This is a genomic window from Butyricimonas sp. Marseille-P2440 (genome assembly GCF_900091675.1).
In the GTDB taxonomy this organism is placed as follows: Bacteria; Bacteroidota; Bacteroidia; order Bacteroidales; family Marinifilaceae; genus Butyricimonas; species Butyricimonas synergistica.
Genome location: NZ_LT594610.1, coordinates 173,014 through 288,356 on the forward strand (window position 1 = coordinate 173,014; position 115,343 = coordinate 288,356).

The window sequence follows — 115,343 nt, forward strand, 5'->3', positions numbered from 1 at the left end:
ATGCGAACCCCGGAGTTAAAGGAGTTCGCGAAGGCACACGGGATGAAGATGATCACCGTGTCGGATTTGATTACTTATCGTCGGCGGACAGAGATTCTGGTGGAGCGAGTGACCGAGGCGGATATGCCCACGAAATACGGTTATTTCAAGGCTTACGGGTACGTGAACAAGATTAACGGGGAGCATCATGTGGCTTTGGTGAAAGGCGACGTGACGGATGGTGAGCCTGTTTTGTGCCGGGTACATTCGGAGTGTTTGACGGGCGACGTGTTCGGTTCTTTGCGTTGTGATTGCGGCGATCAGCTTGCTGAGGCGATGCGGAGAATCGCTGAACGCGGACGGGGCGTGTTGTTGTACATGCGCCAAGAAGGACGTGGAATTGGGTTGATAAACAAGTTGAAAGCTTATCATTTGCAGGACGAGGGGATGGATACGGTGGATGCTAACCTGGCTTTGGGCTTTAAAGCCGATTTGCGGGAGTATGGTACCGGAGCGGAGATTCTTGCTGACTTGGGTGTGAAGAAAATGGTATTGATGACCAATAACCCGTTGAAGATTAACGGGCTGATGGGATACGGCATCGAGATCGTGGGGCGCGAACCGATCGAGATGACGTGCAACGAGAAGAATGAATTTTACATGTACACGAAGTACAAGAAGATGGGGCATATCCTTCACGTGCGTGAACGGGATGAGGTGGAAAGATTGAAAGAAGAATTGGAAAATAAACAATAAATATAAAGGACATGAATTTACTCGAAGGAAAATTATTAGCAGAAGGACAACGTATCGGTATTGTTGCCGGACGTTTTAACGAGTTTATTACCAGTAAATTGTTAGGCGGAGCGGTAGACGCTTTCAAGCGTCACGGTGGTGACGAGGCGAATATTGATTTGGCATGGGTGCCGGGTGCATTCGAGATCCCGCTGGTAGCAAAGAAAATGGCAGAAACGAAAAAATATGATGCCGTGATTTGTTTGGGTGCCGTGATCCGTGGGGCTACCCCTCATTTCGACATGGTGGCAAACGAAGCAACCAAAGGCATCGCTAACGTGGGATTGCAAACCGGAGTGCCGATTATCTTCGGTGTCCTAACGACCGACACGATAGAGCAGGCTGTTGAAAGAGCCGGAACAAAAGCCGGGAACAAAGGTTTCGAGGCGGTAACCACGGCTATCGAGATGATTAATTTGCTGAAGCAGATTTAAAAGGTTCGTAAAGTTTATAAGGTTTATAAGGTCTGTAAGGTCATAAGTGACTTTATGAACCTTATAAACTATTTTTTTCGGAAAAGACAAAACAATAGTTCGGGGTAATTGGCGAAACGAAGGCGGAGTTGTTGTATGCCTTTACGTAGTAATGTTTTCACGGTATTGATGGAGATATGCAATTCGTCGGCAACCTCCTGGTATTTCATGCTCTTACTGAAAATGCAGACGATGATGCGTTGGGTTTGTGTTGGGAGAAGGGATAGTTCTTTTTGTACATCTTGGAAAACTTTTTCATCGTATTGTATTGTTTCTTCGAAAAATATGTCTTGCTTGATGATGTCAATATTGTGTTGTACAACATTTTTTTTCTCTAACCGGTCGAGGCAGGCATTACGGACAGAGTTAAAGAGATAGGACTTGACGGCTTTTTCTTCGGTGAAGTAATTGTTGTGTTTCTCCCAAAAATGCATAAATATATCCTGAACAACGTCTTCGCTATCTTCTCGTGTATGCAGAAACGTCAAGGCGTAAAGATGGAGTTGCTTGGCGTATTTGTTGAATAGATAATTTATGTCATTGTTTGAAAACGCAGGGTTCATGTCTTAAATATTTGTGACCAAAATTAAGTTGTCCGTCCGAATAATGCAAGGAAATGTTTAGTTATGTTATCGTTTCACTCTTTTTTTATTCCAATGTTGCTGTAATTTTTTACGGTTAATTCTTTTTGGGCTTTACTCTGAAGCTTGAGTGGGATAAAAATTTTTGAAAAAAAATAGAAAAATGAGTCACCCGTTTTCGGCTTTTCCCGTTTTTGTTGTAAAATCTTAATACATGAATAAATTGACAGATCATATTGTGGAACAAATCATCGCTTTTTATTTGGAAAGACTTTCCGAAGAAGAAAGAGGTGAATTGGAAACTTGGGTAAACGAGAGCACGGAGCACCGGGATATTTTCCGGAAGGTGTTGCGGGTGTGCCATCGATTGCAGTTAGTCATGATGGATGAAGAGGCGAAGCATATACGTGAATTGGTGTTGAGGGAATGTTGTAACCGTTCCCGGGGAAAACGTCGGCGTGTATTGCATTGGCTCGGTTACGCGGCCATGCTTGTGGTGATGTTAGGGGGCGGTCTGGTGTATTATTGGACGACGCGAGTGATGGAAAACACGAATGCGGGGCAACAAGTTTGTGTGTCGGGGGTGAAATCCGGAGAGCGGGTGGCTGTATTACAACTGGCTTCCGGTTCCGAGATTGTTTTACGCGAGGATCGTTTTTTGGAAGTGGATTTGGGGGAGGGGATGGTATTTCAGCAGGATTCCGTGTTGTCTGTCGATTCCTTGGGAACGGGAGAGAAGGTCGTGTTGGCAGATACGGCAATGAATATCGTGCGGGTACCGAAAGGGGGGGAGTATAAATTGACGTTGGCGGATGGCACTTCTGTGTGGTTGAATTCCGGGTCGGCAATGCGTTTCCCCGCTCGTTTTTCGGGAAAACAACGGGAGATTTATTTGGAAGGGGAGGCTTTTTTTCAAGTGAAAGCCGATACAGCTTATCCTTTTATCGTGAGGACCGGGGGAACGGAGATCCGGGTTTTGGGAACTTCGTTCAACGTGATGAATTATGTGGATGAGGCACGGGTGGAAGTTGCCTTGTTGACTGGGAAGGTGGATTTCAGGGATTCTTTGATGGAAGAAGGTTTGAAAATGATGCCGGGCGATGTGGTTCGTATGAACAAGGATGATCGGAAGGTGACGGTTACCCGGGAGGACGTTGCTTTGGTTGCGGCTTGGCGGGAGGGATACTTCTATTTCGATAATATGCCGATGGAAGAATTGGTCGTGAAATTGGCACGTTGGTATCAGGTTGATTTTCTTTTTGCCACGGAGAAGGCAAAGCGGATGTGTTTCACGGGTGCAGTAAAAAAACACGAACCCTTGAAAGAGGTGTTGGATCTTATCGAGAAAACGGGTGATGTCCGATTTATTGATTTGGGTGGTAAAATTAAAATATATCAAAAATAAAACCCGGAAAGTGGTTGCGACACGTTCCGGGAGTGAGTTAACCGTAATTTTTATTAATTAATTCGTTTACAAAGTTATGAATAAAAAACGAAAAATGTTGCTTGTCGTGCGCGACAAGTTGGAAAAAAGTTGCTTGATAATGCGGTCGAGCCTTTTATTATTGTTCGTTTTCTTTGCCGGATTGATGGCGCATGCCCAAGAGGTAAAGAAAACAATAACGCTTTCGGGTGAATATTCCGTGAAGGAGATATTTGCCGAAATCAAAAAGCAGGCGAATTACACCGTGGTGTACAATAATGAACGCCTTGACGTGGGGCGCCGCCTGAAAGTCGATTTCAAGGCTACCGCATTGAATGCCGTTATGGATAAGGTGTTGGAGGGTACCGGATTGGCTTATGCTTTCGAGAAAGAATTTATCGTTTTGTCCAAGAAGAAAGAAACAAAAGAGGTGAACCTTGTAGAGGTGAAGGGAAAGGTCGTGGATGAAAAAGGGGAACCCATTGCGGGAGCTACTATTGTTGTTTACGGGACTTCGCAGGGGGTGGCTACGGATGCTGACGGACGTTATACCTTGCGGATGGTTCCGGATGGCGTGATTGAAGTTTCTTTTATCGGTTACAAGAAAGAAACCATTCCTTTAAAGGGAAAGACCATCATGAACGTTACCCTGCAACCGACTTCCGAGAATATCGAGGAGGTGCAAGTCGTGGCGTTCGGAGCCCAGAAGAAGGAAAGCGTGGTGTCTGCAATCACCACGATCCGCCCGATGGATTTGAAGTCATCCAGCTCGGACCTTACCTCCCAGTTAACCGGTAAGATCGCCGGTATCATCGGTTGGCAAACCGGCGGACTACCCGGGGCGTTGACCGAGGAAGAGATGAACACGAAATTCTATATCCGGGGTATCAGTTCTTCCAGCGGTGTTTCGGAGCCTTTGGTGTTGATCGACGGGGTGGAATCTTCCCGTTTGGACTTGGCTCGTATGGCACCCGAGGACATCGAGAGCTTTTCCGTCTTGAAAGATGCTTCCGCTACGGCAATGTACGGTGCCCGCGGTGCCAACGGGGTCATCCTCGTCACCACGAAGAAAGGTGAAGCAGGAAGTGTTTACACCTCCGTGCGTTACGAGGCGGTGTGGTCCATGCCTACCGATAATATCGATGTTGTTGACCCGCAAACATATATGCGAATGTACAACGAGGCGTTGTTAAGCCGGAACCCGAAGGCAAGCCCTGCTTATTCCCTGACGAAAATCGAGCGCACGGGCGATCCCCGTTATCCGTCGTGGGTGTATCCTGCCAATGACTGGTATGATATCCTGTTCAAGAACTTTTCCGTGAATCATCGTGCGGGTATCAATGTGCGGGGTGGTTCCAACGTGATGCAGTATTATGCTTCCGTGAACTATACCTATGATTCCGGTATGTTGAAAACGGACCGGTTGAACCAGTTCGACGTGAACATCAGCAATTCCACGGTCGCTTCCCGTATCAATTTGAACGTGAACTTGAATGCCGGGATCCAATTGTTGGTGAATACCTCCTTTAACGTGGACCAATACCACGGGCCGGCGCAGGATATGACCAGTGCTTACTCGTTGGCGTTCAACGCTTCCCCGGTAAATTTCGCTCCCATGTACCCGGCGGACAAAGCGACCAGTTGGCCGCACTTGCGTTTCGGGTTGAGTCCCGGGCGAGATGTCGTTAATCCTTATGTCATGGTACAATTGGGATACAAGGACCGCGGACGTTTTTCCCTGACTTCCCGGGCGGAATATATCCACAACTTGTCTTCTTTGCTTAGAGGGTTGGAATTACGGGCAAGCGTTTCTTACTCCAAAACTTCCAACGAAGAAACGTTGTACCAAACAATGCCTTTTTATTATTATCTTGATGTTGATGGGGGGGCTTACAATTTCGAAACGGGAGAGCACACCTTGGTCAAGACCCCGGGAAGCATGTCTGGACGGAGAACTGTGGAACTTAAAAATAGTAGTGCGGCAACCACGTCGAAATGGGTGTACGAGGGGCGTTTGCAACACACGGCTGCTTGGGCGGACCACCAGACTTCATTGATCGCCGTGTTCCAAGCGATGCAATCCAGTTCGACACCCAGTGGGGATTTGTTTTCCAGTATCGAGCACCGTAACCTTTCCTTCTCCATGCGCGGTAGTTACGGATTCAAGGACCGTTACTTCTTAGAGAGCAGTTTCGGGTATAACGGTTCCGAGCGGTTCACCAAGAACAACCGTATGGGATTTTTCCCGTCCGTGGGTGGAGCCTGGGTGATCTCGAAAGAGAATTTTATGCAGGGAGTCAGCCAACAGGTGTCTTTCCTGAAATTGCGGGCATCTTGGGGAAAGGTTGGGAACGACGGTATCATCGCTACACCCCGTTTCGTCTATATGCCGCAGATTGGGGAAACCGGTATAGGTTCCGGGGCTTTTCCGGAACCCGGAATCAACCAATCGTTTAGCCGTAAACAAATTGTGAACTACGGGGACCCGGACGTGAAATGGGAGATTTCTGAGCAAATCAACTTGGGATTGGAGACCCGCTTCTTCAAGGATTTGTTGGAGCTGAACGTGGATGTGTACCAAGAGATCCGGCACAACATCATCGAACGCCGCACGGTGATTCCCGCAAATATGGGTATCGAGATCGCTCCTTTGGATAACATGGGTAAGGTGCGCGCCCGCGGGATTGATTTGGCGGCTAAAATACAGCATTCTTTCTCCCCGGATTTCTGGGTGATTTTGAACGGAACATTCACGTATAACAAGGCTGTCTATAAAGAGTTGGAAGAGGCCACGGACAAACCGCGTTACCAGTGGAAAAAAGGGCACGAACTGTCGCAGCAGATCGGTTATATTGCGGAAGGGTTATTCCACGATCAGGCGGAGATCGATAATGCGCCCGCCCAACCGGGAGCCCAACCCGGGGATATCCGTTATCGGGACGTGAACGGGGACGGCTCCATTGACGTGGAGGACGCCGTGCACATCGGTTTCCCGGAAACCCCGCGGATTGTTTACGGGTTCAGCGGTTTCCTCAATTACAAGAATTGGGAGTTCAACTTTGCCTTCCAGGGTTCCGGAAACCGGGGATTCTTCATGAACCCGAGCGCCCTTTCGCCGTTTACGAACGACCATGCCATGTTGAAGAAGATCTACGATAGCCACTGGACCCAGGAGAATATGGCGGACCGACCCTTCTGGCCCCGCCTCTCCACGCAGGATATTTCCGTGAACAACCCGCAGGAGGGATGGGGCGTGGATGCCAAAAGCGTGGAAACCCGCAAGTCAACCTATTTCATGCGGGAGTGCAGTTTCTTGCGGTGTACTTCCTTGGAATTGGCGTACAACTTGCCGGTGAACCTGAAAACCAAATTGCGGTTGCAGAACGTGAAGTTCTTCGTGCGGGCAAACAATCCGTTCGTGATTTCCAATTTCGATTTATGGGACGTGGAGCTGGGGGAAAACGGATTCAATTACCCGATACAGAAGACCTATGCGGTGGGTGTTAATGTTAGTTTTTAATTAAATACGATAATACGATGAGAAAACAAATAGTAAGTGTATTGTTGTCTTTGTTCTTGTTTACCGGTTGCGATAGCTGGCTGGATATTGTTCCGGAAGAGGATATGACAACGATTGATACGGACTTCGAAACGCGTGATCAAGCATATACATGGTTACAAAGTTGTTACGTGTTTTTACAGAAGGCAATTGCCTGCGTGGAGAGGAATGAATATGTTGTTGGTTGTGATGAGACGGTGTATGGTTCTTATCTGTTCAATTATGAGGATATGTTCCCTGGTATATACATTTCCACGGGTTTGCAAAATTCATTGAACCCTTATGCAGATAGATGGATTGCCAAAGAGGTCGGTTACAACGAAGAAGGACGTTCAGATTATTACACCGCCATCAATTTGTGTAATATCTTTATCAACAAAATTGACCAAGTATATAACATGGACCGCAAGGAAAAAGCGGAATGGAAAGCCGAAGTGCAAGCTGTAAAGGCATATTATTATTTTGAATTGATTCGCCATTACGGTCCAATTGTCCTGATGGACGAAAATATCGACCCGAATGCAAGCATTGATGTATTGAAACAACCTCGTAGTCACGTGGATTCTTGTTTTGCTTCCGTGGTGCGGCTTTGTGACGAGGCGGCATTGGTATTGCCTTTTTTTAACGAGCAGGAAACAGATCATCATAGTTATTTCAATAAAGAAGCAGCGTTGGCGTTGAAAGCACGGGCGTTGCTTTACCAAGCCTCTCCGCTTTTTAACGGGAACCCGGATTATGCGGCATTTACCAATAAAAACGGGGAACCGCTTTTTAGCGTAACCGAGGATAAGGAGAAATGGAAACGTGCCGCAGAAGCCGCAGAAGCTGCTATCGCAGCCTGTCGGCAAGGGAAAAAACAACTCGTGGATAATTTGGCGGGAAAGACGGATTTGCAAACTCACATGCTGAATATTGAAAATTCGATTGCGACCTGCAATTTTACCAGTGACGAGGTGTTGTGGATGGTGAAAAATTTGGGAGGGGATGCCAATTATATGTGGAAGTGGATCTTGCCTGATTTGAATTCAGACTCATATCATAGGTTGCCAGGGACGGTCATCAGCCCGAGCCTAAAGATGGTCGAGATGTTCTATACGGCGAATGGTTTGCCCTTGGAGCAAGACCCCACGTATTCAAGTAACTGGTATTCTTTGGTACAAGAATCGGATCCCGCTTACACGGATGTGGTAGCGCTGAACGAGGATATTTTGTTGCTGCACACGAAACGGGAACCTCGTTTTTATGCCTCCATTGCGGCAGACCGTTGTTTTTGGCGTTTGGGATCAAGAAATAACCAGAATTATAAAGTGACTGCCTACCAAGGGGAAGATTTCGGGTTAAAGGCAAAACGTGTGACTTCGCTTGTGCCCGAGAACCTAAGTGGTTATTGGATAAAAAAATGGACCTCCTCCAAGGTTGATTTGTTTAATTATAAAAGTGGATTTCAGGCTTTGGGCGAAAGCCCTTTCCCGATGATGCGTGTTGCCGAATTGTATTTAATCGCGGCAGAAGCGTGGAACGAATACGAGGGGGCGGGCAAGAATGCTTATCGTAACCTGAATGTCATTCGTCATCGTGCCGGAATTCCGGACGTGGAAGTGTCTTGGGAGATGGCAAGGGATAAAGGTAAATACAAAGATCAAAAAGGTCTGCGTGAGATTATCCGGCAGGAATGGAATATTGAATTTGCCTTCGAGGGCTACCGTTTCTGGAATGTCCGCCGGTGGAAAACGGCCCCGGTGGAGTTGAACGAGAAGTTGTACGGTTGGAATGTGACCGGCAACACGGCTCAAAAATTCTATAATGGAGGCCGCCCTATCGTGGTGAAATCGGATAATAAATTTGTTGCCCCGCGGGATTATTTCTGGCCTATCCGGAGCGAGGAGGTGCTGATTTCCGGTTGTAGACAAAACTTAGGTTGGTAATGTTGGTAAACAAAGTAAAAATGTAACATGATGATACGAAAATTATTTTTTGCATTCTTGATGATGGCTTGCTTGGGAGCTTGTAACGATGATGACGATTCGCGTTTTGGCGTTCCCACTGAATTCCGGGAAATCAACTTTAAACCCATCCCGGGTGGAGCGGTGATGCGTTATTATTTGCCGGACCAGAAGGATATTTTCGGCGTACAGGTGCGTTACACCGATGCGTGGGGCGAAAAGCAAGTGAAAAATGCTACTTACCTGTCCGATTCGCTTGTTCTGGACGGATTCACGGAAGCGCAAGCTGCTGTGCCGGCGCAGGTTACTTTTTTCAACCGGGATATGGAGGAATCCGAACCAATGGAGGTGACGTTCAGCACGGAGAAATCCGCCACGGTGGCCGTTTTTGACGAGTTGGTCGTAAATCCATACTGGGGAGGATTTAACGTGGTTTACGATGCGCCATATATGGTGAACGGGATGATCCATGTGTTTTATATCGGGACCAATCCCCTGACCCATGAACCAGACTCCATCCTGTTGTCCAGCATTCCGATCTCCGAAGGGGGGGATACGTTGAATTTTGTGCTGCAACAAAGTATGGATTTCGTGGATGTGGTGGTGAGAACCGATTCGTATAGCGGGAAATTCGTGAAACAACGGGTTGTTGAAAAATTGCCTTGCTTGAGTATGGATACTTTGCGAGGGACCGATTTCGATTTGCGATTCACGGGAAACATTGTGGAGAGTGAAGAGTTCCAGTTCGGGATGCAATATCTCTCGGATGGGGATAAGCAAGGAGTTAATTACTGGAGAAATCTTCGCAAAGGAGATGCAGAAAAGTACGCAACTTTTATGGCGGGTCCGGATGCATTTTGGCATGCGGAAAATCCTGAGCAGAATCGTTTTATCGTAGATTTACGGGAGCCTAAGGTGCCAGCCGCAATAAATTTGTATGCCTTTTTATATTATAAAACTTGGTATCCATATCAATATATAGATCCCCAGTATTTGGTTGAATTGTGGGATGGCAGTTACGCTTCTCGTTTGCCGTCGAAAGTGAAGATTTACGGGACGAATGAAGACCCCCATATGGTATCTTTAAATTCTTGTACGCTTTTACATACCGTGAATTCGGGTAAAAAGTTTTATGAATCTTGGGCCCATCTTACGGATGAGTATTCCCAGGATAATATCAATATTTGGGGATGGTCGGACAGTTGGAAAAGTAAAACGCAAAAAGAGATTGAGACTGCTGATCCGGTCGTGTTGCACATGTTGTGCAATTATTCCGGTGAAAAATACCGGTATTTGATATTGGTTGTTGAAGATACATTTGACGGGGGAATGAAGTTAGGTGCGAATCTGCATGAATACATTACGATTAACGAGTTGGAAGTATGCGTGAAAGAGGAAAACAAATGACAGAAAGACGTGTTATGAAAAATAAATTGTACTATATAATTTGCTTGCTTGCGGCTTGGATGGTCGTGGGATGCGAGGACTTGGAGGATACATACGACGAATTCACGGGTGACGGTCGTATCCGTTATTTGGGAAAGTGTATGAACGTGGAGATGCACCCCGGCTGGAACCGGATCCGGGTGATTTGGGAAAACAACACCGATGCTGCCGTTAAATACACGAAAATTACCTGGCAATCGGAGAAGGAAAGTCAGCCTTTCGTGCAGTTCTTGGAACGGGAAACCGTTACTTCCGGGAGCAATTTGTTGGATACCGTTTACTTGGAGAATTTACAGGATGCCCTTTACACGGTGACGGTGAGCAACGTGACAGCGGATACCAGCATGGAGTCCATCGTGGAAACTCGGTTTGTGCGTCCTTACACGATAGAACACGAGGGATTGCGTTCGTTTAGCCGGGGAATTACAAATTTTTATCCCCTGGGTGATAAATTGGCGGTCGTGCTGGATGAGGATAGCGAATACCTAAAAGAGATGATATTCCATTTCTGGGGAACGGATGGGAAAGAACACGAGTGGGACATCCAGAAAGGGATGCACGAGTCGCTAAGTAACGGGGAGAGGGATTATATGCAACTGATTCCCGTGGAAGAGGGACTCGGCATTGATTTCACGAAACCGATGACCGTGGAGAGGAAGGGGCGTCTTCCGGAATGCATAGACGAGATTACTTTCGTGCCGGAGGAATTGTCTTTGGATGAACATTCCATGTTCGCCTCCTTCATGGGGTGGTTGACCAAGAATTTCGGACCCCAGTGGGAAACATCGGATGTGTTAAGCGACCTTGAAACGGTGGAATTTGATTACAACATGACTACTTTCCAGGATCTGTTGTATTTACCGAAGTTGAAAAAGGTTGTCTTGGGTAAAAATCGGTTCATGATGGCGGATCATGCGGACGAGAATTTGAGTAAGACGGATACGTACAAGGGGTTGATGACCTTGCAGTTCTTGAAAGATACCCGCCCGGAATTTACCGTGGAGTGCTATAATAACCATTATTTCGATGCATACACCAAGAAAATTCTGGAAAGGGATGGGAAAATATCCCCGGATTTGATCCAAGTACCCGCGGGTTCCAATTTGGATTTGATGCCTCAAGTGACGTTATTGGAAACGGACGGTTGGTCGGTGACTTGTTCCGATGAACTTTACAGTGGTAATAACAAGGACGGAGCCGGTTGGTTGTTGGACGGAGATGCCGCAACCTCTTTTGAACCGGGACGAACCGTGGGGGCTTCTGTTTTTGAAGTCAAGATAGACATGAAAGAAGCTAAAACGTTGCACGGCTTCAAGGTACAACAGCCTTATCCCGGCACGACCAAGGATTTAGTTTATTTGTTGTCCTCGATACAGATTGAGGTTTCCGAGAATGGTTACGAGTGGAAGCCGGCAACTTACGAGAGTGGTGGAATCACCATCGGAAATGCCATGGGAGAAATTACCTTTATCCAGATACCGGAGGAGTTGCAATCCAGAGCTGTTCGCTATATCCGCTTGACGATGGCAAACCGCTACGTGGATAAAACGAATGACGGTACGTCGCTATTTAGCTTACGTTTAGGAGATTTCATGCCTTATTAAGAATTTTGAATCAGATAGAGGGTCGGGGGGAGATCATTCTTTCCGACCCGTCTATTTACATTTAACAAGTAAAAGATATTTATGAAACAGATTTTGTTCATATTGACGGTAATCGTGGGAATGACTACATGCGGTTACGCCCAAGAAGGTTTCACGGTTAAAGGTGCGTTGGGTGGAACCCTGGGAGGGAAACTCGTGTTGATGGGGATTGATGTGGAAGGTCTGCGGGTTCTGGGAGAAGCCATGATGGTGAATGGGAGTTTTGAATTCACGGGTAAGGTGGAGAAAACCATGCCCGCATACGTGCTGACCGAAAAACAACAACTGATAGCCACTTTGATTCTCGAAAACATGGGCTACACGATTGTTGCCGGAGAAACCGGTATCGAGGTACAAGGGGGTGGTGAGGCACAAAGAATATTGAATGAATTCGAGCGAATAGAGCAAACCATCTCGAGGGAACAGATGAAAATGAGACAAGAGGCTCAAGCGGCTTACGCATCTCGGGATCAAGTGAAAATGCAAGCCTTGCAGCAGCAATTTGAAAAAGTGATGGAGGAACAGGGAGCCAAGCAAAAAGCATTGATGGACACGTATAAAGATTCTCCTGTCACCGCCTTCGTGATTGCATCAAGTATGGAACAGATGGATTACGCTTCATTAGTGGAAATGTACGAGGGGTTGGGAGATGATGCTAAACAATGTCCTTTCGGGATAAAAATTGCCCGGCAAATAGAATTGCTCAAACGGGTGGAAGTCGGCTCCGTGGCTCCGGATTTCAGCGGGGTAACTGTTGAGGGAGATTCCGTGTCTTTGTATCAGACCAAGGGCAAATTGAAACTGGTGGATTTTTGGGCATCGTGGTGCGGTCCTTGCCGGGCGGAGATACCGAACGTGTGCAAGGTTTACAAGAAGTACCATGACAAGGGATTGGAAATTATCGGGGTTTCATTGGACGAGAAAAAGGATGATTGGGAGAGAGCGATGAAAGAGAGTCACATGACCTGGATTAACATTTCTGACCTTCAAGGATGGCGTTCCCCGATCGCTGCCCTTTATCTCGTGCGGGGCATACCCAGTACTTTCCTTTTGGACGAGAATAATTGTATTGTAGCTAAAAATCTAAGAGGGAAGGAGTTGGAAAAAAAGATAGCCGAGTTATTAGAAAAATAATTCTTCACTGATAAATAACATGAAAAAAGGAATACTATTTATCGTTTTATCCGTTCTCGTGCATACGGTTACAGTGAAAGCGCAAGGGAAGTACCAGATTAGCGGGAAAATCAGCGGTATGCAGGATGATCTGCTGATGTTCGTGCAAAATGACGGAGAGCGGATGGATACATTGGCAACAACAACATCGAAAAACGGTGTGTTTGTACTTACCGGGGAATTGAAAGCCCCGGTGGGAGGGTATTTGACCACGGCAAAGGGGGCGTTCATGTTGCCCCTTATCGTGGAATCGACCAATGTCATGGTTAATATAACGCCGTCCGGGGCGTTGATTCAAGGGGGAAAACAGCAGGAGTTGTTTGCCGCTTACAACCGGATTGCCCAAGAGTATGCCGCCGAGCAGGTTGCTATCCAGGAGGAATCCATGCGCCCGGGAGCGGACATGGATGCCCTCCAAAAGCGCGTAGACAACGCTTATCGGGCTTCCGTGAACAAGACCGAGGGATTAATCAAGGCGAACCCCGATGCTTATGCCACGGCGTACGTTATTGCCCTGGGTGCATTCAATGAAACCGAGGAGGGATTGCGTGCCAAGTACAATCTCTTGGGTGACAACGCCAAGAATTCCGTGCCGGGGAAACAAATTGCTTCCATCTTGGAACGTTTTGCCTCGTTGACCATCGGTCAGGTTGCCCCGAATTTCACGGCGAATCGTCCGAATGGGGAGTCTATCTCGTTGTATAATGTCCCCGCCAAGATAAAATTGCTGGTTTTCTGGGAATCGGAAAACGTTGCTTGCCGACAGGCGAACCCTGACTTTATCCGCCTTTACCAGCAATTCCGCCCGAAAGGCTTCGAGATTATCAGTTTTTCACTTGACACGAACCGCTTCGCCTGGGACAGGGCGATCGAGCAAGACGGCTTGATTTGGTCTAACGTGAGTGATCTGCAAGGGCGGAATTCTTCTGTAGCCAAGGCGTACATGGTGGGCACTACTTTGCCTTACACGGTTCTCGTTGATAGCGAACATAAGATTGTTGCCAAGGGACTTCTCGGGAAAGATCTCCGGAATGCTATTTCCACTCTTGTCAAGGAGAGTAAGAGAAAATAGTAGTGTTTAGGTGCGTGTATGGGAGGTGTGTGTGTTGACACACCTCCTTTTTTTCGGTGTTTATGCCCGTTGGTGGATATTTCATGATTTTTCTTTCCTTTATTGAAAAAAATTAGCTGAGAATTTGGAGAAGATGAGTCGAGAACAGGCTACAACTCCAGTGCAACATTTACACAACATTTGAATAGCAACCGTGGGTATTGTTGTTGTTCGAATGTTGGTGAAAAGGTATTTAATCCGCGAGACCTGTTCTTTTCTTTTCCGGGGCTTTTTCCCGACAAAATTTATTCATTCACGCCACGAGCGTATAAACTTTGGCATAATGGCAAATAAAAAAAGTCGCTTTTAAGCGACTTTTTTTATTTATTTCTTTTTCGGCATCTGTTTCATGCGTTGTTCTTGCATTCGTTGCATCTCTTCCAGTCTTTGTTGGAATTTGGATTTCTTCACGGGTTTCGTTTTAGCGAGTTCTATTTGTTTCAATAGTTTCTCGTCATTGACGAATTTCCGGATAGCCCAAGTTTGAACGATGGTAATCAAGGTTGCGATGAAATAGTAGTAACTTAAACCGGATGAGTAGCTGTTGAAGATGAACAGGAACATGACAGGCATGATGTACATCATGACTTGCATACCTTTCATCTGGTCATTTTGCGGTTGGTTCTTACTATTGTACCACATGTACAGGATGTTGGTGATTGTCATCAACAAACAGAATAAGCTGACGTGGTTGCCGTAGAACGGGATAGTGAATGGCAACGTGGCGATCGAGTCATACGACGCAAGGTCGGTAGCCCACAAGAAACTCTTCTGGCGCAATTCGATGGCACCGGGGAAGAAGTAGAAGAGGGCGATCAGGATCGGCATTTGCAATAACATCGGCAAACAGCCTCCCATGGGGTTGACTCCCGCTTTTTTGTACAGTTTCATGACTGCTTGTTGGCGTTCCATGGCTTTGTCGGCGGGTATCTTTTTGTTGATCTCGTCAATCTGTGGTTTGAGCACCCGCATCTTCGCCTGCGACATATAGGATTTATAGGTCAACGGGAAGAGTACCAGCTTGATGATTAAGGTCAACAAGAAGATGATTAACCCGTAGTTCAAGGTCACGTGTGTTTCCAGGAAGTTGAAGATCGGGATTACCACGTAGCGGTTGAACCATGCAATCCATTTCCATCCCAGATTGATCAATTGTGGAAGTTCGATGTCTTTCCCGTATTCTCTTAATACCGGGTAGGAGTTCGGACCGAAGAAGAAACGCATATCGTATTTCTCGATGGCTTTACCCGTGTAGGCGAGTGATATTTCAGCTTCAGCGTTTTTCAAGAATCCCGGGGTATTGTTTGTGGTATTGGAAACTTGTACATTGGGGAACGATTCGCCAGCAATAAGTATGGAAGAGAAGAATTGCTGCTTGAAGGCAATCCATTTCACGCTTGTAGCCAAGTCTGCTTTCTCATCTCCGGTAAGGGACAAATGTTCCACGTCGTTATTCGAGAAGTTGTAGTAAACTCCCGTGTAACGGCTCTCGAAATCACGGCTCTTTTCCAACTGCGGCATATCCACTTTCCAATATAAGGTCAGGAAATTCGTGTTAGAAGCAATGATATCATTCAGGTTATACGTGTTGATATTAAAATCAACCATATAGGAATCAGGTGCCAGCCTATACTCGAATTCAAGGTATTTGTCTTCATCCACGTAAGCACGCATGGTGAGCACTTGTTCGGAATTCGAGGCAATCAGGTTTTTTTGGTTTGTATTGGGCATGAAGACTAGGTCTTCCGTGTTGATTTGCCTGTTCTTCGCGTAGAAGTTCATTCCCATGGCACTTTTGTTCTCTTTCCATAATACAAGTGGGAGGGAATCGTGAGTCCGGTATCCTTTCAAATCCACGTAGTCAATACGACCACCTTTCGTGTTGATATGTAATTTGATTTTATCGTTTTCCAGGGTATATTCTTCCACGACAGCCAGAGAGTCCTGTTTGAAAACACTCGCCGTGGCTTGGGTCGTTGCCTCTTGCTGTTGGGAAGCAAAATCAGCTTGTCTTTCTTTTTCCAGTGCAGCAGCTCTTTGAGCTTCCACCCGTGCAATGGAGTCACGACGGTGTATTTCCCGAATTTCCTCCTTCGATGGGCTCATGAAATAAGAATAGCCGATTATCATTAGCGCGATAACAACTAAACCGGTTATTGTATTTTTATCCATATACTGATTTTAAATGTTATGATTTTAAATTTTAAATTGCGTTTGCAATGTTTTTAGCTGTTACGATAAGCACGCTTTCACGAATGCCACGAACAAGGGGTGCGGGTTGGTTACCGTACTCTTGTATTCCGGGTGGAATTGCGTCCCCACGAACCATTTGTGTTTCGGGATTTCCACGATTTCAGTTAAGCCTGTTTCCGGGTTTACTCCTGTCGTGACCATACCGGCTATCTCGAATTGATCGGTGTATTTTCCGTTGAATTCGTAACGATGGCGGTGTCTTTCTTCGATTTCTTGCGTGCCGTATGCCTCCATCGCTTTGGACCCCTCTTTCAACACGCACTTGTAAGCACCCAGACGCATGGTACCTCCCTTGTCGGTTATTTCTTTTTGCGATTCCATCAAGTCTATCACGGGATATTTGGTTTTCGGGGTCATTTCCGTGGAGTCGGCTCCTTCCAGGTGCATCACGTTGCGGGCGTATTCGATAACTGCCATTTGCATTCCCAGGCAAATCCCGAGGAACGGGATATTGTTGGTACGGGCATATTCGATGGCCAGAAGTTTGCCTTCTATACCGCGTTGTCCGAATCCGGGTGCGACTAGAATACCGTCGACATCTTTGAATAATTCGCATATGTTGTCCACATGAATATCATGTGCGCTGTGTACCCACTTGATATTCACCTTGCAGTCGTTGGCTGCCCCGGCATGGATGAATGATTCCACGATGGATTTGTAAGCATCATGCAATTCAACGTATTTTCCCACGAGCGCAATGGTTACCTTGCGATTGTAGTTTTTGAACTTGTACAAGAAACGTTCCCAAGATTCGAGATCCGGTTCGTGCTTCAAGGGCAGACCTAATTGGGAAAGCACGATTTCATCCAACTTTTCTTCCCGCATTTTGATGGGTACTTTGTAGATGGTGTCCACGTCAATGGATTGAATGACTGCTTTCGGGTCTACATTACAGAACAAGGCAACTTTTCTGCGTAAATCAGATCCCAGTTCGTGTTCCGTGCGCAACACGATAATGTCCGGTTGTACCCCGTTTTCCAAAAGGGCTTTCACGGAGTGCTGCGTGGGTTTTGTCTTCAGTTCTCCCGAGGCTGTCAGGTAAGGTACAAGGGTCAGGTGAATGAAAACAGATTTTTCTCCCAGTTCCCAGCGTAATTGGCGAACAGCTTCGATAAACGGTAATGATTCGATGTCACCCACGGTACCCCCGATCTCGGTGATTACCACGTCATAATCTCCCGTGTTCCCGAGAAGTTTTATATTTCTTTTGATCTCATCCGTGATGTGCGGGATGATCTGTACGGTTTTGCCTAAATAATCACCTCGCCGTTCTCTTGTGATTACGTTTTGGTATATACGTCCGGTCGTGATATTGTTGGCTTGAGAGGTTGGGATGTTCGTGAATCTCTCGTAATGCCCCAAGTCAAGGTCGGTTTCCGCACCGTCATTGGTCACGTAGCATTCCCCGTGTTCGTAGGGATTCAAGGTTCCGGGATCTACATTAATATACGGGTCTAATTTCTGGTTAGCAACTCTATATCCTCGTGATTGAAGGAGTTTTGCTAACGAGGAGGCTATGATTCCTTTTCCTAAAGAAGAGGCAACCCCACCCGTAACGAATACATATTTTGTTGACACGATATAAATATTTTATAATTGTTTCTACATTCTACATCTAAAGGCTTGAAAATACTTGAACTGTTTGATATTCATTGAATAACAAGCAAAATGACCAAGTATGTCGAAACTTATCGACAAAAGTAAGAAAAAATATAATACAAACATAAAAAGAGGCACTTTTGAAGCGCCTCTTTTATGATTGTTTATTTTTCTCAAATCATGCTGTCGATGAGTTTCAGTTTTTCCTGCATCAAAGATAATTTGTGGCGGGCATTCTCGATCTTGACGGTAAATTCTTTAATCAAGCCCTCCGATTTGTTTGATTTGGAGAAGAATCCGATGTTGTTCTCCCAAGCGTGCAAGTCTGCTTCCAGTTGTTTGATCTTGTTTACCAATTTCTCTCTTTCCTGAATGATCCTGCTAGCCTTGTCGTCGCTGTTGTCAAACGTGTTGATCTTGGATTTGAATCTCTCGATGTTTTTATCAAACTCATCAATATCAAGCTGATCGAAATGTGTATTGATCAATTTCCTGAACTCTGTCTGGATTGCATCTTTCTCTTTGATAGGAACAAATCCGATCTCTGCCCAGCGGGCTTGGAATGCTTTCAAGGTTTCAATATCCTCATCCGTGTTCCCCGTCAGTTGGAAGTTGCGTGTTTCTTCGATCAAAGCTCTCTTGAGTTCAAGGTTCTTTTCTTGGTCGGAGTTCACGTTCTTCATGAGTTCGGATTTCCTGTCAAAGAAATAGTCGCAAGCCGAACGGAAGCGATTCCATATTTTGTTAGATATCTTTTTAGGGATGGGACCGATTGTCTTCCATTCCCGTTGGTATTCGATAATTTTGGATGTGGTTGTACGCCATTCGGTACTCTCTTTGATTGCTTCTACCTTCTCGCAAAGTGCTATTTTCTTTGCCAGGTTCTGGCTTTGCATCGATTGGATTTCCTGGAAGAACTGGCGTTTTTTGTTGAAGAAAGCGTCACAGGCTGCCCGATAGCGTTTGTAAAGGCGATTTCTTTCTTTGATCGGAATTGTCCCGGCGTGTTTCCATTCTTCCTGAAGTGCAAGTACGCCATCCGAAGCGGTATTCCAATCAGTGGCTTTCTCGATGTTGAGAACGGCATATTCTTCCAGCTTCCGGCAAATTTCTTCTTTTAATTTCAGGTTGTTTTCCTGTTCTTCCCGAAGCGTGTCAAAGAACTTGTGATAGGCTTCGTTGATTTTATCGGTTACTTCTTTGAAACGGTTCCATGCTTCTTCCTGATGTTCTTTGGCAACGGGACCGATCTCTTTCCATTGTGCATGGAGCGATTGCAATTGCCGGAAAGCATTGCCGACATTGTTGTCCTCGAGTAAAGCAGTTGCCTGTTCGATCAATGCGTTTTTCGCGTCCAAGTTTTTCTTCAAGTCAAGGTCGCGCAATTCTTTATTGATCTTGACGTAGTTGAAGAAGTTTTCCACGTGATGGTGATATGTTTCCAGCAGGTTGCTTGCTTGTGCTTGTGGAACCATGCCTATATTTCGCCATCTTTCTTGCAGGTTTTTGAAGTCCTGGTACGTTTTATTCAAAGATTCTTCGTGTTGGATCAAATCCTTGAGTTCCTCTATGATTTGAAGTTTGTCCTTCAGGTTTTGTTCTTTCTCTCCTTCCAGTTTCTTGTAAAATTCCGTTTTCTTTTCACGGTATATTCTGTACACGCTATAAAAGCGTTCTTTGGAATTGTCCTGGTAATCGAATGTTTCTGCCGGGCTACCGTCTTTCGTGTATTCGGCTAGGGCTTTGTCATATTCCTTCTGGTGTTGAGCTTCGAAAACTTGTGGTAGGTTATCCAGCACCTTCAGGCGTTGCACAGGAAAGTCATCGAGCAGAGCTTTCATGTGAGAGATGATCTCATCCGTGTTAAAACTAGAGAAATCCCATACCGGAATTTCCTTTTCGGGGGTTTTCTCGATAGGTGTAGGTTGACCCTGAACTGAAACTTCGTTTTGTGTTTCATCATTTAAAGTGTCCGAGGTGAGTGGCTCGTTATTTTGCAACTCCTCGGCTTGTTGTAAGTTTTCTTGCTCCATAGCTATACCTGTTTTACGCATTCAACTCACGAAAATAGTGATTTATTCTGACACTGCCAATTTATCTTAACTAAAAAAACGGGAAAGGCTTCTTTTTGGTTTTCTGTCGTAAAGCACGTATCTTTGACATTTATTATTAATGGTTATGTTTTCGTATATACTGTATGTTTTTATTTGGTTAATCAGTTTCTTGCCGTTTAGGATGCTGTATGTTGTGGCAGATATGAATTATGTCTTGCTGTATTATGTGTTCCGTTACCGGCGGAGAGTGGTACGGGTGAATCTTTGTAATTCTTTTCCGGAGAAAAGTTTGAAGGAAATTGTAGGCATCGAGCGGAAGTATTATAAGCATATGGCTGATTTAACTGTCGAGTTGTACAAGTTGTGGCATATGTCCGAGGCTTCTATACGGAAACGTTGCGTTTTTCGGAATACGGAATTGCCTCAGAAATATTTTGACGAGGGGAGGAGCGTGATCGGGGTGCTGGGACATTACGGGAACTGGGAATGGATGTCTTCATATAGCCTTTGGGAGAATGATGCTGACTTTTTAGCCCTGTATAAACCTATCCGGGATAAGATGACCGACCGGATGATGAAAGAAATACGTTCACGGTTCGGAGCCGTGCTGGTAGCTAAAGATGATACGTTGAGAGTGATTGCCCGCTATCGTTCGGAAGGACGCTTGTTTCTTGCCGGATTTATCGGGGATCAAACCCCGAATGTCCATAATCTTAATTTCTGGACCCGTTTTTTAAATCAGGATACGCCTGTTTTACTCGGAACGGAAAGGATAGCGAGGAAATATGACATCCCGGTTGTTTCCGTGCGTATGCGTAAAGTGAAGCGCGGTTATTACGAGGTGGAATTCGTGGACGTGTGCCCCCATCCGGCTGAGTTGGAGCCGGGAGTGCTGACGGAGAAGCATACCCGGTTGCTGGAATCTTTTATCCGGGAAGAGCCACAATACTGGCTGTGGTCGCACAGGAGATGGAAGCATAGGAGGGAGGAGGGAAAACTGAAAAAAGTTTAGAGTTTTAAATTTAGAATTTAGAGTGAAAGGATTCCGTGATCCGGAATCGTGGAAATTAAAATCATTAAGTCTGAAATGAATAAGCGTGTCGCGGTTGTTATATTGAATTGGAACGGGGAGAAGTTGTTGCGGGAGTTCCTGCCTTCGGTGATCCGGAACACGAATCCGGAATTGGGACGGGTGATCGTGGTGGACAATCACTCCTCGGATAACTCGTGGGGATGTTTGGAGCGGGAATTTGCGGGAGTCGAACGGGTGCTGTTTGAAGATAACTTCGGTTTCGCGGGTGGATACAACCGGGCAATCGGGATGATCGAGGCGGAATACGTGGTGTTGTTGAATAGTGACGTGGAAGTTGCCCCGGGGTGGTTGGAGCCGTTAGTCGATGCGTTGGATCGGGAGCGGCAAGTGGTGGCGGTACAGCCGAAAATATTGGCGTACCGGGAGAAAGGCAAATTCGAGTATGCTGGGGCAAGCGGCGGATTTATTGATTATCTCGGCTTCCCTTTTTGTCGCGGTCGGGTGCTGGATTCCACTGAATTTGACACCGGGCAATACGACGACGAAAAAGAAGTCTTTTGGGCAACCGGGGCGGCATTGTGTATCCGGCGGGAGCAATATATGGCTTCCGGCGGTTTGGACGAAGCCTTTTTCGCGCATATGGAAGAAATCGACTTGTGTTGGCGTTTGAAAAATAGCGGGTACATATTAAAAGTAGTTCCCTCGTCAGTAGTATATCACTTGGGAGGAGGCTCTCTGCCCATGAACCATCCCCGGAAGTTGTTTTTGAATTACCGCAATAATCTGCTGATGCTGCATAAGAATTTGGGTGGTGCTTCCCGTGAGAAAGTATTTTTCATCCGCTCGTTGCTCGATTGTATGGCTGGAATGCTTTTCTTGCTGAAAGGCGAGTTTTCCAATACCCGATCCATCATACAAGCTTACAAGGCATTCCGGAAAATGAAGAAAGGATACCCTGTCCCGTCAGAAGCTGGGTCGCATGCGGGAATATACCCGCGTAGTATTATCTTGGATTACTTCCTGCGGGGAAAAAAGAAGTTCTCGGATTTGAAATTTTAGTAAAACACGAATAAACCTTTGACATAAAATCTTGTCTTAATGTAGAAAGCCTTAAAAAACAGGAGTTAGAATGAAGGAAATGAGCGATGAAGACATAGTGAAATTGTTTCATTCGGATAACGGGGAGGATAGAGCCTTTCGTTCGCTGGTAGATAAATACAGCGAGCGGCTTTATTGGCACATCCGGAAAATCGTTATCGACCATGATGATAGTGATGACGTATTGCAGAATACGTTCGTCAAGATTTGGCGGGGCTTGAAGGAATTTCGTTATGAGGCGAAATTATTCACGTGGATGTACCGCGTGGCGACCAATGAGGCAATTAACTTCTTGAACGAGAAGCGTCGGAAGACCTACGGGAATTCACAGGAAATAACTCCTGTACTGGAAAACCAGTTGGAGAGCGATAGTTTTTTTTGCGGGGATTCTATTCAGCGTGAATTGCAGAAAGCCGTGCTGAAATTACCGGAGCGTCAACGTTTGGTTTTTAACATGAAGTACTTTGACGATATGAAATATGATGATATAGCTGAGGTGTTGAATGTGGCTGTCGGTACTCTCAAGGCAACGTATCACAATGCCGTGAAGAAGATCGAGGAGAGTTTGAAGATTTCGGATACCTTGTCTATGTTGGATTGATTTTAATGAATGTAAAGAGGGATGATATGGATAATTTAGATGAAAAGTATAGATCAAAGAACCCGTTCACCGTACCGGACGGTTATTTTGAGTCACTTGGGGATCGGGTGATAGAACGGGTTAAGGAAGCCGGGAAGCCCAAACGTACGAGTACTTTGCAGATATTAAAGCCTTATCTCGGGTTAGCGGGGGTATTCGTGTTCGCAATGGTCATCGTGCAACTTTTATTGCCTCGTTTGATAGATGAAAATAGAATGCTGGCGAAGAAGGTGCAAAAGGCTCCGGCAGTACAAGAAGAGGAAGAGAGTATTTTCGATACGGATTTCGATCCTTCCCGTGAGGAGATCATCGAGTACCTGTCGCAGGAGTCTGACGTGACTGATTTTTTGTACGCGGAACGTAGGTAGAATATAATGTATAGAGAGTATATATGAAAAAAGTTGGTTTAGTTATATTGATGATAGGATTTTCGTTTTCCTTGTTTGCACAATCGGGTAAATTGAGCGAAGAAAAACGTAAAGAGTTTGAAGCCCAAAAAATAGCATTCTTCACGCAAGAGATGGAATTGACTCCCGAGGAAGCGGCTGTGTTCTGGCCTTTATACAACGAGATGCAACAAAAACTACGGGTTGAGAATGATAAGATTCGTAATTTGACTTGCAAAAAGGCGAAAGATACCCCGGTTGTAACGGAAGAACAAGCGAAGAAGAATCTTAAAACCGTTCTGGATGCCGAGCAAACCGTGTGGACGATTAAAAAGGAATACACGGATAAATTGCTGAAAGTTTTGCCCGCCAAGAAAGTTTGGTTGATGTTCGAGGCTGAACAAAAATTCCGTCACCAGCTATGGAAGAAGATGGAGAATAAGCCGGCACCGGGACAAAAATAGCCTGTTCGGGGTATCTGATATAGCTTGTTAGCAACTTTACGTGAAAAAAAGAAAAAAAAACGCCCAAAAAGCTTGCAAGAACAATAAAAAGCACTACTTTTGTCAGCGCAATTGGAGAGATGGGTGAGTGGCTGAAACCAACAGTTTGCTAAACTGTCGTACGGGATTACTGTACCGGGGGTTCGAATCCCCCTCTCTCCGCCACGAATTTTGCAGATGTTTCGGGGCGTAGCGCAGTCCGGTAGCGCATCTGCTTTGGGAGCAGAGGGTCGCAGGTTCGAATCCTGTCACCCCGACAGAAAATGAGACAGTTACGAAAGTAGCTGTTTTTTTATTATCTTGATTTTTGGGTGGTTTAGCTGGTAAAAGTAAACCGAGAGTTAAACCAGAAAATTGAGATGAATGCTTCAGTATCAGTGATTTGTTATAAATCTAAGGTGCTTTCTAATGGGGAAAACCCTTTAATGCTTCGGATTGCTAAAGACAATCGCAAAAAGTATATTAGTTTAGGTATCTCTCTTTTACCTAAATATTGGGATTTTGAAAAGAATAAACCAACCCCTAGATGTCCTAATAAGGAATTAATAGAGAAGATTATTTTGGATAAACAAGTTGAGTATCAGCGTCAGATACTTGAATTTGTAGCAGAGCAAAAGGAGTATACGGCAGCTTTGCTAGTGGAAAGTAAGAAAGTAAAGCTAGTAAATAAGACGGTGGGAGAGTTCTACAAAGAGTTGTTGGTTAGTTTTAGGGATTCTGGAAATGAGGGGAATAGATTGGTTTATAAATATTCCTATAACTCGTTAAGAGATTTCACTTCTTCTAATTTAGATATTCCTTTTAGTTCAATAGATGTTGCTTGGTTAAAACGGTATGAAAGTTGGCTTGTAGGAAAGAAGTGTAAGGGGACAACTTTAAGCGTACTTTTTAGAACTTTACGGAGTACATTTAATAAGGCTATCGAGGCTAAAATAGTAAATAAGAAATACTATCCTTTTAATGAATATAAGGTGAGTAAGTTTGATACCTCAACCAGAAAGAGGGCATTATCTAAAGAGGATATGATGAGGATTATCACCACGGAAACCATAAATGCTACTTTCATAAGGGAATTTACTCGTGATATATTTACTTTTGCTTACTTGAGTGGTGGTATTTCACTAGTAGATATGGCTAATTTGACCTCCTATAATATATACAGGGGAAGGCTTCGTTATCACAGGCAGAAGACTCATGGAGCGATTAATTTTAAGTTATGTGAGCAGGCAAAAGAGATAATAAAGAAGTATGCCCCTTACCAGAAGGAAGCTGGCTATCTTTTTCCAATCTATGATAATAGAGTGCATAAAACATCGGTACAAAAGAAAAATAGGCTCCACAAGATGCTTGCTAAGATCAATAAGGAGTTGAAACTTCTTGCTTCGGAATTGGAAATAGATGCAGATGTAACAACTTATGTTGCTAGGCATTCATTCGCAAGCATTTTGAAGAATACAGGTGTTAATATAGCTCTAATCTCCCAAGCATTAGGACACCAAGATATAAAGACAACAGAAATATATCTTAGTAAGTTTGATGATAAGCAAATGGATGAAGCCATGAGTAATTTACTTTAGATGCATCTAAAGTTGATAAATCAAGTAAGGTGAGTTTTAGCCAGAATGGTATATAACAATGTATCTTCTGACTATTATTCACCTGAAATTATCAATATAAAATGGATAACATTTCTAAAAGCTGGAAGCTGGAAAGCATATATCAAAACCTGCATTATTTTCTTAATAAGCAACTATGTCATAATGAAATTGTAAATTTCAGAACTTATTTATATCTTTGTTTCATTATAAACTAATTATGGATGCAATATTAGATATAATTTTCAAGCATAAAATAAAAAGCATTTTGGTATGTATTGTATTCTTAATATGGATCGTATATAAAGGCTTTTTTACAAATAGTACAGACACATCAATTGGTGTTATTAGTGCATTAGTTACTACTCTTGGTTTCATATTAACAATAATTCAACTTAAATCGGTAAAAGAAATATCCTTAAATACACAAAAAGAAATATCTGATGCTGTAAAGGATACACAAGATAGGATAAAAGAAGTTCTTTCTGTATCAGAATTTACCAATGCAATAAGAATTATTGAAGAAATAGAAACATATATTCGTGATAACAAATATGAAATTGCAAATTTGAGATTAAAAGAAATATACAAATTGCTTCTTGCTATAGAAGCTAGAAAAGAATTGGCATCTATTTACACAAAGAACATCTCTTCTGTATTAAAAAATATATCTTTAGATATTAATAATTTATCAAATAACATAGAATCTCCCGAGCGAATAGATAAATCTGAAATTACACCAAATTTAACCGCAGCTTCAACTATATTATTTCAAATTGAAAATTATTTAAAAAGTAAAACATATGATCCCAATTTATTATAAACAATTGATAGATTCACTTACAGAATCCACTAGTAATAATAAAAGTCATTGGAATAGGACCTCTACACCTGATCAATACAAATTATTATTAGATTCTGGTATGATTGTCATTTCTTGTGCAAATCAGCTTTACAAAAGTAGTATAAGAATTGATATTTACGATGAAATAGGAAAACTAATAGATTCGATAATAGAAGATAATACTTCTTCCCATGACTACACAACTCTATCTACTTTATTTTATATGATAAAAAACCAAAAAGATGCTATCACATCAAGAAAAATAAATGAGTTCGTGAAAGAACTTAAATCAGGGAAAGATATTGGGAAAGAAGAATAAATCAATTTTAAAGGTAGTACTTCTTCGGACAAGTATGTTCATAAGGGAGTATTCACAATTTCGTATAAATGAAGAAAAGAATTCAAATATTTATACCTATATTCTGTTTTCAAATATAAGAATTAGTTCATAATCGATCCCCTGTTTGCAATAGATGTCTTTCATTTCTTTTCAACTTTCATCGAATTAGAGATATTAACTTTTTTTAATTTGGATGTGATTCCCATCGTGTATAAGTGAAAAAAATACTATGTAATTCCTTTTTATATACATTCTGCAAAAAACTCACCGAATCTTCATTTTCGGGCAAATGATCTATTTTTTTCATTTGCTGACGTTAAGTGATTTATACATTTATCAATATTCCGAACTAAATACAGTTTTCCCCTCTAAAATGTTCGGACTGGCAACAAGTGATAAATTGTAATTTTTTACCTTTGTAGTGTCGAAAAGGTGGCAAGGTCATAGGTGACATTGAGATCCCTCGACTGGTCTTCTGTAAAGAACGACACGAGTTCTTTGAAATGATGTACGATTTAGCTTCACCTGATGATGATAAGGGTTAATTAAGAAGACGAACAGCAGTATTAGAAATAGCATTTAATGTTTCAACTAATACAAAAATAATATGTTCAAAATGATAAATTTCGGGAGTGAAGAAACTCCCAAATTTCATGCCGTGATTACGATCACGGTAAATGGTGAAACAAGGGAAGTGATTCCCGCCTTCACCGATTATTCTTTCAAACGTAAAAATTTTGAAAAGGATAAATTATTCAAGTCCGTGGATAAAACCAAAATATTACCGACGTTATTCTGTTTCGCAGAATCTCGAATCTTCATTGACGAGGGGATTCTGTTGCACGATTATACTGGTAGAGAATTGGTTGACCTGCAAGACATTCAAATTCCCGTGATGGTTTACCTCGATAAGGCGGACAACATGAACTTGTTCGGATTGTTGAACGAACCGTTACCTTCTGTAATCATCCCCTGTGAAAGTGTTGCCGAGGCGTACCAGAAGGTTGCCACAACGGCTTACCTCTCGCAAGGGGCTTCAAAAGATGATTGGGTAGGTCTAGGTGGAATCGTTTCCAAGGATGAATTATTGATCCAGATTCGCCAGTTTGGAAATAAATATGAAATCGGGGGAACAACCGCCCAAGGCTATTTCGGGTTAAGTGCCAACACGTCTTTACTGCAAAGTAAGGCTCTTGTCATGGAAAGTTCTGCATTGCTGGGTGAACACAGAACCTTTGAACAAGCTGAAAATTTATTCAAGGCTATGGTTCAAGCGTTCGGGGTTAGGGCTGCCCAGCAAACTCGTTACGTGAAAGCAATTAATACCTGTATCTCTCAATTCGACATGGCAACCATCATGGAAGCCTTGAAAAAGATTGGAGCTACCGAAAAATTGCAAATAGAGAAAAGCAAATGTGATGACAAAATCGCTTGCCTGCAAAGTTTAATCATCGAACAAGCAACTCTCCTGAAACATAGTAAGGAATAGTGTAACAAGAAAGCTAGGTTGTACATCAAACCTTTTAAGGTGTCCTGCCACGTGGTGGGACACTTTCTATTTTTATCCATTCTTACTGGTGATACAAATATCTTCGGGCATTCCAAGACTAAAAAGGAATAATAAAAAACCAGTCACCTTGTTCAAGTAACTGGCTTCTCTATAAAATCTAAATCGCGTTTTATTTCTTGGGCATTTGTTGACAAATTTCTCCCTTCAAAAGTTTACCGTTAGCTTTCTTGTTCCGTTTCACCCCGTCATTACCCCACGTTCCCCATTGCTTGAAAAAGAAAGCCACTCCTTGTGCCTCTGCCTGATTCTTGATATTCATTACCCATTCCTCTTTCATGGGTCTGGCACTACCACCACTTTCTCCACCTACAATTACCCAGTCTATTCCAGTTAAATCCAGTTCTCCCAAATCACCAACAAGAGGTTCACAGGACAGGAATTTCACCGTTGGAGTTAAAGGTCTTAGTACATCAACACGGTATTTGTATTCTGCCGCCTCTACCGTTGTTCCTAACCATACATTCTCTGGAATATAATGATCTCGGAAATACTCTGCCATTCTCTCTGGTCTTTTGGTTAATAACTGGTAGGTGTGCCGTGGAGTTTCCCAGATCGTGTTCATCACCTTGTCGATAAATTCAAAGGGAACTTCTTTATGGAATAAATCTCCCATGGAACAAACGAAGACCATGCTTGATTTCCTCCAACACTTGGGTTCTGCCAGTACATCTTCATGCAAGGTCAATTTAAACCCGTCCTTGTACTTGGCTTGCCCCATACCTTGAAGACGTAGAGCCATTGTTTTGGCGTAACAATTTCTACAGCCTTCCGATTTTTGCGTGCATCCCGTTACTGGGTTCCACGTTCTTTCCGTCCATTCGATTTTTGTCATGTTTTTACTTCTATTTTATTAACTATATATGATATTTTATCAAGAGGGTAGGTAAGCTATCACTCACCATTCCCCCGTTGATTATTCCAGTCTATAAAAGTTCCCAATCCTCCCTGTAAAACATGGCTTCCGCATCCTCTTCAAGTTCCCAGTCTTCATCGGAATCCTTGCCATCAGGATTTGTTCCTATGTAAATAATCTCCTGTTCTTCTCTCCCCAGAAAAACGGCGATTATCTCGCTTTTATCAATCACTTTTTCAACCACGGTTTTAGGTTTCTTGGCAGTACTTTGGTTGCGTATGTACTGGTAAGCAAAAAACTCCGCAACTTTTTTATCTAGCGTCCAACTAACACCTTGGTGTTCTTTCGTGCTTTCCTCTACTGTCATTCCCCTGTAAATAGTCACTTTATCGGGAAGATTCTTCAAGAACTCTAATTCTTCCGTGGTCATTAACCTTTCCTTCCGTAGAGAGGCATACGTGAAAGCTTTTCTTACAACCCCACGGTAGTAATATAAATTATCACAACTTGAATAATAGTAACCAAGTAACTCTGCAAAATCTTCCACGTCTTTAATAAAAGTATCACAACAACACATCTCCATTAGCATTTCTAAACGGTTGTAACTATTAGAATGCAAGTCCATGTATTCTTCCACTTCTTCTTTTGTAATATATTCCATAACTGTATTAGTTTTAGTTTTTACAATTTTCTCTGTCACTGCCAGAGGTTTGTAAATCAATCATTGTTGATTGACAATGCAAAAATGCAACTTACAAATTCAAAGGCAGAAAGCCCATAAATGTTAAAATTGAAATATCCAATTTTGGGAAAGTCAAAAAAATAAACCATGGGCTTCCATGGTTTTATACAAAAAATACTTGCAACAGGTTTACTTGGAAAAATGGACAGGGGAGGCTCCAAAAGTATAAGAGTGAAGGTCTGGTTGAAAATTCTGTTTTTGCAATTTACGTAATAAAGTATCAAGACTCTCTTGTAGATCATGTGCGTTCTCGCAATACGGAATCTCCAAGTAATTTAAATATCTAATAATACATTCTACTTGGGTGTCTGTTATTCTTGTTGGGGCATTTTCAGGAGAAGCGAACGAGGGATGATGTTGTAATAGTTTATACGTACCGTACGCCAAGATATTCACTAGAGGGTCTTTCCCGCTTGGCATTTTGGTTTTATCATCAACATCTTTAACTCGCCGTTTTGATTCTTCAAGCAACTCGTCTACTTCTTGCAGGATTTCTTGCCTCGTTCTATTCCTGTTCAATCCCCAGTTTTTGATAAATTCATTTTCCAGTAATTCCACTAGCCAACTTTGGGCACAAGTCAACGTGATCGCCTTGTGATCTTTCCCTCTTAACGTGATAGGTTGTTCGCTCGTCAGCATGAACCTGTAAAGCTTTAGCATATCTTGCTGGCGATTATGAATGTTATTAATCCGCACGTTTTCAGTAAAATCATAAGATTCCACAATTTCCTTGTTATCACCTGTAATAATAGATGACTGGATAATATATTTATCAGGTTTTAGAGTGCAATTACTTCTATCCATTTCAGCATATGCAAGCCTGTTATATAACAATCCCAAAAATAAAAGCGTGTACTCTATGTCGTCCCGTTCATTTTTAACTTTTGGATCAAGTCTGAATAAATTAGTTTCATCCCCTCCCGCCTCAAAACATAAACATAAATTCGTGTCCATTAAAAATGCGGCACGATCAAAGTAACAGCCTTTCATTCCGTCTGAATCCAGACTACACCAGTATTTAGCAAACTTTGAATCTTGAAAGTCATTCTCTAAAAGCGGCAACGAGGCTACAAGATGTTCTATTTCTTCCTTGATTAATTCTCTACTGAAACCAAAACATTCTTTCAAAAGGGGTTCAATCCTTCTAAACACCTTTAATGGAAAAAATAAGATACCATCTTCTATCGTGATTTTTTCATTCATAACGCTAATATCATTATTTATCAGGTTAAAGTTACACGTTACTAGAAAATTTCAAAAATATACTTGCACGAAATTCATTCTTGGGTAAGTGAAAAATTTGAAGCATTTTACTATTATATACCCGATCCGTTGAAAACTCACCAACCTGAATATATCCAGTACAAGTATATCTATAATTTGAAAACTTGCCTGTTAGCTACCCTTATCTTCAATATTCTCACTTTATATATATATCAACTCTATTTTTAAAGAATACCTATACTCTATTTGTCGGTATGCCAGATAGTTAGTATCTTTGTGCCATCTTAATAATCAAAGCATACCATTTGAAACAACTATATAAAGGATCCCTGTTACTCCTTGCACACCAACCTGTAAGGAGTAATTTTTAGTCTTCAAGTGGCACTAAACTAGATACATCGTACTAACCAATCAAACTATTAAATCATGTACACTTACGAGCGATTAAGGCGATTAGCCATACAATCTGGTATTCCAGATAATAAGGTATCCATAGGATTCTGGATAAAGTCTAAAGGACTGAAAAAGATTAAAAAACAGGTAGATAAAGTGAGAAAGATATACTACGTCCCAGATGAGAATACCAGAATCCAGATATTACCACCTTCTAAAGATTAATCTATAAAGCTACATGATATAACTGTATTTCATGTAACCAGAGATTCCAACCTGAAATAGAGAGATTATCCCTCCATAAAGATCAATATTTAAAAATTAGGGATTTGATGGGGTATGCTTTTAGGGAATTGACAGGGTACATACTATTAACTAGTAAACTAATAACTAGTACTGGTGTTACAGGCTTGCCAGCCTATCCCACTAAATAAAAGCAGAACCAGTGAATCCATAGATCATTTTTAGATGGTTGTTTCAAACTGGAATTAATAATGGCGAATGAAGAAGAAAAGAAGGATTATAGAATCATAACGAGAGATATTGCAGGTAAACTGAACCTGAATGAAACACACCTGTTTACATGGTTACTTTTTAAATCAGATTATGAAACAGGAGAATCCCATGTATTGAGGGAAACACTTTGTGAAGTTACAGGAATAAAGGACGTGGATACTATTTCCAAGTACACTGCCAAATTTGAAGATTTAGGTTTCCTGCGTAAAGAGTATAATTACAGGAACAATGAAGGACAGTTAACCACACCTGTTACGTATCATGTAAACATTCCAAAGAGTAACTGGATCAGGTTCAAGAAAGATTTATTACTGGAAGATATTCCTGATGAATTGAAAGCCTTCCTATTGCTACTTAAATGTTTATGTATCAATAATACCAATATTACTTGCTATAACAAGACAGAAATATCAAGGCGATTAAACTTATCTCCCAAAACCGTAAAGAAATATATAGATTTGGCAGTAAAGCATCATAAACTGGTGGAAGTTAATAATTTCTTCCTTATCACGGATAATAATATCATACTGGATACCCCACATACTAAAAGTAATTTTGGGCTTAGAATTTTTGACAAACTAGCCAGAGAGAAATACGATATTATATATAACTATTGTATAGAGAAGAATGTTATCCCACCTCCATACGATTTCAAGCTAATGGAAGTGTTATGTATTCACAGGTACGATCAACCAGAAGAGGAACTGGAAACGGCAGTTAGAAATGGAGATAGAAACGCCAAGAAGCATTATAACTATTATTCATTGAAATGTAACCTACCTAAATTATGCCCTAACCTGCCACCCCAGATACATAGTTTACAATATTTCCTTACTTCATTGATAAATACTAAATGTTATAAAGAGAATGTTGCCCAGCTAGAAGAAAAAGTGAAGTTGCCAGTGCTGCATGTATAAGTACTTACTTGCTCTTCTCTTGAATCTTCCTGAGTTCTATCACGTCATACAAATCTTTAGGACGTCCAGCCTTTATTTTACTATTAATTAAATCGTTAAAGGCTATCACGTCATAAGAGAAAGTTTCACCGTTTACAGTGTTCGTGGCAGAGTATCTTTGCTCGTAACATTCATCAAAACTCCTGCCTGGATTAAAGGAAGTGATTAATTCTATATCTATAACGGGACTTATCTTTATGGATATATTTTGTTGACCGTTTTTCACGTCCTCTGGAAAATCATCGAACTCGTAACCAAGTTCATTCAAGGCGTTTCTTAAAGCTAGCAAGTTAGAGGGAGTGGTATCAATCCAGAAATCGACATCGGCAGAGTGACGCTGGTAGCCGTAAAAATTGACAGCACCACCACCTACCATTAACATCCTGACCTGATACTTTTGTGCCAAGGATATAAACATCCATACATCTTCTTCGAAATTAAGGCTCATCTTTTCCGTTCAAGAATAAAGTTGTTACTTGTTCTCTCCTTCAAAGTTTGAAACTTGCCGATCTCGGCGACCAGACGCAAAAAGAATATAAATCTCTCGTTAGGGGTTCTTTCCAGTGCCTCCCTCTCTCGTCTGGCTTGACTTTCCGCTTTAGTTTCAAAACGTATCTCCATGCTTCTCCTTTAATTGATATAACTATACAAAGTTAAGAATATATTCTAAATACAGGGAGAATTAGAGTGGTTAAAATAGAGAATCCTCTATAAAACACCCCCTCCCTTTCAATTTCAGGTTGGCATTATATATTGAAGAGTGTTTCATGCTAGAGTAGTGTAATCATTTATACCCCCACCCCAAGAGTGAAGAAAATCAAATTAATTAATCAAAAAACTCATCAATTATGAACTTGAAAACTTACTACCAAAATTTGGAGGTTGCCCAACCTAACAATTCCCTTGAACTCAACCCAGAGTTAATTGAAAAGTTTAAAAATCAGGTGGCGGTATTACCCACTCCCGTTAAGGTTGGTGATGAAATGACCGTTATTGACTTCAAAGGGGAAAAACCTCAACAATTACAACTGGTTTGCGCCTTGGGAGAGGAAGAGGTGAAAGAGATCAAATACACTCAACTAGTCCGTGCGAGCCAGAAAGGGGACATCACGCCTGATGATATTCCCTGTGACCCTACCGTAGAACAGAAACATGGTGACAAGTTACGTTTCATTTACTCTTTCGCCAAGAACATGATGCTAGACCAGCTTATCCTAGCGCTTAAAGGCAAAACCATAGTGCTATGCGGTCAGGTTGAAACTCCTGCCGTTTACGCAGGAACTAAAACAAAGATGCAGATCAAGAAATTCGCCTACTTGGAAGAGTAGTTAAAGATACAGGGACAGGGAGCGCAGTGGAAAGGGGAAAGATATTGTTATACCAAAGTGAAGGAACCTTCTAAACAGGCAGTATAAACAAGAATCTTTCCTCTCCATTGCCAAACCTGATAAACTTACAACTCTCTAAATTTCATTACCATTAACGTATTCAAATTAAAAATCAAATAAAATAAAGACATGAATGAAGAATTGATAAAAGTGCCAGTGGTGGAACTGGTGTACAGGAATAACACTAAACCTTCTAAAAGGTATAAAATAGTAACCGCTAAAGACGTCCACGAGTTACTGGTTTCTCCATTTAAAGATACCATCGAACACCATATCTCAACTAGAGTTATCCTGTTAAATGGTAGGAATCAAGTACTAGGTATATCCACAATCAGTGAAGGAGCGTTATCTTACAATATCACTGATATTAGATTTATAGTACAACTGGCTGCACTCTCTAATTGCAAGAGTTTAATAGTTTGCATAAATCAACCTTCTGGTGATATTGAACCAACTAAACAGGATGATGAACTGGTACAACAGGTAAAGATCGCACTTTCATACATAGATGTAGACTTGCTAGATCACGTTCTTTACTATGAAGAGGGTTATTACAGCTATTCAGCTAACGGTAAACTTTAGAAATTGAAGTTGGTGAATTTTTGTCTGGATTGGTATATATAGCCAATAAAAACAATAATTCTCACCACCAATAGAAAGTAAGCAATAATAATACTTCCAGTTCTATTTTTTTACTGGCATAACGCTAGAGAATAAATGAATCAAGTAAAAGTGATAATGAACATTATAAATCAAGGTTGGTGGAGAATTTATGAATTGTATATATAAACTGAAATTTCAAATATTTCCACCACCGTTAAATAGACTAGATTATGAGTACAGCAATATTAATTCCAAGCCAGAATGAAGGATTGTTGCCAGTTTTATTTGGCAGTGATAACGTCAAGCAAGAAGAACCCACCTACACTCCTTATGAAGTAGTAAATGAACCTACCAAGAAGGAAAGGAGAAAGCATTTTATAGAGGCTAACACCACGCCAGTAGATATGCTACATTTAAAGAATGATTGTATCGTGCCAGTTTTCAGCAAGGATAACGAGATGACAATATCCCATCCAGCATTTATTGAAACGGTGCACAAGGTGGCTAGTGAACTGTTTAGAGGGGAAAGCATAGATGAACCTGATATAATGGTTAGCCATGTTATAAAAGGTAGGATTCCAGAAGCCATACATAAACCAGTATCTGAATTACTGGAAACAGATAAAACTATCTATTATGAAAGAATGGCGTTCGCTTTCGAAATACCTACTATTCATGAATCTATAAACGGTAACAGGGTTAATCTATGTGTTACAGGTGTGAGGGCGTATAACAGGGAGAACCTCTATTCAAAGAAGACATCTGAAAGATTCAGTGTAGCGATTGGATTCCAGAATAAGGTATGTTGTAACCTGTGTACATTTACTGATGGATTCCAGACTGATTTAAGAGCGATGAGTTACCATGATCTCTTTAGAGGTGTGATGAAACTATTTCAGGCTTATGATGCGAACAAGCATTTAAGGTTGATGAAGAGTTTTACTGGTTCATACCTCACTGAACATCAATTCGCACAATTCTTGGGTAAAAGTAGGTTGTATCAATGTTTACCAGCCAGAGAGAAGAAACGTTTACCATGCATGGAGTTGACGGATAGCCAGATTAACATGGTGGCTAAAGCTTATTACAACGATGACAATTTCAAGAGGGAGCATGGAGAGAATGAAATTAATTTATGGAAATTCTATAATATGCTTACAGGTGCGAATAAATCTTCTTACATTGATAATTTCCTTGATAGATCATTAAACGCCACGCAATTAACAGAGGGAATAGATAAGGCGTTACATGGAGATAACACCTATAAATGGTTTATAGAGTAATTAATCTAATTCTAAATTACAATAGAATACCCGTTGTCTGGCAGCGGGCGATGATTAATTCATAAATTTGTTACACGGCTACCCCGTAGTGGCGTTTGTAGGATGCTAAAAATTATCTACCTTTGTATGACACTGGGCAGGGCAAAACCTGTTTGGTAACATGTTAGATAATAGAAGCGTTTAGTTTTATCCTCACTTTGGAATCTGGACAATTTCAATCATACAGGGATAAACAGTACAAACGCTCATGCTTGCCATATATACAATCCAATTATATATACTGGTTTAGCGTGGGGTAGCTGTTTATTTGTATGAAAGGGAGTCCAGACCCTCAAAGTGAATAAACTGACAATTCCCACGCTTCTTTTTTGTGTTAATACTTCTTGGGGGATTGAGAGGTACATAATTAAAGTAATTTATGAGTGATGATTCTTTATACGCTATTGTTGGTGTCGTTATTTTGATAGCATTGTACTCTATTACTAACAAAAGGAGAAAGAAACATTGTCGTACTTCATGCCCTAAATGTGGAAAAGAAGTATATCCTAAAACAGGAGCGTTGTACAGGATTAATGGCAGGTTAATACACCATTACCATTGTTCTGGATGTGGACATTCATTTGATCATTAAAGTTATAAAAAGAGATTTAGTGTAATAAGCATACCCGTTTGGGGGTAATCCCTATGCTTATATCTATCAATATTCCTTGGAGGATTAGGAGGTATTTAAATATATTATGAAGATTATAATTGTTTTCGTTATATTACTATTTGCAATTTGTTCCAGTTACGGGCAATTTACAAGTGTAGAGGAATTGACAAAGCACTTCCCTAGCCAAACAGTAAAACAAATACATTCAGATTTAGTTGCACTTGCACTAGACGTTAAGACAGATAAACCTATAAATGTAAAGTTTACTGTATTAGAATTTACTGACGGTTCGTATAGTGTATTCTTTGTTGCCAAGAAGGTGGAAAACAAATGGATTGAGGTCAAAAGTTCCTTTGTGCCTATTCAACAAGGAGTAGATAGGTTAAAAGCGGTTCTTCAAGATAGATATGGGGAAAATATTGTACGTGGTCATCTTGAACAAGTAGCATTAGAAAATAGCTTACGGAAGCATAACCCTTTTACTTCTTTAGAGGAGAAAGGTTTCCAGTATGTTAGCGTGGAGTCCAAAACAGACATCATAGCCGTTAAGGATTTACGATTTGAAAATGGCAAAATTGAAACAGACCTAGTTAAACCGTATGAAAAACCTGAAAAGAATTATGCTTTTTGGCAAACATTCAAGATAAGTGATTCTAATATCTGGGAGCGGTTCAAAATAGCTGGACTTGTGGTATTAGTTGTAATTCTAGTAAAGTTATTAAAGAAGATAAGTCAAATGTAACAAAATCATGAGGAAGAATTACTATCAAGTACTAGGATTAGACGAGAACGCTTCTTTAGAGGATATTAAAAAAGCCTACAAGAAATATGCGGTAAAATTTCATCCAGACAAAAACAACGGGGACGAGTTCTTTACGGAACGTTTTCAAGAAGTCCAAGAAGCCTATGAATACTTGTGTAAACATTACGGGAATGCAAACGAAGAATACTACAAGGAAGAGGTAGAAGAAGAGGACAAGTATTGTGAAGAAGAAGGGCAAACATATCATGCACGTGAAATACTCATTGGTATAGGAAGGTTATTGTTAATGATTCTCGTGTGTGTTGGAATTTATTTTGCAATAGGAAGTTTAACTGTAAAAGGGCTATCCTTGTTCAGTTCCGTTGAAACTGTTGAAGGTTTTTATCAACGAGCTTTCTTTTCCAAATTATTTGCCTGTCTAATTCTCATTTTCATTATAGAGAAAGTTAATGACATAAGTAACTTAATGGCAGAAGTGTCGATCGTTACACTAGGCATTATGGCATTTATTGTTGGTTATTTCCCAGATATAACAAATCTTGAAATAATAGCATTTATTGTTGACTATTTTCCAGATATTGCGAATCTTGGAATATATATAAATGGAATATGTATAGGCTTAATAGCCTTGTCTATTATCATACCAGATGACAAATAATTTATAACTAACTAAAATCAATAACAAATGGAAATTATTGCAGGATTACTAGTTTTAGGTGTTGTTGCACTTGTACACAATGCTTTAAAGAAGAAACAAAAGAACTTGGAGAATAGGTGGAAAGATTAATCACCAGTAAGTGAGTGATTATCGTGGAATGGCTATATACCTATCATGATAAAAACTCACTTTTTACAATTACCAGTAATAAATTACAACATGGAAATAGAGCAACAAGAAACAACCAGTAATGAAGAACTGCAAGAAGTACGGGTTATAGAGAATGACCATGTATTAAGTGAAGACAGGACAATACTAGTATCCTACACGGGTAATAAACTATCTTACGTGTTACCTGACACTGTTGAAACTATTGCTGATAGTGCATTTAGTAATTGTTATAGTCTATATTCTATCAACATGACAGGTAACCTTGTGAGGATTGGTAAAGGTGCCTTTGAATACTGTACTAGGTTAGCCTTAATAACTTTTCCTGATAGCATCACGGAGATAGACGAGTACGCTTTTGCTCGTTGTGGCAGTTTGGCTCTTGTTGACCTTCCTTTCAAGCTAACGAGGGTAAAGAAAGGGACGTTTAGCACTTGTAAAAGGTTATTCGCCATATCTATTCCTAGTAAGGTTGAAGAAATTGAAGATAGTGCATTCGAGAAGTGTAGCGGGTTAATCTCTGTAACATTGCCAGAATCACTGAAACGAATAGGTAAAGGAGCCTTTGAGGATTGTGGTAAGCTAACGGAAATCATTATACCTGAAAATGTAACAATAGTAGACGAGTACGCTTTTTTCTATTGTGACAACCTGAAATCTGTAAGAATGGCAAATAATGTAACCTTTGTTGGAGAGGGAGCGTGGGGGTGTTGTAAAAATTTGGAATCTGTAATAATATCATCCAAGGTAGATACCATAGAAGTGGGAACCTTTAAAGATTGCCCTTCATTGAAAGAGATTCATTGCAAGAACCCAATTCCTCCCTCTGTAATGAAAGCCGCATTTGGGGGAACAACAAAGATTCAGGAATGTACACTTTATATTCCCAAGGGAGTATTAGATGCCTATAAAGAAGCGACAGGATGGAAAGATTTCAAAGAGATTCTGGAAGAGTGAAAAGTTACCGTGATTATGGTATTATATACCAACTGGGACAAAAACTCACCAACCTTAATATTATTACAATGAAGCATTTGTTACTCTTTATACTGGTTGCAGGCTTAGCTTCTTGTTCAAACAAGCCTATAAATTCATACTTGCATAGATACGAACAAATGATAGACAGTATCATTGCAGGATATGATAGTAAAGACGTTGATATTTACGAGGAAGCACAATACAGGATAGCTTCTTCATTTGGAATCGTGCATGATATTATTGGAGATACGTTAGTGTCTAAAAGTGATAAGAAGTATCTGGCAGACAAGATTGAACAAGCAGAAAGCACGTGGTGTGCAAATGGCTCTGGTATGTTCTCTAAAGTAACCTTTATAACAGATACAACTGGTGAGGTGGTAGGACAAGTAGACATACTATACTGGGATAATAATGAAATGGACAGTATTGCAGTAATGAAGATTTGGGTTCCAGAAGAAGTGGATAGTATATATCTAACACTGGCTAACTGGGAAATAGATAGTGTTAAGGATATATACAGTTCAAGCCCTATGCCCTTGGAACGAGGTTGTTTTATCAGCCGTTTGAAACCTTACAATCAAGAAATGTTATTACAGAGAAATACGCTTTTCATTGATGGTTACACGGCAAAAGATGATTCACTTTACTTGCACGTGGCGATACCATTACATCTCCTACATGAACAATTATCTAATAATGAAACATTCGACTCAAAAAATAGTGAATATGATTAAAATATTTAAAGGCATAGGAATAGCGTTTATACTGACGTTGATAATCATTACAATAGGTTACTTGCTATTTGAATTGGCTATTTACTGGGATCATCATTTATGGACGATTAAAAATAGAGTAGGATATGTAAGTAATATCAACTCTTTTATGGTGTTAGTATTTATCCATTCCTGTTATTGTATCGCTTACGAGTTCATTTCTAGAGGAAAGAAATGGATATACAGACTATGGTACTTATATCCATTAATAGTATTTGTTTTTATTATACTTCTAAGAATTGATGAATCAACATATGGTATGATGTTACGCCTATCAGCCTTCACGATTCCATTTGTAATACTGACAAGGGGAATTACAGAAAGGCTAATAGTCAAGGAGAAGTTTATACAAACAATTCTAAATTGGAAAATAGTCTATTCATTCTGGGCTATCAGTTTTATAGTGTTATTTGCTGTACAAGTCACTACTAATCTTACTACAATATTAAAAATCTACTGGTGGACACTAGGCATTGCGACTACACTTGTAGGCTTGTACCTCCTTTGCAAGAAACAATGGACAAATAGCCTTTTATATTTCTGTTTGTTCCTGTTTCCAATGATCACATTTAAGTTGGGAATGCTAGTGAAGGAATTGTTGATATATGGACAACTAAAATGACAATACATGAAGTACTGGAAAGATTTACGAGCGTACGTTATATTGTTGCTTTCAAGTAATTGTATATGTGCGTTTATGGCAGGGGTAACAAGTTGTAATAATATTGAACGCCATATGTTTAACTATGACAAGTGGAATGATATTAGTAACTATGTGTTTATTACATTGGTAGGCTTAATGGTGTCATTTCTCGTTATCACACTTTCATCACGTTCTATCAAGAAAAGCAGGAAAGATATTGGATTAATATTAATACTCTGGTTAAGTCCTTTAGCGATTACTTTCATTGTAAATCAATTGTTATATAAATTTATGTGATGAGAAGAGAAAAAATAATACAAGCCATTTTAAACTGGAAGTTTGTCTATATATTTTGGGCTATCAGCTATATTATTTATGTAGTTTTCCCAATATATCTACCTGCAAGACTACCCTTCCTTATATATTGGGGGGCACTAAATATGATTACGACTATCGTAGGATGCTATCATGCTTGCAAAAGATGTTGGATAGATGCATTATTATATTTCTGTTTGTCTTTGTTTCCCTCAATAGTAACCTCTTTTATGGAATGAAGATCATGAAGGAATACTTAACCAGATACATGGAAGATTTAAGAATACCTATCCTAATAAGTTTATTAACATGGTGGGTGTTCTGGTTAGTTATTGGATTATTAGGAGGGCGTGTATTTTTACTAAAGTTTGGGCATGGTACCCCTACAATATTTTATATACTTTTCATGCTGCCATTCACATACATTATCCCACCTCTGTTCTATCAACTTTATAAAAGGAAATGGTTGAATGTGGGATTCTTACTATTAGTATGGTTAAGTCCTTTAGCTTTACTCCATGTTTCAATAAATATCTATTAATCACTAACTTCTTAGATATGAAGAACAAAAAGAAAGGGCTTGTCATAGCGATAGATGCAGTTGTTACTTTAGTAGAAATACTAGGGGTTGGGTATTTCATTTGGAAGTGGATAGAACCTACAAGCTTTGAATATGCAGTTCTGTTTGTTTGCGTGTGGGGAATCGTCGCTTGGATTGTAACAACTCTCACTGATAAACTTCTATCTCCATTGAACAAGATTCTGGATGAAAAAGAAATTGTTGAACAACAAGAAGAATCCCTACAAGAAAAGGATTCAGGTATAAAGGAAAAGGTTAAAGAGATGAAGGAAACAGAATGGCAAAATGAGATTAGCGAAGAAGAGCGACAGGCGATAGATGCGAAATATAAAGCAGAACATCAACAAGCAACAATAAATTTGTATAATGAATCAATGAAAGCCTTGTTCACTTTTATAAACAACCTAGAGCGTTTCAGGTGGGATATTGCTTCTCCTTACGAGAATTGTTTCTTGTCAGAGCAAGATGCTTGGGAAGTGGCAAAAAATAGACCTCCTTTCCGTGGGTATCTGCATCCTAATTATTACAGTGATAACGCTTTCTTGGATGAGTTAGATATTGTACCTGTAAAAGAGCTAAAAGAGTTTATTGACAAGCATAGAGAACTAGCACAATCGCTTACAGAGTGGGGAATAAAGTATGGAATTACAACCCAAGAAACAAGCGATAGAATGGACGCTAGAAATTACATTACTAGTTGTATAATGGGTCCAGAATTTTATCCACCTATAAGGGAGAAAAACGATGAAGAAGGTATTTAAAGTAATTAGTAAAGTACTATTGGGTATTATAGGAGGAATAGTATTATGGGGTATAGAAATCTTTATACACGATCTCTTTTACTCTCCACCTGAACCAACTACGATTGAAGATGCAACGCCAGTATATGTGGCAGGTATGCTCATTACATTTATGTGCTTGTTACTTGCTAATACGGTGTTTGGTGTGATCTATATGCTCATAAATAGTAGGAAGTGTTTACTGGTTGTGATATACCTTGCCGTAGTATCTTATTTATTTGTGTGATGAAATTGGTTTAAAAGAAGATGAGTATGAAGTTGTAGAGTGGAAGTATTAATGAATAAAACATCACTAAAGAATGGAGGTAAGTTATGATAAATATATATGAATTGACTATAAGTAAGTATGGAGAAGGAAATTATATTCCAGATAAGAAGTACGATAATATCTGTTTGGTGTTCCGTTTCAATTCAGGAAGATATATAATGTATGATTACAATGGTTATGCAGAAGTGTATAAAAATGACGTATTTATAGAATCCTTTGGAGATATACAAAATAAAGCGCAGCCAACTATAAGGACTAACAAGGAATTAGAGTTTGATTAACCTATCATTAAAGAATGGAGGAAAATTATGAAGGTATATAATGAAGAATATGAAGCAATAGGACACGTAAATGACCCTAAAATAAATGGTACTTACTATGATTTAAAAGGGAATTTGGTAGAGAACAATGAAGTATATCGCCTATTTTTAGATGAGCACCCAGATACACATGAAAAGATATGTATTAGGAGTGATAGATGGAAACGTAAAATACATTTTTGTTGGGGAGATTTTAAGTAGAAAATTATCAGCGAAATGAAAAATAAATTTATGGATAGGAATATATGCCAATATATGACTTATACTTATTGCAGTAGGTCATTTATTCCAATTTCATTAAATATACTTAGAAAATTGGCAAGTGATGATATAATAGATGAATTTTACCTTCAATACAAAGAGATTCATAAAATCAACATTGATTTTAAACATAGAAACGATAAGGAAGAATTAAAGAAATTACGTAATAAATTGATTGTTTCTTTTAACTATAATCTACTAATAGACTACTTGAATGATTTATCAACCTTTTACAAGTTGTTAGCTGATAAGAGATTTGACGGATTGATTAATTGTATAATAAAACTTCGGTGAAGAATAGGAAGAAATTATAGCGATGTTACAGTTCCTGCAACTATTGGAGGAGCTACAATGTTAAATGATAAAAAGAAATAAAATGACTACAATAGAAGAATGGGATGACTATGGCTATTTAAAGTCGATAGTAATTAAGGAAACAGGAGAATGGGTGAGTTTTACTACTGCAAAAGCATTAGAACAGTATATAAAAGAGAATAATTTACAGGAAGAAGAATATGATAGAGTGTTTATACATCATGTAGATATACCTTTTCCAGAAGAGATTAAACTTAATGAATAGTTTGTCATTAAAGAATGGAGGTAAGCTATGAGTAAAGTAAATATTAAACTAGGTGAAATGTACTGTAAATATGGATTTATGCCACCTATTCATGCATTTATGCCACCAGAAGAAGGAGGTCCTTGGGGAATAGGTTGGAATGATGAATATTCATATGCTGTATTTACAGATGAAAATAATAAATCTAGAATTGAAATACATGATAAGAATGAAAACTTAGTTGAAGTATGGGATGAAGTTGTAGACGGGATAGAAAAGAAGTATGGTAAATTAGAATATCATATTCATTATGGACAAGAAGGAAGTCATAACTATATAGCGATAAATGAAAATTATCGTATATATGGATATTCAGACAGAATTGAAGTATATAAGATAAGTACGAATGAGTTAGTGGAAACTATTTGGTCAGATAATGAAAACAGCCATGAAAGTATATGATAATGGAGTAATTAGAGAAAAACCATATTGGGCATTAGAAGGATTCTCTAAAAGTATAGCCCTCGTTGATGAGTTTGGAGAAATTATTAGTAATCCTGAATATGATAGTTTAAATTTTAGAACAGGGGAAGAAGCACGTGAATATGCTAAACAATTAGGTTTGAAAGAAGGAGAATTTTTAATTGTAAGCGATTTATCTTATTATTACAGGGGAATAAATGGTAATTTAGTGCTTTCTGATTCAGATGAGTTACTAGGCGCTTCCCATGTAAAATGTGAAAATATTTCACCTGTTTATAATGGAAGCCCTTTCAATAATTTTGTTAGTGAAGAAATGTTACAGGTAGAGAGTTTTCTTATTTCTAGTACTAATCCTTATTATTACACCGTTGAAGGGGTGCTTTTTGATAAAATAAATAATATGCTCCTTAGGTATCCACCTAAAAAGGACACGGTTTCATACGTAATCCCAAGTTTTATTTCACGGATAGCTAACAACGCTTTTTATGGTTGTTCTCTATTAAAGTCTATTTTCTTACCAGATAACATTGAATTTTATCCTGAATTTGATTGTGAAAACCTAGAACAGATTATTGTTTCTGAAACGAATCCAATTTATACAACAGTTCATGGGGTTTTGTTTAACAAGGAAGGTACACGCTTGGTCAGGTGCCCCCGTGGGATAGAGGGAAATTATAACGTGCCAGAAGGAGTGTTAGAAATAGATAGTGGCGCCTTCATGTGGAACAAAACGACATCAATAACGATTCCTGAAAGCGTGATACTAGTTGAAAATCTTTATGAAGCTAATAGCCTAGAACAATTTATAGTGTCACCTTCCAATCCTAAATATGCAACCGTGGACGGTATTCTAGTTAGTAAAGACAAGAAGCGATTAATATGTTACCCCAAAGCGACAAAGAAGCCGTACATGATACCAGAAACAAGTAACACGATACAACCACATGTTTTAGGGTTTTATAGTAATCAAATTGCAATCTCAATTCCTAATCATGTTGAATATATTAACGAGGAAGCTTTTGAGAAGCTGCATATAACCTCTATCACCTTAGGAATGAACGTGAAGGAAATAAAATATCATGCTTTTTATTTAGGTAATTGGGATTGGACTGACGAAATGTACTTTGGTATTCCAGACCGCTTTAGATATAAATCACCTTTAAAAGAAATTCATAGCAAGGCTTCTATCCCTCCATTACTAGTGGAAGCATTTGATAAATCCAGTAAAGAAAGGGCTATATTATATGTTCCCAAAGGTTCTTTACAGGCTTATAAAAATGCTATTGAATGGTGTGAGTTTGTAACGATTATTGAAGAGTGATAAGAATTAGGTGAGAATATTTTATTATACCAATTCAGGAGAAAAGTCACCGTGTTTAAATTTCAAAGTCCAAAGAAACATATTGCTTTGAAAACTGTCACAAATAAAGGGATTTATATATATTTATATCATCAAATAGACCTCATAAACATATAGAATATGAACAACTTAAACAAAGATATATTGCTAGGAATAGCCATTGGTGATGCTTTAGGGTTGCCAGTTCAATTTTTAGATAGAGAAGTGATAGCAAAGAATCCTGTTACTACAATGGTGGGATATGGTCAATTTGATGTACCAGCAGGTACATGGTCTGATGATAGTTCTTTATCCCTTTGTTTGGCAGAATCACTATGCAATGGTTACGATTTAAATGATATTAGCAATAATTTCATAAAATGGATGTTTGAAGGCTACTGGACACCATTTAACAAGGCATTCGATATAGGTAAAACAACTTACTTTGCCATTGTGAATTTAAGAAGTGGTACATCCCCACATCTAGCAGGAATGGATAGAGAAAGGGATAACGGTAATGGCTCTCTCATGAGAATCCTTCCGTTGGTACCTTATATCCTTAACATGAAGGAAGAAGATAGATTTAAGATTATTGGGGAAGTATCATCATTAACTCATAGGCACCCAAGAAGTATTTTAGCTTGTATCTCATTATGTGAGTTTGCCATACAGTATATAAATTCTCAATCAGTAGAGGAAGCCTACCAAGCTATGCAGCAAACAATACTACAACTTCTGAAAAAGGAGATGTTTATTGAAGAAGATATTCCTTTTAAAAGATTAGTAGGCTTATCTTATGAAGAGTTTAAGAATATTGAATTGAAGGACATTCGTTCAACGGGATATGTTATAGATACACTAGAATCTAGTTTATGGTGTGTCTTCAATACTACAAACTATAAAGATGCTGTTTTAAAGGCAGTGAATTTAGGTGATGATACTGATACCGTGGGAGCGATTACAGGAGGATTAGCAGGGATTATATACGGTTATGATACTATTCCCTCTGAATGGTTGGAGGTATTAGCAAAGAAAGATGATATTATTGAATTGGCTAATAAACTGGATTCAATAATGAAATAGAAGTTTTAATACAATCTACATATAGGGTTTACTTCGAGAGAGATAAGCTCTTTTAAATTATCCTATTTATTTATATCTTAGTGGCGTATTTAAAGCTATGAAGCCATGATAACAGGAACAATGTCAGACGAAGAAATTCACAAAGAGGTGCAACGTGATCGTTACGAAGTTCATAATTACATGGAAAAGATTGTCCCAAGATATAGACATACTATTGTAACAACCCCTCAATGTCAATTTCCTCTTTACTTTCCACCTGTAACATTTACATCCCACAGGAAGAATAAATATCTTGTATTCTTTGAAATAAGAGATAAAAAGAATTGGCTAGAAAACCTGTTATACACGATAGTATCTTTATATGATAACAATGGTATTTACGCAATGACATTTTCTGTGGCTTTTGATGAATTATATCTATACTCACCTCATTTCTTTTCTCGTTACAGGACACGCTTTCTAAAGGATGAGAACATAAAACCAATAGACGTGATTAAAAGATTTTTTAAAGTTAATCCCACCACACAATTTAGAGCGGGAGAGGGTGATGAATTTTATGGAACTTGTAACGAGGGAGCCGTTTTTGGTAAAAAGGAAGGGTGTAGAAGAATTTTTAAAACATTTGTCAGTTTTGATATGCTATTTGAATCACAGAATGATATTAAAACAGAACTATACGATAGATTAATTAAATACAGGGCTGAGATACAATAAACATTACAATAGTTTAGACTTTATCTAGCAATAGGGCTTGTCATCAGGTGAGCCTTCTTTTTTGTCCTCACAAGAAATGTATACTTTCTTTATTTGCAGTCATCTCTCTTATTATCAAATGTTTGTAGTTTGTGGCGATTCTCTGGCTTTATAAATATTCACTTGCATATTTAATAAAGATGGGCATGTATTCATTTTAAGAAGTGAAAAATTATCATGGATTCAGTTATATATACCTATTCTGAGGAAAAGTCACCAACTCAAATATTTAACTATTAGTTACTCCTAACATCATGGTTTTCACCTCAACATTCACTATTTTTGCAAAAAGAGCAAATATGAAACAAGCTATTATCAATAAACTAAGAGAGTTCTTCACGCTACAACCAGTTGAGAAAGCATGGGTGTTTGGTTCTTATTCTCGTGGAGAAGAATCAAGGGAGAGTGATATTGATATACTTGTACGCTTTGACAAGAATGCTAATGTTACTCTTTTCAAGTATATTGGTATCGTGAACGCTTTACAATCTCTTCTGTACAAGAAAATTGATTTGGTGGAAGAAGGACAGTTGAAAGATTTCGCTAAAGAATCGGCAGAACAGGATAAAATATTGATCTATGAGAGAGAAGCCTAAAGATATTAACCGCTATTCCTTATAATAAAAGAGAATAATTATATGAATTTAATAGAATTAAATATTGATAGAATAATTGCCTTGTGTAAAAAATATAAGGTGAATAAATTATTTGTCTTCGGTTCTATTCTCACCAACCGATTCAACAAGGAGAGCGATATTGATTTTATCGTCAACTTCGACAAGGCGCAAATAACGGATTACTTCAGCAATTTCTTTGATCTGAAATACGCTTTAGAAGATATTTTAGGGAGGGAAGTTGATTTACTGGAAGAACACGCTATTCGTAACCATTATTTAAAAGAAAATATCGAGCAAACTAAAGCATTGATATATGGATAACTTTACCAAGAAACACCTGCAAGATATACTTAATGCGATTGATGATATTGAAACGTTCTTTGACGGGCAACCGAAGTTGTTTGAAGAATTTTGTCGAGATATTCGTTTGCAAAGAGCGATAGAAAGGTGTATCGAAATTATAGGCGAGGCGATGAATAGAATTTTAAAAGAGAACAAAGATATTGCGATTACCAACGCTCGTAAGATTGTGGACGCTCGTAACTATATAATACATGGTTACGATAGTCTTTCAGTAGATATTCTTTGGAGCATTGTTGTCAACCATTTACCCCTTTTGAAGAATGAAGTGGAACAATTACTACGGGAATAAGTAACATTAAATACAGAGATAGTATTAAGGCAATGGATTCACCTCTATTGCTTTTTTTATTTGGTGGAAAATTGTATTAGATTTAGTTATATATACTCAATAGAAATATTATTCACCAACTTACGTATTTCAATTAGAGATATGAATTAAGTTGGAATTTAATGTATAACCAATTAATAACAGGAAGTATGTGTATAAAAATCATATCCCAACCACCATAATTTAGTGGTAAGTTACTTGTATATAAGCTATATGTTACTTATATTTGAGCATAAAATAAGAGTGAGTTCATTAATAGTATTAATCCTTCTTGATTTACGTGTAAAGTAAACTCAGCGTTAAACCACGATAAAAAAGTTAAGGAATAAAGAAACTAAAGAAGCTTATATGTAGCTGTTAATCAGTTTTAATGCTACCTTGAAGATGCACATGAAAAAATGTAGCGCATCTGCTTTGGGAGCAGAGGGTCGCAGGTTCGAATCCTGTCACCCCGACAGAAAATGAGACAGTTACGAAAGTAGCTGTTTTTTTATTGTCGTGATTTTTGGGTGGATTTGAGCAAATGTTTAAACTGAGGTTTAAACCAGAAATTTAGTATGAATGCTTCAGTATCAGTGGTTTGTTACAAATCTAAGGTGCTTTCTAATGGAAAATCCCCTTTAATGCTTCGGGTTACAAAAGATAGAAAACCAAAGTATGTAAGTTTGGGTATTGCTATCTTTCCTAAATATTGGGATTTTGAAAAGAATAAACCAACCCCTAGATGTCCTAATAAGGAATTAATAGAGAAGATTATTTTGGATAAACAAGTTGAGTATCAGCGTCAGATACTGGAATTTGTAGCAGAGCAAAAGGAGTACACGGCAGCTTTGCTAGTGGAAAGTAAGAAAGTAAAGCTAGTAAATAAGACGGTGGGAGAGTTCTATAAAGAGTTGTTGGTTAGTTTTAGAGATTCTGGAAATGAGGGGAATAGATTGGTTTATAAATATTCCTATAATTCATTAAAGGATTTCACTTCTTCTAATTTAGATATTCCTTTTAGTTCAATAGATGTTGCTTGGTTAAAACGGTATGAAAGTTGGCTTGTAGGAAAGAAGTGTAAGGGGACAACTTTAAGTGTACTTTTTAGAACTTTACGGAGTACATTTAATAAGGCTATCGAGGCTAAAATTGTAAATAAGAAATACTATCCTTTTGATGAATATAAGGTGAGTAAATTTGATACCTCAACCAGAAAGAGGGCATTATCTAAAGAGGATATGATGAGGATTATTACCACGGAAACCATAAATGCTACTTTCATAAGGGAATTTACTCGTGATATATTTACTTTCGCTTACTTGAGTGGTGGTATTTCTCTAGTAGATATGGCTAACTTGACCTCCTATAATGTACACAGGGGAAGACTTCGTTATCACAGGCAGAAGACTCATGGAGCGATTAATTTTAAGTTATGTGAGCAGGCAAAAGAGATAATAAAGAAGTATGCCCCTTACCAGAAGGAGGCTGGCTATCTTTTCCCAATCTATGATAATAGAGTGCATAAAACATCGGTACAAAAGAAAAATAGGCTCCACAAGATGCTTGCCAAGATCAATAAGGAGTTGAAACTTCTTGCTTCGGAATTGGAAATAGATGCAGATGTAACTACTTATGTTGCTAGGCATTCATTTGCTAGCATTTTGAAGAATACTGGTGTTAATATAGCTCTAATCTCCCAAGCATTAGGACACCAAGATATAAAGACAACAGAAATATATCTTAGTAAGTTTGATGATAAGTGGAAAATCCGCACTAATTTGCCCCATCTTTTCCAATATAAATAGATCCCTTAAATCCACGGGAAATTGACCCGGTTAATCCCAGGGAAAATGATCCCAGAAAATGATCAAATATTTGTTTTACACGCGCGAGAATACTACCTTATCTGTTAAATAAATAAAAAAACAGATATATGCCCAATAAAGCAATAAGCATGAACAAAATTCGTCAAGTATTACGATGTTATGCCTCTGGTAGCGGAACAAGGAGTATCAGTAGCATGTTAAACATGTCCCGCAACACGGTCAAGAAGTATTTACAGGTTTATCAAAAGAGCGGCTTGTCACTTGAAGCAATTCTTTCCATGGATGATTCTTCTCTTTGTAGCCTGTTCCAGGAGAAAGACAAGTCGTCGGAAGAACCGCCCGCCCGTTACAAGGAATTGCAAACGCTCCTCCCTGGCTATGCTAAACGCCTAAAAAAGAAAGGAGTAACTCGCCAGCAACTATTCCAGGAATACCGCTCCAGTCATCCTGACGGTTACGCCCGGAGTCGTTTTTGTAATTATTTTCAAGCTTACCTGGCATTATCTCACCCGGTTGCCCACCTGGAACACAAGGCGGGAGACAAGATGTTCATTGATTACGCCGGGGACAAGCTCGCGCTAGTGGATCGCGACACTGGTCAAACGATACCCGTGGAAGTGTTCGTGTCCATCCTCCCGTGTAGCCAGCTAACTTACGTGGAGGCGGTGATGAGCCAGCGCAAGGAAGATTTGATTCACGCTTGCGAGTCCGCCTTGCTTTTTTACGGGGGAACCCCGGCGGTCATCGTTCCGGACAATTTGAAATCAGCCGTGAACAAGCCGAGTCGTTACGAGGCAGAATTGAACGAGGATTTCGCGGCTTTTGCCGAGCATTACGGGTGTGTTGTCATTCCCGCCAGGGTGCGTAAGCCAAGGGACAAGGCACTCGTGGAGGGAGCGGTCAAGCTCGTTTACCGGGGTATTTACACTCGTCTTGAAGGCCGCGTGTTTCATGACCTGGAATCTCTCAATGCCGCGATCCGCGTGGCACTCGAGTTACACAACAATAGCCTGTTAACCGGGCGAAGTTATAGCCGTCGTGAACAATACGAGGAAATAGAGCGAGATTGCATGGGATCGCTAAACCCGATCCGTTTTGAACTCAAGCGACGTCACGTGGCAACCGTGCAAAGGAACGGTTACGTGCGACTGGAAAGTCATTATTATAGCGTGCCGTACCGCCATATCGGGAAAAAGGTGAACATCCTGTATAATAGCGAGAAAGTGGAGATCTATCTAAAATACGAGAAAGTCGCGGTTCATCAAAGGGGATACAAGCCGTATGGCTACACCCATGACGTGGATCACCTGGCCCCCAGCCAACGGGTCCCGGTGGACTGGAACCCGGGAAAGTACCTCTCGGAAGCCGCCTCCATGCACCCGGACGTGGAAGATTACATTCGTCACGTGATCGAGGTGAAAGTTCACCCGGAACAAGCTTGCAAGTCCTGTCGCGGGATTCTGAATTTCGCTTCACGAGTGGGCGAGAAGAGACTGGTTAACGCTTGCCGGTGGGCTTCCAGCCATGGATTGTACAATTACCCGGCCATAGAAGAAATACTGAAAAACAGGCAAGATGAATTACCCCTGGAAGAAAACGAGGATGATAACAAGCGATCGGACATGCCCTCGCACGAGAACATAAGGGGAAAAGAATATTATAACTAAATATCACGAGAAAAATGGAAATGAATCAAGAAACGCTGGACAAGATGCGCCAGATGCGCCTCCTAGGCATGTATAACGCTTTTAAAACAAGCATGGAGAGTTTCAAAACGGAATCGATGACAACCGACCAATTCGTGGCGTGGCTGGTTTCCAACGAGTGGGACGACCGTTGTAACCGGATGATAGAAAGATTGATCAAGCAAGCTTCTTTTCGTTACAAGGCATCCCTGGAAGAAGTGGATTATTCCCTGGAACGAGGGCTCGAGCGCAACCTGCTAGAAAGGCTCGCGGAATTATCTTTCGTCAAGGAATCCAGGGACTTGTTCATCACGGGCAGCTCGGGAACGGGAAAAAGCTACATAGCCACGGCGCTAGGATATAGAGCTTGCCAGAAAGGGATGAAAGTACTTTACGCTAACACGGCCAGGTTAATGGGCCTGTTGAAAATGGCTAAAGCGAAAGGTACAATTTTACAAGAACTAAAAAAAATAGAACGGGCGGACTTACTGGTGTTGGATGATTTCGGGATACAACCTTTTGATGCCGGGGGAAGAATGAATTTAATGGATATCGTGGAAGACCGGCACGGGAAAAAATCAACGCTTATCACTTCACAAGTCCCCGTGAAAGACTGGTACGATATTATCGGGGAAAAAACTATTGCAGATGCCGTCCTGGATAGGATTGTTCACCAGGCTATTCGAATTGAATTACACGGGGACTCTATTAGAAAATTGCAAGCTAAAAGATAAAATTACTATATTTGTGAATAAAATTTAATAATAATAATGGCATACCGGTAGAATTTTATGCGCGCGTACAACGAGATAATTTAGCCGTTTCTGGGAAAAATTTACAGGGGGGCAATTTAAGTTGGATTCTAGGGGTCAATTACATTGGAATTTCCACCGGCATCGAGCAAGGTAAGCAAACTAAACGAGGTCACAAAGACAAGGATTCTGTATTACTCCCTCTTAAATTAATGCAGCTAGAAAGTACAATCTTTAGAGAAATTTTAACCCGATTGTGGAAATTGAAAGGGGGTAGGTGTTTTGCCATTCATGATGCGATTGCAGTCTTGAATAATACAATTTCCTCAGAAAAAGTAAATGAAGTGATGAAAAGTGTCTATTGGGAGATGGGTTTAATTCCGACTCTGAGCCTAGATTTTTGTCATTGAAATTGTATAAATACCGTACCAAATACCGTACCACAAAAAGAAAAACTCGCTGACTTACAGCGAGTTTCTTGTGTAAAAGGTGGTCCCACTTGGGCTTGAACCAAGGACCCCCTGATTATGAGTAGGTGGAAGTGGTGATTATTAATGAAATTGAATGAAATTCCATGATTGGCATGTAATTTGATTATCAGATATTTGCGTGTGTCGATGTAACTTTGTAATTTTGCATAAGATCTCTTGAAAATGGTGAGTTGTGTTCAAAATGTGTTCAAATCCCATTTGCTGAATACGCTCCCTGATTTTTTATAGGGTCTGGCATGTCTGATAAAAACTTGAACACAACTTTGAACACAGCTATATGAACAAGGCTCTTTTTAACGATGAATCCCGGCGGTTTGCAGGAGCGACGATATATATCATTCTCGCTCCGGACAACAGATATAAATTCGACACAGGCAAGTCTGTGCCGTTGTCAGTCTGCGTCACTCATCAGCGGTTGCGGCGATATTTTCCGACCGGGCTAAAGGTATCGTCATTGAAAGAATACGAAGCATTGTTTTCCAAATCAAATGCTGCCATTGAGACCCGAAAGAAACTTCGCAAGGTGTTTGACCAAATATGCGCCAAAACAGACGAACTTATTTTGCTCAATCGGTTCTCGGTTGCCGACCTCAAAAGCCATGTTGAAAAGTCCGAGGGGAAAATGACGGAAAAGACAATGAGGGCGGACGACACTTTTTCTTATTGGGCAGCACTTGGCGCATCGAAAGAAAAGGTAAAGACCCGCGCGATGTATTCTTCTGCGCTTGACTGGTTCAAGCTCTTCCGAAAGGATAAGCCCATTTCGCTCGGAGCTGTCGATACCGCCATAATCACACGCTTCGCCAAATGGCTTGATGAACAAAAAGCACGCAACGGCACGGATCAGCCGCTTTCTTTGGACACGCGAATGGTAATTCTCCGCGCCACTCGTGCCGTGTTCAATCAGGCTTATAAAGACGGTCATACTACGATGGCACCCAATTTCAAAGGTCTTATCCATGCCGGAAACCGTCGCCGCTTGAACGCCTTGACTGTGGAAGAAGTGTTGAAGTTGTGGGAATATTGGCTTGCTTCTCCTGATAAACAATCGAAGTACGCTCGTGCCGTGGGCCGCTGGTTGCTCCTTTATTGTCTCAACGGCATGAATACCATAGATATGGCTAAACTTGTCTGGACAGAGAAGGCGGCAGTCACACAGAAATTCCCGCAATTTGTTTTTATCCGTTCCAAGATTGACAGGGCTAACAAACCTGTCGGCAAGCAGCTTGATGAAACGTCTGTACCTATTATTCCGCAGTTACGGCAGTTGCTTGATGTGTATGCCTCGCCATATAACCCAGGTGAACTTGTTTTCCCTGACATCTTTCTCAATGCTATCACAGATGAGCAGAAGTCTATCCGTGTCCACGACTTCAACCGCCGAATTTCAAAGAACATCAAAGATGTATGCGAGTCACTTGGCATCCAATGCGTCACGCCCCAATATGCCCGCAATTCCTTCATTTCAGCTTTGGCACATCACGGCGTTATAACCGCCTACATCGATTATGCTGTAGGACATGCTACATCGGAGGTATCGGCACTCCTCGCTGGTTACATATCCAATGTAACCCCCGCTATGATGCAGGCTTTCAATGAGAAAATCTTTATCGTTCCACCGATTCAGTGAATTTTCCACCGAAAAATCGCTTATAATCCTCCAAAACTATGTTGCTTGACCCACTTTTGGAGGATTATAACAAGGTTTTGTCAATTATTATTATTAATTTTGCACTTGGAAATTAGATGCATCATCATGATAATCGGAAGAAAACCAGAGCAAAAAGAACTATTGGATGCTGCAAACTCGGAATACTCTAAGTTTGTGGCAGTATATGGACGTAGGCGAGTAGGAAAAACTTTTCTTATTCGCGAGACTTTCAATTACTCTTTTACGTTCCAGCATACCGGCTTAGCTTGCGGAAAAATGAAGGATCAACTTCTAAGTTTCAGGGAGTCTCTAAAAAAGGCTTCAGGAAAGAAGTATAATCAATTCAAGAACTGGTACGAGGCTTTTTTTGCATTGGAGGAATGGCTTGGTTCTCTACCTGACGGCAAAAAGATTGTATTCTTTGACGAACTTCCGTGGATGGATACACCTCGCTCAAATTTCATATCAGGATTGGAGCACTTTTGGAATAGCTGGGCCTCGGCAAGAAAAGACATACTTCTTATTGCTTGCGGGTCGGCAACCTCTTGGATTGTAAACAAACTTATAAATAATCATGGGGGACTCCACAATCGTCTTACAAATAGAATTTTGCTTCAACCCTTTACCCTCTCCGAATGTGAACAATATTCCGAGGCGAACAATCTAGGGTTGAGCCGTTATCAGATGGTTGAGAATTATATGATAGTTGGAGGAATCCCTTTTTACTGGAGTTTGCTTAAGCGAGAACTTAGTTTAGCTCAGAATATTGATTCTTTATTCTTCAGTCAGGATGCAGAAGGTCTTTCTCATGAATATGAACAGCTATACGCTTCACTGTTTAATAATCCAGAGCCATATATGCAGGTAGTGACTGCATTGGCAAAGAAGAACAAAGGATTGACTCGTGATGAAATAGTTAAATATAGCGGTATTCCTACAGGTGGAGATTTATCGCGCTACCTCAATGAACTTGAATGGTGCGGTTTTATACGAAAATACACAATTATCGGTAAACAATCCAAAGATGCAATATATCAATTAATTGATAATTTCACTCTATTTCATTTTCAGTATATACAAGGAAATAAAAACAACGACAACCATTTCTGGACAAACAATATTGGAAGTCCCTTACATCGCGCATGGAGTGGACTTGCATTTGAACGTGTTTGCCTACAGCACATTTCACAGATTAAAGAAGCCCTCGGAATATCCGGGGTTTTGTCCAATGTTTATAGTTGGAGGACAGAGGCTGATGAGGATAAAGGTATTGATAAAACCCAGATAGACCTACTCATTGATCGCAATGACGGAGTAATCAACCTGTGCGAGATGAAATTCTCTGCTCAGGAGTACGCAATTACCGAAGACGAGGAAATGAAGCTCCGCCGTCGTCGTGGCAACTTCATTGAAGCCACACAAACCAAAAAGGCAGTTCATATTACACTTGTAACGCCTTACGGTATCAAACAAAATTCACATTCCTCTATTGCTCAAAATGAGATTAATCAAAATCAATTATTTTTATAAATTATCGCCATGGAAAATATTGAGTTTAGTCAAAATGCAATATTCCTCAAAATTGGAGACTTTAAAATAACGAATGGTGTAATAGACAATCTTTTAAAAACGATATCTGCAAATAAGGTAGGTCGACATTATCAAAAAGTAGTCAGAAAAGATGCCGATGGCGTGAAATGGTCGTTTATTGCATTCAAGACACAATGTCGCCCTACTTGCTTTCACAAGGAAGCAGTCATTGACAATAATTGGCTTGAAATAAGGTTTGCGTACCTGCTACTCGTAGAAATAGATGAATTCGTAATAATATCAAAACGGTATGTCTCTGGGTTGTCGGATTTTATTTCAAGATTTGAACCTATTGATTATGAAATATTGGCGAACGTTTTTATGAATGAGAAGGTCGCACTACAAAAATTGGGCATGAGAAATCTGGACACATCCAAAGGCGCAATGCATCAGAAAATAGTAGAAGCAGAAAATTTGATAGATTCTTTCTCATCAGTAGGCTCCAATACATATAACCTCAGTCAATATCGTTTAATAAACAATAATGAAATCATATCTATATCTCTTAATACTTCAAGAATAAGTAATTTGGGCGGAAAGAACCAATTGATTGGTTTTATCCACTGGTGTAAAATCGTGTGTGCCAAAATACAATCTTATGTGGAGCATTCAACATACATGTCAATTTTTGCAACACCTATTAAATTTGAAAAGCAAAGGGATCAATTAACACCGTCTACACTTTTTTTCACACGTGAACGGCTAATCGCCGATTTAGAATCGAAAATTGCTCACATATCTTTCATAAACAAAAAGGGTGAAATTATAATAGTTCCGTCATACTTGCGATTATTAAACATACTAGCAAAGCCGTTTAGTATCGAGCATGATAGAGATGGAAATTTTATAATTGGGAAAAACACTCCAAATCAGATTGCCTTAAAGATCAACAAGAAATCAATTTCATTAAAAAGCAATGTTCTTGGCAGATGTATATTAACAATGGGTGACGGCACTGAAGAGAATCTTGAGAGTTATATTAATCGAACACAATCGTTTATCGTATATTTTGCAGATAGCATAAGTAGATATAATGATCGTAAACTATTTAAAGACAATCAATTGCTTGGAAATATTGATTCATTTCTCGAAATATTTCAACCTTTGAATGAACTCACTTGGACCACTAGCGAAAAAGGGTCATTTACAATAAACTCTGAAGATTTCAGTGAGAATTCTTTATTCCACATAGTTGAACAAAAATTTAAGAGCAAACATGACATATTCATATGTGATGACCTTGGAACAGAATGGGGTGATCATATAGGATTGACTCCACATTCGGTTTCATTTTATGTATCTAAACATAAAAAATTAGGATTCTCTGCTTCTGCCTTTCAAGAAGTAATTGGGCAGGCTCAAAAAAATCTAGGAACATTCACACCAATACCTAAATTATTAACCGATAAGGAATCCACATGGAATAGAATGTATAGAAATGATGGAATACAAACAAGAATATCACGTATTAGAACTGGACAGTCTGCTATTGATGCAATAAACATGTGGCAAATGGCTCAAAGAAGTGCTAACTTCACGCGAGAGATGAACATAATTATAGATTTTATATCCAAGTCTACCTTATCTGATTATCTAGAAAAGCTGCAACAAGGAGAGGATTTCCCACAAAAGAAAGAGGCCGTTCCAATGTTATGGCTAATTTCTTCATTAGTAAATACGTGTCGCGAGCAAAATGTCCGGATACACATATATTGTCAGCCCTAAATTATTGTCAGCCTTAAATTTCTCGTTATCAGAAATTATTACTTATCTTTGCGGCGCTCACGTTTTCATCGGCTATCTCCTCTGAGGATAGCTCGATATAGTCTATGTAGATTTTGCGTCTTATGAGTGCTGACGTGCTTCAACTATAAGGTGGTGTGCGTTGTGGTTTTTTTCATACTCCTGGTGAGACACAATGACAATTCCTTTAGGACAGTTGCCGTCTCTTTCCTCCCGCTCTTCAACATCTCTTTTGTAGCCTAAGTTGAAGTAGTAAATTATTTACAACCGCTTTGGGTGCCGTCCGAGTCTATCGGGCGGCTTTTATTTTCCACTTGAGTGCCAAAAACAAGTGCCGATTGATTGATTTTGCCAAACAATCTGAAAATATCGGCGCTAAGAGGTGTACGATTCTTCAGTTCACAAGATCGCACTTAATTTTGCGACCCAACTACGTTAAATCCCTCTATCATAAGGAATATTAAACCATAGTATATGAATATCAAAGATCTCTTAAACAAGCCTCTGTGGCAAATGACCGGTGAGGAATTCATGTTCCTCTCTCAAAGCAGTTCCGAGCCTAAGAAAACGGAAAAGGAAAACGAAAGTTCTCAGAAATCTCAAGAGAAGAAATATGTTTACGGAATGGCTGGAATAGCACGCCTGTTCGGATGCAGCATACCGACCGCCAACCGAATCAAGAAGAGCGGCGTGATCGACAAGGCTATCACTCAGTGTGGCCGCAAGATTATCGTTGATTCAGAACTCGCGCTAAGTCTTCTCGCGAAGAAAAATCCAGGCTGTCAGTAACACACTAAAAAATTTACACCTACCCATGCAGGAAATGATGAACAAGAGAGTGAATCTCTATCTCCTCATGCAGCGGTTCTGGCGAGAGAACGAGTATGAGCCATTCTCCACAGCGGAGATTGCGCTGTACTTCTTCCTCATCAACCGGGCGAACAGCCGCCGATGGCAGATGCCGTTCAAGTGTCCGACTTCGGTAATCAGCACCGCAATCCAAACGACCCGACAGACTGTTGTCAATGCCCGTGAATCACTCAGGGTGCGGAATTTCATCACCTATACCAAAGGCACCGGCAAAGGCTCCCATCCGATGTATTCACTTGTCTTGATAGATGAATTGACGGAATGTTTTTCGGATGAATTGACGGAAACCTTGCAGGATTGTTCGACAGTTGGATTGTCGGACAGCTTGACACCCTATAATATAGAAGTTAGAAATATTAAAGATAAAAATTATTCTTCAAATAAAACAGGCGATGTGAAGATTTTGAGTTTGGATGAACTTGAGGCTTTGCTTGTTAACGACGAACCGTGGCTCAATGAAATCATTTTCCTTCTTTCTCCCTCCTGTCAAATCGAATTGCCGGAACTGAAATCGTATCTCTGCAATTTCTTCCGCTATCTCAGATGTCAGGGAACGAAAGGTAGGGAGGAAGATGACTGCCGCAGATATTTCGTAAACTGGATTAAAAAACAACCAATCAATAAAAACAAAACGACTCTTAAACCGACAACCCATGCAACAAATCAATCAGCCAACGATGCTCGCCGACCTGCTGGTGTCTCAGCTCAGTCGGCCAGCGACTACGAGGGAGCGTTTTAGGCTTCCGTTCTCAAAGACCGATACCGTCCGTGTACTTCTCGCCGGAGTGAAGGCGGAAGTCGAACGCCGCGACAGAACTTTTATAATGAACGAAGCCTTGTTGACGCAGACCGAACAGGTTGCAGAATGGCTCACGGGCAACCACTCAAAATTCGGACTTATGCTGTGCGGCGGATGCGGCAACGGCAAGACCACCTTTGTGAAAGCCTTCCAGCAAATCCTCAACAAATTTGAAGTCAAAGTTGATGATGATTACTCCGAGCGATATTCCATCCGGATTGTCAATGCCCGCGACCTTGCGAGGGTTTGCAAAGAGGACTATGACGAATGGCGCAGTCTCTGTTATAAACGGATGCTTGCCATTGACGATTTCGGGACCAAACCGCTTGAGGTTATGGATTACGGCAATGTCCTCTATCCGTTACCCGAGCTGCTGATGACTCGCTACGAGCGTCATCTGTTTACCATTCTCACGACCAACCTTACGCCTCAGGAGATCCGTCCAAGATACGGCGACCGCATAGCCGATCGTCTGAACGATATGGTTGGCAAGGTAATCTTCGCCAATTCCACTTATAGAACGCCGTAGCCGGCAATACATCCGACTGCTACGAGACTCCGCAATCGAAACAGAAGTGAAGATGGAGGAGGATTGCAAGGTTGTTTTTTATGTCCCATAAAAATTAGCTCGGTCAACCTTTCGGTTGCCGCATACGCCCTGGTCTTGAAATCATCCTGATTCCGCACCCAACCTCTTGCCTCCTACATCTTTCCTCCCTCCATTTCTACCTCCAACCAAATTCAAAATGATACAGACAAAACCAAAATCCAAGCGCGGACGCAAGTCCAAACCGGAGTGGCAGCGGCTCCGCAATGAAATCAAGCTGCATCTTGATGACGGCAACTATGCCGTGGTGAAAGACATGGCTCGTGAAGCCGGACTCTCGCTCAACAAATTCATTACCCGTGCCGTCATGGGCACAACAATCCGAAAAGCTCTGACTGAAGAGGAGTACTTGATGGTCCGCAGCCTTCAGGGTATCGCCAACAATCTCAATCAGCTCATCCGATGCGCAAATGGCATGGGCTTCGATGCGGTAGCAAGCAAGGTTGATAGTATGCTAACAATAACACTCGATTTGCTCTCAAAATTCCGTATGTGATGATAGCCAAATTCAAAAACAGAATTGATTTTGTAGGCCTGGTAAGCTATGCCAATGACATCAAAAGCGATGAGAAGAGAGGAAGGCTACTGTCGTATCAGGGTGTCTGTGTCGTTTCCAACGAGACGATTGCCGACAGTTTCAATACACAACTTCGACGGCCGGACAGCAAAGGAAAAATTCATCACATCGGTAAACCGGTAAAGCATGTGTCTATTTCTTTCTCGCCGGAGGACGCCCATCTGTTTCCCGATAACGAGGAAGGCGACCGCTACATGGCGCAGCTCGTCGATGAATGGCTTCGGGGTATGGGCATCACCAACGCCCAGTATATCGTGGCTCGGCATTTCGATAAAGCGCATCCGCACTGCCATCTGGTTTATAGTCGCATCGCCCTCGACGGCAGCGTGATCTCCGCATACAATGAGCAGTTGCGCAGTGCTGATGTATGCAAGAAAATCAAACTTCGTCACGGACTGACATTCGGCAACACGACAGGCGAGAAAGTTAACCGTGACAGACTGCGACCGATTCAGCAGTTGCGATTCGATATAAAGTCGGTTGCCATCGCCGCGGCAAACAGCTCGACATCGTGGGCTGAATTTCAACATGCTTTGGAGGCTCATGGGATAGAAGCATCTTTCAGTATCAACCGTTCCACGGGAGAAATCCGAGGTATTTCATTCACCAAAGACGGTTACAGGTTTGCCGGTTCTAAACTATCCAAACAGAAACTCACCTATGGCAAGCTCGTCGCAAAGTTCGGAGCATTGCCAGTTGAGGGAGTGGCTGTTTTGTCCACCCCCAACAAAGGCTTTTATGAAGGACGGTTCGGAGAAACCCCAAGTGTGGGGGAGAACGTTTTGTTCACCCCCTTTCGAGACCATAGGTTGAACTCTGAGGAGGGTACGGGCAAATTGACCGCACCCTATCGAGATTCAAGCAAGGGGGGCTATGTTCCGCAGACCCCCTCTCGGAATCAACTGGTTACAGGCAAAGAGGGTTCCAAAACGAAAAGTCTTTTAGAGGGCGTGCTATCCAATAGCTCCCTCACTGAACCGTCGGAAGTTTGTCTGGTTCCATTGTCTGTGATCATTAACTTACTTGTCGGTCCCACGGTCGTGCAATCTTCCGGCGGCGGTGGCACTACCAACGACCTCGACTGGAACGATGAACGCCGTCGCCGTCAGGAAGCTCAAGACAACCAGTATATTTACAGACCATTCAAACGCAGAAGATGAATACTACCGATAAGAACTATGTTGACCGACTGCACAATCAGCATGTCAACGAGCTAAACGAAATTAAAAATCGACTTCTAATTCTGGAAGGCAAACCGTCTGCCATGCCCAACGGAAACGTCCAGGTCGAAATCGACACCGACAAAATCTATGAAATGTTTCTGAAAGCGTGCCACGACTGTCTGCAACAACGGCAGGAACGTCATCGGGAAGAAGACCGCCAAGCAGAAGAACGACTCCGACAGGAATGCGAAGCCAAAGGAGAACGCTACTTTTCAAATGTCCACGAATGGCGTGCCGCCATCGCCCGTGACTACGATGCCTTCTTTCAAAAGATGCTCGGCGTAGCCAAACTCACTGACCGCCACTATCGTGACATCAAAATCGCCCTTCAGAAAATCCTCAACGAGCCATCCACCGATTCAGAGTCTCCAAAATCCCAACCTCTCTTTTCTAATCTCCCATCCGGCATCCTTCCAAAACTAACCGCACTCCGTCATCGATTCAACAACTGTATCCATACATAGCTCACCGGTAGCTTCACTCTTCCTCGTGGCTGGACGCTTCTAATTGGTCTACTATATTTTGGCTTCCTCTTTATCTTACTTTCATTACGGTCAAATACGAAGTAAATAGAGATGTCGACACACTCCTAATCTACTATTTCCTATCCAATTTACCCTCCAAACTAATGCCACCGTCAGCTTTTTAAGTTGTCGGTGGTATTTTTTACTGTTTTCTCATTTTATTGAACATTATATGAGTCAGCTCCCAAGAAATTTCATTAACTTTGCGTTCAAATTAAAGAAATCTTGTATGGCAGAAAATATCAACCGCATAAAAGTCGTTCTCTGCGAAAAAAATGTGAAGTCCAAATGGCTAGCAGAACAGTTGAAGGTTAATCCTACCACTGTTTCCAAGTGGTGCACCAATACTTCACAACCAGACTTATATACTTTGCGATCTATAGCAACCTTATTAGGCGTTGATGTTCGGAGATTACTTAATTCCACTGAGGATATGAGTATAGCGGCAGAACCGATGATTATTTATGGTGTTAAAAATGGCTGAGTTAATTCATCATAACATACTAGATGCAGTTGTAGAAAACACCAACGCTTTCATAGCGAGTGTCCCCAAATCTCAACGGAAGAAATTTGGCCAGTTTTTTACAACCGCTAAGACAGCTATGTATATGGCTGCCTTATTCTGTATTGATATCGACAAGGAGGAATTAACTCTTTTGGATGCAGGAGCTGGGACGGGTATACTGTCAGCAGCCCTCTTGGATCGAATATATCGTTTAGGATATACCGGTAAGGTAAATCTCACCTGTTATGAAACCGATAGTGTGGTACTCCCTGTTTTAGAGCAAAATCTGAAGCTAGCAAAAGAAAAATATGGCATTAACTTTTGTATAAAGACGGAGAATTACATTACCAGTCAATATTTTGGCATAGGGACTCTTCTTGATGAGGATAGTTGTAAGTATGATTACATAATAGGGAATCCGCCCTATCTCAAAGTTTCAAAGGATGCTCCGGAGGCTTTGTCAATGCCGTTAGTTTGTCATGGTGCACCCAATCTTTATTTCCTATTCTGGGCTATGGGTATTTATAATCTCAAAACCAACCAGGAGCTTGTTTATATCATACCTCGTTCATGGACATCCGGAGCTTACTTTAAAAAATTCAGGGAATATCTTTTTGAGAATGCAGTAATTACCGACATTCATTTATTTGAAAGCAGAGATAAAGTGTTTAGAGGTGAGTCTGTCCTTCAAGAAACCATTATCATTAAGGTAAAAAAGACAAGGACAGAACCTGATACGATAAATATCACCACATCTTCGGACTCCGAATTCAGTGATATTAGGAAGTTCGAGGCTTACTATCACACCGTAGTGCCAAAAAATCATTATGTATATCTCATAACAGATGAAAATGATGCCAATGTGATAGAACGGATCAACAATCTTCCTAAGACTCTTCCGGACATTCAGCTAAAAATGCAGACTGGAATCATTGTAGACTTTAGAACACGAGAGGTCTTGCGTGATAATATAGAAGAAGGTGCTTTCCCCTTGCTTTACGCCCAACATATCAAAGATGGACGTGTAGTATGGCCATTGGGGAAAGAGGGTGAAGTCATCCAAACAGATCATCTGGCCTATCTTCAGGAGAACAGCGATTTTCTTTTAGTAAAACGGTTTACGTCTAAGGAGGAAAAGCGGAGACTACAGTGTGGGATATATTTAAAGCAAAGATATAGCCAGTTCAAATATATAAGCACACAGAATAAGGTAAACTTCGTTAAATGTGATTCTCCCTGTATTACATACGGGCTTTACGTGCTTCTTAACTCCTCTCTATACGATGCATACTATCGCATCTTGAATGGTTCTACCCAAGTAAACTCAACTGAAATTAACCAGATTCCAATTCCATCAAGGGATGTAATTGAAAAAATGGGACGAGAGTTGATGCACCATGAACTGACTGTAGTAAACTGTGATAAAATCGTTGACCGATGGATAAACTAGAAACTGCTAAAATATTGCTTGCACAGGTTGGAATGCCTCCCAAACAGCAAAGCATGATATGTGTGTTCACCCTTTTGGCAATGGCGAATGTCAGGAAAGATACGCCTTGGTGCAAAGCTACTAATGAGTGGATTCGTATTCATGACATTATAGCGTTTACATCTGAGTGTTATAACGTAGTTTATGCGGAAAATTCCAGAGAGACATTCCGTAAGCAAGCTCTTCATCCGTTTCGCACTGCCGCCCTTATTGAAGACAACGGATTGGCTACCAATAGTCCCAACTATCGCTATCGACTGACAAATGAATTCCTTAAGGTTATTCAAGAGCAGACGGATGATGATTTAATTGCTTCAGAGCCGGGCATGGCACTTCAGATGTTCATGTCCAACCACGAATCATTATCAAAGATTTATGCCTCCAAGAAACGGATGCAGAAAATGCCTGTTAGAATAAATCAACAGGAATTTACATTCAGTCCCGGGAAGCATAATGAACTCCAGAAAGCAATAATCGAAGAATTTGCTCCCCGATTTGCTCCAAATTCCGAATGCTTATATGTTGGAGATACCATACAGAAGGACTTGGTGAAGAATATCGAAAAGCTATCTGAATTAGGCTTTGAGATTACGCTTCATGACAAAATGCCCGATGTTGTATTATATCGGGAGGATAAGAATTGGATTTATTTTATAGAATCCATAACCTCTGTTGGGCCTATGGATCCGAAGCGAATAGTTGAGATAGAAACTATGACAAAAAATGTCACCGCTGGCAAAATTTACATTTCAGCCTTTCTTGACTTTTCGACATTCAAAAAATTCTCTGACCAGTTAGCATGGGAGACAGAGGTATGGATTGCAGATATGCCAGACCACATGATACATCTAAACGGAGATAAGTTTTTAGGACCAAGATAAAATTATTCTATATTTAGGACATGAAGATTGGAACTAAAAATAATCCTTTGCAAAACAGTGCTTTGCTAGTATTGTTTGGAACCTCTTATACCCCTTTATTTGTTCTTGTTGCTTTGCGACAGATTGTAAACAATGCTAATTATCTGAATTATGCAGGGGTATCCATAGCATCCGTAAAGTGCTTAATTAGTAAATTCGGATTGGCAATCTTCCTAATACTTTTGTCGATTGCTTTTTGTGTTGGATTAGGCACGCTCTTAAAGAACATACATAAAAGGTCATCGAATGGCCATAAAGCTCAGATTCTCAAAATTAACAATAGAAATAATGAGGCATTAGGTTATATTGCAACTTATATAGTTCCATTTGTTTCTGCTGATTCGGCGACTGGACTAGATGTCGTATGCTTTATAGTAATGATGTTGATAGTCTATGGCATATATGTGCGCTCTAATATGGTTTTGATAAATCCAATACTAAATCTTAAATATTCTCTATATGAAATTGAATATAAAATAAAGCAAGATAAGGAACGTGATGGATTGGTTCTTGTTAAAGGACATTCTATAGAAGAAGATGAGAAATTAGTTATTTACCCCATAGGTTTTAAACTATTTTATGGAAGACCAGCAGACTAATACAGTGAATGAGTTGCAAAGTTTGAGAGAGCGAATCTCACAGACTTTACAGAGCGACATTAAATTATACTTTATTGTCCGAATGTTGAGAGATAAAAAACTCAGAAAACAGTCGGTAATGAGTAAATATGTCTATAAGGCATATCAAATCGATATTAATGAAACAATTAGAGGATACATTTATGCTTCAACAATAGATGATTTGGACAAAATCTGCAAAAAAGATTACTCTATGCTTGAGTACGATCCGATAGCAGAAGACACCGATAATCTTTTCACCTACTCTATGAAAGGGAAGGGCCTAGCATTTGCAGATGTGGTCGAAAACCAATTATGCAGAGTAGTTGAACATGTTAAATCATTAAAAGACTTTCAGAGCGGCGAAATCGAGCTATGGGCATACTGTGTTGGATTTGAAGAAGAATCAGGTGATTCGATATTCACTTTCCGCAAAGTTTCTAAAGCTAAGGTCGCAGTGCAGGATAATGAAAATCCTGAAAAAAAGAAAGGTTGGTTTAATACCTGTCTTAACCCAACTACCCATCAACTGGAACTGTTGCAAGGTGAAGTAATTGCTCTAGATCGGCAGGTTGACTGTGTTTATGTTGATGAGGCATTCTTCATTTTACGTAAGGTTCCTTTTGAACAGATTGTTGGTATTCAAGAGGAATTTAAAGAAAAAGCTCTTGAAATTGTTTCTCAGTTGGAAGAAACAAACAAAGTCGAGGGGTTGGCGATTTTGAAGGATAAGGTAAACTCCGGTACAGGTCTTCATAAGAAACTTGCTAAAATAGCGAAGAATGGCGGTATTCCCGAACTCACACCTCAAACACTAGACAAGATGCGTCAAATCGGACTTACCCATGGGAATCCGATAACTATTAAGGACGACAAGATTCAAATCGAAACAGAGGCTGATTTAGATTCCATCATCAAGATGCTAGGTGACTACTATAAAATAGGTGAAATAACTGGCAAATCTTATGGAACATTTGCTGGTAAAGTTCTTACGCAATAAGATATGATTCACAGCACCTACCATAACAAAGATACTTATGAGGATCCGAAGACTTCGTCAGTCTTTGAAACGATGCTTATGCTTCCGGATGAATTATTCTGGGGTGTATTACGGTCGGCTTGTTTTGACAATGACAATCTACCGTTAGTTTCTGGACAGATTGAAGCATATGAGTTTTGGCCTCATTGGGATCCCTCCCGTACTACTAACACAAGCCTAGTAGAGCCGGATGTGTTTATTCGCTTCCAACCGTTTGATGTTATAATAGAGGCAAAGTACAATGACCATTCGGGCCAGTATTCACAACAATGGGAGAATGAAATAGTTGCTTATCGAAATGAATATGGCAAGGATAAGCCGGTATATTTTATAGCTGTCGGCGGCAACGCAGAAAAAGCCTCCGAGAGTGTATCTCTTGTGAAGGATGTAGTTGCTAATAAGTGTACTTGGCTCTCATTACTTATTCAAATCACAAAACTTCGTGATGACTATGAAGCATTACCATTGATAAGCAATAATCAATCAGCTGTTATTCGATTGCTTAATCTAATAGAGCTTGCTTTCAATATACATGGCGTTTACAACATCCATTGGTTTAATGAAATCAAGACATCGAAGCCTCTGATTTCTCAAGAGTCCATACTAACCCTTAAGACCTATTTCAAATGAGTAAAGAATTAGATAATGCCTTCGTTGATGTAAGGAATTCCTTTAGATTGTTGGCACGTTATCAATCGCGTATACTTGATATAGTTAATTATATCAGAGAGCAAACTCCATTTACTGATATGTGGGGATTAAGACGTTTTTGCAATGTGATTTCCACTCGCAAAAATTGTCCGGGAGATAATTATGCAACTTTAAGAATCTATAGTGATATGTGGGCCTGGGATTTCATGTATAACTATATCTTTGAATACTATTTTGGTCAGGTCAAGATCCAACGTAAAGTCATTGATATGTCGGTAATCCAAGTCTCCGATGACGGTTTCTATAAGTCAATGTCTAGCAAACCATCTCAAACTGACATTTCGACGTTTCTCCCGGCAGAGGAAGCTAATTCATATTTGGTTTTAACTGCTGGCTGGAAGGCATGGATGCGTGATGAACAGGAAGATGACTATGATGCGTTCCTCCATAAATTCCTATCCGGAACCAATGATTCATGTATCTACATCGATGATAAGGGATATTGGGCTATAACCAAGCGCTACCCCATGCAGCGTTTTTCTTCCCAGAAAGAAGCTGATAAGGTATTGGCCGACTTCGGGAAAATTGTAAAAGATAACACAGGCATCGAGCTTTTCAAGAAATAATCTGAACACAAAATTTGAACACCGGGGCGTGAACACAGGGGGCTGCCATTGGCGATTGAAATGAGTTGGCGCGGAGTTGTGTTCAGATTTGTGTTCAAAGTAAATGAAAAAGCACTTGCGAAGCAATTCGTAAGTGCTTGATTTTTAAGGGGTGGTCCCACTTGGGCTTGAACCAAGGACTCCCTGATTATGAGTCAGGTGCTCTAACCAGCTGAGCTATAGGACCTACACTTGCGTGTGCTAAAGTGGTTAGCTTTAACGGGTGCAAATATAGTGTTTTCTTGAAATTCGGGCAAATATTGGTGTGCTTTTTTTTAACGATACGCGGTAGATATGGTATTTTTATCTACATTTGCGTGTAGATGAACATTTTAGTGTAATAGAAAAAAATTGTGGTGTGAAAGTTTGTTTGCTAGTGATAGGAAAGACAGATGCCGAGTTTGTACGGGCGGGGATTGCCGAGTACGAGAAGCGGTTGAAGTATTATATTCCATACGAGATGAAGGTGATCCCGGATGTGCGGAACACGAAGAACATGAACGAGGTGCAGCAGAAAGAGCGGGAGGGGGAGTTGATATTGGCGCAATTGGAGGCGTCGGATTTCGTGGTTTTGCTGGATGAACGGGGAAACGAGTACACTTCTAAGGCGTTTGCGGAGTTTTTGGCACAGAAGATGCTGACAAGTATTAAACGAATGGTTTTCGTGATCGGGGGACCCTATGGGTTTTCCGAAGAAGTTTATAAACGTGCGAATATGAAAATATCATTATCCAAGATGACATTCTCCCACCAGATGGTGAGAATGATTTTCACGGAGCAGTTGTACAGGGCAATGACAATATTGAAAGGAGAACCTTATCATCATGAGTAAAACGAGGATTAGGAGAATGAGAAAGTTCTGGCTCGTGTTAGCCTTAGCCATGGGGTGCCTCCTGGTGGCGTCGCTGTGGGAATATTCTTTGAGTGATTGGTCTGTGGATTCCCAGATCGGTTTCTTTCAGGAGCGTTTGCACGCAGAGGAGAAATACCTGGATGAGCAATTGCAGAAATTGGATGAGAATAATCAAATTCCCAAGACGCATTGGCGAATGAGAAATTCTATCCTGCTGGGGTTCAGGGACGGGAAGTTGGTGTTTTGGAGCGACGAACGGGCGGGATCTCCTAATTTGTACGAGCGGTTGAGGGATGGGGGCGAGCTGGTGAAGGTGAATAATTTGTATTTTGATGTCCGTAAACGTTTTATCGGGGATATGGAGTATTATGCCCTCCTGTTTATCAAGGAGGATTACCCGTATTCTAGTACTTACGTGAAGAATCATTTCAACCCGCGGTTCGGGGGAAACCTGGATGATGCCACCAAGGTGACAATTAAAAATGTATGGGAAGAAGGGGGATATACTATCTATAACCGAGACGGAAAGGCTTTGTTCAAGATCGAGAGCAACGTGGGGTACGGTGATACTTTGCCGAATTATTTCCTGTTGGTACTTTACTTCGTGTTCCTTTATCTCTTGTTTTACGCTTACGAGATTTCGTTGGATCGGGCGTCATGTTTCAGGGAACAATTGTGGTACGTGTTGGGATTCTCTGTCCTGCTGATCCTTTTGCGATATGTTATGGTGCGCTATCAGGTGCCGTACACGTTGTATCATTTGTCGATTTTTGCGAATAGCAAGGTCGGGGGGAGTGGCTCAGTCATCGTGTCCGTGGGCGACTTGTTCGTGTCGATGTTCTGTCTGGCGCATTATCTTTTTATCACGTTCAACAAGTTGCGGATAAAATACAATGAACCCCGCCTGATGCGTTATCGGTTTGTTTTCCTGGTCGGTTTCGTGTTGGCGGCATTTTTTTACACGAATATGTTGCATTTCTCTATTAATATGTTGATAGAGAGTACATCGGTCAGTTTGAATATTGCCCGGTTGATTAATGTCGACTTTTCGTCCGTGGTGGCGTTTGTCACCCTGATTATTGCCGGGATGGGTTTTATCGTGCTGATTAATAGTTCTGTCCGGTATTTCCGGAATCTTTTCACGATGAAACAGGCATTGCTGGGGGTAATGGTCGTGATTGCTTTTTGTGCGGCACTTTGCTATTTCTTCAATTTCTCGTTGACGCCCCTCGAGTGTTTGTTTACCTTATCGCTTTTCTTGTTGTTTATCCTGGGAATTTACTTGATGAAGATGGATACCCAGAAGAGTATATTCATGATGGCACTTCTCGTGGTTTGTGTTTATATCATATTTTTGGCGAAGAGTAGCGAGATGCAACGGGAACAGAAGATCCGTTCCAGTTACGTAGTGGAGATTGTGAAGGAGGTCGATCCGGTATTCGAGGAGAAGTTGATAGAGATAAACGACGAGATCAAGAAGAGCACGGTGGTCGATTCGTTGGTAAAGGTGGGGAATGAGAAGGTGTTGGCTACTTACATTTCGGAGGAATTGTTGGATATGACCGGGTTCTACTATGATTGCGAGGCAATTATATGTAACGGGCGGGATACGATACTGGTAACGCCGCCGTACGTGAAGTTCGGTTGTTACGATTATTACGACGGGATGATCGATACGTTAGGAAATCAGGTGGGAAGTACCTCTTTCTATAGTATTGACCAGTTTGACGGGCAGAATGTTTACCTGGGACGTTTTATGCTGCCGTATGAAGGAATTTGCCTGTATATCCGTTTCGCTTCTAAAAAAGGACACGAGGGGATAGGGTACGTGCAGGTTTTGTCGCGCGAGACGGCTCTCGAGAACGAGTTCGTTTACCCGTATTCTTATGCCAAATACCGGAAAGGAGTGTTGGTCGAAGCCAAGGGAAGTTTTAATTACCCGCGTACGGTAGACCGTTTCGGGTCACGTGCGCACGCTCGTACTGTTAATATCGACGGGTATTCCCACATGATCGTGCCCGTGGGGGATGAGGGAGTATGTATTGTTAGCTTGGCGGATGACGTGTTCTCGTTGTATTACATGAATTTGCTGTACGCTATTTTTGTCAGTGCTATTCTGACTTCCTACGGGATGTTTTTCCGCTTTGACGGCGGGTGGGGCAATTTCCGGCAAACAAGCTTGAAGTCCAGAATCAAGAGTAATATTATCTCGTTGGTAGCGGGGTTGTTTATACTCATGACTCTTATGATTATCGTGGGGAACGCCAAGAGTTTTGAGCGACGGCATAGCGAGGCGGTGATTCAGGTGTCGAAATATATCACGAGCGAGTTGGAACGCTATAATTGCGTGGATGCGGACAAGTGCCCCGAGATTGAAACTGCTTTAAAGAGAATGGCTGATGTGCTTTGGGTGGATATCAACATTTATGGTTGGAACGGGGAGCTGGTAGCAACTTCCCGACCGATGATTTTCGAGAAAGGGTTCGACGGGACGTTGTTGAATCCCGAGGCGTTCAAGGAGATCGTCCGGAAGGAACAGATGAGTTTCGTGCAAGACGAGCGAATTGCCGAGATGGTCTACATGGCGGTTTATATGCCGTTGGTGTTGGAGACGGGGGAGAAGTACGTGTTGAGTATTCCTTATTTCACGAAAGGGGAGGAGTTGAATAAAGATATTTTCCTGATCGTGATTGTTGCTGTGAATATTGCGATGATCGTGATGGTATTGGCATTTATCCTGTCGAGCGTGGTGGCGGAGCGAATCACGAAGCCGCTGCAAATAGTGAACGAGAAGTTGAGGCGGATGCGTGTGGGGGGAAGGAACGAGAAAATTATTTATAACCAGAGAGATGAGATTGGGTTACTCGTGAAGGAGTATAACGAGATGGTGGATAAGCTAGACGCGAATGTCAAGCAATTGGCGAAGTCCGAGCGTGAGAGTGCCTGGAGGGAAATGGCTCGCCAGATTGCCCACGAGATCAAGAACCCGTTGACCCCGATGAAGTTGAATTTGCAATTTATGCAGCGTACTTTGCAGAAGGGGGATATCGAGGAAGTACGACAACGTTTTAAGGATATATCTTCTGTATTGATCGAGCAGATTGATCATATGGCGTCCATCGCTTCGGCATTTTCCGATTTCGCTAAATTGCAAGTAGCGAATAACGAATGGTTTGATTTGAGTGAACTCGTGGGCGGGTGTGCCAAGTTGTTTAACGAGAATGTGACGAATATGACGTGTGATATAGAACCGGGTGTTTTCGTGTATGGTGATCGGGAGCAGGTGAACCGGGTGATCGTGAATCTGTTGAAGAATGCGGAGCAGAGTATCCCGGAGGATCGGGAGGGGCACGTTTTCGTACAGTTGAAGACGGCTTTGGGAAAGATTATTTTACTCGTGCGGGATAATGGTTGCGGGATTCCGGAAAGTATAAAAGATAGGATTTCCGAACCGAATTTCACGACTAAATCGGGAGGTACCGGTCTGGGATTGGCGATGTCTTATAAAATCATCGAGAGTATGGGAGGAACAGTTTCTTTCGAGAGCGAGGAGAACGAGGGGACGACTTTCTACGTGACGTTGAGGCACGATAAAGACGAGAATAATTGAAAATGAGTTTTCATTTCCGAACTACCCCCTCTAAAATTTAAAATCTAAAATGGCTCTGGCTTTTTGGACAACTGTTTGAGGGGTGATGTCGATCATGCATTTTTGCCAGACAGGTTGTTTGCACTTGCCTCTGCCGTCTTTGGTGCAGGGACGACAAGGTAAGTTAACTTCCATGATTTCAGCTTCTTTCCCAGAGGGAAATCCGAAAGCAGTGGGCCCCATCAAGGCGATAGACCGGGAGTGAAATAAGTCTGCGGCGTGCAGGAAACCCGTGTCCCCGCTGATGACGAGGTTAGATTGCTTCACGAGATAGCAGGATTCCAACAAGGAAGTCTTTCCGGCGAGGTTGTTCACTCGCTCCGGTGCGATGGCTTTGATTGTTTCGCAGAACGTGTCGGTTGGTCCGGCGAGTATAATGAAACGGTATTCCGGCATGAGTTGGATGACTTGTTGCCAATGGCTGACAGGCCAGCGTTTCATCTCCCAGTTGGCGGAAGGCACGAGTGTGATTGTCTTCGGGGTAAAGATGCGGGTAAAGCGTTCTTTGAATTCCTCCGGGAAATACCAGTCGGAGTAGTCCGATTCAAAATTCATGATACCCCATTTTGCCAAAGGTTTCCGGTAGGAGATGATTCCCCGGAAGGGGTTGTCGAATTTGTTAATCCCGAGTTTGAAAAGTAAGAAACGTTTCCAGCGGTCTTTGCTCCGCAGCGTGTAGTGCGGTCCCCTGGGGAATAACGAGTAAAAAGAAGGTAGCAACACGGCTTTCAAAATGTTGGAGCGGATATTGCTATGTGCGTCGTAGATATAATCGAATTTCTCGGCTTTTAGTTCCTTTGCCATATGCAGCAATCCTCGAAAACCCGCTTTTTTGTCAAATCCCCATACCCGGTCGATCCGCTTGTCCATGTTGAGGAAAGAGCCCATGTCTTTGCGGGCAATCCAGTGAATCTCCGCGTCAGGGAAATGATTCTTGATTCCGTTCACCACGTTCATGCATTGGATGATATCTCCGATGGAACTGAATCTGATGATGAGAAATTTAGCCATGTCGAAAACTATTTTGCAACAAAAGTAATAAAAATGTAGTTTACCTATTGTAAAAAGAAGTATTTTCGTGTTTGAATCGTAAAAATATGACCCATGAAAAAACATATTCCTAATCTGATCACGTGCCTGAATGTTACTTCGGGGGCGTTGGCTATCTATATGGCGTTTAACGGTAACTTGCTTTTGGCGGCATGGCTGGTGATTCTCGCCATGGTGTTTGACTTTTTTGACGGTTTTGCTGCCCGCCTTCTGCACGTGAAGTCCGATATGGGAAAGGAACTTGACTCGTTGGCGGATATGGTGAGTTTTGGCGTGATGCCCGGAGTGATGGCGTATTTCCTGATATGTGAATCGTTTGGTATGTTCTACGCCGGGGAAACGCATTATTGGGTGGAGCGTATCCTGTCTGGAGTACCCTTGTTGGTGCCTGCCTTTTCGGCTTACCGCCTGGCGAAGTTTAATCTCGACGTGCGGCAGACGCATTCGTTTATCGGGTTGCCGACTCCCTCGAATGCCTTGTTTTGGGTAATGCTCGTCTTCTGTTTGTATTATCAGCCGGAGTTTTTTAGGATGATGTGGGGTAATCCATGGCTTTTGGCGGTTTGCTCCCTAGTGTTGGCAATTCTTTTGATTAGCGAGGTGCCGATGTTTTCTTTGAAACTGACTGATTTCTCGTGGAAGGAGAATCGCCTTTTGTATTGTTTCCTGGGAATGGTCGTGATCGGCTTTGCCGTGTGGGGTGTGAAAGCCTTGACTTGTATGATACCCGTGTATATCCTGATTTCCTGCTATAATTTTGGGAAAAAGATAAATTGGGTGTTTGGGATTATTCAACTTGTGCTGATCGGGTTGCAGGGAATCGAGGCGTTATATATGGTCGTGCCTGCCTGTCTGATCGTTATTATCGTGAGATTGACTGGTCGGGCAAGTCAATAACGGGGTCATAATCCACGAAGTCGCAGGAGGGAGAAATCTTTGCCGTTTCTTTCGTTTCGATCCATTTGCTTTTCATGGATGCGGGTTGCATATTACTGAGGTTGGCAGTGCTGTCGCCTTGGAAAATGTCTTGTTGCGAGAGCACCACGATTCCCGCGATCATGGCTGCCGAGAGTCCGAATTTAAACAAGCGGGTCACGAGGTTGCCGGATTCGGTGTTGATATATTCTCCGTCGGTATTTTTTGCCTTTTTACTGTTTGCCGTTACCACGGGCATAGCTTCCATACCGATAACATCGGGTAGGAAATTATGGTTGCTGGACTCGAAAAGGATATTGAAACGGCGGTCTACGCTGAAACTCCCGATCTTCCCGAAGTCGACTTTTTGTTTCTGGTTCAACCGTACTTTCACTTCTTCGCAGAACAAAGCCAGCCGGCGTTGTGCTTTCTCGTAATCAATCTGTTCCTTACGGGCAATCCAATCGATCAGCAACCCGTCATTCTGTTTCAGGTGTTTGTTGAACACGACTCTTTTGGCGGGAGGAGTAATCATTCCCGTCTTCTCATTGATGGTTGCACCGGAATAGTCGCATATAAATCCTCCTAGTCCGGGAACTATCACGCAATCATGCAGATAGAGCAGTTCTTCTATGTGTTCAACGTATTTGTTCATGCAACAAAGGTAAGAAAAAACGCAAGGTTGTCAAACTCATTTTAGGCATTTCGGATTATTATTATTTACTTTGTTCTGTCTATGACAGACACACAGATTGTTATAAATTGAGAAAAAATTATTGGTGTATGAAAATTTTTGTGACAGGAGGTACTGGGTATATCGGGTCCCACACGGTGGTGGAACTCCAGCAGAGTGGTTATGACGTGATTATCGCCGATAACCTGGTGAATTCAAGCATTGACGTGCTGGACGGGATCGAGAAGATCACGGGTATTCGTCCCGAATTCGAAGAAATCGATCTCACCGACCGGGCGGCGACGAGGGATTTTTTTGTTCGCCATTCGGATATCAAGGCTGTGATTCATTTCGCGGCGTTGAAGGCAGTGGGGGAATCCGTGCATAAGCCGTTGGAGTATTACTTCAATAATCTGAATTCATTGATGAACGTGCTTGACTCGATGCGTGAGTTCCAGGTGCCGAACCTGGTGTTCTCGTCTTCTTGTACGGTTTACGGGCAGGCAGATGTCCTTCCCGTGACGGAAAAGACCCCTCGTCACGAAGCAGAGTCTCCTTATGGGAATACCAAAGTGATGAGCGAGGATATTATTCGGGATTTGATGAAGGTGGAATCGAAGATGAATGCGTTGGCTTTGCGTTATTTCAACCCGATTGGGGCGCACCCGAGTGCTTATATTGGGGAATTGCCCAACGGGGTGCCGAATAACTTGATCCCTTACCTGACGCAGACGGCTATCGGAATCCGGGAGCAATTGAGCGTGTTCGGGGACGATTACAATACACCGGATGGTTCTCCCTTGCGTGATTATATCGACGTGGTAGATCTGGCGAAGGCTCACGTGGTAGCGATCCGTCGGTTGTTGGAAGGGAAAAATAAAGCGAATTACGAGTTCTTTAATATCGGCACGGGAAAGGGGCTTTCCGTGTTGGAAATTATTCACGCTTTCGAGAACGCTACTGGAGTAAAAGTGAACTACAAAATCGTGGGACGCCGTGCCGGTGATATAGAAAAGGTGTGGGCTGATACTACGCTGGCAAACACAGAGTTGGGATGGAAGGCTGCTACCCCGATTGAGGAAACCATGAAGAATGTCTGGAAGTGGCAACAATCTTTAAGATAGAAACAAGGGGTTGTGTTTTTACACAGCCCCTTGGTGTATTATTCCACGGTAACCGATTTTGCCAGGTTGCGCGGCATATCCACGTTGCAACCTCGCATCACGGCGATATGGTAGGAAATTAATTGTAACGGAATCACGTTTAGCAGTGCGGACAGGAATTCCAAGGTTTCGGGAATTTCTATCACGTGTTCCGCCAATTTGGTTACTTGTGTATCTTTCTCGTTTACTAGAGCGATGACGTGACCTTTGCGGGATTGTACCTCTTTAATATTGGAAACGATTTTGTCGTAATAATTGTCCTTCGTGGCGATGGCAAATACCGGCATATTCTCGTCTATCAAGGCAATAGGACCATGTTTCATCTCTGCTGCCGGATAGCCTTCCGCATGGATGTAGGAAATTTCTTTCAGTTTCAGCGCTCCTTCCAGTGCCACGGGGAATTGACAACCTCTTCCCAGGTAAATGGCGTTCGTGGAGTCTTTGTATATGGCGGAGATTTCCTTGATAATATTATCTTTTTCCAGGATGGCTTTTATTTTGTCCGGCAAGTTGTACAGTTCGTGGATATATTTTTTGTATATTTCGTCGGCAAGTGTACCCTTGCGGTGACCGATTTGCAGAGCCATCATGGCGAGCACGGAGATTTGTGCCGTGAATGCCTTAGTGGATGCTACCCCGATCTCCGGTCCGGCGTGCGTGTAAACTCCGGCGTCTGTTTCGCGGGCGATGCTTGACCCGACCACGTTGCATATGCCGATCACGGTTGCCCCGTGTGCTTTGGCATACTTGATAGCTGCCAAGGTATCGGCAGTTTCACCACTTTGGGAGATAGCGATTACGATGTCGTTTTCATTCACAACCGGGTTGCGGTAACGGAATTCGGAAGCGTACTCCACTTCCACCGGGATGCGGGTAAATTCTTCCAGCATATATTCTCCGACCAGTCCGGCGTGCCATGAGGTGCCGCAACCGATGATGATGATCCGGTGGGCATTTACCATTTTTGGGATGATTTCCGAGATGCCGCCCAAGTATATTTCCGAGGCATCCACGTTTACGCGTCCCCGGATGGTATCATAAATGGAGTTTACCTGTTCGAAAATCTCTTTCAACATGAAATGCGGGAATCCGCCTTTCTCGATTTTCTCGATGTCAATGTCCACGTGTTGTATACTTAAGGAGACCGGGGTATTCTTGATTGTTTTCAAGATCATCTCATCTCTTTTCAGTATGGCGACGTCATCATCGTTCAGGTAAATCACGTTTTTCGTGAATTCCACGATAGGTGTGGCATCCGATGCCACGAAGTATTCGCCTTGCCCTACCCCGATTACCAGAGGACTGCCTTTACGTGCCACCACGAGTTGATCCGGTTCTTCTTTGCACAAGACCACTAACCCGTAGGCGCCGATCACCTTGGTCAAAGCGAGTCGGACTGCGTTTTCCGCGTTAATCTGCCCTTTCAGGTAAATGTACTCGATGAGGTTTGCCAGTACTTCCGTGTCGGTTTCGCTCTTGAACAAGTAGCCCCTTGCCTGCAATTTTTCTTTCAGGAGGGCGTGATTCTCGATAATACCGTTGTGCACGATGGAGAAAAGACCGTTCATGGATGTATGCGGGTGGGCGTTCGAGTCATTCGGCTCCCCGTGGGTAGCCCAACGCGTGTGTCCCATCCCGATCGTGGCACTCGTGTCTTCGAGTTCCATGTGGTGCTCCAGATCGAGCACTCGTCCTTTGCATTTGTAAACTTTGATGTCGTTGTTGTGAATCAACGCGATCCCGGCAGAATCGTATCCCCGGTATTCCAGGCGTTTCAGACCATTAATTAAGATCGGACAAGCTTCCTTTGGTCCGATGTATCCCACAATACCACACATAATGTTTGTCGTGTTTTATATGATTATTAATAAAAAATAAGCGGCATAACAACCATTGCCGCTTGTTTTAATTTTATTCTATGATTTTGTCGAAAAAGTCGGAGTAAGCCTCTATGTAGCATTGTTCTCCCGGGTATTCCAGGGTCGGTTTTTTCAAATCATTGGCGAAGCTACGAAGTTCGTCGTCCACGTCCTTGTGATTGAAAATGATTCCGTCCGCGTATTGGAATGCCAATTTATTGATATTGGTGTGCGTCGGGTCTTTCAGAAGTGCCACGTCCTTGCGGGAAACACCCTCGGTGATTGCTTTTTCATCGAATTTGGAATCCAGTTTCCCCTCGAATTTATCGTTGTAGGTGGAGTATACCACTTTCGTTTTGGAGAACACCGGATCGTCATGGTATTCTTTCTTGAGGTAAAGTGGAACTAGCGCGGTAAACCATCCTTGGCAATAGATCAAGTCCGGGGCCCATCTCAGCTTGCGTACTGTTTCGAATACTCCCCGGGCAAAAAATATGGAACGTTCGTCATTGTCGGGGAAAAATGTTCCATCCTCGTCAACGATCGTGTGTTTGCGTTGGAAATAATCATCATTGTCAATGAAGTAAACCTGCATTCTGGCAGATTGAATGGATGCAACCTTGATAATTAAAGGGTGGTCCGAATCATTAATGATTAGGTTCATTCCGGAAAGCCGGATGACCTCGTGCAATTGGTTGCGCCTTTCATTAATGCAGCCGTAACGTGGCATGAACGTTCTGATTTCTTTACCTTTTTCTTGAATCCCTTGAGGTAAATATCTTCCGATATTAGCCATTTCGGAATCAGGAAGATAAGGTACAATCTCTTGAGATATAAATAAAACTCTTTTTTTAGCCATAACTACTACTTTTCCCAAAAACCTTACAAAGGTAGGCATTTCCGATTAGAATTCAAAACTTACACTCGATAAATCTTGCTCACAATAAACCACTTGAAATGCTAAAATAACGATCTTTTAAGGTTTTCCGTGTCAAAAATTTTGCATTTTTCAAAGATTTGTATAACATTGCAAAACTCTTTTTAGCCTGTAAATTGGGAAAAAACTGCACTATGGCTTGGCATAATGAATTTGGTAAGTTCGGAGAAGATAAGGTATATTTTTATTTATTGGATTTGGGATATACCGTATTGGAACGTAACTGGCGAATCGGTCACCGGGAATTGGATTTCGTGTGCCTGGACGGGGAGGTGCTTGTCGTGGTCGAGGTAAAGACGAGAGGAAGCGAGAAAGTGGATATTTTCGAGTTATTGGATTATAAAAAGAAGAAAAGTTTGCAAGCCGCCGGGGCTGCCTATCTCACGAGAAAGAATATTCAACGGGAAATACGTTTCGATTTGGTGCTTGTCACGGGAGCCGAGATGCATATCGAGTATGTTCGGGAGGTGATCGATTTGTTTTGAAAGAACCGGGTGGCTTCTGTCGTGTGTGTGGTGTGGTAGGAATATGAACGCCACCCGGCATAAGAAAAGTGTCAATAGGGATATTAACCTTATATCAAAAATTGTGCTAGAAATCGAGAATGTAGAGTAAATCTTGATAATTTAGGGAATTAATTCAAAAATTATCTAATCGAGAAAAGATTAGGTGTGGATTTATAATTTTAAATATTGAATTTTAACCCGGCAAGGTAGCCCTTGTTCCGTGATTCTGTAATTGCCGATTTGATGAAGATAAAAAGACTTCCCCGTTGTAAAGCTGTCGGGAATTTATTACCTTTGGGAGATTAATTATAAAAAAGCAGATTATGGCAACAGTAAAAGCAAAATATTTAGGAGATTTGCGTTTGGAATGCACGCATTTACAGAGTGGAACAACTATTATCACGGATGCGCCGACAGATAATAATGGCAAGGGAGAGGCTTTTTCCCCGACTGATTTGTGTTCAACTTCATTGGCCGCTTGCGCCATGACAATCATGGGAATTTATGCCAAGAATAACGGGATTGACCTGACGGGTACTGAAATCGAGATTACCAAGAAGATGGCGGCAGAACCTCGCCGTATTGCTGAAATTGATGTGATTTTTAATTTCCCCGCCAAAGAATACACGGCAAAAGAGAAAAAGATTCTCGAGCGTGTGGCAGATACTTGTCCCGTGCATTTGAGCTTGCATCCTGATGTAAAACAAAATTTCGTATTTAATTGGCAGTAATGGTTACCGGGGCTACCGGGTTAGTGGGTAGCCATTTGTTATGCCACCTGGCTCGTCTGGGCGAGGCGATTATAGCATTAAAAAGGGAAGAGAGCCGTATCGAGGAGACTATGGCTCTCTTCTCTCGTTATTTTTCTTCGCCGGAAGAGGCTGCATCACGGGTGACGTGGGTTGTCGGTGATGTGCTGGATGAGGGATCTTTACTTTCGTGCGTGGAGAAGGTCGACACCGTGTACCATTGTGCCGCAATGGTTTCTTTTAATGGTAGTGACCGGCATACTTTGATGCAGACAAATATTCGGGGAACGGAGAATATATGTGCCCTTTGCCTGCAATGGGGCGTGCGTTTGTGTTTCGTGAGTTCTATCGCTGCTCTAGGGGATGCTCCTGACGAGAGTGTGGTCATTGACGAGAATACGCCCGAGATTCCGGGTTCCGTGCATTCGCTCTATTCGGGTAGCAAGGGGGCTTCCGAGAAGATCGTATGGGAATACGTGGGGAGAGGATTGAATGCCGTTATCGTGAATCCGGCTATTATATTAGGTACGGGGCTTCGGGGACGCAGTAGTGCCAAATTGTTTGAACAAGTCCGGAAAGGAATGCCGTTTTATACCGATGGCGTGAACGGGTACGTGGACGTGAGGGATGTTTGCGAGGCAATGATCCGCTTGACGGAAACTTCTTCCATCCGGGGAGAGCGGTTCGTGCTTTGCGGGGGGAATTATTCTTACAAGGAGTTGTTCACGGTGATCGCCTGTGCTGCGGGAAAGCGAGTGCCTTATATTCGTATGGCGCCTTGGATGACTTCGCTTGCCTGGCGTTTGTTGGCTTTCGTTTCTTGGTTTACCCGAAAGAAGCCTGCCTTTACCCGGGAAACTGCCCGTTCTTCCCAGAATAAATCCCGTTACTCGAGTGCCAAATTATTGAAGGCATTACCTGATTTTCGTTTTCATACTTTGGAAGAGACAGCCCGATTCTTTCGGGATCTGTAAAATATTTTCCTGGGTCTATATCTCTTGTTAATTCTCTTTAATTGTCTTTTGGGGAGTGGAAGCCAAGCTTACTGACTGCGATACTTGCAAATGTTTTTGCGTGTTCGTGGATATTTTATTTATTGCGTGACTTGCGTTGCGTAGAATCTCAATAGATAAGTTTTTTTGCCATTTTCGCTGATTCAGAGAAGGGAAAAACAAAAAAAACTTCGAGAGATAAAAAAAGTTGAGAATTAATACCCCCTTTTGGGGATATTAAGTGTATAATGGATATAAATAATAAAATTATGGAGCAGTCAAATAGAAAAGTATTCAAAATATCCTTGGCAATTTCTCGTGTGCTTTCAGGGGAAGCGTCCGGCACGGAACGTGAGGCGGTGGACGGGTGGCTGAATGCTTCGGAGGAGAACAAGCGATTGTTTGGACGTTTGCAGGAAGAAGGATTATTGGCTCGTAAGGTGAGAATTTACCAAACGATTGACAAACAGGCTGCATTCAACGAATTTTTGAAGGAAAAGGCAATACTAGAGGAACGACATCGGCGTCTTTGTTTCGGACGAGTGTTGAAATATGCCGCTATTTTAATATTGCCTTTGCTGGTCGGGGGCGTGTATCTCTTGAATCAGTTGCTTTTCGAGGAGAAGAAGGAGCTGGATATAGCAACCGTGATTTCGCATGGCGAGCGGAAAGCTGTGTTGCATTTGTCTGACGGGAGTACGGTTGACCTGGATAAATCGAACGTGATGCTGAATGAGCGGAACGGGATGCTGATTTCAAGCAAGGATAGCGGGTTGATTTATCAAAATGGCATTGATGATAATACAAAGGAATTAATTTATAATACATTGGATGTTCCCACGAAAGGAGAGTTTTATATGCAACTTTCCGACGGGACAAAGGTATGGATCGGGGCTCGTTCCCGCCTGAAATACCCTGTAAATTTCAAGGGAAAGACGAGAGAAGTTTATCTGGAAGGAGAGGCATTCTTTGACGTGGCGAAGAATCCTGGCAAACCGTTTATTGTAAAAACAAAGGATTTTTCTGTGCGGGCGCTGGGGACGTCGTTCAATGTGATGAATTATGCGGATGATGATTTTTCTCATGCCACGTTAAAGACCGGAAAGGTAGAAGTAACGTCTGATAGACAGAAAGTCTTGTTAGTGCCAGGGGAACAGGCGTTTTATAGGAATTATCAAACGAGAGTGAAGAAAGTGGATATCGATGTTTACACGGCTTGGATGGGAAATGTATTCAAGTTTGATAAAGAGAATATAGATGTTATCTTAAGAAAGATCGCCCGTTGGTATGATGTGCATATTTTTTACATGAACGAGAGTGTGAAAAATTATCATTTCAAGGGAACTCTTCCAAAATACACGAATTTGAGTGATGTTTTAGGTCTGCTGGAGCAGACAACGGATATTAAATTTCAAATAAAAGGAAATACGGTAGTTGTGATGAAGGATGGTACGAGGGAAAGCAAATGATGCTAGTGGAGTGAAATTATAGTTTCTATATGATTAAGTAATTGCCTCGAGTGTGAAAACTCGTTGTGTGGGAGTATTGTATGTTTTAATATAAAATTAATGATGAAAGTTATGAGACAAACTTTTGGTTTTATTATTACCTGTTTTGTTGTTCTTGCATTGGCAGAGCCGCTGAATGCCGGAACGAGAAAGAAGAAGAAGGTAGAAGAGAAGAAAGTAACCCCTTACGAGAAGCTATTTCAAGGGAAGAAGGTGGAAACTGTACGCGGTATGGTAACCCTTCACAAGGTGGACGGAAAGGTCTACTTCGAGTTTCCCATGAAATTGATGGGAAGGGATATGTTGTTGGGTTCTACGGTTTCGGAGATTAGTGATAATGGTAATGCTTTAGTTGGACAGAAGGTAAAACAACCCTTGCATATAAAGTTCACGTTGCGGGATAGTACAGTGGAGATGCGGGAAGTGACCAACAGGGCTCGCCGCCAGATATACACGGATTACACGGAAGAAGGGGTGCTGAACGCTTTGGCTCAGGGAGTGGGATGTCCCGTGATGGAGGGCTATAAGGTGATGGCGTATAATGCCGATAGTTCGGCGGTTGTGTTCGATATGACCGATTTCTTGGTAAGTGATAACAAGCGGCTCGATCCGTTTGACCCGAACGGTAAGAAAGCGATGTATGGGGCTTGTGCCCGGCGGGCTACTTTCAAAAAAGATTTATCCTATGTCGATCAGCTTAAATCGTTTGAAGATAATATGTCTATTACTTCTAGTTTGAGTTACGTGCAGGATTTGTTGTACATGGGAATCGTGGTAGTGGCTTACCAGGAACCCGTGACGATAAAAGTGAATCGGTCGTTTGTTTTATTACCGGAAAAACCTGTCATGCACGCCCGTGTTGCTGACCCTCGTATCGGGTATTTTACTTCTTCGCAAGAGAAGTTGACGAAAGATGCGGACGAAGTGAAGACAATTACTTTTGCCAATAAATGGGATGTGCGCCCGAAAGATGTGGAAGCGTATAAACGGGGTGAATTGGTTGAACCCGTGAAACAGATTGTTTTCTACGTGGATAATAAATTCCCGGAGGCTTGGAAGCAACCGATTCGTGAAGCTGTTTTGGAGTGGAATAAGGCTTTCGAGAAAATTGGGTTTAAAAATGTGATGGCTGCTAAGGATTTTCCGACGGATGATCCGGAATTTGATCCTGCTAACCTGAAATACAATTGTATTTATTACGCTCCTATCGGGATTGCGAATGCCATGGGACCCTCTTGGGTCGATCCACGTAATGCCGAGATTATTCAAGCATCTGTATTTGTGTATCATGATGTGATTCAGTTGGTGAATGATATGCGTTTTGTACAGACTTCCCAAGTGGATCCTCGGGTGCGCACGATGAAGATGCCGGAAGACGTGTTGGAAGAGAGTATGCGTTATATCGTGGCTCATGAAGTGGGGCACTGCCTGGGACTGATGCACAATATGGCTTCTTCGGCTTCGATTCCTACGGAAAAATACCGGGATAAAGAGTTTATGGCGAAGTACGGGACTACCCCGTCCATCATGGATTACGCGCGTTACAATTATATTGCGCAACCGGAAGATGAAGGTATAGCGTTGACTCCTCCTCGTTTAGGCGTGTACGATTTCTATGCTATCGATTGGGGGTATCGTTTCTTCCCGGATGCAAAAACATCGGAAGATGAAGTCCCTTATTTGAATAAAATTATTGCCGATAAGATGGGTGATCCCATGTATCGCTACGGGAAACAACAATTGTATTACGGTATATTCGACCCGACTTCTTTGACGGAAGACTTGAGTGACGATGCGGTAAAAGCCGGGGAGTACGGAATCAAGAATTTGAAATACATTATGAATCACTTGAACGAGTGGTTGGACGGACAGGATACGGACTATACTTATCGGTATAATATTTACAAGGCGATAGCATCACAATATGCCCGCTATATTTATAATGCTAAGATTAATATCGGTGGTTTCTATATTAATGAGCACATGGTGGGTGACCCTTATTCCACTTCGGCAGTTGTCCCGAGAGAAATTCAAAAACGTTCTGCCAAGTTCGTGTTCGAGCAATTGAAAGATATGGATTGGTTGGATAATATCGAGGTCGTGAAGAATCTTCCGCTGGATGGATCAATGGCTCGTTTGATTTTGAAAAATCAAGCCGCTTCCCTGTTGAACACGAAACGATTGTCGTTAGCCGTGTACCGGGATAAAAATGCTTATTCCCCGGAAGAATACCTGACGGATTTGTACGAGAGCGTGTGGTCTTCGGCTATCAAGGGAACTAACCCGACCGAGAGCGAGCGGATTCTGCAAACGGAGATTTTGAAGAACGTGATAAAAGGTGCCGATCCGTTGACCCCGAGAAGTGAAATGGATGAGGTGTTGGCTGCCGAGATGGATCATAGTATGCATTCGTTGACTACTTGTTCTTGTTGTGCCTCATTGCCAATGCCGAAATACGAGCAATGGAATATGTTCAACTGGCTGGGTAATACCCCTGCCGTATCTGGCAATTACCCTAAAGATATGTTGAATTACTTCAACACGTTAGGTTGGAATAAAGAATTGAATGAGCGTGCCGGGTTTGACTATATTTTCTATGTATTCAATACGTCGACGAATAATAATCATCATTTGTATTACCAGTTGTTGACAAAGGTGAAGGACGTAATGGAAAAAAGGAAGAATAGCGGTTCGTATGAAACTCGTGCCCACTACGCTTATCTGCTTTCTATTGTGAATGATTTCATGAAGTCGAAGTAATGCGTGTTGTTTTTGAATGATTAATTCTTTAAGAATTTGAAGATGAAGATAAATATATACAGGGTTTTAGTCTGGTCGATCGGGCTCTTTTTTCTGACAGCCGGGGTGGGAACCGATACGGTTGCCGCTAGGGAAAGAAAGAAAGAAGAGAAGGGAAAGACGGAGGCTCCCGTGGTTCGGAAACGTTCCGTGAAATACGATCGTCTTTTCCGGGGCAAGAAGGTGGAAACGAAAAAAGGACTGGTCACGATTCACAAGATCGGGAAGAAGTTGTACTTTGAATTGCCGATGAACTTGCTGAACCGGGAATTTCTGATCGGGACGGCTGTTGCTGAGATCAGTAATAACGGTAATGTGCTGGTGGGACAGAAAGCATCTGATCCTTTGCACGTGAAATTTAATATTATTGACAGTACATTGTACATGCAGGAGGTGACGAACGCAAGTCGCCCGAACGTGTATGCGGATGAAGCCGGAATGAAAGAAGCCGTGGAAAAAAGCACGTTGACCCCGATCATGCAATCCTTTAAAATAGCGGCTTATAACCGGGATACGACGACCGTGGTGTTTGAGGTGACTAATATGTTTCTGGGGGATTATAAAAGGCTGGATCCTTTCGATCCTTATGGGTTGACTGCTGGGTTCGGGAATCTGGAGCGGAAGGCAACGCTGAACAAGGCATTGTCTTACTTGGATTCTTTTAAGGCTTTCGAGGATAATGTTTCTATCACTTCCGTGTTGACTTATCATGAAGTGTTGACCCGTAAAAATTCTGCTTACCGGCACGAGGAACAGGTGACGATGAAAGTTACCCGTTCGATCATCATGTTGCCGGAGGAGAAAGACAAGATGCGTTGGCGTCTTGCCGACCCCCGGGTAGGGTATTTTGTTTCCTCGTTTCAGCATTTCGGGATGGAGATAGACCGGAGTAACCGGACTTATTTTATCCACAAGTGGAATTTGCAACCTTCAGACATGGAAAAATATCAACGGGGAGAACTCGTGGCTCCGGTAAAGCCGATTGTTTTTTACGTGGATAATTTGTTCCCGGAATCTTGGAAAGGAGCCATTCGTGAAGGTATTCTGGTATGGAATCAGGCTTTCGAGAAGATCGGTTTTAAAGATGCCGTGCAAGTACGGGATTTCCCGACGGACGATCCGGAATTTGACCCGGAGAACCTGAAGTATTCTTGCGTGCGTTATGCCCCGATCGGTATCGAGAATGCCATGGGGCCCTCTTGGATAGACCCTCGCACGGGAGAGATTATGAATGCTTCGGTGTTTGTATATCATGATATTATCAAATTAGTGAACGATATGCGTTTCGTGCAGACTTCCCAGTTGGACGAGCGGGTGCGTACGAATAAACTACCGGAGGATGTGATGTACGAGAGTCTGCGTTATATTATATCTCATGAAGTGGGGCATTGCCTGGGATTAATGCATAATATGGCAGCCTCGGCAGCTTATCCGGTCGATTCGTTGCGGAATGCGGCTTTCACGCAAAAGTATGGGACAACACCTTCGATCATGGATTATGCCCGCTATAATTATGTGGCTCAGCCAGGTGATAAAGGAGTGAAATTGACTCCTCCGGATTTGGGTGTGTATGATTATTACGCTATTGCCGTGGGATATAAACCTGTTCCGGAAGCCAAAACAGCTGAAGAAGAGTTGAAGGTCGTTCAAGGTTGGATAGCGGAGAAGTCAAATGACCCGATGTACCGGTACGGGAAACAACAACCGTACGATGAGTACGACCCGAGCGCCCTGATGGAAGATTTGGGGGATGATGCGGTGAAAGCCGGGACTTACGGGATCAAGAATTTGCAATATATATTGAAACATATGAATGGTTGGCTAGATGGAGTGGATCACAATTACGATTATCGTATCGAGATTTACAAGAATATTGTTGACCAATTTGTCGGCTACTTGAAAAATGCTTACCGGAATATCGGGGGGTATTACCTGAACGAGAGCTTCGTGGGGGACGGGAGAACTACATTTAGCGTGGTCCCGAAAAATATGCAGAAACGTTCAGCCGTTTTTGTGATGGATCAATTGCGAACGTTAGATTGGATTGATGCCTCGGAAGTGACGAAGAATCTGACTGTGGGAACGCCCAAGTCGGAAAAGATCGTGAAAATGTTTGCCAAGGCTTTGGTAAACACGAAACGGGTGTCTTTAGGGTATTACCGGGATAACAACAGCTATTCCCCGAAGGAATACTTGGATGATATATATGCGCACGTGTGGGCTTCCACGCTGAAAGGAAGGAATCTGACAAAAGCCGAGCGAATGTTGCAATACGAGGTCGTGTGCGAGATCATGAGGAAAATCAAGATTCCCAATCATCTGGAAGGTGGCGGGCGTGGAAAAAAGCCGAGGCAAGTGGAGACATTGGCAAAGGAGGTATCCCCGTTGGCTCCTGTGCAAGGTTTCGGGTTCCAATATTACGTGACGAACGTGTCAAACGATAATCAGGCTCATTTGTGGCACGCCTTACTCGTGCGTGTGCAGAAACTGATGGAGTCGAAAATGAATGGAAGTTCGTTCGAAACCCGGAATCACTATGGCTTTTTGTTGGAAAAGATTGAAGACGTGCGTAATTGGAAGTAAGTAAAGATTTATTGTAAAAACAGAAAATTAAATATAAACAGATGAAGAGAGGTTTTATTTTATTCATGATAGTCCTTGGACTGGCGGCTTTCATGGATGTTTCTGCTGCCGGAAAAAAGGATAAAAAGAAGGTGCAGGCGGAAAAAACGGAAAAGCTGAGCAAATATGATAAGCTTTTTAAAAATAAAAAAGTTGACACGAAGAAAGGCTTTTTGACGCTGCATATGGTGGACGGTAAGATCTATTTCGAGATGCCGGTGGCATTGTTGGGAAGGGAATTTCTGTTGGGGTCTAAGATCGTGGAAACCTCGGATATGGGGAGCGGTATCGTAGGATTGATGGGATCGGCTCCCAAGCATTTCACGTTCATGTTGCAGGACAGTATGCTGATGATGCGGGAAGTGAGCCGCAACGGACAAGTACCATTGTATTCCGATTCAAAGGAAGATGGAGTGCAGGAGGCTATTCGCATCAATAGTATTCACCCGATTATCAAGTCGTTCCCCGTGATGGCTTATAATGCGGACAGTACGGCTGTCGTGTTCGATATGACCGATTTCCTGGTGGGACATGATGAAGATATGACCCCGTTCTGCTACGGAAAACGTGCCCAGGAGTACGGGCGTGCCGGACAATACGTGAATTTCAAGAAGGAGTTGTCCTATCTGGTAAGTACCAAGGCGTTTGATGACAATGTTTCTATCGTTTCCTGCCTGGGATACTGGTTTGACCTCGTGCTCGGGGGGCAATATGTTATCTCTAAAGATGAACCTTTGACGGCAAAAGTAAACCGTACGTTCATGTTGTTACCGGAAGAACCGGCTATGCGTCCCCGTTTGGCAGACCCGAGAATCGGGATTGCTACTTCTGTTCGGGAGAATATAACGACAAAAGTTGACCGTTCCGTGGAAACTCATTACATGGAGCGTTGGAATTTGCAACCTTCGGATGTGGAGGCTTACAAACAAGGTAAATTGACGGAACCGACACAGCCTATCGTGTTCTATTTAGACTCGAATTTCCCACGGGTATGGAGGACTTATATTGCGGAAGGTGTATGTGATTGGAATAAGGCTTTTGAAGCGATCGGGTTCAAGAATGCCATACAGGTGAAGGAATACCCGACGGATGATGCCGAATTTGACCCGGATAATATGAAGTACAATACGATTCGTTATGTACCCTCGGGGGTGGTTACGATGATGAAAGATGCTTCATGGGTAGACCCGCGTTCCGGGGAGATAAAGAACGCCTCTCTGTTCTTGTTCCACGATTTATTGAAATGGAATAATATTCAACGTTTCGTGCAGACTTCGCAAGTGGATGAAGGAGCCCGTCATTTGAAATTGTCCGACGAGTTGCAAGGCGAGTCCATTCGGGCGGCAGTACGTCACGAGATTGGGCACGCTTTGGGGTTAACCAATAATATGGCAGGGTCGGCAGCCATCCCGACAGATTCGTTGCGTTCTGCTTCATTTACGCGGGAATATGGCATTACGGCTTCCGTGATGGATAACGTGGGATTTAATTACGTGGCTCAACCCGAAGATAAAGGCGTCGCTTTGGATCCGAAGTTAGGTACTTATGATTATTATGCGATAAAGGTGGCTTACCAACCGGTGTTTGAAGCTGCTACCCCGGAAGAAGAATACAAGGTCGTTTCCGGTTGGATTTCTGAAAAAGCAGGTGACCCGATGTATCGTTTTGCCCCGGAACAATATTTATTGACGACTTTCGACCCTTCCGGGTTGGCTTATGATTTGGGTGACGATGCGATAAAAGCGAGCGGTTACGGGATCAAAAATCTGCAATATATCATGGAGCACATGGATGAGTGGATGGATGGGGAAGACGTTGACTTTTCTTACCGGAACGATATGTATCGTTTTATCGTGGCGCAACTGAAAGGCTATTTGTTCAACGTGTACCGGAATATTGGTTCATTCTATTTGAACGAGGCATTCGTGGGAGATCCGAATCCTGTGCTCACGGTTGTTCCTAAAGATATACAGCGGGCTTCGTTGAAGTTCGTGATTGCCCAACTGAAAGATTTGGACTGGCTGGATAAGGAAGAAGTTATTAAGAATCTTAGTTTTAACGGTTCCCAGGCAATGAAGATTTTGAGATCATACGTGGTAAAAGAGAAAAACGTGATTACGGATTTGTACCAGACAAAACGTATTTCATTGACTTATCATCGTGATCCGCAATCTTATAGCCCGAAGGAATATATCGAGGATTTATATGAACTGGTGTTTAAACCCACGATGGAAGGTAGAGCTTTGACCGATGCGGAACGAGTGATGCAGGCTGAATTTATTTCTAACGTGCGTAATGATGTGGATATTAACGGTCGGACAAGATGGTACGGGCAATATTACCTGCAAGACCGGGACGTGAATGCCGGGCTGGATGAAAATCCGGAGGACGAGGAAGAAGCTGCCGCGACATTGGAGAACCGCATTTTCGGGCACCGCTGGGTGGTGGAAAATATTGCGGCTGACAACCAGAAACATTTGTGGTATTCCGTGTATGATAAGATAAAAGAATTGATAAAGAAACAGCGATTGACGGGAGATGCGGCTACACGTGCTCATTATGACTATCTATTGTTCCTGATGGCTCGTTCGTGGAAGGATGTTCCTAAAATCTAATAATAGGAATAGTAGTCCGGGATTCCCGGACTACTAAAAAACAGAAAATTATATGCTAACAAAATCCTGTGGATATGAATTTTAAATTTAGAAAAAAGATGCGTGAATGTTTTTTGCACACTCGTTTGATGAAATGGGTATTTTTAATCTGTTTCGTGTGTGTGATGAAAGTGGCGCCTGCGATGTCTCAACAATTATCGTTGAAATTTACGAATTCAACGATGGAGCAGGTGCTGGATGTACTAAAGAGCCGGACGTCTTACGATGTCCTGTATAACTACGAGGAAATAGCCAGAATTCCGGCAGTGACGAAAGAATTTAAAGATGCGACTGTCGAAGAGATCCTGGACTATTGCCTGAAGAACACGAGATACACTTATAGTATCGTGAATAATATTATCGTGATAAAATTGAAAGCCCCGGATGAGAAAGAGAAAAAGGAAATCAAGGAGCGCACGATCAAAGGAAAGGTATCCGATGCAAAAGGTGAACCGCTTCCCGGTGCCACGATTATGATCAAAGGTACTACCGTGGGTGTTGCCTCTGATATTAATGGGGAATTTAAACTTACTTTCGTACCGATGGATTCTACCGTTTTGGTAGTGTCGTTCGTGGGTATGGTAACGAAAGAAGTGAAAGTAAGCAATGATCTCAAGAGTGACGAGAAACCGTTGGCTATTACTTTGGAGGAAGAAAAAAAGGAGATGGAAGAAGTGGTTATCACGGGATATGCCAACATCAATAAGAAAAGTTTCACGGGAAATGCAATTAAAGTGGATCGGGATGAGTTGCTAAAGGTATCTAAAAACAATGTTTTAGCTGCTTTACAGACATTTGACCCTTCTTTTCGCATTCAGGAAAACACAGAATGGGGTTCCGACCCGAATGCCGTGCCCGAACTATATATTCGCGGTCGTTCCGGTATTGGGGTGAAGGAATTGGATGCGGATGCCTTGTCAAAATCCAATTTGAAGGACAACCCGAACTTGCCGCTTTTCATCATGGACGGTTTCGAGATTTCAGTGACTAAACTATACGATATGGATATGAACCGGATCGAGAATATCACCCTGTTGAAGGATGCGGCTGCGACTGCCATGTATGGTTCCCGTGCGGCAAACGGCGTGGTGGTAATCACTACTGTGGCTCCGACTCCCGGTAAACTTTCCGTGTCCTATAGTATGACGGGTACGGTGACGATGCCAGATTTAACGGATTATAACCTGATGAACGCACGAGAGAAATTGGAAACAGAGGTGGCTGCCGGAATTTACAAAGATGACAAAGCGTCTGAACAATTTCTTTTGGATCGTGAATATAACAAGAAATTGGACAATGTGATACGCGGAGTAGATACTTATTGGTTATCGAAACCTTTGCGTACGGCGTTCAATCACAAACATAGTTTGTATATAGATGGGGGAACGGACGATATTCGTTTCGGCGTGGATCTGGGATATAATAATGAAGACGGAGTGATGAAAGAATCCTATCGCGACCGAATCAGTATGGGATTGTATCTGGATTATCGTATCAAATCTTTTCAATTGAAGAATTACGTGTCTTACGGGGTAACTCGTAGTGCCGATTCGCCTTATGGGACATTCTCCGATTACACGACCAAGTTGCCGTATGACGAGTACAAAAATGGTGATGGAACTTACATGAGGTCATTGGAGCAATGGCACACGAGAATGGATGACTCGGATTTGAGGAATCCTTTGTATGAAGCTAATCTGAAAAGTTTCAATCGGACGGAAAGCCACGAGTTGATTAATAACTTGAGTGCTAACTGGTATATTAATAATTACTTGCAGGTAAAAGGGCAATTTACTGTAACGAAGTCATCAAGCAAAACTCGGAATTTTATTGACCCGAAGTCTAAAAAGAATGAAGAAGAATTGGATATATCTAATTCCGTATCGGGACAATTGACGGAGTCAACCTCCGAGAGTTTAGGCTGGGATATGAATGTGATTCTGGCATACAATCGTTCGATAGAGAAACATAACGTGAACTTCTCCCTCGGTATTAATGCCACGGCAACTTCGGGAGAAAGCGTGTCGACGATATACCGGGGTTTTCCTTCCGGGGATTTCAGTGCTCCCGGTTACGCACAGGATGTTTACGAAAAACCTTCCAATAGTGATGATAAGAGTCGTTTGTTCGGATTCCTGGGAATGGTGAACTATAGCTACAACAACGTGTATCTCTTCGATGCTTCTTTGCGTGTAGATGGGTCGTCTAAATTCGGGACGGACAATAAAACCGGGTTATTTTGGTCGTTGGGAGCCGGTCTTGCCCTGCACAATTATGAGTTTATAAAGAATATCGGTTTTATTGATGAACTGAAATTGCGCGGGACTTACGGGGCCACGGGTAAAGTGAATTTTGAACCTTTTGCGGCAAAAACCGTGTATACGGTGGATGGAGAGGAGTGGTACGAGACCGGAATGGGAGCCTCGATGACTGCCATGGGAAATAAGAAACTCGGTTGGGAAACTACCTATTCAACCGACCTGGGTATAGATTTCGGTTTCCTTGACAGGTTGTTCTACGTGACGGCTTCCTGGTATAACAAAAAAACAGTAGATTTGGTAAATGATGTAACCATCCCGAGTTCAACCGGTTTTACCACGTATAAAGATAACGTGGGAGAGATGCAGAATCGCGGTTTTGAAGTGAGTGTACGCAGTAATATTATCAAAAAGCGGGATATGAACTTTTCCATTTTCGCCAATTTGGCTCACAACGAGAATAAACTGACGAAAATCTCCAGTTCATTGAGGGATTACAATGCTCGCGTTGATGCAATGTACCAGGAGTTGAAAGCGACGAATCCCGAATCAGCCAAGCCGTACAAGAAATACGAGGAAGGAACTTCTACCACGGCGATTTCCGTCGTGAAATCCCATGGAATCGATCCGGCAACAGGAGTGGAGATATTGGAGAAACGAGATGGAACGTTGACCACGAAGTGGGATTCTGCCGACCAGATCAATTATGGAGATACCGAGCCAGATATTCAAGGTTCTTTCGGTTTTAATTTCAGGTATAAACAACTGTCTTTGTATGCAACCTTCATGTACGAATACGGGGGGCAACGTTATAATCAGACCTTGGTGAATAAAGTGGAAAATGCCGACATCTATGATAATAACGTGGATAAACGTGTACTATCGCAAAGATGGAAACAGCCGGGAGATAAGGCTAAATTTAAAAAACTGGAAAGCGGTAAGGAGTCTATCGTGATGACTCGTGCATCTACTCGTTTCGTGGAAGATTACAACCTCTTGTCGTTAAATTCTTTGACCTTGGGATATGATTTTTCGCAAAGGTTATTGAAGAAAGTGGGTTTGAGTATGTTGCGTTTTGAAGTTGCCGCGAATGACTTGGCTCGTTTCTGTACCGTGAAACAAGAACGAGGATTGAGTTATCCTTACGCGAGAACGATGAATTTTTCATTGAAAGCGACTTTTTAAATCATGCTCAGAGATAAAAGTTTAAAGATTAGAAATATGAGAAAGATTAAAATATTGTACGTTGTTTTGCCTTTATTACTGGGGGCTTGTAGCAATTGGCTGGATGTGCAACCAAGTAATGAAGTGGAAGAAGGCGATCTCTTTAATTCCGGGAGCGGTTACAGGACTGCCTTGAATGGCATTTATAAAGATATGTCTTCCACCTCCTTGTGGGGTCAGGAATTGACGTGGGGATTTGCCGATGTCGTGGCTCAATATTATAGCAGGAGTAACTTGGGTGCTTCCAACAAACCTTATAATCGGGCGGTGCAATATCTGTATGATGACATGAACCTGGAGCCGCTGATCCAGAATATTTGGTCTACGGGATATAACGTGATAGCCAATTGCAACAACCTGATAGCCAATATCAGCAAGGAGGACACGGTAAAATTCGAGGAAAAACGAATCGAGCGAGATATGATACACGGGGAAGCCATTGCTTGCCGGGGATTTATGCACTTCGAACTATTACGCTATTTTGCCCCGTCCCTGAAAGAAGCGGGTAATGATTTGTATATGCCTTATTTCGATAAATTCCCTTCGTTGATGGAGTCATATCTTTCGGTTCCGGATATGATTAAGAAGATAGAGCGTGATTTATTGGATGCTCGTGACATATTGGCGACCACCGATACATTGGAAGGTATGCTTTATTTGTTGCCTACTTCATGTCGTTATGAAGGTACTGGCGGTCCCACGGATATATTTTTTAATTACCGGGGCTTTCGGATGAATTACACGGCGGTTACGGCAGCATTGGCTCGTTTGTATTTTTATGCCGATCGTTTGGAGGATGCCGCTAAAATGGCAACCGAGGTGATTGATTTCGTGGATGATACCGGTGCTAAAATATTCACGTTTACCCCGAGAAGTGAATACGCAGTGAAAACGAAGTTATACGATGAATTAATTTTTGCTCTTTCCCAGCGTAAGTTAACGGAAAATGTCGAGAAATACGACGAATCGATAGACAGTGAAGGGCAATTGGCAGTAGATTATTGGGATTGGCTTGATTGGATTGAAGAGGATGCCGGGGATAGGCGTTTGTCCAAGGATGGAGGACTGGTGCGTATCGTGGAAGAGTACGAGCTCGTCTTTAGTCGGAAATATTATAATAGTGCGGATATAAAAGAAGGAAACAAGCGTATGATTCCCGTGATCCGTTTGAGCGAGATGTATTACATCCGGGGTGAATATTACGCGAGCCTCGGAGACTTCGGTAAAGCTGTGCAGGAATTGGAGAACGTGAGAGGCGCCCGGGGATGTACCGTGGGACGTATCAGTGCATCCGATATGGATGAATGGCATGAATTAATATTGAATGATGCTAAAAAAGAATTTTGGGGAGAAGGGCAGCTTTTCCATTTTTACAAGAAGTACAACGTGAAGCCGAATTCGAAAACGAACTTCGTGCTGCCGTTACCGCAAAATGAAATCGGTCTTTAATATTATAAAATTTTAGAAAGATGAATAAGTGGATTATAATCAGCATATTTTTGACGCTTCTTTTGGCTTCGTGCGAAAAGGACCAGATCGGGCGTTATGACTTGGAGCGTTACGTCTATTTCACCATGACCGAGGAACAGGATACAGTCCTTTCGTTTGCCAATTATCCCGGCAAGGACGCTCATGAGTTGTCGTTTGAAGTGAATCTGATGGGGCAGCTTTTGACTTCCCCGTTGGCTTTTAAACTGGAAGTGGTCGATTCCTTGACAACGGCTTCCCCGGAACAATATGATTTTGATGCGGCTCCTTATTTTGGGGCGAACCAGAACAAGGACACGATATCGGTAACGTTGAAAAAGAATGCGGCATTGAAGGATACGGAAGAGACGCTCGTCATCGCCGTGGCGGCGAACGAAAACTTTGCCCCGGGATTTGTCGGTAAACGCTACATCACGATACGTTTCGGGGATAAAGATGCTGCGCCTCTCTGGTGGGATGCCACCTTTAGGATTTATTTCGGACCTTGGTCCCCTGTAAAATTGGATGCTTTGATAGCGTGTACCGGAATCAATGATTTCTCGGGCGTTGAGGAACCGGTGTTGCGAAAATACGCTATTCAGTTGAAGAAATATATCAAGGATAACGGGATTACAGACAACGGGGCAGAGATTATCATTCCAGTGAATTAATTTGAAAGCTAAAAAGAGTATGAAAATGAAAAATATAATATGGCTATTCGTTTTGTTGTTCGCGTGTTTCGCGTGTTACGATGATAAAGGGAATTATGATTATTCCGAAACAAATGAAATCACGATAGATCTGCGCAATACGCAGTATTCGGCAGTAGCAGGACAAACGATAAATATTGAACCGGTGCTGACTTTTGCGCGGGATAGCAATGAAACCGGGTTGGAATTCGAGTGGAAGTTGGGCAACAAATTGCTCTCCAACGAGCGCAACTTGTCTTATTACGTGGATACCATCTTGAAGGAAAATTGCTATTTCCGTGTGTTGGACACGAAAAGCGGTATTACTTATATGGCATATACCAATTTTGAGTTGACGGAAAAATTCAATAACCAGGGGTGGTTAATTTTGGCGGAAAAAGACGGAGAGTCGTGTCTGACTTATATGAAAGAGGTTTATGATGCTACTGTACCGGGTAATTACACTTACGAGGAGTATCCCGATGTTTATCAGTCGGAAAATAATGCCAAACTTGGGGGAAAACCGGTAGGGTTATTGGAACATTTCTATTATGGTTCAAACGCTTCTAATATTTGGGTATTAGTGGATGGAGCCGAGTCGGTGGATTTGGGTGCTACCTCGTTCAAACGTGATATAACCTTGAAAGAAAGTTTCTTGGATGAACATTTGCCCGCTAACTTTGCCCCGCTTGCGATGGCGGAAATGAGATGGGTGTCTGCTGTGGTCAATAAAAGCGATCATAAAGTGTACACGCGTATCAAGCTTTCGGACAAGTCGTTCTTCACGGGATCCTTCTTGGATAGCCCCTTGCAGTATGAGGGTGAAGATTTGTACGTGACGGATTTCGTGATAGCGCCATTCATGGGACCCGGCTATACGTTGATGGTGGAAGGTGAGAAAGGACATCAGCGTTACTTGGCATTGGTAGACAAAGATAAAAGTAATGCTGGGAAGGTATTACCCTTGACGGTTAGTGGGACATACCCGGCAGGTTTTTCTTCTTTAGATGATTTGGGAGATATGGAAGTGGTGTACACGGGATATAGTCGTGTTTCAAGTAATAGTAGCGGGACAAATAGGTATCATTCCGTGCTAAGAAATCCCGCAGGAGAATACTATTATCATGAATTCACGATTGCAAAAATGACAGGTACGAGTACCGTGATTGCGACTCCCGAAAAACAAGTGAAATTCGATATCGGGAATATCTTGGATGAAAATACTTTGTTTTATGTGGCTCCTTATAAGGAAAACAGCTATATGCTGATTGCTCACGGGGCGGACCTGTATATGATTGACCGAGCGAATATCGGTAATGCGAATATGTCATCATTCGTGACCCTGTATAAGCATTTCGATGCCAATATTACAGCTTTGGATGCGGAAACATACACAAGTTCTCGTTTGGGAGTTGGACTTGAGAATGGAAAGTTCTATGTGCTGAATATACCAACGGAAAACAATAGTAATATGCCGGCAGAGGATGAACGTGTGATGTACGAGTCGGAGGTGAATGTGGGTAAGGTCGTGGATGTCCGTTTTAGGATCAAGTCTGGTAATGCCTGGCCGAGATAGATTAGTTTTTTGTTTTACGAATGCGAGGGGAGTCAGTGACGGCTCCTCTTTATTCATTCAAATATTTTGATATAATTCCAGTAACGTCATGAAAAGTAAGAACGTGGGATATTCTCTTGTTGCGAGGTAATCAGCTATTTTCTTTTTGCTACTTTTCTTGTATGATTTCACGGTTTCGATAGATAGATTTAAATGTTCGGCAATATCCCCGTTGCTTAGTCCGTCAAGGGCTAATAACATCACTTCCTTGCTTTGTGGCGAAAGCCTTTCTATCGCCGAAACGAGAATGGAATACACATCCTCTTCTATTGCTTTTTGTTCGAAAAACTCGTCACTCTGATAGAGTGCTTCTTGTAGAAACTCCTGTCTTATCTTCTCGTGGCGCAGGTGGTTCAGGCATTTGTTCCGGAGGGAATTGTACAGGTAGGACTTCAGGTGCAACAGGTTTTCAAATTTTGTTTTTACATCTAGCAGGGCGATAAAAGTTTCCTGAACCAGATCGTGGGCAACCTCTTGATTAGAAACATAATGATCTGCGAACAATACGAGAGGAGTATAATAATTATTATACAAATACTCGTATGCTTCATTTCGGTTTGATGAAAGCATTTTCAAAAGTTCCTTCTCATCCATGTGTACAATTTTCTAATCCAAAGAATAATAGATTGCAAATATAAAATATCTAACTTGAATTTCGTATATCTTTGAGCTAAAAAGTGTTGTAGAGTTGGAGTTGCCTGATTCACGTGCGGGAGGAAATTATCACGTGGCATTCAGTGAGAAGATATACTCGAGTCAAGTATAAATCATGGGTAAATTCCGTATGAATTCCGTACGAATTCCGTTATGAACGCTATAGGAACCCTATATGAACCCTATACGAACGCTATTTATAATAGCGTTCGTATAGGGTTCATATAGTTTATTTAAAGTTTTATATACGGAAGTCATACCAGAGTCATACACTATTGATACTGAATTTACATGTGATTTGGGTAGAAATACGGACTTTATTGACCCTATAACACCAAAGAGAGGTTAGATCAAATGCAAGGCTCAGAATTGTCGAAAGAACAGGCAATAATAGGCTATAAACGAATAGGATATTCAGACAATGCCTGGTTAGAATTGGAGGAGAATAGGGTGCGTGAACGTGTTGAAAAAGCTGTTTGGCTCACGAGTTTTTGGAAAAAAGGACGTTCATGGTTTTACTTGGTTCGTTGTGTGTATGAAAACTATAACGAGGGGAAGTGTGACATCTAGTGATATTGAAAGTGTAAATAATATCAATGAATTAAAATAATACATAAGTATATTGCTGGGAGATAATTGAATATTTTTGTTAAAAATATTAATATCAATTGTTTATTGTTTGTCGTATTGAAGTGCAGAATGAATCCCTACAACGACCTGTTTGAGGACTCAACCTGGCAATGATTGAAAAATGTAAAAGTGAAACGCTGGCACGTTCGTTTTACCCCTTTCAGTTATTGTTAGGTTGAATTATATAAAAACAGTCGTCAAATAGAGCGGTACGGCTAGTATAATATTGAAAGCGAGTAAAGATTCGGTAGCAAAGATCGTCTAAAACGAGAGCCTGGAAGTTTAGGATAAGTCATTCCTAATAGATATATTTGTGGTAGATAAAAAAGACGGGTTATGGTAAAACAAAACACAATAAAGGTTTTCGAGGAAAAGAAAGTCCGTACAGTGTGGGACAGTGACAAGGAAGAATGGTATTTCTCTATCGTGGACGTCATTGAGATATTAACGGAACAACCTACTCATCAAAGTGCGAGAAATTACTGAAAAGTATTGAAAAATAGAATGTCCAAGGAGGGAAATGAAACGGTTACAAATTGTAACCGGTTGAAATTACCCGCTGAAGATGGAAAGATGAGATTAACGGATGTCGCTGATACCGGGCAATTGTTCCGGTTGATACAATCAATCCCCTCTCCTAAAGCAGAACCGTTTAAATTGTGGATGGCACAGGTGGCTAAGGAGCGGTTAGATCAGATGCAAGACCCGGAATTGTCGATCGAACAGGCTATGATAGACTACAAACGCCTAGGATACTCTGACAATTGGAAAATGTAAAAGATGATGGGATAAATGGATAATGGTAATAAAGGAAATACAAGTGTAAAAAGGGAGTCTGGGCGGCTTCCTATTTTTATGCTTGAAAGTGGGTTCCGTGGGATAGTTTGGCGTGTGTTTATAATGAATGATCGTGATTAAAAACGTGTGATTTATTTGGGGGTGCTATCATTCATAAGGGACTATTTGTATAAATTATCGGCTAATTCTATTTGTGTGATCTTTACATAAATATTTCTAATAATGTTGTGTTAAGCTTTGATGACATTAACGCTATGGGGTAATCAAGGTGCGAAATAGAGCGATACAGGGATTAACAGGTATTATCATGGTGTTGTTATTCCCGAATAAAATGCTTGTCTAATAAAGTCTAAAAGAGGAATTATAATAACAAGGAAATAAAGGGGATGGATACTTTTGTAGTAGGTGTCTAAAAAGAAAGAATGGTTGGGGTACAAGTCTATGAATGGTACAATGTGGGTGATGAGGCGGGTAATGTGCGTCATGTTGCTAGTGTAATAAAGGAATGGAAGTGTATCAAGTGTGTGGTATATAGTTTGTTGTGAGCGGTTTTGTTACAGGGGGTATGGTGATAACGGTGTGGCTGGCAAAAGAGGAAGTAAATAATTTGAAGACCTCATCGGAGTATTTTGCCTAAAATCTTGTTGAGTGTCAAGTTTTATATAAATTTGTTCCACGACACCCCTAAAAACGTTTGTGAAACGTTGAAAATTAACTATATTTGTCGTGCTGATAAAGTAATTTGTCGGTGACATATTGGTTATTAGGAAGCGTTTAGCTTTATCCCGTTTTTAGAAATCTGGACAATTTCGAATCACACGGGGATTGGCGATACAAACGTTCATGCTTGCCGTATATATATTCATTATATACATGGTTCGCGTGGGGTGTCGTTTTATCTCGTGTGATGGGTTTGTCCAGAACCTCTAAAACAGATAATCCTAACAGTCCCACGCTTGAACCGAAATAGAGTTTGTATCAATCTAATATACAGCTATTATATATTGTTTTTCAGCAGGTTTGATACCGTTAAGTTCCCATAAAATTACGAAATTCCAAAATAATCGTTCCTAATATATTAGGGTAAACATAGAGTTTACCCTCCCTAAAGAGTAGATGTTATAAACTTGAGTGGCTAAAATTGATGTTTTAGTCACTTTTTTGTGCTTTATCCGCAATATATAACCTATAACATCAAATATATTCATAAATAATTTGTACTTTTGTAGTCACATTGGATAGACATACGAATATGGAACGTAAATTACTGAACCGAATCAAAGTCGTTCTCGCAGAGAAAAATAAAAGCAATAAATGGCTCTCGAAACAATTAGATAAAGATCCTGCCATAATTTCCAAATGGGTTACCAATACGACACAGCCCAACGTGGAGACTTTAATTCAAATATCCAAAGTTTTGGGTGTAACTGTGGATGACTTATTGAGGACGGAATAATAAGTTTATGGGAGCAGTCAAATTATATAAATATCTTGATTTTACTGGTGGATTGATGATGCTACATTATAGTAATCTTCAATTTACCAATGCTACGCAGTTGAACGACCCGTTTGATTGCCATCCATCGTTAATTGATTTCTCCAATGTTCCGAAAGAAGCGTGTGGAGGATGGACTCCGGAAATAATCGAAGAATTAAGAAGAGATCCATTTCGTAGAACCAGAGAAGAGGTGTGGATATGTAGCCTTTCCAAAATATATGATTCAATCTTGATGTGGAGCTATTATAGCAAACATAAAGGTATCTGTATTGGTTTGGATATGGAGAAAGCCCAAAAGTATCTTTCGAGAATATATGGAAAAATCATTATTGGTTGTTCTGTGGTGGAAGTACAATATAAGGATATTGTAGAGAAGCCTGATTATTTCAGGGATGCAAAAGATTTTTTCCATTATCAGTTGTCCACAAAGGCAAAGGCTTGGGAGCATGAACAAGAGGTAAGGCTGTTTATTTTAGACCCTTGGCCGACATATATGAGTTTATTGCCGGGGCAAAATGATGATAAGGGACCTATTGATTGGAAAGAAGTTCGGGCTTTTCCTGAAATCGGAGGAGAATGTTTTGAGTCTGTCTATTTGGGAATCAATATGAGTACAGATGAGAAATCAAAAATAATAAGCGTTGCACGAAAGCTTAATCCTGATATTAAGATTTACCAAATGGGAATTGATGCAAATGCCTTTAAGTTGAATACTGAATTGATAAAATAGTAAAATGGCTAAGAAACAAAATAAACTTGTAAAGGAAGAAACCCTTGAAACGATACTTTTCAACTGTCGTAACAGTCTGCGTGGGCGTGCAGCCATGACAGATAAACGTGACTTGCTGTTGACCCTTGTATTCCTGAAATTCATAGGAGAACGGTTTAAACAGCAAAAGGAGAAAATCAGGCATGAAATAGTGGAAGTGCAGGGCATTAATGATACGGATTTCATTGAACTGCAACTTTCACGTCCTAATCAGTATATGCAGGACGGAGTGTTTTTCCTGACAGATGAAACATTTTGGGACAAGCTGATTTTCACATCGCCTACCGGCATGGCCATCGCTTTCGATACGGCTATAAAGACTCTGGATGACAATGAACCTAAATTGAAAAATGCCCTTCCGCAGCAAATTTTCACGAAAACAGCCCTTGAACCGGGAGTTTTGAAAAGCGTAGTGGATGAAATAAATAAGATTGACCCACAGAAATTTAATGATCATGACCTCATAGGTCGTGTATATGAGTATTTCTTACAAGCGTTCTCAATCAATGCCGACAAAGAGGAAGGAGAATTTTATACGCCACATTCTATCGTAGAGCTTATCGCCTCACTTATTGAACCTTTTGATGGAACGGTCTATGACCCTTGCTGTGGTTCCGGAGGCATGTTTGTTCAGGCTGCGAAGTTCATAGAGGCTCATGGTGGAAACACAAAAGCCGTCAATGTGTATGGGCAGGAATCCGAACCGGCAACATATCGCCTTGCAAAAATGAATCTGGCTATCCGAGGCATCTCTTATCATTTGGGCGATAGAGCTATCTCCACTTTCTCCGATGACCAGCATAAGGAACTTAAATTTGATTATATCATGGCGAACCCGCCGTTCAATTTGAAAAAATATGCCGAATACGGAGGTTTTGAGACTGATCCCCGATGGCAAGGCTATGGCATCCCTCCTACCAGCAATGCCAACTATGCGTGGATTCTTCATATCCTAAACAAATTGAATGTCAGTCGTGGAGTCGCGGGATTCCTGCTTGCCAATGGTGCTTTGGATGACAGTGATACGCAGGAAATACGTAAAAAGCTAATCGAAAGCGACAAAGTGGAGGCTATTATCGTTTTGCCGCGAAACATGTTCTATTCTACTGACATATCAGTCACTCTTTGGATCTTAAACAACAACAAGAAAGGCGGTCCATGGCATGGCAGACAACTTCGCGACCGTACAGGTGAAATTCTTTTCATTGACTTGCGAACATGGAACAATAACATATATGAAAAGAAATACGTCCGCTTGTCGGAAACAGAAATAGACAGAGTGCGTCAAATATACCTTGATTGGCAAACTGAGAATTTTGTTGAGTATGCCGAGCCGGAATTATATTATGCAGCACATCGTGACGAAATTCAAGAAAAGGGATATTCTCTTGTTCCATCCAGATACATTGAATTTATAGACCGTGATACGGAAATAGACTATAAGTCTGCCCTTTCAGAAATGAGTTGTAAATTTAATGAATTGAAGAAAAGATGGGATGCAAACGAAACGGAACTTATAAACGCTTTCAAAGTTTTAGGTTATGGAGAAGAATAAGCTGCAACATGTGACAACCGATAAACTGGTTTCTGATATTCGGAGTATTATCGAGCAAGGCCGTCAACAAGCATACGCGGCAGCCAATCAGATAGCGGTACTTACTTATTGGCACATTGGGCGGCGAATAGTGGAAGAAGAACAGCATGGAGAAGCTCGTGCGCAGTATGGTACTCGGTTGATTAAAACATTGGCAGAACAGCTGATGCCTAAATACGGCAATACGTTCAGCAAGCGAAATCTCGATTACTTTCGCCAATTTTATCTATGTTTCAGCGATCTGGAGATTGTGAACACGCGTGTTCACAATCTGACATGGTCGCACTTCCGCTCGATTATACAGGTTGCAGACCCTAAAGCTAGAGAGTGGTATGTAAAAGAAGCATCGGAACAGATGTGGAGTGTAAGGACACTCAATCGTAACATCGGTACACAATACTATGGCCGCCGTATGGTTTGTGCAAGGGAAGGATTGGCATTACCCTCTCCTGATATTGAAGCTAATGATCCATTGGAATATATAAAAAATCCGGTGGTTGCCGAATTTTTAGGCTTCCGCAAGGATAGCAAATATGACGAAAGCCAGTTGGAACAAGCCTTAATAGATCACCTGCAACAATTTATCATGGAATTGGGACGTGGTTTTGCATTTGTCGATAGGCAGAAACACATTTCAACGGACACAGGTGATTTTTACATTGACCTTGTGTTCTATAACATCAAACTCAAACGTTACGTGTTGTTTGAATTGAAAACACATCCTCTGACACACGCAGATGTGGGGCAATTGGATATGTATGTACGAATGTATGACGACCTTGTAAAAGATGAGAATGATAACCCGACAATAGGCATACTGCTCTGCACCGAGACCGATAAAGTCTTGGCTAAATACTCCGTACTTAACGGTAGCGAGCAACTTTTTGCCGCTAAATATATGGCTTATATGCCGACGGAGGAAGAGTTGAGCCGAGAGATAGAACAGCAAAAACGTTTCTTCTTGGAACAACACGGAATGGAGGAGTGATATGGGAGCGAGTAATGTAAGATGGGTTCGGCTGGGAGATTATATCGAGCAATTCAGACATAAATGTGCCAATAATGATGCGATTGTTTCTGGAGTTGATATCAATAAGCAATTTATTCCAACAAGAGCAAACTTAGAAGGGATTGATATATCTGGGTATTATCTCGTTCCTCCAACTTTTTTTGCCTGTAATCTTATGCATATTGGACGTGATGAAAGACTCCCAATAGCTTATAATAATACAAGCACAAATCTTGTAGTTACATCGGCTTATTATGTATTCCATGTCAAGAAAGATAAGTGTGATGAGATTTTAAATGAGTATTTATATATAATATTTTGCAATAAAGAAATAGATCGTTTAACATGGTTCTATACAGATAGTTCCATTCGAGGCAACCTGCGCGAAAATCGTTTTCTTGATATTGAGATTCCGTTACCATCTCCTGACGAACAGCAGAAGGTGGTGAATGTATGGCGTGTATTCAGGGAAATCAAAGAACAAAACGAGGCTAAGGCTGCTCCGCTTATGCAGGTCTGCCAAAGTTATATTCAAAAGGCAAAGAAGAATAATGTAGATAAATATCGTATTGGTAATGCCATAAAAGTTGTAGATGCAATAAACAAAGAAGGCTATCCCTATGATGTTTTGGGATTGAATAACAATAAAGTATTTATGCCGACAATCGCCTCAATGGATACTATAAATACAAACAAATATAAGGTTATTAAAAAAGGAGAGTTTGCATTTAGTGGTATGCAGACTGGTAGGGATAAATGTATTCGTATAGCATTATATGATAAAGATTTTCCCGCTCTAATATCGCCTGCTTATACAACGTTTATTCTCGATGAAAATGAACCTATTCTCCCTGAATATTTTATGATGATATTCAAAAATCCGGAAATGGATAGATTAGGTTGGTTTTACAGTGATTCAAGCGTTAGGGCAAATCTTGATTGGGATAGATTTATTGATATTGAAATTCCGTTGCTTCCTATTGAGTTGCAACAAGCTATCGTGAACATCTATAAATGTGCAAACGAAGCAAAGCAAATAGCCGAGGAAGCCGACCGGCTTTCACGCGAAGTTTGTCCGGTATTGCTTCAACATGTCATACATTCTTAAACAACAACGATTATGACAAACAAAGGGAAATATTATGAAAGTCAATTCGAAGAAGCAACCATCGAGCTTCTCCGAGAGGCACACTGGCAATATGCGTTTGGTGATGACATTCATAGGAAATATACCGACCCACTCATTGAAGAGGACTTAAGGAATTTTCTCGCCGTTCAATACAAAGACAAGAATTTGACCACCTCCGAGATGGACAGTATCGTCGCCAACCTGCGCAATACTGGCGGACAGAATGACTATTATGCTCTTCGGAATGCTTTTTTGCTCTATCGTGACGGGTATGATTTTGCATATAGCGATGGTCGGGATAATCCGTTCCGTTTGGAATATATCGACTTCGAGCATCCCGATCATAATATTTTCCGTTGTGTCAATCAGTTCGTCATGGAGCAAGGTCGTGAGAATCGCCGTCCCGACATATTGCTTTTCATAAACGGCATACCCGTCTGCATCATCGAATTGAAAAATCCGACCAAACAAAACGCTACTATACGTGATGCACATACGCAGATTTGCACGCGCTATATGCGGGATATTCCGGCATTGCTGAAATATTGCGCATTGGCGGTAATCAGCGATGGAGCAAAGAATGCTTTGGGTACGACATACACGCCATTTGAATTTTTCTACGAATGGAAAAAGATTGAGAATGAGGACAAAGCCGGAAAGGGACTTGACACACTTCGTACACTTATTCGCGGAGCACTTTCTCCAGAACGCATATTGGAGATATTACGGGATTATGTCTATTTTCCCGATCCTACAAAAGAAGACGACACGACTGAAATCGTATGCCGTTATCCGCAGTTCTTTGCTACACGCAAACTGCGGGATCATATCCTGAATCATTTGCGTTCTGTCGGGGGTGATGGTAAGGGTGGTACATATTTCGGAGCCACAGGGTGTGGAAAAACATATACCATGTTGTTCCTTGCCCGCCAACTGGCTTTACGATGCAGGAAGCAACTGGGTAGCCCAACTATTCTTATCATAGTAGACAGGGAGGATTTGGAGACACAAACCGGAAAACTATTCTGCCGCTCGAAACAATATCTTGAAGACGAAGCTGTAAAAGTCTTTGAAACAAGAAAGGAACTTGCAGAAGAGATGAGTATGCGCAAGACTGGCGGGGTCTATATTACCACAATTCAGAAATTCGCAGAGACTACAGGATTGCTTACAGAACGTTCCAATGTCATTTGCCTAAGTGATGAAGCCCATCGTTCCCAAAACAATATAGGTTCTAAACTGTTCATCCAAGCCGAAGGAGATGCCGACAAGATAGGAGCGAAAATCACATACGGCTTTGCCAAATATCTGCGGGATGCATTACCGAACGCCACATATGTAGGTTTTACAGGAACACCCATTGACGAAACCGTACATGTATTTGGGAAGGTTGTAGATCAATATACGATGAAGGAGTCGGAGGATGACGGCATCACTGTCCCAATCAAATATGATCCTCGATTGGCTCGTGTATTCCTCAATAAAGAACAGGCAGAGAAAGTAGAAGAATATTATCGCCTATGTGCGGACGAAGGGGCAATGCCGGAGGATATTGCCAAGAGCAAAGCCGCCATGTCGAGTATGGAGGTGATTATCGGTGATGAAGATGTCCTTCATCGTGTTGCCAAAGACATTATCGAAGATTATAAGCGTCGGACTGAGACAACAGACCGTCTGCAAAAGGCCATGATTACTTGCGCCGACCGCAAAATAGCATTCAGGTTGTATAAAATCATGCGGGAGATGCAGCCCGACTGGTTCGAGAAGAAGAAAGCATTGAATGAACTTGTATTGACCGCAGACGAAAAGAACAAACTGCATGACATTGCATTTGTCAATATGGTCATGACCAGGGATAAGGACGATGAAAAGGAAATTTACAATCTGCTTGGCGACAAGGAATATCGTAAATTCCTTGATGTAGAGTTCAAATCGGAAAAATCGAATTTCCATATCTCCATCAATGTAGATATGTGGATTACGGGATTCGATGTGCCATGCCTGACAATGCTTTATAACGATAAACCGTTATCGAAACATACGCTCATTCAGACTATTTCGCGTGTAAACCGTAAATTCGGCACAAAAGAGTGTGGCTTTATCATCGACTACATTGGTATTCGCGAAGAGATGAAAAAAGCCATGAAAAAATATGGTGGTGAAGTTGGACCCCAGGAAGATTTGGAGGTTGCACATGAAGTGTTGCAGAACGAACTGCAACTTTTGCGAGAGCGATTGTCTGGATTGGTATTTGACCGTTTTTTCGGGAACAATGACCTTGCCCGACTTCAGTTTATTCAGGAGGCGGCAGAATATATTCTTGCCAACAGTGTTGAACGGAAAGGAGAGGTTTCCTTCCTCAAACTTTTCAAGGAACATGCCAAACGGCTGCGCTCTGCTTATAATATCTGTAACCCGGCCGGCATTCTGACAGAAGGAGAGGTAACATGGAGTCAATGCTTTATGGGTATCTGCTCATACGTGAACAAAATGACTACCACGGAGCATGATACGGAGAACATGAACAGGCACGTGGAACAGATGGTTCAGGAGGCGATTCTTGCAAGTGGTGTAGAACGGGTAATGAATGAAGGTGTTGAAGAAAATATTTTCAGCGACTCATTTGCCAAAGAGATCGATGAAATAAAAATGCCGTTCACCAAGTTCCAGATTCTGTGTAAACTTGTCGCTAAAGCCATCAGAACATACAGCCGGACAAACAAGATTCAGGCTGAACATTTCCAGAAAATGCTTGAAGATACGATAGATGCCTATAATACAAGGGACAAGTTGATATTCACCAATGAAGTGACACAGAACGTGGTGAATGATGTATGTGACATCGTTTCATACAAAATCAACGGACTGTCGAACAAGCTGATGAATATCCTGAAAGAACTTAAATCTGACAGCGAGAAATTCAAGGTTTTGGGGATTACTTTTGAGGAGAAAGCATTCTTTGATGTCCTTGTCGAAGTTAGGGACAAACACGGTTTTGAATATGCGGATGAACTGTGTATTGAATTGGCAAAGAAAATCAAGACACTGATTGATGATACGGCAGTTTATGCCGATTGGTTGAATAATGACAACCTAAAAAGCAAACTTGCCAGCCAACTTACATATCTTCTCTACAAAGAAGGCTATCCTCCTCAATGGGATGAAGAGGTCTTCCAAAAAGTTCTGGAGCAGGTAGAGAATTATAAGAAGAATAATTAGTACCATTATAATAAAAATATACCATATACAATATGAATTCCATAGATTTACAAAGTTTTTTGTCGCAGCATTGTGATATAATGCGTTCTTTTTATTCAGAGTGCGAAAAAGATCATAATGTGTCTATTGAGATTGACTTGAAACTATTAGAAGAAGCCATATCATGTGCTAATAATTTGATAGAAGAGATTATTGATGATGTAGAGCGCTCTATTGTGCCAGAAACTTTCTATGAACATCTGCAACATGATATAGAGCATAGTCTTCCAAACAAATTTCCTACGGAATTTAGACCTAGAGAATCCAAACTTCTTTCATATAAGACTATTGCTGAACAAATAATGAATATAAAAGAGTTATGTGAAGCATATGCTTTTTATAAAAAATTAGGATTTGCACAAAGAAATACAGTTTTAGTTGGGGCCAACGGTTGTGGCAAAACATCATTAGCAAATTTGCTGAAAAGGAAATTAGATGTTAGAGATGGAATTGTAATACCAGCACAGAAGCTACTGATATTACCTAAATTTTCTAATACGCCTAATCTTGCTAGTGCCAAGACTCATTTTGAACAATATCAAAATGATATTTTAACCGACAAGGTTACTTTTGACGCCAAACAGATGGACGACTTTGAGTATACATTAACAAAAAAATACGGCTCTGAGATGGTAAAAGTTTTGGGAATTCTTCTTGGAGAACGACAAGTAATGATAAATAAAGGGGCTACCAAAGTCAAAGAAGGGTATAATATTGTGTTTGATGATATTAAAAGTACACTTGATGACGTAATGGTTATATGGAATGGATTAATTGAACACAGACAATTGGATTGTGATGAAAATAATTCCTTGAAAATAAAATATGAAGGCAACTCATATGATGCGCACGAGATGAGCGATGGTGAGCGAGTGATTATTTACCATACAGGTAGAGTTTTACTCGCTCCTAAAAATTCGCTCATAATAGTAGATGAACCAGAAATACATTTACATAAAACAATTGCAAATAAATTATGGGATGATCTTGAAGCACGGCGTAAAGATTGTACTTTTATTTACTTTACTCATGATTTGGATTTTGCATCCTCTCGTATAGCACAAAAGGGGTGGATCAAAGAATTTCAATATCCTAATAATTGGCACATTGAACTGCTAGAAGAAAATGTTATTCCTGAAGAATTGCAACTAAAATTAGTTGGAAGTCGCAAGAAGATTTTATTTTGTGAAGGCGATACACAAAATAGTATTGATAGATTTGTATTTGAAATACTTTTTCCAGATTACACAATACAACCAGTAGAATCTTGCAAGACTGTGATAGCATATACAAAAGCATTCAATAAATTGGGAAATGCTCCAGCAAAAGCTTATGGGTTAATTGACAGAGATTTTCGTAGTGAAGAGCAATTAAAAAAGTTGGAGAGTGAGTCTGTTTATTCGTATTCCGTTGCAGAGATAGAGAATTTGTTTTTAATAGAGGATTTTATAGTTAAGTTTGCTCAATATAAACATGAGACAATAGACATTGATAATCTTAAAAGCAAAGTAATTCAGGCTGCAAATGATAATATGGAATTACAGTTGGCGGCATATATTGCAAGTGCTATCAATTACACTTTCGCAGAGAGCCATATTAAACGAGCAGATACAAAAGCGAAAGTTGCCGAAAATTATGCAGCCTTTACCAAAAGCATAAATATAGAGAATCTATACACGGATCAAAAACAGAAAATAGAAAAAATAATCTATGATAAGGATTATGATAATCTCATTAAAATTATTAACCACAAAGGATTAGTAAGTCTTGTTGCTCAAGAGTTTAGATATACAAAACAGAAAGATTATATTGAAAAAGCATTATCTTTTTTAAAAGAAGAAGATACTGGTCGGGTTATTTTAAAAGCATACTTCCCGCAAGAACTAATTTCATAGATTACAAACGATACTATATTCTTTTCCAATAGAAATGAACTTTTTATGGAACTATACTAAAAAGAGCGAAGATAAATCTTATGGAATGAGAAGGTCGTTTATCCTCACTCTTTCCGTCATCGGTTTGCTAAGATTTTTTTGGAGAAATTCAATGACAGATCTCTGCTTACTAACCTCATGGGTGGAAAATCCGCACTAATTTGCCCCATCTTTTCCAATATAAATAGATCCCTTAAATCCACGGGAAATTGACCCGGTTAATCCCAGGGAAAATGATCCCAGAAAATGATCAAATATTTGTTTTACACGCGCGAGAATACTACCTTATCTGTTAAATAAATAAAAAAACAGATATATGCCCAATAAAGCAATAAGCATGAACAAAATTCGTCAAGTATTACGATGTTATGCCTCTGGTAGCGGAACAAGGAGTATCAGTAGCATGTTAAACATGTCCCGCAACACGGTCAAGAAGTATTTACAGGTTTATCAAAAGAGCGGCTTGTCACTTGAAGCAATTCTTTCCATGGATGATTCTTCTCTTTGTAGCCTGTTCCAGGAGAAAGACAAGTCGTCGGAAGAACCGCCCGCCCGTTACAAGGAATTGCAAACGCTCCTCCCTGGCTATGCTAAACGCCTAAAAAAGAAAGGAGTAACTCGCCAGCAACTATTCCAGGAATACCGCTCCAGTCATCCTGACGGTTACGCCCGGAGTCGTTTTTGTAATTATTTTCAAGCTTACCTGGCATTATCTCACCCGGTTGCCCACCTGGAACACAAGGCGGGAGACAAGATGTTCATTGATTACGCCGGGGACAAGCTCGCGCTAGTGGATCGCGACACTGGTCAAACGATACCCGTGGAAGTGTTCGTGTCCATCCTCCCGTGTAGCCAGCTAACTTACGTGGAGGCGGTGATGAGCCAGCGCAAGGAAGATTTGATTCACGCTTGCGAGTCCGCCTTGCTTTTTTACGGGGGAACCCCGGCGGTCATCGTTCCGGACAATTTGAAATCAGCCGTGAACAAGCCGAGTCGTTACGAGGCAGAATTGAACGAGGATTTCGCGGCTTTTGCCGAGCATTACGGGTGTGTTGTCATTCCCGCCAGGGTGCGTAAGCCAAGGGACAAGGCACTCGTGGAGGGAGCGGTCAAGCTCGTTTACCGGGGTATTTACACTCGTCTTGAAGGCCGCGTGTTTCATGACCTGGAATCTCTCAATGCCGCGATCCGCGTGGCACTCGAGTTACACAACAATAGCCTGTTAACCGGGCGAAGTTATAGCCGTCGTGAACAATACGAGGAAATAGAGCGAGATTGCATGGGATCGCTAAACCCGATCCGTTTTGAACTCAAGCGACGTCACGTGGCAACCGTGCAAAGGAACGGTTACGTGCGACTGGAAAGTCATTATTATAGCGTGCCGTACCGCCATATCGGGAAAAAGGTGAACATCCTGTATAATAGCGAGAAAGTGGAGATCTATCTAAAATACGAGAAAGTCGCGGTTCATCAAAGGGGATACAAGCCGTATGGCTACACCCATGACGTGGATCACCTGGCCCCCAGCCAACGGGTCCCGGTGGACTGGAACCCGGGAAAGTACCTCTCGGAAGCCGCCTCCATGCACCCGGACGTGGAAGATTACATTCGTCACGTGATCGAGGTGAAAGTTCACCCGGAACAAGCTTGCAAGTCCTGTCGCGGGATTCTGAATTTCGCTTCACGAGTGGGCGAGAAGAGACTGGTTAACGCTTGCCGGTGGGCTTCCAGCCATGGATTGTACAATTACCCGGCCATAGAAGAAATACTGAAAAACAGGCAAGATGAATTACCCCTGGAAGAAAACGAGGATGATAACAAGCGATCGGACATGCCCTCGCACGAGAACATAAGGGGAAAAGAATATTATAACTAAATATCACGAGAAAAATGGAAATGAATCAAGAAACGCTGGACAAGATGCGCCAGATGCGCCTCCTAGGCATGTATAACGCTTTTAAAACAAGCATGGAGAGTTTCAAAACGGAATCGATGACAACCGACCAATTCGTGGCGTGGCTGGTTTCCAACGAGTGGGACGACCGTTGTAACCGGATGATAGAAAGATTGATCAAGCAAGCTTCTTTTCGTTACAAGGCATCCCTGGAAGAAGTGGATTATTCCCTGGAACGAGGGCTCGAGCGCAACCTGCTAGAAAGGCTCGCGGAATTATCTTTCGTCAAGGAATCCAGGGACTTGTTCATCACGGGCAGCTCGGGAACGGGAAAAAGCTACATAGCCACGGCGCTAGGATATAGAGCTTGCCAGAAAGGGATGAAAGTACTTTACGCTAACACGGCCAGGTTAATGGGCCTGTTGAAAATGGCTAAAGCGAAAGGTACAATTTTACAAGAACTAAAAAAAATAGAACGGGCGGACTTACTGGTGTTGGATGATTTCGGGATACAACCTTTTGATGCCGGGGGAAGAATGAATTTAATGGATATCGTGGAAGACCGGCACGGGAAAAAATCAACGCTTATCACTTCACAAGTCCCCGTGAAAGACTGGTACGATATTATCGGGGAAAAAACTATTGCAGATGCCGTCCTGGATAGGATTGTTCACCAGGCTATTCGAATTGAATTACACGGGGACTCTATTAGAAAATTGCAAGCTAAAAGATAAAATTACTATATTTGTGAATAAAATTTAATAATAATAATGGCATACCGGTAGAATTTTATGCGCGCGTACAACGAGATAATTTAGCCGTTTCTGGGAAAAATTTACAGGGGGGCAATTTAAGTTGGATTCTAGGGGTCAATTACATTGGAATTTCCATTTATATCCACATTCTTCTCACGGACACGGAAACAGATGTTCGAGGTCGAGGAACTGCTCTTTTTCAGATAGACGGAAACTTTCATCGGCAATGCGTTTTTTGATTCACATTGCAAAGGTAAATAAATTCCCGTATATGTTCCCATATATCCCGAAAAAACTTGTAGCGGATTAAGACAAATTAAAGAGCGTGTC

General features: G+C 41.5%; 95 protein-coding genes, 3 tRNA genes and 2 pseudogenes (1 of these 100 running past the window's edge). 85 read left to right on the forward strand and 15 right to left on the reverse strand.

Going from position 1 to position 115,343, the window contains the following annotated elements; genetic code table 11:
• Together BN8899_RS11745 and ribE are read left to right on the forward strand one after the other, a co-directional pair.
• On the forward strand, positions 1–735 hold the 3' portion of the coding sequence (locus BN8899_RS11745) for a bifunctional 3,4-dihydroxy-2-butanone-4-phosphate synthase/GTP cyclohydrolase II (protein ID WP_018337316.1). The gene continues 522 nt to the left of window position 1, outside the view; the window shows 735 of its 1,257 coding nt (coding positions 523–1,257); its start codon lies off the left edge, out of view; the stop codon is at positions 733–735.
• 11 nt (positions 736–746) lie between these two features.
• Complete coding sequence (gene ribE / locus BN8899_RS11750; RefSeq protein WP_018337315.1) at positions 747–1,208, forward strand: 6,7-dimethyl-8-ribityllumazine synthase; 462 nt, start codon at positions 747–749, stop codon at positions 1,206–1,208.
• A 68-nt stretch (positions 1,209–1,276) separates the two neighbouring features.
• Here the strand turns inward: ribE and BN8899_RS11755 are convergent, their stop codons facing one another.
• On the reverse strand, positions 1,277–1,810 hold the full coding sequence (locus BN8899_RS11755; protein WP_065219577.1) for an RNA polymerase sigma factor: 534 nt from the start codon (positions 1,808–1,810) through the stop codon (positions 1,277–1,279).
• A 232-nt stretch (positions 1,811–2,042) separates the two neighbouring features.
• Between BN8899_RS11755 and BN8899_RS11760 the strand changes: the two genes are divergently transcribed.
• From BN8899_RS11760 to BN8899_RS11790, 7 genes are all read left to right on the forward strand, one after another.
• Positions 2,043–3,233 (forward strand): FecR family protein, encoded by a 1,191-nt coding sequence (locus BN8899_RS11760; RefSeq protein WP_065219578.1) that lies wholly within the window; start codon positions 2,043–2,045, stop codon positions 3,231–3,233.
• A gap of 76 nt (positions 3,234–3,309) precedes the next feature.
• Positions 3,310–6,771, forward strand: coding sequence for a TonB-dependent receptor (locus tag BN8899_RS11765; RefSeq protein ID WP_231932335.1), 3,462 nt, complete (start codon positions 3,310–3,312; stop codon positions 6,769–6,771).
• 17 nt (positions 6,772–6,788) lie between these two features.
• The gene (locus tag BN8899_RS11770) at positions 6,789–8,735 is read left to right on the forward strand and encodes a RagB/SusD family nutrient uptake outer membrane protein (RefSeq protein ID WP_065219580.1); all 1,947 of its coding nucleotides are present in this window, start codon (positions 6,789–6,791) and stop codon (positions 8,733–8,735) included.
• Positions 8,736–8,762: 27 nt separating this feature from the next.
• The gene (locus tag BN8899_RS11775; RefSeq protein ID WP_231932336.1) at positions 8,763–10,160 is read left to right on the forward strand and encodes a DUF4959 domain-containing protein; all 1,398 of its coding nucleotides are present in this window, start codon (positions 8,763–8,765) and stop codon (positions 10,158–10,160) included.
• A 14-nt stretch (positions 10,161–10,174) separates the two neighbouring features.
• The gene (locus BN8899_RS11780; protein WP_082987152.1) at positions 10,175–11,803 is read left to right on the forward strand and encodes a DUF4998 domain-containing protein; all 1,629 of its coding nucleotides are present in this window, start codon (positions 10,175–10,177) and stop codon (positions 11,801–11,803) included.
• An 81-nt stretch (positions 11,804–11,884) separates the two neighbouring features.
• Complete coding sequence (locus tag BN8899_RS11785; protein WP_065219583.1) at positions 11,885–12,976, forward strand: TlpA disulfide reductase family protein; 1,092 nt, start codon at positions 11,885–11,887, stop codon at positions 12,974–12,976.
• 19 nt (positions 12,977–12,995) lie between these two features.
• A complete protein-coding gene (locus tag BN8899_RS11790) occupies positions 12,996–14,087 on the forward strand; it encodes a redoxin domain-containing protein (RefSeq protein WP_065219584.1) in 1,092 nt (363 codons plus the stop codon).
• A 363-nt stretch (positions 14,088–14,450) separates the two neighbouring features.
• Here BN8899_RS11790 and yidC read toward each other — a convergent pair whose 3' ends face one another.
• The 3 genes from yidC to BN8899_RS11805 form a co-directional block, all read right to left on the reverse strand.
• Positions 14,451–16,298, reverse strand: a complete 1,848-nt coding sequence (gene yidC / locus BN8899_RS11795; RefSeq protein ID WP_065219585.1) for a membrane protein insertase YidC — start codon at positions 16,296–16,298, stop codon at positions 14,451–14,453.
• Between the two features lie 60 nt (positions 16,299–16,358).
• On the reverse strand, positions 16,359–17,957 hold the full coding sequence (locus BN8899_RS11800) for a CTP synthase (protein WP_018337305.1): 1,599 nt from the start codon (positions 17,955–17,957) through the stop codon (positions 16,359–16,361).
• Between the two features lie 194 nt (positions 17,958–18,151).
• Entirely contained in the window at positions 18,152–20,011 is a 1,860-nt protein-coding gene (locus BN8899_RS11805) for a DUF349 domain-containing protein (RefSeq protein WP_018337304.1), read from the reverse strand.
• Between the two features lie 145 nt (positions 20,012–20,156).
• On the opposite strand from BN8899_RS11805, the gene BN8899_RS11810 reads away from it, so the two are divergent.
• From BN8899_RS11810 to BN8899_RS11860, 11 genes are all read left to right on the forward strand, one after another.
• Positions 20,157–21,044 carry a lysophospholipid acyltransferase family protein gene (locus BN8899_RS11810; RefSeq protein ID WP_065220704.1) on the forward strand — a complete coding sequence of 296 codons (888 nt, stop codon included), beginning with the start codon at positions 20,157–20,159 and terminating at the stop codon, positions 21,042–21,044.
• A 75-nt stretch (positions 21,045–21,119) separates the two neighbouring features.
• Positions 21,120–22,124 carry a glycosyltransferase family 2 protein gene (locus BN8899_RS11815; RefSeq protein WP_065219586.1) on the forward strand — a complete coding sequence of 335 codons (1,005 nt, stop codon included), beginning with the start codon at positions 21,120–21,122 and terminating at the stop codon, positions 22,122–22,124.
• 70 nt (positions 22,125–22,194) lie between these two features.
• Complete coding sequence (locus BN8899_RS11820) at positions 22,195–22,764, forward strand: RNA polymerase sigma factor (protein WP_065219587.1); 570 nt, start codon at positions 22,195–22,197, stop codon at positions 22,762–22,764.
• Between the two features lie 26 nt (positions 22,765–22,790).
• A complete protein-coding gene (locus BN8899_RS11825; protein WP_018337300.1) occupies positions 22,791–23,171 on the forward strand; it encodes a hypothetical protein in 381 nt (126 codons plus the stop codon).
• 23 nt (positions 23,172–23,194) lie between these two features.
• Positions 23,195–23,653 (forward strand): hypothetical protein, encoded by a 459-nt coding sequence (locus BN8899_RS11830; RefSeq protein WP_148375406.1) that lies wholly within the window; start codon positions 23,195–23,197, stop codon positions 23,651–23,653.
• 113 nt (positions 23,654–23,766) lie between these two features.
• A tRNA-Ser gene (locus BN8899_RS11835) sits at positions 23,767–23,857 on the forward strand.
• Between the two features lie 18 nt (positions 23,858–23,875).
• A tRNA-Pro gene (locus tag BN8899_RS11840) sits at positions 23,876–23,949 on the forward strand.
• A 102-nt stretch (positions 23,950–24,051) separates the two neighbouring features.
• Positions 24,052–25,269: a site-specific integrase gene (locus BN8899_RS11845; protein WP_065219589.1), complete on the forward strand. Its 1,218-nt coding sequence runs from the start codon at positions 24,052–24,054 to the stop codon at positions 25,267–25,269.
• Positions 25,270–25,507: 238 nt separating this feature from the next.
• A complete protein-coding gene (locus BN8899_RS11850) occupies positions 25,508–26,110 on the forward strand; it encodes a hypothetical protein (RefSeq protein ID WP_065219590.1) in 603 nt (200 codons plus the stop codon).
• Complete coding sequence (locus BN8899_RS11855) at positions 26,091–26,450, forward strand: hypothetical protein (RefSeq protein ID WP_065219591.1); 360 nt, start codon at positions 26,091–26,093, stop codon at positions 26,448–26,450. Before BN8899_RS11850 ends, BN8899_RS11855 begins: the two co-directional genes overlap by 20 nt.
• Before the next feature lie 628 nt (positions 26,451–27,078).
• Positions 27,079–27,960: a hypothetical protein gene (locus BN8899_RS11860; protein ID WP_065219592.1), complete on the forward strand. Its 882-nt coding sequence runs from the start codon at positions 27,079–27,081 to the stop codon at positions 27,958–27,960.
• A gap of 190 nt (positions 27,961–28,150) precedes the next feature.
• Here BN8899_RS11860 and BN8899_RS11865 read toward each other — a convergent pair whose 3' ends face one another.
• The 3 genes from BN8899_RS11865 to BN8899_RS11875 form a co-directional block, all read right to left on the reverse strand.
• Positions 28,151–28,873 (reverse strand): phage Gp37/Gp68 family protein, encoded by a 723-nt coding sequence (locus BN8899_RS11865; RefSeq protein ID WP_065219593.1) that lies wholly within the window; start codon positions 28,871–28,873, stop codon positions 28,151–28,153.
• Positions 28,874–28,964: 91 nt separating this feature from the next.
• The gene (locus BN8899_RS11870) at positions 28,965–29,555 is read right to left on the reverse strand and encodes a hypothetical protein (RefSeq protein ID WP_065219594.1); all 591 of its coding nucleotides are present in this window, start codon (positions 29,553–29,555) and stop codon (positions 28,965–28,967) included.
• Between the two features lie 210 nt (positions 29,556–29,765).
• Positions 29,766–30,839, reverse strand: a complete 1,074-nt coding sequence (locus tag BN8899_RS11875) for a hypothetical protein (protein ID WP_065219595.1) — start codon at positions 30,837–30,839, stop codon at positions 29,766–29,768.
• A gap of 908 nt (positions 30,840–31,747) precedes the next feature.
• Here BN8899_RS11875 and BN8899_RS11885 point away from each other — a divergent pair.
• Positions 31,748–32,686 carry a hypothetical protein gene (locus BN8899_RS11885; RefSeq protein WP_065219597.1) on the forward strand — a complete coding sequence of 313 codons (939 nt, stop codon included), beginning with the start codon at positions 31,748–31,750 and terminating at the stop codon, positions 32,684–32,686.
• A 4-nt stretch (positions 32,687–32,690) separates the two neighbouring features.
• On the opposite strand, the gene BN8899_RS11890 is transcribed toward BN8899_RS11885, so the two are convergent.
• Together BN8899_RS11890 and BN8899_RS20770 are read right to left on the reverse strand one after the other, a co-directional pair.
• Entirely contained in the window at positions 32,691–33,173 is a 483-nt protein-coding gene (locus tag BN8899_RS11890) for a nucleotidyl transferase AbiEii/AbiGii toxin family protein (RefSeq protein WP_065219598.1), read from the reverse strand.
• Entirely contained in the window at positions 33,170–33,346 is a 177-nt protein-coding gene (locus BN8899_RS20770; RefSeq protein ID WP_157237428.1) for a hypothetical protein, read from the reverse strand. Before BN8899_RS20770 ends, BN8899_RS11890 begins: the two co-directional genes overlap by 4 nt.
• A gap of 227 nt (positions 33,347–33,573) precedes the next feature.
• On the opposite strand from BN8899_RS20770, the gene BN8899_RS11895 reads away from it, so the two are divergent.
• From BN8899_RS11895 to BN8899_RS12100, 37 genes are all read left to right on the forward strand, one after another.
• Entirely contained in the window at positions 33,574–34,053 is a 480-nt protein-coding gene (locus tag BN8899_RS11895; RefSeq protein ID WP_065219599.1) for a hypothetical protein, read from the forward strand.
• Between the two features lie 189 nt (positions 34,054–34,242).
• Entirely contained in the window at positions 34,243–34,695 is a 453-nt protein-coding gene (locus tag BN8899_RS11900) for a JAB domain-containing protein (protein WP_065219600.1), read from the forward strand.
• A gap of 251 nt (positions 34,696–34,946) precedes the next feature.
• Positions 34,947–35,999 (forward strand): DUF3871 family protein, encoded by a 1,053-nt coding sequence (locus BN8899_RS11905; RefSeq protein WP_065219601.1) that lies wholly within the window; start codon positions 34,947–34,949, stop codon positions 35,997–35,999.
• A gap of 737 nt (positions 36,000–36,736) precedes the next feature.
• Complete coding sequence (locus tag BN8899_RS11910; RefSeq protein ID WP_065219602.1) at positions 36,737–37,393, forward strand: hypothetical protein; 657 nt, start codon at positions 36,737–36,739, stop codon at positions 37,391–37,393.
• Positions 37,394–37,400: 7 nt separating this feature from the next.
• Entirely contained in the window at positions 37,401–38,072 is a 672-nt protein-coding gene (locus tag BN8899_RS11915) for a J domain-containing protein (RefSeq protein ID WP_065219603.1), read from the forward strand.
• 219 nt (positions 38,073–38,291) lie between these two features.
• Positions 38,292–39,197 (forward strand): leucine-rich repeat domain-containing protein, encoded by a 906-nt coding sequence (locus BN8899_RS11920; RefSeq protein ID WP_187376883.1) that lies wholly within the window; start codon positions 38,292–38,294, stop codon positions 39,195–39,197.
• Positions 39,164–39,952, forward strand: a complete 789-nt coding sequence (locus BN8899_RS11925; RefSeq protein WP_065219605.1) for a hypothetical protein — start codon at positions 39,164–39,166, stop codon at positions 39,950–39,952. The genes BN8899_RS11920 and BN8899_RS11925 overlap by 34 nt, the downstream gene beginning before the upstream one ends.
• Positions 39,953–41,507: 1,555 nt before the next feature.
• Positions 41,508–42,290: a hypothetical protein gene (locus BN8899_RS11940; RefSeq protein ID WP_148375408.1), complete on the forward strand. Its 783-nt coding sequence runs from the start codon at positions 41,508–41,510 to the stop codon at positions 42,288–42,290.
• A gap of 351 nt (positions 42,291–42,641) precedes the next feature.
• On the forward strand, positions 42,642–42,878 hold the full coding sequence (locus tag BN8899_RS11950) for a hypothetical protein (protein WP_065219610.1): 237 nt from the start codon (positions 42,642–42,644) through the stop codon (positions 42,876–42,878).
• Positions 42,879–42,905: 27 nt separating this feature from the next.
• Positions 42,906–43,118, forward strand: coding sequence for a hypothetical protein (locus BN8899_RS11955; protein ID WP_065219611.1), 213 nt, complete (start codon positions 42,906–42,908; stop codon positions 43,116–43,118).
• A 436-nt stretch (positions 43,119–43,554) separates the two neighbouring features.
• Positions 43,555–43,758: an SWIB-MDM2 domain-containing protein gene (locus tag BN8899_RS11965; protein WP_065219613.1), complete on the forward strand. Its 204-nt coding sequence runs from the start codon at positions 43,555–43,557 to the stop codon at positions 43,756–43,758.
• Positions 43,759–43,785: 27 nt separating this feature from the next.
• Positions 43,786–44,199, forward strand: coding sequence for a hypothetical protein (locus BN8899_RS11970; protein WP_065219614.1), 414 nt, complete (start codon positions 43,786–43,788; stop codon positions 44,197–44,199).
• A complete protein-coding gene (locus BN8899_RS11975; protein WP_065219615.1) occupies positions 44,186–45,541 on the forward strand; it encodes a leucine-rich repeat protein in 1,356 nt (451 codons plus the stop codon). Before BN8899_RS11970 ends, BN8899_RS11975 begins: the two co-directional genes overlap by 14 nt.
• Before the next feature lie 159 nt (positions 45,542–45,700).
• Positions 45,701–46,642, forward strand: coding sequence for an ADP-ribosylglycohydrolase family protein (locus BN8899_RS11980; RefSeq protein ID WP_065219616.1), 942 nt, complete (start codon positions 45,701–45,703; stop codon positions 46,640–46,642).
• 105 nt (positions 46,643–46,747) lie between these two features.
• The gene (locus tag BN8899_RS11985; protein WP_065219617.1) at positions 46,748–47,356 is read left to right on the forward strand and encodes a hypothetical protein; all 609 of its coding nucleotides are present in this window, start codon (positions 46,748–46,750) and stop codon (positions 47,354–47,356) included.
• Between the two features lie 338 nt (positions 47,357–47,694).
• Positions 47,695–47,991 carry a nucleotidyltransferase family protein gene (locus BN8899_RS11990; protein WP_065219618.1) on the forward strand — a complete coding sequence of 99 codons (297 nt, stop codon included), beginning with the start codon at positions 47,695–47,697 and terminating at the stop codon, positions 47,989–47,991.
• Positions 47,992–48,033: 42 nt separating this feature from the next.
• Positions 48,034–48,333: a nucleotidyltransferase family protein gene (locus BN8899_RS11995; protein ID WP_065219619.1), complete on the forward strand. Its 300-nt coding sequence runs from the start codon at positions 48,034–48,036 to the stop codon at positions 48,331–48,333.
• The gene (locus tag BN8899_RS12000) at positions 48,326–48,664 is read left to right on the forward strand and encodes a HepT-like ribonuclease domain-containing protein (protein WP_065219620.1); all 339 of its coding nucleotides are present in this window, start codon (positions 48,326–48,328) and stop codon (positions 48,662–48,664) included. Before BN8899_RS11995 ends, BN8899_RS12000 begins: the two co-directional genes overlap by 8 nt.
• Positions 48,665–49,260: 596 nt before the next feature.
• The gene (locus BN8899_RS12005; RefSeq protein ID WP_065219621.1) at positions 49,261–50,490 is read left to right on the forward strand and encodes a site-specific integrase; all 1,230 of its coding nucleotides are present in this window, start codon (positions 49,261–49,263) and stop codon (positions 50,488–50,490) included.
• A 149-nt stretch (positions 50,491–50,639) separates the two neighbouring features.
• Positions 50,640–52,178 carry an IS21 family transposase gene (gene istA, locus BN8899_RS12010; protein WP_065218306.1) on the forward strand — a complete coding sequence of 513 codons (1,539 nt, stop codon included), beginning with the start codon at positions 50,640–50,642 and terminating at the stop codon, positions 52,176–52,178.
• 14 nt (positions 52,179–52,192) lie between these two features.
• Positions 52,193–52,930 carry an IS21-like element helper ATPase IstB gene (gene istB / locus BN8899_RS12015; RefSeq protein WP_065218023.1) on the forward strand — a complete coding sequence of 246 codons (738 nt, stop codon included), beginning with the start codon at positions 52,193–52,195 and terminating at the stop codon, positions 52,928–52,930.
• Positions 52,931–53,716: 786 nt separating this feature from the next.
• Positions 53,717–55,069 (forward strand): phage integrase SAM-like domain-containing protein, encoded by a 1,353-nt coding sequence (locus BN8899_RS12025; protein ID WP_065219623.1) that lies wholly within the window; start codon positions 53,717–53,719, stop codon positions 55,067–55,069.
• Between the two features lie 126 nt (positions 55,070–55,195).
• A complete protein-coding gene (locus BN8899_RS12030; RefSeq protein WP_065219624.1) occupies positions 55,196–56,620 on the forward strand; it encodes an AAA family ATPase in 1,425 nt (474 codons plus the stop codon).
• A 9-nt stretch (positions 56,621–56,629) separates the two neighbouring features.
• Positions 56,630–58,405 (forward strand): hypothetical protein, encoded by a 1,776-nt coding sequence (locus BN8899_RS12035; RefSeq protein WP_065219625.1) that lies wholly within the window; start codon positions 56,630–56,632, stop codon positions 58,403–58,405.
• A gap of 492 nt (positions 58,406–58,897) precedes the next feature.
• The gene (locus BN8899_RS12040) at positions 58,898–59,212 is read left to right on the forward strand and encodes a DUF3853 family protein (RefSeq protein ID WP_065219626.1); all 315 of its coding nucleotides are present in this window, start codon (positions 58,898–58,900) and stop codon (positions 59,210–59,212) included.
• Positions 59,213–59,237: 25 nt separating this feature from the next.
• Positions 59,238–60,032, forward strand: coding sequence for a DUF7833 domain-containing protein (locus BN8899_RS12045; protein ID WP_065219627.1), 795 nt, complete (start codon positions 59,238–59,240; stop codon positions 60,030–60,032).
• On the forward strand, positions 59,947–60,621 hold the full coding sequence (locus tag BN8899_RS12050; RefSeq protein ID WP_231932337.1) for a P-loop NTPase family protein: 675 nt from the start codon (positions 59,947–59,949) through the stop codon (positions 60,619–60,621). The genes BN8899_RS12045 and BN8899_RS12050 overlap by 86 nt, the downstream gene beginning before the upstream one ends.
• A 217-nt stretch (positions 60,622–60,838) precedes the next feature.
• Positions 60,839–61,195: a plasmid mobilization protein gene (mobC, locus tag BN8899_RS12055; protein ID WP_065219628.1), complete on the forward strand. Its 357-nt coding sequence runs from the start codon at positions 60,839–60,841 to the stop codon at positions 61,193–61,195.
• Positions 61,195–62,436, forward strand: coding sequence for a relaxase/mobilization nuclease domain-containing protein (locus BN8899_RS12060; protein WP_065219629.1), 1,242 nt, complete (start codon positions 61,195–61,197; stop codon positions 62,434–62,436). Before mobC ends, BN8899_RS12060 begins: the two co-directional genes overlap by 1 nt.
• Positions 62,433–62,963 (forward strand): hypothetical protein, encoded by a 531-nt coding sequence (locus tag BN8899_RS12065; RefSeq protein WP_065219630.1) that lies wholly within the window; start codon positions 62,433–62,435, stop codon positions 62,961–62,963. Before BN8899_RS12060 ends, BN8899_RS12065 begins: the two co-directional genes overlap by 4 nt.
• Before the next feature lie 289 nt (positions 62,964–63,252).
• Complete coding sequence (locus BN8899_RS12070) at positions 63,253–63,507, forward strand: helix-turn-helix transcriptional regulator (RefSeq protein WP_065219631.1); 255 nt, start codon at positions 63,253–63,255, stop codon at positions 63,505–63,507.
• The gene (locus BN8899_RS12075) at positions 63,500–64,978 is read left to right on the forward strand and encodes an Eco57I restriction-modification methylase domain-containing protein (RefSeq protein WP_065219632.1); all 1,479 of its coding nucleotides are present in this window, start codon (positions 63,500–63,502) and stop codon (positions 64,976–64,978) included. Before BN8899_RS12070 ends, BN8899_RS12075 begins: the two co-directional genes overlap by 8 nt.
• A complete protein-coding gene (locus tag BN8899_RS12080) occupies positions 64,966–65,898 on the forward strand; it encodes a BsuBI/PstI family type II restriction endonuclease (protein WP_065219633.1) in 933 nt (310 codons plus the stop codon). Before BN8899_RS12075 ends, BN8899_RS12080 begins: the two co-directional genes overlap by 13 nt.
• Positions 65,899–65,918: 20 nt before the next feature.
• Entirely contained in the window at positions 65,919–66,536 is a 618-nt protein-coding gene (locus tag BN8899_RS12085) for a hypothetical protein (protein WP_065219634.1), read from the forward strand.
• The gene (locus tag BN8899_RS12090) at positions 66,517–67,554 is read left to right on the forward strand and encodes a Kiwa anti-phage protein KwaB-like domain-containing protein (protein WP_065219635.1); all 1,038 of its coding nucleotides are present in this window, start codon (positions 66,517–66,519) and stop codon (positions 67,552–67,554) included. Before BN8899_RS12085 ends, BN8899_RS12090 begins: the two co-directional genes overlap by 20 nt.
• Before the next feature lie 78 nt (positions 67,555–67,632).
• The gene (locus BN8899_RS12095; protein WP_148375410.1) at positions 67,633–68,223 is read left to right on the forward strand and encodes a hypothetical protein; all 591 of its coding nucleotides are present in this window, start codon (positions 67,633–67,635) and stop codon (positions 68,221–68,223) included.
• Positions 68,220–68,870 carry a hypothetical protein gene (locus BN8899_RS12100; RefSeq protein WP_065219637.1) on the forward strand — a complete coding sequence of 217 codons (651 nt, stop codon included), beginning with the start codon at positions 68,220–68,222 and terminating at the stop codon, positions 68,868–68,870. The genes BN8899_RS12095 and BN8899_RS12100 overlap by 4 nt, the downstream gene beginning before the upstream one ends.
• Before the next feature lie 152 nt (positions 68,871–69,022).
• Here the strand turns inward: BN8899_RS12100 and BN8899_RS12105 are convergent.
• Positions 69,023–69,096 (reverse strand) — tRNA-Ile (locus BN8899_RS12105).
• A 171-nt stretch (positions 69,097–69,267) separates the two neighbouring features.
• Between BN8899_RS12105 and rlmH the strand changes: the two genes are divergently transcribed.
• The gene (gene rlmH / locus BN8899_RS12110) at positions 69,268–69,741 is read left to right on the forward strand and encodes a 23S rRNA (pseudouridine(1915)-N(3))-methyltransferase RlmH (RefSeq protein WP_026207418.1); all 474 of its coding nucleotides are present in this window, start codon (positions 69,268–69,270) and stop codon (positions 69,739–69,741) included.
• A gap of 16 nt (positions 69,742–69,757) precedes the next feature.
• Positions 69,758–73,372, forward strand: coding sequence for a sensor histidine kinase (locus BN8899_RS12115; RefSeq protein WP_018337275.1), 3,615 nt, complete (start codon positions 69,758–69,760; stop codon positions 73,370–73,372).
• Between the two features lie 30 nt (positions 73,373–73,402).
• On the opposite strand, the gene BN8899_RS12120 is transcribed toward BN8899_RS12115, so the two are convergent.
• The gene (locus BN8899_RS12120) at positions 73,403–74,422 is read right to left on the reverse strand and encodes a glycosyltransferase family 9 protein (protein ID WP_065219638.1); all 1,020 of its coding nucleotides are present in this window, start codon (positions 74,420–74,422) and stop codon (positions 73,403–73,405) included.
• A 93-nt stretch (positions 74,423–74,515) separates the two neighbouring features.
• On the opposite strand from BN8899_RS12120, the gene pssA reads away from it, so the two are divergent.
• Positions 74,516–75,358: a CDP-diacylglycerol--serine O-phosphatidyltransferase gene (pssA, locus tag BN8899_RS12125; protein WP_065219639.1), complete on the forward strand. Its 843-nt coding sequence runs from the start codon at positions 74,516–74,518 to the stop codon at positions 75,356–75,358.
• On the opposite strand, the gene BN8899_RS12130 is transcribed toward pssA, so the two are convergent.
• A complete protein-coding gene (locus tag BN8899_RS12130) occupies positions 75,324–76,031 on the reverse strand; it encodes an HU domain-containing protein (protein WP_065219640.1) in 708 nt (235 codons plus the stop codon). The genes pssA and BN8899_RS12130 overlap by 35 nt on opposite strands.
• Positions 76,032–76,159: 128 nt before the next feature.
• On the opposite strand from BN8899_RS12130, the gene galE reads away from it, so the two are divergent.
• Positions 76,160–77,173: a UDP-glucose 4-epimerase GalE gene (gene galE / locus BN8899_RS12135; protein WP_018337271.1), complete on the forward strand. Its 1,014-nt coding sequence runs from the start codon at positions 76,160–76,162 to the stop codon at positions 77,171–77,173.
• A gap of 38 nt (positions 77,174–77,211) precedes the next feature.
• On the opposite strand, the gene glmS is transcribed toward galE, so the two are convergent.
• On the reverse strand, positions 77,212–79,050 hold the full coding sequence (gene glmS / locus BN8899_RS12140; RefSeq protein WP_065219641.1) for a glutamine--fructose-6-phosphate transaminase (isomerizing): 1,839 nt from the start codon (positions 79,048–79,050) through the stop codon (positions 77,212–77,214).
• Positions 79,051–79,123: 73 nt separating this feature from the next.
• Positions 79,124–79,930: a glycogen/starch synthase gene (locus BN8899_RS12145; protein ID WP_018337269.1), complete on the reverse strand. Its 807-nt coding sequence runs from the start codon at positions 79,928–79,930 to the stop codon at positions 79,124–79,126.
• 212 nt (positions 79,931–80,142) lie between these two features.
• Here BN8899_RS12145 and BN8899_RS12150 point away from each other — a divergent pair, with 212 nt between their 5' ends.
• The 11 genes from BN8899_RS12150 (at position 80,143) to BN8899_RS12200 (ending at position 99,052) form a co-directional block, all read left to right on the forward strand.
• Complete coding sequence (locus BN8899_RS12150; protein WP_018337268.1) at positions 80,143–80,493, forward strand: YraN family protein; 351 nt, start codon at positions 80,143–80,145, stop codon at positions 80,491–80,493.
• A gap of 344 nt (positions 80,494–80,837) precedes the next feature.
• Positions 80,838–81,245 carry an OsmC family protein gene (locus BN8899_RS12155; RefSeq protein ID WP_018337267.1) on the forward strand — a complete coding sequence of 136 codons (408 nt, stop codon included), beginning with the start codon at positions 80,838–80,840 and terminating at the stop codon, positions 81,243–81,245.
• On the forward strand, positions 81,245–82,237 hold the full coding sequence (locus tag BN8899_RS12160) for an NAD-dependent epimerase/dehydratase family protein (RefSeq protein ID WP_065219642.1): 993 nt from the start codon (positions 81,245–81,247) through the stop codon (positions 82,235–82,237). Before BN8899_RS12155 ends, BN8899_RS12160 begins: the two co-directional genes overlap by 1 nt.
• A 287-nt stretch (positions 82,238–82,524) precedes the next feature.
• On the forward strand, positions 82,525–83,724 hold the full coding sequence (locus BN8899_RS12165) for a FecR family protein (protein ID WP_187376885.1): 1,200 nt from the start codon (positions 82,525–82,527) through the stop codon (positions 83,722–83,724).
• Between the two features lie 111 nt (positions 83,725–83,835).
• Positions 83,836–86,523 (forward strand): zinc-dependent metalloprotease, encoded by a 2,688-nt coding sequence (locus tag BN8899_RS12170; protein ID WP_231932338.1) that lies wholly within the window; start codon positions 83,836–83,838, stop codon positions 86,521–86,523.
• A 42-nt stretch (positions 86,524–86,565) separates the two neighbouring features.
• Positions 86,566–89,145: a zinc-dependent metalloprotease gene (locus tag BN8899_RS12175; protein WP_082987038.1), complete on the forward strand. Its 2,580-nt coding sequence runs from the start codon at positions 86,566–86,568 to the stop codon at positions 89,143–89,145.
• A 41-nt stretch (positions 89,146–89,186) separates the two neighbouring features.
• The gene (locus BN8899_RS12180; protein WP_065219645.1) at positions 89,187–91,799 is read left to right on the forward strand and encodes a zinc-dependent metalloprotease; all 2,613 of its coding nucleotides are present in this window, start codon (positions 89,187–89,189) and stop codon (positions 91,797–91,799) included.
• A 98-nt stretch (positions 91,800–91,897) separates the two neighbouring features.
• Positions 91,898–95,281 (forward strand): SusC/RagA family TonB-linked outer membrane protein, encoded by a 3,384-nt coding sequence (locus tag BN8899_RS12185; protein ID WP_231932339.1) that lies wholly within the window; start codon positions 91,898–91,900, stop codon positions 95,279–95,281.
• Positions 95,282–95,317: 36 nt separating this feature from the next.
• Positions 95,318–96,769, forward strand: coding sequence for a RagB/SusD family nutrient uptake outer membrane protein (locus BN8899_RS12190; protein ID WP_148375411.1), 1,452 nt, complete (start codon positions 95,318–95,320; stop codon positions 96,767–96,769).
• Positions 96,770–96,789: 20 nt separating this feature from the next.
• Positions 96,790–97,458 carry a DUF4843 domain-containing protein gene (locus BN8899_RS12195; protein WP_018337259.1) on the forward strand — a complete coding sequence of 223 codons (669 nt, stop codon included), beginning with the start codon at positions 96,790–96,792 and terminating at the stop codon, positions 97,456–97,458.
• Between the two features lie 25 nt (positions 97,459–97,483).
• The gene (locus BN8899_RS12200; protein ID WP_187376887.1) at positions 97,484–99,052 is read left to right on the forward strand and encodes a PKD-like family lipoprotein; all 1,569 of its coding nucleotides are present in this window, start codon (positions 97,484–97,486) and stop codon (positions 99,050–99,052) included.
• 57 nt (positions 99,053–99,109) lie between these two features.
• On the opposite strand, the gene BN8899_RS12205 is transcribed toward BN8899_RS12200, so the two are convergent.
• Complete coding sequence (locus tag BN8899_RS12205) at positions 99,110–99,685, reverse strand: RNA polymerase sigma factor (RefSeq protein WP_018337257.1); 576 nt, start codon at positions 99,683–99,685, stop codon at positions 99,110–99,112.
• A gap of 414 nt (positions 99,686–100,099) precedes the next feature.
• Here BN8899_RS12205 and BN8899_RS12210 point away from each other — a divergent pair, with 414 nt between their 5' ends.
• From BN8899_RS12210 to istB (BN8899_RS12260), 12 genes and pseudogenes are all read left to right on the forward strand, one after another.
• Entirely contained in the window at positions 100,100–100,315 is a 216-nt protein-coding gene (locus BN8899_RS12210) for a hypothetical protein (protein ID WP_065219648.1), read from the forward strand.
• 396 nt (positions 100,316–100,711) lie between these two features.
• Positions 100,712–101,143 (forward strand): annotated as a pseudogene (locus BN8899_RS12215) (Bro-N domain-containing protein); the annotation flags it as partial.
• A 1,282-nt stretch (positions 101,144–102,425) separates the two neighbouring features.
• On the forward strand, positions 102,426–102,629 hold the full coding sequence (locus tag BN8899_RS12220) for a helix-turn-helix transcriptional regulator (protein ID WP_065219649.1): 204 nt from the start codon (positions 102,426–102,428) through the stop codon (positions 102,627–102,629).
• Between the two features lie 7 nt (positions 102,630–102,636).
• Entirely contained in the window at positions 102,637–103,401 is a 765-nt protein-coding gene (locus tag BN8899_RS12225; RefSeq protein WP_187376889.1) for a DUF2971 domain-containing protein, read from the forward strand.
• 4 nt (positions 103,402–103,405) lie between these two features.
• Positions 103,406–104,995: a class I SAM-dependent DNA methyltransferase gene (locus tag BN8899_RS12230; RefSeq protein WP_065219650.1), complete on the forward strand. Its 1,590-nt coding sequence runs from the start codon at positions 103,406–103,408 to the stop codon at positions 104,993–104,995.
• Positions 104,982–106,022 (forward strand): PDDEXK nuclease domain-containing protein, encoded by a 1,041-nt coding sequence (locus BN8899_RS12235; protein ID WP_065219651.1) that lies wholly within the window; start codon positions 104,982–104,984, stop codon positions 106,020–106,022. Before BN8899_RS12230 ends, BN8899_RS12235 begins: the two co-directional genes overlap by 14 nt.
• A gap of 1 nt (position 106,023) precedes the next feature.
• Positions 106,024–107,151 carry a restriction endonuclease subunit S gene (locus BN8899_RS12240; RefSeq protein ID WP_065219652.1) on the forward strand — a complete coding sequence of 376 codons (1,128 nt, stop codon included), beginning with the start codon at positions 106,024–106,026 and terminating at the stop codon, positions 107,149–107,151.
• A 12-nt stretch (positions 107,152–107,163) separates the two neighbouring features.
• The gene (locus BN8899_RS12245) at positions 107,164–110,391 is read left to right on the forward strand and encodes a type I restriction endonuclease subunit R (protein ID WP_065219653.1); all 3,228 of its coding nucleotides are present in this window, start codon (positions 107,164–107,166) and stop codon (positions 110,389–110,391) included.
• A gap of 32 nt (positions 110,392–110,423) precedes the next feature.
• Positions 110,424–112,325 (forward strand): DUF4435 domain-containing protein, encoded by a 1,902-nt coding sequence (locus tag BN8899_RS12250; RefSeq protein ID WP_065219654.1) that lies wholly within the window; start codon positions 110,424–110,426, stop codon positions 112,323–112,325.
• Positions 112,326–112,409: 84 nt separating this feature from the next.
• Positions 112,410–112,517 (forward strand): annotated as a pseudogene (locus tag BN8899_RS21145) (integrase); the annotation flags it as partial.
• 184 nt (positions 112,518–112,701) lie between these two features.
• Entirely contained in the window at positions 112,702–114,240 is a 1,539-nt protein-coding gene (gene istA, locus BN8899_RS12255; protein WP_065218306.1) for an IS21 family transposase, read from the forward strand.
• Between the two features lie 14 nt (positions 114,241–114,254).
• Positions 114,255–114,992: an IS21-like element helper ATPase IstB gene (istB, locus tag BN8899_RS12260; RefSeq protein ID WP_065218023.1), complete on the forward strand. Its 738-nt coding sequence runs from the start codon at positions 114,255–114,257 to the stop codon at positions 114,990–114,992.
• Positions 114,993–115,343 lie beyond the last annotated feature (351 nt).

Excerpts from the sequence above, each read along its gene's own strand:
- BN8899_RS12095 (WP_148375410.1), top strand. The coding sequence starts at position 67,633 with ATGCTTCCGGATGAATTATTCTGGGGTGTATTACGGTCGGCTTGTTTT.
- BN8899_RS11810 (WP_065220704.1), top strand. The coding sequence starts at position 20,157 with ATGTTTTCGTATATACTGTATGTTTTTATTTGGTTAATCAGTTTCTTG.
- BN8899_RS12160 (WP_065219642.1), top strand. The coding sequence starts at position 81,245 with ATGGTTACCGGGGCTACCGGGTTAGTGGGTAGCCATTTGTTATGCCAC.
- BN8899_RS11990 (WP_065219618.1), top strand. The coding sequence starts at position 47,695 with ATGAAACAAGCTATTATCAATAAACTAAGAGAGTTCTTCACGCTACAA.
- BN8899_RS11815 (WP_065219586.1), top strand. The coding sequence starts at position 21,120 with ATGAATAAGCGTGTCGCGGTTGTTATATTGAATTGGAACGGGGAGAAG.
- BN8899_RS12220 (WP_065219649.1), top strand. The coding sequence starts at position 102,426 with ATGGAACGTAAATTACTGAACCGAATCAAAGTCGTTCTCGCAGAGAAA.
- BN8899_RS11905 (WP_065219601.1), top strand. The coding sequence starts at position 34,947 with ATGAGTACAGCAATATTAATTCCAAGCCAGAATGAAGGATTGTTGCCA.
- BN8899_RS11970 (WP_065219614.1), top strand. The coding sequence starts at position 43,786 with ATGAGTAAAGTAAATATTAAACTAGGTGAAATGTACTGTAAATATGGA.
- BN8899_RS11855 (WP_065219591.1), top strand. The coding sequence starts at position 26,091 with ATGATCCCAATTTATTATAAACAATTGATAGATTCACTTACAGAATCC.
- BN8899_RS12045 (WP_065219627.1), top strand. The coding sequence starts at position 59,238 with ATGCAGGAAATGATGAACAAGAGAGTGAATCTCTATCTCCTCATGCAG.
- BN8899_RS11980 (WP_065219616.1), top strand. The coding sequence starts at position 45,701 with ATGAACAACTTAAACAAAGATATATTGCTAGGAATAGCCATTGGTGAT.
- BN8899_RS12060 (WP_065219629.1), top strand. The coding sequence starts at position 61,195 with ATGATAGCCAAATTCAAAAACAGAATTGATTTTGTAGGCCTGGTAAGC.
- ribE (WP_018337315.1), top strand. The coding sequence starts at position 747 with ATGAATTTACTCGAAGGAAAATTATTAGCAGAAGGACAACGTATCGGT.
- BN8899_RS11940 (WP_148375408.1), top strand. The coding sequence starts at position 41,508 with ATGAAGAACAAAAAGAAAGGGCTTGTCATAGCGATAGATGCAGTTGTT.
- BN8899_RS11850 (WP_065219590.1), top strand. The coding sequence starts at position 25,508 with ATGGATGCAATATTAGATATAATTTTCAAGCATAAAATAAAAAGCATT.
- BN8899_RS11865 (WP_065219593.1), bottom strand. The coding sequence starts at position 28,873 with ATGACAAAAATCGAATGGACGGAAAGAACGTGGAACCCAGTAACGGGA.
- BN8899_RS12185 (WP_231932339.1), top strand. The coding sequence starts at position 91,898 with ATGCGTGAATGTTTTTTGCACACTCGTTTGATGAAATGGGTATTTTTA.
- BN8899_RS11995 (WP_065219619.1), top strand. The coding sequence starts at position 48,034 with ATGAATTTAATAGAATTAAATATTGATAGAATAATTGCCTTGTGTAAA.
- BN8899_RS11875 (WP_065219595.1), bottom strand. The coding sequence starts at position 30,839 with ATGAATGAAAAAATCACGATAGAAGATGGTATCTTATTTTTTCCATTA.
- BN8899_RS12070 (WP_065219631.1), top strand. The coding sequence starts at position 63,253 with ATGGCAGAAAATATCAACCGCATAAAAGTCGTTCTCTGCGAAAAAAAT.
- BN8899_RS12025 (WP_065219623.1), top strand. The coding sequence starts at position 53,717 with ATGAACAAGGCTCTTTTTAACGATGAATCCCGGCGGTTTGCAGGAGCG.
- BN8899_RS11805 (WP_018337304.1), bottom strand. The coding sequence starts at position 20,011 with ATGGAGCAAGAAAACTTACAACAAGCCGAGGAGTTGCAAAATAACGAG.
- BN8899_RS11765 (WP_231932335.1), top strand. The coding sequence starts at position 3,310 with ATGAATAAAAAACGAAAAATGTTGCTTGTCGTGCGCGACAAGTTGGAA.
- BN8899_RS12240 (WP_065219652.1), top strand. The coding sequence starts at position 106,024 with ATGGGAGCGAGTAATGTAAGATGGGTTCGGCTGGGAGATTATATCGAG.
- BN8899_RS11755 (WP_065219577.1), bottom strand. The coding sequence starts at position 1,810 with ATGAACCCTGCGTTTTCAAACAATGACATAAATTATCTATTCAACAAA.
- mobC (WP_065219628.1), top strand. The coding sequence starts at position 60,839 with ATGATACAGACAAAACCAAAATCCAAGCGCGGACGCAAGTCCAAACCG.
- BN8899_RS11915 (WP_065219603.1), top strand. The coding sequence starts at position 37,401 with ATGAGGAAGAATTACTATCAAGTACTAGGATTAGACGAGAACGCTTCT.
- BN8899_RS12005 (WP_065219621.1), top strand. The coding sequence starts at position 49,261 with ATGAATGCTTCAGTATCAGTGGTTTGTTACAAATCTAAGGTGCTTTCT.
- BN8899_RS11955 (WP_065219611.1), top strand. The coding sequence starts at position 42,906 with ATGAAGGTATATAATGAAGAATATGAAGCAATAGGACACGTAAATGAC.
- BN8899_RS12150 (WP_018337268.1), top strand. The coding sequence starts at position 80,143 with ATGGCTTGGCATAATGAATTTGGTAAGTTCGGAGAAGATAAGGTATAT.
- BN8899_RS12155 (WP_018337267.1), top strand. The coding sequence starts at position 80,838 with ATGGCAACAGTAAAAGCAAAATATTTAGGAGATTTGCGTTTGGAATGC.
- BN8899_RS12075 (WP_065219632.1), top strand. The coding sequence starts at position 63,500 with ATGGCTGAGTTAATTCATCATAACATACTAGATGCAGTTGTAGAAAAC.
- BN8899_RS11870 (WP_065219594.1), bottom strand. The coding sequence starts at position 29,555 with ATGGAATATATTACAAAAGAAGAAGTGGAAGAATACATGGACTTGCAT.
- BN8899_RS12195 (WP_018337259.1), top strand. The coding sequence starts at position 96,790 with ATGAATAAGTGGATTATAATCAGCATATTTTTGACGCTTCTTTTGGCT.
- BN8899_RS12145 (WP_018337269.1), bottom strand. The coding sequence starts at position 79,930 with ATGGCTAAAAAAAGAGTTTTATTTATATCTCAAGAGATTGTACCTTAT.
- BN8899_RS11950 (WP_065219610.1), top strand. The coding sequence starts at position 42,642 with ATGATAAATATATATGAATTGACTATAAGTAAGTATGGAGAAGGAAAT.
- BN8899_RS12085 (WP_065219634.1), top strand. The coding sequence starts at position 65,919 with ATGAAGATTGGAACTAAAAATAATCCTTTGCAAAACAGTGCTTTGCTA.
- istB (WP_065218023.1), top strand. The coding sequence starts at position 52,193 with ATGGAAATGAATCAAGAAACGCTGGACAAGATGCGCCAGATGCGCCTC.
- BN8899_RS11925 (WP_065219605.1), top strand. The coding sequence starts at position 39,164 with ATGGAAAGATTTCAAAGAGATTCTGGAAGAGTGAAAAGTTACCGTGAT.
- BN8899_RS12225 (WP_187376889.1), top strand. The coding sequence starts at position 102,637 with ATGGGAGCAGTCAAATTATATAAATATCTTGATTTTACTGGTGGATTG.
- BN8899_RS12035 (WP_065219625.1), top strand. The coding sequence starts at position 56,630 with ATGGAAAATATTGAGTTTAGTCAAAATGCAATATTCCTCAAAATTGGA.
- BN8899_RS11825 (WP_018337300.1), top strand. The coding sequence starts at position 22,791 with ATGGATAATTTAGATGAAAAGTATAGATCAAAGAACCCGTTCACCGTA.
- istA (WP_065218306.1), top strand. The coding sequence starts at position 50,640 with ATGAACAAAATTCGTCAAGTATTACGATGTTATGCCTCTGGTAGCGGA.
- pssA (WP_065219639.1), top strand. The coding sequence starts at position 74,516 with ATGAAAAAACATATTCCTAATCTGATCACGTGCCTGAATGTTACTTCG.
- BN8899_RS12170 (WP_231932338.1), top strand. The coding sequence starts at position 83,836 with ATGAGACAAACTTTTGGTTTTATTATTACCTGTTTTGTTGTTCTTGCA.
- BN8899_RS11895 (WP_065219599.1), top strand. The coding sequence starts at position 33,574 with ATGAACTTGAAAACTTACTACCAAAATTTGGAGGTTGCCCAACCTAAC.
- BN8899_RS11860 (WP_065219592.1), top strand. The coding sequence starts at position 27,079 with ATGTTCAAAATGATAAATTTCGGGAGTGAAGAAACTCCCAAATTTCAT.
- BN8899_RS12245 (WP_065219653.1), top strand. The coding sequence starts at position 107,164 with ATGACAAACAAAGGGAAATATTATGAAAGTCAATTCGAAGAAGCAACC.
- BN8899_RS12065 (WP_065219630.1), top strand. The coding sequence starts at position 62,433 with ATGAATACTACCGATAAGAACTATGTTGACCGACTGCACAATCAGCAT.
- BN8899_RS11900 (WP_065219600.1), top strand. The coding sequence starts at position 34,243 with ATGAATGAAGAATTGATAAAAGTGCCAGTGGTGGAACTGGTGTACAGG.
- BN8899_RS12050 (WP_231932337.1), top strand. The coding sequence starts at position 59,947 with ATGCAACAAATCAATCAGCCAACGATGCTCGCCGACCTGCTGGTGTCT.
- BN8899_RS12235 (WP_065219651.1), top strand. The coding sequence starts at position 104,982 with ATGGAGAAGAATAAGCTGCAACATGTGACAACCGATAAACTGGTTTCT.
- BN8899_RS11830 (WP_148375406.1), top strand. The coding sequence starts at position 23,195 with ATGAAAAAAGTTGGTTTAGTTATATTGATGATAGGATTTTCGTTTTCC.
- BN8899_RS12205 (WP_018337257.1), bottom strand. The coding sequence starts at position 99,685 with ATGGATGAGAAGGAACTTTTGAAAATGCTTTCATCAAACCGAAATGAA.
- BN8899_RS11785 (WP_065219583.1), top strand. The coding sequence starts at position 11,885 with ATGAAACAGATTTTGTTCATATTGACGGTAATCGTGGGAATGACTACA.
- BN8899_RS12180 (WP_065219645.1), top strand. The coding sequence starts at position 89,187 with ATGAAGAGAGGTTTTATTTTATTCATGATAGTCCTTGGACTGGCGGCT.
- BN8899_RS12040 (WP_065219626.1), top strand. The coding sequence starts at position 58,898 with ATGAATATCAAAGATCTCTTAAACAAGCCTCTGTGGCAAATGACCGGT.
- BN8899_RS12130 (WP_065219640.1), bottom strand. The coding sequence starts at position 76,031 with ATGAACAAATACGTTGAACACATAGAAGAACTGCTCTATCTGCATGAT.
- BN8899_RS12230 (WP_065219650.1), top strand. The coding sequence starts at position 103,406 with ATGGCTAAGAAACAAAATAAACTTGTAAAGGAAGAAACCCTTGAAACG.
- BN8899_RS11775 (WP_231932336.1), top strand. The coding sequence starts at position 8,763 with ATGATGATACGAAAATTATTTTTTGCATTCTTGATGATGGCTTGCTTG.
- BN8899_RS11910 (WP_065219602.1), top strand. The coding sequence starts at position 36,737 with ATGAAGATTATAATTGTTTTCGTTATATTACTATTTGCAATTTGTTCC.
- BN8899_RS11885 (WP_065219597.1), top strand. The coding sequence starts at position 31,748 with ATGGCGAATGAAGAAGAAAAGAAGGATTATAGAATCATAACGAGAGAT.
- BN8899_RS11890 (WP_065219598.1), bottom strand. The coding sequence starts at position 33,173 with ATGAGCCTTAATTTCGAAGAAGATGTATGGATGTTTATATCCTTGGCA.
- BN8899_RS12100 (WP_065219637.1), top strand. The coding sequence starts at position 68,220 with ATGAGTAAAGAATTAGATAATGCCTTCGTTGATGTAAGGAATTCCTTT.
- BN8899_RS12090 (WP_065219635.1), top strand. The coding sequence starts at position 66,517 with ATGGAAGACCAGCAGACTAATACAGTGAATGAGTTGCAAAGTTTGAGA.
- BN8899_RS12080 (WP_065219633.1), top strand. The coding sequence starts at position 64,966 with ATGGATAAACTAGAAACTGCTAAAATATTGCTTGCACAGGTTGGAATG.
- glmS (WP_065219641.1), bottom strand. The coding sequence starts at position 79,050 with ATGTGTGGTATTGTGGGATACATCGGACCAAAGGAAGCTTGTCCGATC.
- BN8899_RS12165 (WP_187376885.1), top strand. The coding sequence starts at position 82,525 with ATGGAGCAGTCAAATAGAAAAGTATTCAAAATATCCTTGGCAATTTCT.
- BN8899_RS12250 (WP_065219654.1), top strand. The coding sequence starts at position 110,424 with ATGAATTCCATAGATTTACAAAGTTTTTTGTCGCAGCATTGTGATATA.
- BN8899_RS11780 (WP_082987152.1), top strand. The coding sequence starts at position 10,175 with ATGAAAAATAAATTGTACTATATAATTTGCTTGCTTGCGGCTTGGATG.
- BN8899_RS11920 (WP_187376883.1), top strand. The coding sequence starts at position 38,292 with ATGGAAATAGAGCAACAAGAAACAACCAGTAATGAAGAACTGCAAGAA.
- BN8899_RS11760 (WP_065219578.1), top strand. The coding sequence starts at position 2,043 with ATGAATAAATTGACAGATCATATTGTGGAACAAATCATCGCTTTTTAT.
- BN8899_RS12030 (WP_065219624.1), top strand. The coding sequence starts at position 55,196 with ATGATAATCGGAAGAAAACCAGAGCAAAAAGAACTATTGGATGCTGCA.
- BN8899_RS12200 (WP_187376887.1), top strand. The coding sequence starts at position 97,484 with ATGAAAAATATAATATGGCTATTCGTTTTGTTGTTCGCGTGTTTCGCG.
- istA (WP_065218306.1), top strand. The coding sequence starts at position 112,702 with ATGAACAAAATTCGTCAAGTATTACGATGTTATGCCTCTGGTAGCGGA.
- BN8899_RS12190 (WP_148375411.1), top strand. The coding sequence starts at position 95,318 with ATGAGAAAGATTAAAATATTGTACGTTGTTTTGCCTTTATTACTGGGG.
- BN8899_RS12115 (WP_018337275.1), top strand. The coding sequence starts at position 69,758 with ATGAGAAAGTTCTGGCTCGTGTTAGCCTTAGCCATGGGGTGCCTCCTG.
- BN8899_RS11820 (WP_065219587.1), top strand. The coding sequence starts at position 22,195 with ATGAAGGAAATGAGCGATGAAGACATAGTGAAATTGTTTCATTCGGAT.
- BN8899_RS11985 (WP_065219617.1), top strand. The coding sequence starts at position 46,748 with ATGATAACAGGAACAATGTCAGACGAAGAAATTCACAAAGAGGTGCAA.
- BN8899_RS11770 (WP_065219580.1), top strand. The coding sequence starts at position 6,789 with ATGAGAAAACAAATAGTAAGTGTATTGTTGTCTTTGTTCTTGTTTACC.
- galE (WP_018337271.1), top strand. The coding sequence starts at position 76,160 with ATGAAAATTTTTGTGACAGGAGGTACTGGGTATATCGGGTCCCACACG.
- BN8899_RS12000 (WP_065219620.1), top strand. The coding sequence starts at position 48,326 with ATGGATAACTTTACCAAGAAACACCTGCAAGATATACTTAATGCGATT.
- BN8899_RS20770 (WP_157237428.1), bottom strand. The coding sequence starts at position 33,346 with ATGGAGATACGTTTTGAAACTAAAGCGGAAAGTCAAGCCAGACGAGAG.
- yidC (WP_065219585.1), bottom strand. The coding sequence starts at position 16,298 with ATGGATAAAAATACAATAACCGGTTTAGTTGTTATCGCGCTAATGATA.
- BN8899_RS12175 (WP_082987038.1), top strand. The coding sequence starts at position 86,566 with ATGAAGATAAATATATACAGGGTTTTAGTCTGGTCGATCGGGCTCTTT.
- BN8899_RS11965 (WP_065219613.1), top strand. The coding sequence starts at position 43,555 with ATGACTACAATAGAAGAATGGGATGACTATGGCTATTTAAAGTCGATA.
- BN8899_RS12120 (WP_065219638.1), bottom strand. The coding sequence starts at position 74,422 with ATGGCTAAATTTCTCATCATCAGATTCAGTTCCATCGGAGATATCATC.
- istB (WP_065218023.1), top strand. The coding sequence starts at position 114,255 with ATGGAAATGAATCAAGAAACGCTGGACAAGATGCGCCAGATGCGCCTC.
- BN8899_RS11790 (WP_065219584.1), top strand. The coding sequence starts at position 12,996 with ATGAAAAAAGGAATACTATTTATCGTTTTATCCGTTCTCGTGCATACG.
- BN8899_RS11845 (WP_065219589.1), top strand. The coding sequence starts at position 24,052 with ATGAATGCTTCAGTATCAGTGATTTGTTATAAATCTAAGGTGCTTTCT.
- BN8899_RS11975 (WP_065219615.1), top strand. The coding sequence starts at position 44,186 with ATGAAAGTATATGATAATGGAGTAATTAGAGAAAAACCATATTGGGCA.
- BN8899_RS12210 (WP_065219648.1), top strand. The coding sequence starts at position 100,100 with ATGCAAGGCTCAGAATTGTCGAAAGAACAGGCAATAATAGGCTATAAA.